This window comes from Escherichia sp. KTE114 (assembly GCF_000407765.1).
Lineage (GTDB): Bacteria > Pseudomonadota > Gammaproteobacteria > Enterobacterales > Enterobacteriaceae > Escherichia > Escherichia ruysiae.
This window is the reverse complement of sequence record NZ_KE136624.1, coordinates 2,311-91,497: the sequence shown is the minus strand read 5'-3', so window position 1 is coordinate 91,497 and position 89,187 is coordinate 2,311. Positions and strand designations below refer to the sequence as shown.

At 47.8% G+C, this 89,187-nt stretch carries 89 protein-coding genes, 3 tRNA genes and 1 pseudogene; 50 read left to right on the top strand and 43 right to left on the bottom strand.

From position 1 onward, the window contains the following. The first annotated feature begins 77 nt into the window (after positions 1 to 77). From WC5_RS20400 to WC5_RS20435, 9 genes are all read left to right on the top strand, one after another. The gene (locus WC5_RS20400; RefSeq protein WP_001165547.1) at positions 78 to 650 is read left to right on the top strand and encodes a recombinase family protein; all 573 of its coding nucleotides are present in this window, start codon (positions 78 to 80) and stop codon (positions 648 to 650) included. A gap of 435 nt (positions 651 to 1,085) precedes the next feature. Further along, complete coding sequence (locus WC5_RS23305) at positions 1,086 to 1,349, top strand: phage holin family protein (protein ID WP_000145199.1); 264 nt, start codon at positions 1,086 to 1,088, stop codon at positions 1,347 to 1,349. A 74-nt stretch (positions 1,350 to 1,423) separates the two neighbouring features. Continuing rightward, positions 1,424 to 1,753 carry a phage holin family protein gene (locus WC5_RS20405; protein WP_000887652.1) on the top strand — a complete coding sequence of 110 codons (330 nt, stop codon included), beginning with the start codon at positions 1,424 to 1,426 and terminating at the stop codon, positions 1,751 to 1,753. Further along, a complete protein-coding gene (locus tag WC5_RS20410) occupies positions 1,750 to 2,193 on the top strand; it encodes a hypothetical protein (protein ID WP_016231396.1) in 444 nt (147 codons plus the stop codon). The genes WC5_RS20405 and WC5_RS20410 overlap by 4 nt, the downstream gene beginning before the upstream one ends. Continuing rightward, positions 2,180 to 2,782 carry a defense against restriction DarA-related protein gene (locus WC5_RS20415; RefSeq protein ID WP_001345482.1) on the top strand — a complete coding sequence of 201 codons (603 nt, stop codon included), beginning with the start codon at positions 2,180 to 2,182 and terminating at the stop codon, positions 2,780 to 2,782. Before WC5_RS20410 ends, WC5_RS20415 begins: the two co-directional genes overlap by 14 nt. A 1-nt stretch (position 2,783) precedes the next feature. Further along, positions 2,784 to 4,703 carry an antirestriction phage head protein DarA gene (gene darA, locus WC5_RS20420; protein ID WP_000434689.1) on the top strand — a complete coding sequence of 640 codons (1,920 nt, stop codon included), beginning with the start codon at positions 2,784 to 2,786 and terminating at the stop codon, positions 4,701 to 4,703. Continuing rightward, complete coding sequence (locus WC5_RS20425; protein WP_000175491.1) at positions 4,700 to 5,065, top strand: hypothetical protein; 366 nt, start codon at positions 4,700 to 4,702, stop codon at positions 5,063 to 5,065. The genes darA and WC5_RS20425 overlap by 4 nt, the downstream gene beginning before the upstream one ends. Positions 5,066 to 5,077: 12 nt before the next feature. Next, positions 5,078 to 8,065: a hypothetical protein gene (locus WC5_RS20430; RefSeq protein WP_016231395.1), complete on the top strand. Its 2,988-nt coding sequence runs from the start codon at positions 5,078 to 5,080 to the stop codon at positions 8,063 to 8,065. Further along, positions 8,055 to 8,363 (top strand): hypothetical protein, encoded by a 309-nt coding sequence (locus WC5_RS20435; protein WP_016231394.1) that lies wholly within the window; start codon positions 8,055 to 8,057, stop codon positions 8,361 to 8,363. The genes WC5_RS20430 and WC5_RS20435 overlap by 11 nt, the downstream gene beginning before the upstream one ends. A 31-nt stretch (positions 8,364 to 8,394) precedes the next feature. On the opposite strand, the gene yjjJ is transcribed toward WC5_RS20435, so the two are convergent. The 3 genes from yjjJ to WC5_RS20450 all read right to left on the bottom strand — a co-directional run bounded on the left by yjjJ (position 8,395) and on the right by WC5_RS20450 (position 11,382). Further along, positions 8,395 to 9,741 carry a type II toxin-antitoxin system HipA family toxin YjjJ gene (gene yjjJ / locus WC5_RS20440; RefSeq protein WP_306790999.1) on the bottom strand — a complete coding sequence of 449 codons (1,347 nt, stop codon included), beginning with the start codon at positions 9,739 to 9,741 and terminating at the stop codon, positions 8,395 to 8,397. 155 nt (positions 9,742 to 9,896) lie between these two features. After that, entirely contained in the window at positions 9,897 to 10,691 is a 795-nt protein-coding gene (locus tag WC5_RS20445) for a hypothetical protein (RefSeq protein ID WP_016231392.1), read from the bottom strand. Positions 10,692 to 10,893: 202 nt separating this feature from the next. Next, positions 10,894 to 11,382: a single-stranded DNA-binding protein gene (locus WC5_RS20450; RefSeq protein ID WP_016231391.1), complete on the bottom strand. Its 489-nt coding sequence runs from the start codon at positions 11,380 to 11,382 to the stop codon at positions 10,894 to 10,896. A gap of 168 nt (positions 11,383 to 11,550) precedes the next feature. Here WC5_RS20450 and WC5_RS20455 point away from each other — a divergent pair, with 168 nt between their 5' ends. Next, positions 11,551 to 12,108, top strand: a complete 558-nt coding sequence (locus tag WC5_RS20455; protein WP_001345478.1) for a lysozyme — start codon at positions 11,551 to 11,553, stop codon at positions 12,106 to 12,108. Between the two features lie 291 nt (positions 12,109 to 12,399). Here WC5_RS20455 and WC5_RS20460 read toward each other — a convergent pair whose 3' ends face one another. Both WC5_RS20460 and WC5_RS20465 read right to left on the bottom strand, forming a co-directional pair. Continuing rightward, positions 12,400 to 13,419 carry a nucleoside triphosphate pyrophosphohydrolase family protein gene (locus tag WC5_RS20460; RefSeq protein WP_001569355.1) on the bottom strand — a complete coding sequence of 340 codons (1,020 nt, stop codon included), beginning with the start codon at positions 13,417 to 13,419 and terminating at the stop codon, positions 12,400 to 12,402. Then, positions 13,412 to 15,121, bottom strand: coding sequence for a hypothetical protein (locus WC5_RS20465; RefSeq protein WP_016231390.1), 1,710 nt, complete (start codon positions 15,119 to 15,121; stop codon positions 13,412 to 13,414). Before WC5_RS20465 ends, WC5_RS20460 begins: the two co-directional genes overlap by 8 nt. A 76-nt stretch (positions 15,122 to 15,197) precedes the next feature. Here WC5_RS20465 and WC5_RS20470 point away from each other — a divergent pair, with 76 nt between their 5' ends. Genes WC5_RS20470 through WC5_RS20480 form a run of 3 tightly spaced genes read left to right on the top strand, consistent with a single transcriptional unit; the run spans position 15,198 to position 22,684 of the window. Continuing rightward, entirely contained in the window at positions 15,198 to 21,965 is a 6,768-nt protein-coding gene (locus WC5_RS20470; RefSeq protein ID WP_016231389.1) for an N-6 DNA methylase, read from the top strand. A 33-nt stretch (positions 21,966 to 21,998) separates the two neighbouring features. Beyond that, entirely contained in the window at positions 21,999 to 22,439 is a 441-nt protein-coding gene (locus tag WC5_RS20475) for a hypothetical protein (RefSeq protein ID WP_000224043.1), read from the top strand. Then, positions 22,436 to 22,684 carry a hypothetical protein gene (locus tag WC5_RS20480; protein WP_000747846.1) on the top strand — a complete coding sequence of 83 codons (249 nt, stop codon included), beginning with the start codon at positions 22,436 to 22,438 and terminating at the stop codon, positions 22,682 to 22,684. Before WC5_RS20475 ends, WC5_RS20480 begins: the two co-directional genes overlap by 4 nt. Before the next feature lie 39 nt (positions 22,685 to 22,723). On the opposite strand, the gene WC5_RS20485 is transcribed toward WC5_RS20480, so the two are convergent. The 6 genes from WC5_RS20485 to WC5_RS20510 all read right to left on the bottom strand — a co-directional run bounded on the left by WC5_RS20485 (position 22,724) and on the right by WC5_RS20510 (position 26,388). Then, positions 22,724 to 23,365 (bottom strand): hypothetical protein, encoded by a 642-nt coding sequence (locus WC5_RS20485; protein ID WP_016231388.1) that lies wholly within the window; start codon positions 23,363 to 23,365, stop codon positions 22,724 to 22,726. A 189-nt stretch (positions 23,366 to 23,554) separates the two neighbouring features. After that, positions 23,555 to 24,115 (bottom strand): Ref family protein, encoded by a 561-nt coding sequence (locus WC5_RS20490; RefSeq protein WP_023155281.1) that lies wholly within the window; start codon positions 24,113 to 24,115, stop codon positions 23,555 to 23,557. A gap of 246 nt (positions 24,116 to 24,361) precedes the next feature. After that, positions 24,362 to 24,673, bottom strand: coding sequence for a hypothetical protein (locus WC5_RS20495; protein ID WP_024192172.1), 312 nt, complete (start codon positions 24,671 to 24,673; stop codon positions 24,362 to 24,364). A gap of 50 nt (positions 24,674 to 24,723) precedes the next feature. Continuing rightward, positions 24,724 to 25,755, bottom strand: a complete 1,032-nt coding sequence (locus WC5_RS20500; RefSeq protein ID WP_016231385.1) for a site-specific integrase — start codon at positions 25,753 to 25,755, stop codon at positions 24,724 to 24,726. Then, positions 25,752 to 26,147, bottom strand: a complete 396-nt coding sequence (locus tag WC5_RS20505; protein ID WP_000481733.1) for a hypothetical protein — start codon at positions 26,145 to 26,147, stop codon at positions 25,752 to 25,754. Before WC5_RS20505 ends, WC5_RS20500 begins: the two co-directional genes overlap by 4 nt. 19 nt (positions 26,148 to 26,166) lie before the next feature. Beyond that, complete coding sequence (locus WC5_RS20510; protein ID WP_000542339.1) at positions 26,167 to 26,388, bottom strand: hypothetical protein; 222 nt, start codon at positions 26,386 to 26,388, stop codon at positions 26,167 to 26,169. Positions 26,389 to 26,992: 604 nt separating this feature from the next. On the opposite strand from WC5_RS20510, the gene WC5_RS20515 reads away from it, so the two are divergent. After that, the gene (locus tag WC5_RS20515) at positions 26,993 to 27,202 is read left to right on the top strand and encodes a hypothetical protein (RefSeq protein ID WP_016231384.1); all 210 of its coding nucleotides are present in this window, start codon (positions 26,993 to 26,995) and stop codon (positions 27,200 to 27,202) included. A 110-nt stretch (positions 27,203 to 27,312) separates the two neighbouring features. Continuing rightward, a complete protein-coding gene (locus WC5_RS20520) occupies positions 27,313 to 28,164 on the top strand; it encodes a phage repressor protein C1 (protein ID WP_000611666.1) in 852 nt (283 codons plus the stop codon). Positions 28,165 to 28,196: 32 nt separating this feature from the next. On the opposite strand, the gene WC5_RS20525 is transcribed toward WC5_RS20520, so the two are convergent. From WC5_RS20525 to WC5_RS20560, 10 genes are all read right to left on the bottom strand, one after another. Then, on the bottom strand, positions 28,197 to 29,312 hold the full coding sequence (locus WC5_RS20525; protein WP_016231383.1) for a phage antirepressor Ant: 1,116 nt from the start codon (positions 29,310 to 29,312) through the stop codon (positions 28,197 to 28,199). Beyond that, a complete protein-coding gene (locus WC5_RS23285) occupies positions 29,309 to 29,530 on the bottom strand; it encodes a host cell division inhibitor Icd-like protein (RefSeq protein WP_001615582.1) in 222 nt (73 codons plus the stop codon). The genes WC5_RS20525 and WC5_RS23285 overlap by 4 nt, the downstream gene beginning before the upstream one ends. Before the next feature lie 18 nt (positions 29,531 to 29,548). Then, the gene (locus tag WC5_RS23280; protein WP_001376634.1) at positions 29,549 to 29,668 is read right to left on the bottom strand and encodes an ash family protein; all 120 of its coding nucleotides are present in this window, start codon (positions 29,666 to 29,668) and stop codon (positions 29,549 to 29,551) included. 221 nt (positions 29,669 to 29,889) lie between these two features. Further along, complete coding sequence (locus WC5_RS20530) at positions 29,890 to 31,374, bottom strand: terminase (RefSeq protein ID WP_000124150.1); 1,485 nt, start codon at positions 31,372 to 31,374, stop codon at positions 29,890 to 29,892. Further along, positions 31,374 to 32,567, bottom strand: coding sequence for a hypothetical protein (locus tag WC5_RS20535; RefSeq protein ID WP_016231382.1), 1,194 nt, complete (start codon positions 32,565 to 32,567; stop codon positions 31,374 to 31,376). The genes WC5_RS20530 and WC5_RS20535 overlap by 1 nt, the downstream gene beginning before the upstream one ends. Before the next feature lie 85 nt (positions 32,568 to 32,652). Further along, the gene (locus WC5_RS20540; protein WP_016231381.1) at positions 32,653 to 33,105 is read right to left on the bottom strand and encodes a hypothetical protein; all 453 of its coding nucleotides are present in this window, start codon (positions 33,103 to 33,105) and stop codon (positions 32,653 to 32,655) included. Between the two features lie 88 nt (positions 33,106 to 33,193). Continuing rightward, entirely contained in the window at positions 33,194 to 34,237 is a 1,044-nt protein-coding gene (locus tag WC5_RS20545) for a DUF968 domain-containing protein (protein WP_016231380.1), read from the bottom strand. A gap of 27 nt (positions 34,238 to 34,264) precedes the next feature. Beyond that, the gene (locus WC5_RS20550; protein WP_000113019.1) at positions 34,265 to 34,444 is read right to left on the bottom strand and encodes a hypothetical protein; all 180 of its coding nucleotides are present in this window, start codon (positions 34,442 to 34,444) and stop codon (positions 34,265 to 34,267) included. A 4-nt stretch (positions 34,445 to 34,448) separates the two neighbouring features. Further along, positions 34,449 to 34,829 carry a type II toxin-antitoxin system death-on-curing family toxin gene (locus tag WC5_RS20555; protein ID WP_016231379.1) on the bottom strand — a complete coding sequence of 127 codons (381 nt, stop codon included), beginning with the start codon at positions 34,827 to 34,829 and terminating at the stop codon, positions 34,449 to 34,451. Then, the gene (locus WC5_RS20560) at positions 34,829 to 35,050 is read right to left on the bottom strand and encodes a type II toxin-antitoxin system Phd/YefM family antitoxin (RefSeq protein ID WP_001190712.1); all 222 of its coding nucleotides are present in this window, start codon (positions 35,048 to 35,050) and stop codon (positions 34,829 to 34,831) included. Before WC5_RS20560 ends, WC5_RS20555 begins: the two co-directional genes overlap by 1 nt. Positions 35,051 to 35,232: 182 nt before the next feature. On the opposite strand from WC5_RS20560, the gene WC5_RS20565 reads away from it, so the two are divergent. From WC5_RS20565 to WC5_RS20575, 3 genes are all read left to right on the top strand, one after another. After that, positions 35,233 to 36,789 (top strand): type I restriction-modification system subunit M, encoded by a 1,557-nt coding sequence (locus WC5_RS20565; protein WP_016231378.1) that lies wholly within the window; start codon positions 35,233 to 35,235, stop codon positions 36,787 to 36,789. After that, complete coding sequence (locus WC5_RS20570) at positions 36,786 to 37,412, top strand: restriction endonuclease subunit S (RefSeq protein ID WP_016231377.1); 627 nt, start codon at positions 36,786 to 36,788, stop codon at positions 37,410 to 37,412. The genes WC5_RS20565 and WC5_RS20570 overlap by 4 nt, the downstream gene beginning before the upstream one ends. A 121-nt stretch (positions 37,413 to 37,533) precedes the next feature. Next, a complete protein-coding gene (locus WC5_RS20575; protein WP_016231376.1) occupies positions 37,534 to 40,650 on the top strand; it encodes an HsdR family type I site-specific deoxyribonuclease in 3,117 nt (1,038 codons plus the stop codon). Positions 40,651 to 40,914: 264 nt separating this feature from the next. Here WC5_RS20575 and WC5_RS20580 read toward each other — a convergent pair whose 3' ends face one another. From WC5_RS20580 to WC5_RS20620, 8 genes are all read right to left on the bottom strand, one after another. Next, entirely contained in the window at positions 40,915 to 41,421 is a 507-nt protein-coding gene (locus tag WC5_RS20580) for a phosphatase domain-containing protein (RefSeq protein WP_000021766.1), read from the bottom strand. Positions 41,422 to 41,493: 72 nt separating this feature from the next. Beyond that, on the bottom strand, positions 41,494 to 42,756 hold the full coding sequence (locus WC5_RS20585; protein ID WP_000107690.1) for a coiled-coil domain-containing protein: 1,263 nt from the start codon (positions 42,754 to 42,756) through the stop codon (positions 41,494 to 41,496). A gap of 301 nt (positions 42,757 to 43,057) precedes the next feature. Further along, complete coding sequence (locus WC5_RS20595; RefSeq protein WP_016231375.1) at positions 43,058 to 43,759, bottom strand: hypothetical protein; 702 nt, start codon at positions 43,757 to 43,759, stop codon at positions 43,058 to 43,060. Further along, on the bottom strand, positions 43,756 to 44,433 hold the full coding sequence (locus WC5_RS20600; protein WP_001354545.1) for a metallophosphoesterase: 678 nt from the start codon (positions 44,431 to 44,433) through the stop codon (positions 43,756 to 43,758). The genes WC5_RS20595 and WC5_RS20600 overlap by 4 nt, the downstream gene beginning before the upstream one ends. Continuing rightward, complete coding sequence (locus WC5_RS20605) at positions 44,430 to 45,056, bottom strand: motility associated factor glycosyltransferase family protein (protein WP_000484110.1); 627 nt, start codon at positions 45,054 to 45,056, stop codon at positions 44,430 to 44,432. The genes WC5_RS20600 and WC5_RS20605 overlap by 4 nt, the downstream gene beginning before the upstream one ends. Before the next feature lie 501 nt (positions 45,057 to 45,557). Continuing rightward, positions 45,558 to 45,713, bottom strand: coding sequence for a hypothetical protein (locus tag WC5_RS20610; protein WP_000096174.1), 156 nt, complete (start codon positions 45,711 to 45,713; stop codon positions 45,558 to 45,560). A gap of 66 nt (positions 45,714 to 45,779) precedes the next feature. Continuing rightward, the gene (locus tag WC5_RS20615) at positions 45,780 to 46,358 is read right to left on the bottom strand and encodes a PDDEXK family nuclease (RefSeq protein WP_000943608.1); all 579 of its coding nucleotides are present in this window, start codon (positions 46,356 to 46,358) and stop codon (positions 45,780 to 45,782) included. Positions 46,359 to 46,360: 2 nt separating this feature from the next. Beyond that, a complete protein-coding gene (locus tag WC5_RS20620) occupies positions 46,361 to 46,606 on the bottom strand; it encodes a hypothetical protein (protein ID WP_000840931.1) in 246 nt (81 codons plus the stop codon). Between the two features lie 263 nt (positions 46,607 to 46,869). On the opposite strand from WC5_RS20620, the gene WC5_RS0121665 reads away from it, so the two are divergent. The 6 genes from WC5_RS0121665 to WC5_RS20645 are packed head-to-tail and all read left to right on the top strand — an operon-like array spanning position 46,870 to position 51,504. After that, a complete protein-coding gene (locus tag WC5_RS0121665) occupies positions 46,870 to 47,130 on the top strand; it encodes a hypothetical protein (RefSeq protein WP_001361632.1) in 261 nt (86 codons plus the stop codon). 9 nt (positions 47,131 to 47,139) lie between these two features. Further along, complete coding sequence (locus WC5_RS20625; protein WP_001141908.1) at positions 47,140 to 48,357, top strand: hypothetical protein; 1,218 nt, start codon at positions 47,140 to 47,142, stop codon at positions 48,355 to 48,357. 3 nt (positions 48,358 to 48,360) lie between these two features. Next, the gene (locus tag WC5_RS20630) at positions 48,361 to 49,089 is read left to right on the top strand and encodes a hypothetical protein (RefSeq protein ID WP_016231374.1); all 729 of its coding nucleotides are present in this window, start codon (positions 48,361 to 48,363) and stop codon (positions 49,087 to 49,089) included. Then, entirely contained in the window at positions 49,076 to 49,861 is a 786-nt protein-coding gene (locus WC5_RS20635; protein ID WP_016231373.1) for a hypothetical protein, read from the top strand. The genes WC5_RS20630 and WC5_RS20635 overlap by 14 nt, the downstream gene beginning before the upstream one ends. Position 49,862: 1 nt before the next feature. After that, the gene (locus WC5_RS20640) at positions 49,863 to 50,879 is read left to right on the top strand and encodes a hypothetical protein (RefSeq protein WP_001615610.1); all 1,017 of its coding nucleotides are present in this window, start codon (positions 49,863 to 49,865) and stop codon (positions 50,877 to 50,879) included. Then, on the top strand, positions 50,872 to 51,504 hold the full coding sequence (locus tag WC5_RS20645) for a hypothetical protein (protein ID WP_000535208.1): 633 nt from the start codon (positions 50,872 to 50,874) through the stop codon (positions 51,502 to 51,504). Before WC5_RS20640 ends, WC5_RS20645 begins: the two co-directional genes overlap by 8 nt. Before the next feature lie 47 nt (positions 51,505 to 51,551). Here the strand turns inward: WC5_RS20645 and WC5_RS20650 are convergent, their stop codons facing one another. The 6 genes from WC5_RS20650 to WC5_RS20680 all read right to left on the bottom strand — a co-directional run bounded on the left by WC5_RS20650 (position 51,552) and on the right by WC5_RS20680 (position 56,430). Continuing rightward, positions 51,552 to 52,550 (bottom strand): glycosyltransferase family protein, encoded by a 999-nt coding sequence (locus WC5_RS20650; protein WP_016231372.1) that lies wholly within the window; start codon positions 52,548 to 52,550, stop codon positions 51,552 to 51,554. Continuing rightward, the gene (dnaB, locus tag WC5_RS20655; protein WP_001276603.1) at positions 52,550 to 53,914 is read right to left on the bottom strand and encodes a replicative DNA helicase; all 1,365 of its coding nucleotides are present in this window, start codon (positions 53,912 to 53,914) and stop codon (positions 52,550 to 52,552) included. The genes WC5_RS20650 and dnaB overlap by 1 nt, the downstream gene beginning before the upstream one ends. A 286-nt stretch (positions 53,915 to 54,200) precedes the next feature. Continuing rightward, positions 54,201 to 54,276 (bottom strand) — tRNA-Ile (locus WC5_RS20660). A gap of 27 nt (positions 54,277 to 54,303) precedes the next feature. After that, positions 54,304 to 55,131 (bottom strand): SPFH domain-containing protein, encoded by an 828-nt coding sequence (locus WC5_RS20665; RefSeq protein ID WP_000751808.1) that lies wholly within the window; start codon positions 55,129 to 55,131, stop codon positions 54,304 to 54,306. Between the two features lie 1,145 nt (positions 55,132 to 56,276). After that, positions 56,277 to 56,352, bottom strand: a tRNA-Thr gene (locus tag WC5_RS20675). 2 nt (positions 56,353 to 56,354) lie between these two features. After that, positions 56,355 to 56,430, bottom strand: a tRNA-Asn gene (locus tag WC5_RS20680). Positions 56,431 to 56,786: 356 nt separating this feature from the next. On the opposite strand from WC5_RS20680, the gene WC5_RS25510 reads away from it, so the two are divergent. Further along, entirely contained in the window at positions 56,787 to 57,044 is a 258-nt protein-coding gene (locus tag WC5_RS25510; protein WP_162751176.1) for a hypothetical protein, read from the top strand. A gap of 58 nt (positions 57,045 to 57,102) precedes the next feature. On the opposite strand, the gene WC5_RS20685 is transcribed toward WC5_RS25510, so the two are convergent. Genes WC5_RS20685 through WC5_RS20695 form a run of 3 tightly spaced genes read right to left on the bottom strand, consistent with a single transcriptional unit; the run spans position 57,103 to position 60,300 of the window. Further along, positions 57,103 to 59,121, bottom strand: a complete 2,019-nt coding sequence (locus WC5_RS20685; protein ID WP_016231371.1) for a Dam family site-specific DNA-(adenine-N6)-methyltransferase — start codon at positions 59,119 to 59,121, stop codon at positions 57,103 to 57,105. Then, positions 59,118 to 60,023 (bottom strand): recombination-associated protein RdgC, encoded by a 906-nt coding sequence (gene rdgC / locus WC5_RS20690; protein WP_000472529.1) that lies wholly within the window; start codon positions 60,021 to 60,023, stop codon positions 59,118 to 59,120. Before rdgC ends, WC5_RS20685 begins: the two co-directional genes overlap by 4 nt. Continuing rightward, complete coding sequence (locus WC5_RS20695; RefSeq protein ID WP_001177860.1) at positions 60,016 to 60,300, bottom strand: hypothetical protein; 285 nt, start codon at positions 60,298 to 60,300, stop codon at positions 60,016 to 60,018. Before WC5_RS20695 ends, rdgC begins: the two co-directional genes overlap by 8 nt. A gap of 462 nt (positions 60,301 to 60,762) precedes the next feature. Here WC5_RS20695 and WC5_RS20700 point away from each other — a divergent pair, with 462 nt between their 5' ends. From WC5_RS20700 to WC5_RS20755, 14 genes are all read left to right on the top strand, one after another. After that, positions 60,763 to 61,551 (top strand): hypothetical protein, encoded by a 789-nt coding sequence (locus tag WC5_RS20700; protein WP_016231370.1) that lies wholly within the window; start codon positions 60,763 to 60,765, stop codon positions 61,549 to 61,551. A 39-nt stretch (positions 61,552 to 61,590) separates the two neighbouring features. After that, positions 61,591 to 62,013 carry a hypothetical protein gene (locus tag WC5_RS20705; RefSeq protein ID WP_000007769.1) on the top strand — a complete coding sequence of 141 codons (423 nt, stop codon included), beginning with the start codon at positions 61,591 to 61,593 and terminating at the stop codon, positions 62,011 to 62,013. A 25-nt stretch (positions 62,014 to 62,038) separates the two neighbouring features. Beyond that, a complete protein-coding gene (locus WC5_RS25505) occupies positions 62,039 to 62,179 on the top strand; it encodes a hypothetical protein (RefSeq protein ID WP_000336812.1) in 141 nt (46 codons plus the stop codon). Between the two features lie 11 nt (positions 62,180 to 62,190). Next, a complete protein-coding gene (locus tag WC5_RS20710) occupies positions 62,191 to 62,583 on the top strand; it encodes a hypothetical protein (protein WP_001281116.1) in 393 nt (130 codons plus the stop codon). A gap of 334 nt (positions 62,584 to 62,917) precedes the next feature. Further along, positions 62,918 to 63,802, top strand: a complete 885-nt coding sequence (locus WC5_RS20715) for a replication initiation protein (RefSeq protein ID WP_001113742.1) — start codon at positions 62,918 to 62,920, stop codon at positions 63,800 to 63,802. Between the two features lie 292 nt (positions 63,803 to 64,094). After that, positions 64,095 to 64,904 (top strand): GIY-YIG nuclease family protein, encoded by an 810-nt coding sequence (locus tag WC5_RS20720; RefSeq protein ID WP_001154683.1) that lies wholly within the window; start codon positions 64,095 to 64,097, stop codon positions 64,902 to 64,904. Between the two features lie 168 nt (positions 64,905 to 65,072). After that, positions 65,073 to 66,269, top strand: coding sequence for an AAA family ATPase (locus WC5_RS20725; protein WP_001285362.1), 1,197 nt, complete (start codon positions 65,073 to 65,075; stop codon positions 66,267 to 66,269). Between the two features lie 16 nt (positions 66,270 to 66,285). Further along, positions 66,286 to 67,287 carry a ParB family protein gene (locus tag WC5_RS20730; protein ID WP_000038866.1) on the top strand — a complete coding sequence of 334 codons (1,002 nt, stop codon included), beginning with the start codon at positions 66,286 to 66,288 and terminating at the stop codon, positions 67,285 to 67,287. Positions 67,288 to 67,512: 225 nt separating this feature from the next. Further along, positions 67,513 to 69,219 (top strand): DUF8615 domain-containing protein, encoded by a 1,707-nt coding sequence (locus WC5_RS20735; protein ID WP_000067710.1) that lies wholly within the window; start codon positions 67,513 to 67,515, stop codon positions 69,217 to 69,219. A gap of 60 nt (positions 69,220 to 69,279) precedes the next feature. Continuing rightward, positions 69,280 to 70,869, top strand: a complete 1,590-nt coding sequence (locus WC5_RS20740; RefSeq protein ID WP_000085141.1) for a hypothetical protein — start codon at positions 69,280 to 69,282, stop codon at positions 70,867 to 70,869. 9 nt (positions 70,870 to 70,878) lie between these two features. Beyond that, positions 70,879 to 71,694 carry a hypothetical protein gene (locus WC5_RS20745; protein WP_000041756.1) on the top strand — a complete coding sequence of 272 codons (816 nt, stop codon included), beginning with the start codon at positions 70,879 to 70,881 and terminating at the stop codon, positions 71,692 to 71,694. 197 nt (positions 71,695 to 71,891) lie between these two features. Then, a complete protein-coding gene (locus tag WC5_RS23260) occupies positions 71,892 to 72,311 on the top strand; it encodes a hypothetical protein (RefSeq protein WP_250113098.1) in 420 nt (139 codons plus the stop codon). A gap of 11 nt (positions 72,312 to 72,322) precedes the next feature. Continuing rightward, entirely contained in the window at positions 72,323 to 72,832 is a 510-nt protein-coding gene (locus WC5_RS20750) for a hypothetical protein (RefSeq protein WP_000509939.1), read from the top strand. Between the two features lie 171 nt (positions 72,833 to 73,003). Then, positions 73,004 to 73,600 (top strand): hypothetical protein, encoded by a 597-nt coding sequence (locus WC5_RS20755; protein ID WP_024192170.1) that lies wholly within the window; start codon positions 73,004 to 73,006, stop codon positions 73,598 to 73,600. Between the two features lie 493 nt (positions 73,601 to 74,093). On the opposite strand, the gene WC5_RS20765 is transcribed toward WC5_RS20755, so the two are convergent. From WC5_RS20765 to WC5_RS23255, 5 genes are all read right to left on the bottom strand, one after another. Beyond that, positions 74,094 to 74,609 carry an Ail/Lom family outer membrane beta-barrel protein gene (locus tag WC5_RS20765; protein ID WP_000758232.1) on the bottom strand — a complete coding sequence of 172 codons (516 nt, stop codon included), beginning with the start codon at positions 74,607 to 74,609 and terminating at the stop codon, positions 74,094 to 74,096. Positions 74,610 to 74,704: 95 nt separating this feature from the next. Then, complete coding sequence (locus WC5_RS20770) at positions 74,705 to 75,547, bottom strand: hypothetical protein (RefSeq protein ID WP_024192168.1); 843 nt, start codon at positions 75,545 to 75,547, stop codon at positions 74,705 to 74,707. A 29-nt stretch (positions 75,548 to 75,576) separates the two neighbouring features. Continuing rightward, positions 75,577 to 76,377 carry a phage antirepressor KilAC domain-containing protein gene (locus WC5_RS20775; RefSeq protein WP_001187871.1) on the bottom strand — a complete coding sequence of 267 codons (801 nt, stop codon included), beginning with the start codon at positions 76,375 to 76,377 and terminating at the stop codon, positions 75,577 to 75,579. 163 nt (positions 76,378 to 76,540) lie between these two features. Then, positions 76,541 to 77,587, bottom strand: coding sequence for a phage antirepressor Ant (locus tag WC5_RS20780; protein ID WP_016231366.1), 1,047 nt, complete (start codon positions 77,585 to 77,587; stop codon positions 76,541 to 76,543). Continuing rightward, the gene (locus WC5_RS23255) at positions 77,584 to 77,805 is read right to left on the bottom strand and encodes a host cell division inhibitor Icd-like protein (RefSeq protein WP_016231365.1); all 222 of its coding nucleotides are present in this window, start codon (positions 77,803 to 77,805) and stop codon (positions 77,584 to 77,586) included. Before WC5_RS23255 ends, WC5_RS20780 begins: the two co-directional genes overlap by 4 nt. A gap of 580 nt (positions 77,806 to 78,385) precedes the next feature. Between WC5_RS23255 and WC5_RS20785 the strand changes: the two genes are divergently transcribed. The 11 genes and pseudogenes from WC5_RS20785 to WC5_RS20830 form a co-directional block, all read left to right on the top strand. Then, complete coding sequence (locus WC5_RS20785) at positions 78,386 to 78,703, top strand: hypothetical protein (RefSeq protein ID WP_000908460.1); 318 nt, start codon at positions 78,386 to 78,388, stop codon at positions 78,701 to 78,703. Positions 78,704 to 78,710: 7 nt separating this feature from the next. Next, the gene (locus WC5_RS20790) at positions 78,711 to 79,490 is read left to right on the top strand and encodes a hypothetical protein (RefSeq protein WP_000765490.1); all 780 of its coding nucleotides are present in this window, start codon (positions 78,711 to 78,713) and stop codon (positions 79,488 to 79,490) included. Positions 79,491 to 79,699: 209 nt separating this feature from the next. Beyond that, positions 79,700 to 80,266, top strand: a complete 567-nt coding sequence (locus tag WC5_RS20795; RefSeq protein ID WP_000188919.1) for a hypothetical protein — start codon at positions 79,700 to 79,702, stop codon at positions 80,264 to 80,266. Positions 80,267 to 80,276: 10 nt separating this feature from the next. Next, positions 80,277 to 80,888 (top strand): hypothetical protein, encoded by a 612-nt coding sequence (locus WC5_RS20800; protein ID WP_000523980.1) that lies wholly within the window; start codon positions 80,277 to 80,279, stop codon positions 80,886 to 80,888. Positions 80,889 to 80,902: 14 nt separating this feature from the next. After that, positions 80,903 to 81,784, top strand: a complete 882-nt coding sequence (locus WC5_RS20805; RefSeq protein WP_000926345.1) for a hypothetical protein — start codon at positions 80,903 to 80,905, stop codon at positions 81,782 to 81,784. A gap of 81 nt (positions 81,785 to 81,865) precedes the next feature. Continuing rightward, positions 81,866 to 85,292, top strand: a pseudogene (locus tag WC5_RS0121630) (lytic transglycosylase domain-containing protein). Beyond that, complete coding sequence (locus WC5_RS20810) at positions 85,292 to 85,648, top strand: hypothetical protein (protein ID WP_000002800.1); 357 nt, start codon at positions 85,292 to 85,294, stop codon at positions 85,646 to 85,648. Before WC5_RS0121630 ends, WC5_RS20810 begins: the two are co-directional and overlap by 1 nt. Beyond that, positions 85,645 to 87,078: a baseplate J/gp47 family protein gene (locus tag WC5_RS20815; protein ID WP_000047918.1), complete on the top strand. Its 1,434-nt coding sequence runs from the start codon at positions 85,645 to 85,647 to the stop codon at positions 87,076 to 87,078. The genes WC5_RS20810 and WC5_RS20815 overlap by 4 nt, the downstream gene beginning before the upstream one ends. Then, entirely contained in the window at positions 87,078 to 87,914 is an 837-nt protein-coding gene (locus WC5_RS20820) for a hypothetical protein (protein ID WP_001189832.1), read from the top strand. The genes WC5_RS20815 and WC5_RS20820 overlap by 1 nt, the downstream gene beginning before the upstream one ends. Positions 87,915 to 87,992: 78 nt before the next feature. After that, entirely contained in the window at positions 87,993 to 88,427 is a 435-nt protein-coding gene (locus tag WC5_RS20825) for a hypothetical protein (protein ID WP_001286325.1), read from the top strand. An 11-nt stretch (positions 88,428 to 88,438) separates the two neighbouring features. Then, the coding region (locus WC5_RS20830) for a tail fiber protein (RefSeq protein ID WP_016231362.1) at positions 88,439 to 89,187 on the top strand (749 nt) is incomplete at its 3' end.

Below are 89,187 nucleotides of genomic sequence, written 5' to 3'. Positions count from 1 at the left end.
CTCCCAAACCAACGTTTTTAACTTCGTGAACAGAGCTATCTAATAGCATTTTCACTAACATAAACGGGATGCTTTTTATGCAAATTGGCTATATTCGCGTATCAACAAATGACCAGAATACAGATTTACAACGTAATGCTCTGAACTGTGCAGGATGTGAGCTGATTTTTGAGGATAAAATCAGCGGAACGAAGTCAGCCAGACCGGGATTGAAAAAACTGCTCAGAACCTTATCAGAAGGAGACACGCTGGTTGTCTGGAAGCTGGACAGGCTGGGTAGGAGCATGAAACATCTGATCACGCTTATTGAGGAACTACGGGAAAAAGGGGTTAATTTCCGTAGTCTGACGGACAGCATCGACACATCAACACCCATGGGGCGTTTCTTTTTTCATGTCATGGGTGCTTTAGCAGAAATGGAACGTGAATTAATTGTTGAGAGAACACTGGCCGGACTGGCAGCTGCACGCGAACAGGGACGCATTGGCGGACGTCGCCCGAAGTTGACAAAAGAACAACATGAGCAAATAGCGAGGTTGATCGAAAATGGCTACAGCAGGAAACAGTTGGCAATTATTTACGATATCGGTGTATCGACGATTTATCGTTATCATCCTGTAGAGAAGCGCCAAACTCAATCTGAGCTGTAATTCTAATGCCGCGTCGGTGTAATTTATCATGATAGAATAGGTACATTTATCGCGCGGCACATCAATTCGATGTATCTAGCGCCTGCTGACCGCTAATGAAAACTGTTCTCGAAATGTTGTCCCTAGTCCGAGACTAGGGTATCACCTCTGGAAAGCATACGCAGAACCTTTTTTAACCCAGGGTGCCCAGCCTTTTTGCTGCTCGCCTTATTCGCAAAAATTAGCTCACATCCTGCGCTTTCAAGTGCTTTTCACTGCATAGCTGTGTTTTGTTCATTTGTCTATATGCGTACATAGCCTATTAGCATATTTTCTGCCCACTATCGTTATTTATTGCAAGCTACAGGTTTTAATTAACAAAACCAGTGTGTGTGGAAATCACAAAGTGCATACCGTTCTCAAATGTTGTTCAACTTACTGTTGTATAGGTAAAAAATGACATTTTATGTACATATCGTGATGTTATCCCTTCTTGGTGGGGTGTATTCGTATTTGAGTGGGCTATGTGAAAACCGTTACGAGTCTTCATGCAAGAAATTGCTGGCCGAATGTATTTCCGCCGTACTTGCTGGCTTTATTGGCATGTATCTCGCGGAATATAAGGACATGAATGAAAGCCTTCAGAGCTGCATGGTTCTTATTTTCAGCGCCAATAGCAGGCTTATTATTGAAGGTTCCAAAAGTCGGTTGAATAGGTAAGTCTCTTATGCAACATAACCGGTTGAGAAGTTACTTTGCATACCATTACCTCCTGACAACGTAGGAGGGAACTTGTGCTTGACACACAGGAATTAGCTCCAGTTGCTATTGCGCTCCTGCTTTCAGTAATTGGTGGGATAGGCACGTTCCTGATGGATGTCCGAGACGGTCGCCAGTCTGGCAATTTGTTGGGATTGGTTACGGAGATCTTTGTTGCAGTGACAGCTGGCGCGGTGGCGTACCTATTGGGGCAACACGAGGGCTGGGAGTTATCAATTACGTACTTAATGGTAACGATAGCCAGCAATAACGGTCATGAGGTGATTTCAGGGATGAAACGAGTGAATATCGATAGCATTCTGAATGTTCTTACAAGTTTGGTGAAAAAGGGAGGCGGGAAATGATTGGCTGGGGTGTATGCGTTCTTGCGTTAGCCTTAGCCGATCGCTATTTGCTAAAACGCAAGGACATCACGCATTTAGAACTTGGTGATGTGGAAATTAAACCGGGTTTCATCCGGGTGCCGTTCAAATACCGGTCTAAATTCCCGTTTTTGCGCGGCGCAACGGTCAGATATTGGATCCGCGATGTTCAGAAGCCAACGACAGTGATTGAAGGCGAACAACGTTGTCTGACGTCGGCTGAACAGGGCGAAAACAGTGAATGGTTGTACATACCCACTGAATATATGGGTAAAGGAGAACGGCTGTGGCATTTCAACGTCATGGTTACGCATGGCGACTCGTTCATTAACCCGTTGTATCGGATTTTCCCTGTTGCTCAGCAAATCCGCAGAAGTTACGTAATAAATCTCGCACAGGATGTGTCAGATGACGAAAAATAAGTATGCAACGGTCGATTTTGACCAGGTTAATGAAAAGGGGCTGAAATCCCTTATCGCGGCGATCAATAAAACCGGTGTTACGGTAATTGAGGTTGACTCCAGCAACCGCGCAACAACGAAAGATGGCGTTAAAGTTAAAACCGCAAAGCTGGTTCTTAACGACGGACAAATTCTTGCCATACAGGTAAACGATACTGGCGATATATCGTCTGTGAGGCTGAATGGAAAAGCTATTCCTAACGCTCAGTCGCCGGATATCAAGACGCTTGGTACCGTCATGGGGCAAGCGGCCCGCAAAAACTCCGCAAAATTCCAGAAATCACTGATCGCCAAAGCGAAACGTGTTGCCAATCCGGTAGACAAGAAACCGGCAGTAAAATCCAACTTTCAGCGCCTGCAAGAGGCAAAACAGCGGAATGCTCAGGTGGTTGCCGCTTATAAATCAGCGCAGAACTCGGTGTCTTTCAATCAACAGCAGATCACTGATTTGCGGGCGAAGCTGGATAAGGAGACAGGCCGACTCAATAACGAAAAGGCCCGAAATGGCGAACTCAAACGCCGTCTTAAGCAACTGAAAGCAGGAAATTAACATGGAACAGTTCAATATCAATAAAGGGGTGACGATCAAGCCTGGGCTTGACGTGCTTCCCCCGCCAGTGACTGATGATGAATATCGCGCATTAATGGCCGGTGAGGACCGCTATCTGATGACGGAATCCAACACCCTGGAGGAAATCGAGGCTACGTTCTTCTATGACACGCCGATCCACTGGTGTGCTACGGATTTACTGGAGGCGATTAGTTCTACTCGTTTGCAGTTACACCGGACCATGCAGGCATTTGTCCGGGCATTGAACCAGAAGCTGAATGGTACCGGAATCTCTGCGGGGAGTGATAAAACGGGGGATGTGGCCCAGAGCGGCGCGCGCGCGATCGGCGGTGCTGAAATTGGCCGGGCACGTAACGTTAACGGGCTGCCGGTCCTGCCAGCCATTATTCCGCTCAGTGATGGTCAGACTATCAGCATTCTGTTTCATAGCCCGACAGCGGAAAACCGGATCACCAATAGCGATACGCTGGTTGCTTTCCAGTTCTTACTGAATAAAAAAGACGTTACTCACACCGTTGCTCCGATGAGTGGACGTGATATGACGCTGGCGCAGGTCACCATGAAACTTGCCAACCTTGCAGAGAAAAACTCGGCAAAATTTCAGCGTGCGCAGAAGAAGAAAAAAGCCCTTGTTGATGAAATAACCCAACTACAGGCTGACAGTGACCAGAAAGAGGATGCCATGAGCGACCTCGTGGATCAGGTGGCAGCGGTAGAAGGGCAGAAGGTAGATCTGGAGCAGAAAATTAACGCTGTTGCATCGGAAGCGGATTCTCTTTATGAAGAGAATGAGCGTTTGCAGACGGAGATTGATCAGCTCAATCGCACTGGTGGGCGCGATACCATTGCTCCTGCGGGGATGACTGGTGGACACTCTCGCGCGATGACGGATCGCCTTGCCAGTATCAAAAATCGTATGCATATGAACGGGGAAGTGACGCTCAGTAATGGTGCATCAATGAAGCAATTCATTGAGGACGGCGAAGGGTATATCCAGTTAACCGATTCGGATGGCAGCGTGTACATGATCAAGGCTAAATCCATACAGGGTGTGGACATGGCAGATGCGATCGGCAAGCTGTTTAAAGCCTATAAAGCGGGTAATGTATCGGAATACCTGGTCCAACCAGAAGAACATAAACCGGAAAACGTCGAACCTGAACCAGCGGAGGATACCGGTAGCTCTTCGCCTGAACCAGAAGTCTCTGTAGGTGCATATCGATATGCCCTGCAAATGCGTCCGGCGGCCCCTGGCGCAATACCTGAAGGTAACAAAGCAATTCTGCCGCGCCCTGATGAAGGTGACCCGTATTATGAATATGCACGCTACGGCATTGCTACTTACGATACCCCGCTTTCTGATCAGCAAATGAGTGAGTACGACCTGAAGTTATTGCCTCGCGAGGATTCTTTCGACTTCCTGGCGAAGACACTTACTAATGGTCCGTTTGGCAAATATGCACAAAAAGCTCTGGAGCTGGCCACCAGCTCACCAGACGAGTTCCGCGTAATGCTGAAAACTCAGTTTCAAAAAACTTTCCCCAATATTGCGTTTCCGGGGGGCGCTGGCACCGAGAAAATGGTGCAGAGCATGATCAATGCATTGCAGGCCGAAGTCGGTGAGATTACTCAGCCAGAACCTGCCCCGGCACAGCCTGATGAAACGGTTAGCGAAGCAGATGCAGAGGCTAATAAAGCCATTGAATATCTCAATAACGTGATGGATATGCAAAGCACTGACATGGCGGAGATCCGTAACGCCCGGGGTAATGTCCGGGAAGCGATTGCAGCCCTTCAGGCTGCCGGGCGTTTTGAGGAAAACGAAGAGCTGGTTAATGGCGCTGCTCGCCACTTGGCTGATCTGCTGGTAGCAATCCAGAAAGCGGGGGTAGCGGCATGACACTATCAGCTATTGAGTTAATGGATCTCAGCGATAAGTTGGATGCTTTGATGTCCAAAGCGGCTACCGCGAGTGGCATGGAGTTGCTGGATATCAGCGATGAAATTGACCAGATCATGCAACAGATGGGGTACGGTGTGTCCGGCGGCAGTAGTGGCGAGGAAAAACAACCTTCGGTACATGATGGTGTGCCAAAACTGGTTGCTGATTTCCTGGCTGATAAATTCGTCGATCAGAGCACCGATGCATTTATCGGTACCTTGCAGGATTTGAGTCAATATGTTGGCACATACATCGACCTGGACCAGGTTAAACAGCACACGGCGGCATGGATAGCCGCCAACATTAAAGAGGCAGCATAAGGCGTAACAGGGATGAGCTTAAGCGATCAGGTGGTAATGGCCACCAGCATAGAAACGCTGATCGAGCTGCTAAAGAACCTGCCCGGTTATGGGCGGGTTTCGTATGTGGTGACAGCGAAGGGAGACGAGGTAAAAACAGCGTTTGATATCGTCGATGCCTCAGCTCTTTTGGTATCCAATACTCTGGATGGGAAAATTAATCCTGACTATCCCCAGGAACTTCAGCCGCGCGACCGGACCCGCGCATCCAGCCTTCTTCAGGTTAACCAGATATCCAAAGATTTGCGGCCTGCTCAGCTTACTGATTCCGGTTTATCCAGCCATGGTGCGCCGATAATTGGTGAGGACAATGCCGTTGAGTCAGGTAATGGACGGACCATGGGGATCATCAAAGCCTATCAGGACGGCAATGCGGATCGGTATCGTGAGTACCTGATTGATCATGCGACCGAATTCGGCATACGACCTGAAAAGGTTGAATCAATGACGGCTCCGGTACTGGTGCGCCGCCGGTTAACCAAGGTTGACCGCGTTCAGTTTGCCAAGGACTCAAATATTTCTGATCTTCAGGAAATGGCAGCCAGTGAAAAGGCTTTTGTTGATGCCGACAGCATAACACCGGCGATGATGGCGCTTTTTAACCCGTCAGAAAGCGGAGATCTGCTTAGCCGCAGTAATGACGCGTTTATTCGCGGATTTATGACGCAAGTTGGTGCCACACAGGCGGCTGGCCTTGTAACTGAAGATGGGCGACCAACACGGCAACTTGTAGACCGTATACAAAACGCGATCTTTGCCAAGGCATATAAGGATGCGCGCCTGGTAAGGATGGTTGCAGAAGAACCTGATCCGGACATGCGTAATGTTCTGACGGCGCTTAATGCGGCAGCCAATGATTTTGTCCAGATGCAGGCTTTATCAGGAGAAGCGCACAAGCAGGCTGTGACAACTATTGTTGATGGCATTGAGACAGCGGATAGCCTCGATAAAAAGGCGCTGGCGGCATTGAAAGATGCGGTAGACCTGGTAAGGCAATCGAAGGAGTCAGGCCAGCATATTACCGATGTTATTGCTCAGGGGGATATGTTCAGCGAAACGGCCCCGGAAGTGAAAGCACTCGCGTTGTTCATCGTCGCGAATAACCGTAGCGCGAAGCGTATGGCCTCCGCCTTTAAGTTGATGGCTCAACGTATCAATGATGAGTTACAGCACCAGGGCCAGGCGCTGGGGGATATGTTTGGCGGTGGTGATGTGTCGTTACAGGATATCCTTCGCCAGGTGTCTCAGGAACTGGAAAACGAAGGCATGCAAGGGATATCCGGCGGTCTTTTCGAGTCCGTTTCCGGCGGTAGTTACAATGATGTTGCTCCATATACCAGTTTGCTATTACATCGGGCATCCGGCATCAAAGACATTATTCATCTGATCAGGCTGCTTTCCCGTACAGATCCCCAGGATGAACAGCTTGTACAAGTGCTTGCGCATTTTGTTCGAATGCCTGTTGCCGACGTGAAAAAATGGTGCCGATTATTCGGTATCAGCAATTCGTTACTTCGCGGCTTGTTAAATCACGCATCCTCCCTTGGGCGCGATGGCTTTGACGAGATAGCGCAGGCGATAAAAAACGGAGATATGCCACCAGCTATTGACTGGTTTTCCATTCGCCCAACCAGGGTGAAAGCATTCCTTAGCGCGGCGCATTCGGCATCACCATTGGCAGAAATGGTTCAGAGGTTGTCGCTCATATTCACAGACCATACCGCGTTGGGTGACCTGACTCTGGACGAGATGAAAGAAGCCTCCATTCAGTGGGCCGATCAACAAAATGAGGTTAACTCTGACTTCTTGCCAGCATTCAGGAAGGCCGTTAGTAAAGCTGATGATGCCCGTGGAATTCTGAAGGCATTTAAGGCATTGCAAAGTCGGGTTAATAAACATGTCGGTGATATCGATGGAGTAACGGCGGAAGGCAGGGATATCCTTAAAGAGCACGGCATAACGCCAGAGTTTATTGATGAGATCAGGACGGATATGCAGCGTGAGGTCGTATCGTCCCTGCAAATTGTAGCCAGGGCGTTGGCGGATGCTAATCCGAAGAGTGCGGCCATTGTTAACCGGGTTATTGGTGATATTGAAGCATCGGAGGGCATGGGGGCGCTGAAACTCTTCCTTTCGCGAGCGTTTAATCCTAACGGCAATATTCTCCCTGGCATTATTGGTGAGGCTAAAAAGTATGTCAGTGAAGAAGAACTTGAGCAGCTTGACCAACTACTTAAGCGATTCTCATATAACCCGCAGACACGCTGGCAAATGAATCAGCGAAGAATGGGTTCGGTCCACGAGAAAGTGTTATCTGCCATGAATAGTGCGATAGCCAACTCATCCGTATCTGAAGAAAAAGTTCTTGAGTGGGCCGACTCTTTTATCACGGAAGAAGTGGAAGAAGCCCGCGCTGGACAGAGTGGTGGGATAGACCTGCGCAAGGAACTTGCTGATATTTATCGCCTGACCGGCGGGAAAATATCGACCTTATCAAAGGTGGTTCACCACCAGGGAAGGGCATATGCAAATCTTAATGGTGTTGTTGCTGTCAATTTGAACGATGAAAATGCAAGTGCACTGTGGCACGAGCTGGGTCATCATCTTGAGTACAGTAACCCTGGTTTGTTAGAGAAAGCCCGGTCATTCCTGAAGGCCAATGTTGAAGGGGATAAGCCATCTTTCGTTAATATCGGTGGGCGTGGCAAGCCTGAATGGTGCTTCAGATCTCGATTGAGTAATATTTATATGGCGAAGGTATACCCGCCAGCCTCAGTAAGTAACACCGGGAAAATTCGGCAGAAATCACCGACTATTTCCAAAACGTCAGCAACGGAAGTATTCTCTATGGCTCTTCAGTTGTATCATGACAAAGAGGCCGCTGCCGCATCACTGATGAATGGTGACGGATTGCTGGAACTGTTATTAGGTGTGGCAAAGGAGCTAAATAATGCAGATTAAAATCGCAGCGCCATTAGGCGGAGATGCCATTATCGAATTTGATGATAATGAAGAAGTTTCCGGGCGTTTAAGCATTATCTCCGGTGACATTACCGAGGACATGATCGCTGAAGCCATAGCTGGGGCAAATCCCAATAGCTATATGGGATTCGTTAACACCCTTGATGCTCCCGCAAGTGATGTTCTCCGAACGCTGCATCTTTACGCTGGCTGGTTTGTTGATTGGCCAGCAGTAGATGGTGGCGATGAGGACGACGACGATGATTTTGGTGATCATGCAGACCAGATCGTATATTGAAGAAATCCCGCCAATCGGCGGGATTTGTTGTTTATGCCAGGCGGGCTATGCGTATCTTACAATCATCTAGGTGGATGCGTAGCGCTTCTAAACATGGAGTAAAGTTAGCTGAGAATTTGTCGGACTCACAGGCCAATGCATAAAATTTTTCAGCCAATTCAAGAGATTCATCCCATATTTTTCGACTTACAAAGTCTGGTAGTGCTGTTTTTCTAAGCTCATTAGATATTGCTCCCCCAGAGCGTGGAGCAAAACCCATAGGTAACATGTCATAGGCTGGAGCAATATGATATGGGCGTCCGTGGCTACTAATAAACGATAGGTTACCATTATGCATATCGGTATTGCCTATTAGCAAACCAAAAGACCATAGCCTTGTTGCTATAATAATCGCATCAGGATGGACGCACTTATTTTTTACCAACTCTTTAACCAGCAAGGGCCATGTTGCTCTTGCATTCCCAACAAATTCTGCATCAAGTGCACGAAGTGAGAATACACCTACCCGACCTAGTTGACCAACACGATCAAATCGGGGAATTTCCAAGAATCTCTGACCGTTATAATCAAAAACTTCTGTTTCTACCCCCAGAACTTTTAATGCGAGATGTTCAGCAAACAAGAGATCTCTCCAACGCTCACTTATAGGGGTGTCGTTAGGCGCAGAGAATTTCACTAATACATGTCCACGCTCTGTGAAAGTACAAAATTTGGGTTGTTCACCTCCAGCAGATGAACCGGGCACATCACCTTCACCAGCAGCTAAAGCTAATACAGGATATTCACTTTCACGATTAACAGGAACAGGAGGCTGCATCTCTAAAAAATGCGTGCGTGCTTGCTCTCCAATTAACAAATTACCAACAACATCATGCCCATGCTTAAGTAAGGCTTTGATCACGTCAGTATCTGACCATTGCTCTGGATTTGAGGGAAGGTTAAGTTCAAGAGCATATGCTGATGCATATGCTCTTCCAAGGAAGCCTTGTGGACGCATATCAAATAACCACCAAGGTAACCCATCGCTATGCCTGTTATTTTTCCCTTCCTCAACCATAACATAGCCTTCTGGCCTCACCGGAATGAGAGTACCAAGAACGCAAATACACCCCTCTTCAGTTATACGATAAATGGGGACTGATTCGAATCCTCTAAAAGAGTCTCGTAAAGCATATTGAATAGATCTTCCATTTCCGATCCTAACGATTTCATCACCAAGATCTCTTAATGCTCTAGATATCGTTGGTTGGCTAACACCTAGTCTTTCAACCAATTGTCTTGGTGTCATAGGACCTTGATTGAGCAAATTACGGATTGTTGTTGCATGTATAGCCATAGTTTTAATTACTATTGTGAATAGATTAATGAATAGATTCATGAATGCGTACAATAGCAAGCAAAACGGGAGGTGTCACTAATTTAGGTAAGTTAAAAAGACTTCTTTAAAAGATGATGACTAGGCGCTTTAACTGCTAGCTGACATAACAATTGGCCATTTGACGTGGAGTACCCCGCCAACTAACGGGGTTTTTATTAGTCACTTTCTGTTTCTTCTGGAATGTTTTCTTGCGGTTCTGTTAATGCAGCACGACACAGGTTCCGGGCATTGGCTATAGCCACACTTTTGACTTCATCCGTCATCGTGCAGGTAATGTACTGATCGAGTTCTTCAGCACGGATGATGCTTTTGCCAATCAGAAACTGTATTTGCCAGAGCAGATCAGCATCCATAATCAGAATTTCTGCCGGGCCTTCAGGACCAGCCGGGAAGGAAACATAAGACTGTTTGCCCAGGCCGATAACTCGACAACTTGCTTCAAGAATTGCGCGATTGAGGTCTGACTTTATAACGGAAACAGGTTGATTTTCACCTGCGATTACGCCGTTGACATGGATGTGGAATGGCATGTAGCTTGAAATTCGCTCTACTTTCCATACGCCAGCAAGCGATCCTTCATGCAGCACAATGGGGGTAACCGCGAGTTTCATCTCACCATATAACTGCTGGCAGATAGCTGGATTGCTGAATACATCCAAAGGTTCACACTCAAACAGCGGCGCAATCTGTATGAGGTCCATCATGGTCATACCAGGGGTACGAGCAGTAATGAATCTGCACATGCCAGTATCCATTGTGCGCCAGATAGCTACACCATGCTTTTTGCTCACTTCTTCAGTAAAGCCAAGGTGGCACATGATGGTTTTTTCGATAGCCAGATCAGAGATCGAAACCTTTTCGCCAGGTACACCATCATTATTGATGGTCACTTCTACACTCTGGCCATTACGCAGGCGGTATTGAATGGTTTTAGTATTTTGTGCTGTCATAGTCTTTTCTCTGCTTAAAAACTGATGTATTGCGCCTTCAGGTTGGTTAGGAATGTTTTCCCACCAGCGAAAGCAATATCTCGGGGTGTTCTATTCGTTAAAAGCGCGTGCCATTGCCAACTTTGGCGTTTGTTTGCGAGTTCGTGCTTTTGTCGGCGTCTTGACCACCGCTTTTCTTTCAGTCGTTTTTTACTCATAAACTCTAAAACGGAATATCGTCGTCAAAGTCCATTGGAGGTTCGTTATTGGCGTTGCTCTGAGGTTTACCGCCACCACTGTATTGCTGGTGGTTTTGAGGTTGGTTCGATTGCCCCCAGCCATTTGAGGACTGTGAATCGTCACGGCGAGCGCCGATCATTTGCATGGTGCCGCCCTGGTTGACGATAATTTCCGTCGTGTAACGTTCTACACCGGCGTCATCTGTCCACTTACGGGTTTTAAGTTTCCCTTCGATGTAGACCTGAGAACCTTTTCGTAAATACTCACTCGCAATTTCAGCAAGTTTCCCGAACAAAACAACTCTATGCCATTCTGTTTGCTCTTTCTGTTGGCCCGTTTGCTTGTCGCGCCATGATTCATTTGTTGCGATGCTTAGTCTTCCGACCGCTCCGCCATTTGGTATATATCTGATCTCCGGGTCTTGCCCCAGGGTACCAATCAGGATGACTTTGTTTACACCGCGTTGTGCCACTTATCTTACCTAATAAAATAAAATGATTAGAGCAATAATGTATATCTTTGAAACGTAGCTAACAAGTGATTTGCATTATCCTGTGCCTTCTAAAGGGATCGAGTCAGTCGGTATTGGCTGTGAATGGGTGTTTGTCCTGGAGCGTAAAAATTCGCTTATGAGGTCTTTATGAAGGGAAAAACAGCCGCAGGAGGCGGTGCAATTTGCGCTATCGCGGTGATGATTACCATCGTAATGGGTAATGGCAATGTGCGAACCAACCAGGCGGGGCTTGAGCTGATTGGTAACGCTGAAGGTTGCCGACGTGATCCATACATGTGCCCGGCGGGGGTATGGACTGACGGGATCGGTAATACACACGGGGTAACGCCGGGTGTGCGAAAAACCGACCAGCAAATCGCCGCTGATTGGGAAAAGAATATCCTGATCGCTGAACGCTGTATTAATCAGCACTTCCGGGGCAAAGACATGCCCGATAATGCCTTTAGTGCAATGACAAGCGCGGCATTCAATATGGGATGCAATAGCTTACGGACCTACTACAGCAAAGCGCGAGGCATGCGAGTCGAAACGTCCATCCACAAGTGGGCGCAGAAAGGGGAATGGGTGAATATGTGTAACCATCTCCCTGATTTTGTGAACAGTAACGGCGTGCCCCTGCGAGGTTTAAAGATTCGCCGTGAAAAAGAACGCCAGCTTTGCCTGACGGGACTGGTCAATGAATAAACTCCGGCAGCTCCGCAGACTTTCGACAATGAAGTTATCGCTGGCAGCGATAGTTTTCGACTCGATTTTCATGGCGGTATATGTGCTTAATGAAACGTGGCCACTGGAACCGCTATTGTATGCCGGGCTTCGGCTGTGCCTGACATTTTTGAGCATGGCCGCGAGATTGATGCAGCAGAAAGAAACCGCTTCAGATTGTCCACGCCGCGCGGTGCGCAAATATATGGCACGCAGGCGAAGTCGATAATAGTTAACGAGAACCCCGGCACTCGCCGGGGTTATTTTTGGTGGTTATTTAAACGGATTGATTGAATTATTAAACGAGATGATGCTTGTCTCACGCGGTGCCTGGACGTTAGACGCTTGCGGAACCTCCTTAATTTTCTTGGTGACAGGCAAGTTGCGTGCGCCAACTTTGATCAGAGATTCGAAAAGTGTGGCAACGATTTTTGCATCACCAGGTTCTTTGAGGCGGAATGCGTCTTTTTGGGCGGCGGAGACGAAGATCGGGAGGTTATCCAGTTCGTCTTGCATTGCTGCCAGCACATCGTCGCGGATACCCGCTGTTTCCTCCAGCAAAGCGATTCGCGCTTCAGCATCTGCGATCTTGGCCATTGCTTCGAGGTGGCGGCCCTGGCTTTCGAGTAGTGCGGTTTCCAGTTCTGCCGTACGCTCTGTCGCCTCCACCATCATTTCCAGTTCAGCCATTTTGCCGTAATGGGATATAACTGCCTGCACTGACTCGTCGGAGTACCCATGCGCCGCCAGGGACTCTGCCAGTAGAGATTTAGAATCCGCGCTTTCAAACATTCCGGCGCTGGCAGGATGATCCAGACTGATATAGTTCGGCGTTGTCACATAATCCACACCATGGAAGCTGGTGGTTACAGCGATTTTCCCGGACTCACGCCCGCCAGTGGCCCAGCTCCAGCCACCAGCTCGGCTTTCGATCATCGCGGCGACAATTTTACCCGGCTCTGTGTTAAGAATTTCCTGTGTGTGGGTAACGATGCCGTTGTCGTCAACAGATATAGCCACTGTTCGGCACGCTGGAACATTGTCGATTACGACCGGGCGACCTTCCACCATGATCACGCTGGTTTCTGGTACTTCCAGTTTGCCGGTCAGCTGTCGGCGACCGTGACCGTAATAGCCGAAAAGCTCACCAAGGCGTAAACCTTCCTGAGTTTCCTTGCTTTCAAGCATGGTCTTTACCGCGCTTAATACATACTGTCGCCCGTTCTGGCGACCTTTTCGAGCATTACTATAGAGACAAAAGCGGTCAGTGACCGTTTTCAAAACATCAGTCATTATCGTTTCCCTCTTTAAAGACCGATTCAAGGATTTGCGCCAGTTCCTGTGGCGGTGTTTTGATGATGGAATCCATCAGGTGATCGTCGTCCTCGCTTTTAGCTTTCAGTTCGTTCACCAGTGCTTCAGAGATTTTTTCGTCAATCTCCAGTACATCGCTGAACAGGTAACGTTTGAATGCATCGGAATTAGCGAGGACGCTGTTATTGCTGACGGCATCGAGGATTTGCGTAACGATGGTGGCGTAGTTCGCCTGCGAGTCGCGGTTATCGTTGTGCTCTTGTTGCAGAGCGGTATTAACGGAGTGGAATTCGATTTTGTACGGGCGATCACCTTCCGGGTATACCTTGCCGTACTTGAAAGCAAGATGAATATCGATAGCCCGCTGAATGAACTCTTCTACGCCCTGCTGGATCCATGAGGCGCGCATGGCGGCCTGAATTGCCGTGCGCAGGAATCCACCTTCACCAAGCCCGCCGGACATTTGATCTGCCCACCCCAGGAGGGTGTAATCGAGGCCAAGTGCTGCCGCCAGCTGGCGCATATAGGTGAGAATGTCTTCAATGCCGTTGATGTCAGCCTGGATGGTCTGAGTATCAATAGTCATCTGTCCCTTGCCGTCGCCCATAATAGGCAGCAGGGTATTGGTCACCGTAGGCATGTTATTCGCGCCGCGTGCGCGCTTTTCCATCAGGTCAGCTGCTCGTTTAAGCGTCTGAGTAATGGTGCGTGAATAATCGGCTGCTTTTACCGGATCCAGACTATTCATCGCCAGACCGATGATTCGGTCAATTTTCGACGCATTAAAACGCGTTGCCTTCAGCGAGCGGATCGCCGAACGCAGGTTCATGTACGGCTCGTAGGCGTATTCGAGCAAGCTGGTCCCGTAATTCTGGGTTTCAATCGGCGTGCGCTCTTCCGGATTATCCAGCAGGCTGAAAGCCTTATGGCCAGTGTGCACAGGCATAAGGTTTGACTTAGGCCGCCAGTAGGGGATTTTCATAGGGATAATGGCCCACGGATCGGCGAAAACCATTTTCCCTGACGCGTCCTTCAGATAATCGCCGCTAAATCCCGCCAGGTTGCCGCTGACCTCGAACTCTTTGATGAAGCCCGGAAGGGTGTAATAGGAGCACTCAAAAGACGTGATCCCTATGCCTTCTTTGGCGTATGGCCTGACATAAGCCACCCCAAATACAGACATGATAAATGCCCACCCGGCGACCTCTTTGTTGATGGTTCGCCCGATGTCGTTCATCAGCTCGTCACACAACCCCTGCGCGGCGTCATAGTCACTATCGTTTCCGTTGTGTACCGGCACGATAGAGAAGGTTTGTCCGGTCTTCTTATCGAAAGAGAGCGCGTGCGTAATATGGATGTTCAGCGCGGTGGCGATCGTGCTGTAAACCGCCATCTCTTCGAGTAGCGGATAGCGTTGCAAGCGGTCTTCCGGCAGTTGAACTTCATCAAAGATAAAGCGACTTCCGTCCACCAGCCCATCGCCAGCCATGCCACTATCGCCCGGTTTGCCGCCTAAGAAGCCGGACAGTTGTACCGGTGCCCCTGCGCGAGAAAACAAATACCCACTTCCGCCGTGCACAGCCAGCGCGGACAGGAGGATGTTGTCCCGTTCTCCGTTGTCTTTAAAAACCCCCGCCAGCGCCTTCCTGACCGAGGATAGCGTGATTTTATTGTCTGCCAAGATTGCACCTTAATTAGAATAATTCGCATCGTGTTTGAACGGAAATTTAACACTAGTCACTTGTTAAGGATTACCAATGAACAAGCTATCTATGGGGGTATTTCGCTGTTCAAGTGTCAGCGAAATATTGAAATACATTAGGGCAATAACATCTCACCGGGCGCCGATTAAATACGGCGTGGAAAAGGTGGAAGGCAAAAGCTATGACCGACTGCGCCGTGAGGCGAATCAGAAGGCGATAGATTTGCTTAATTCGCTGGTGGACGGCGCGACACTGACAGATGAACAGCGCCAGATCCTGGCTGGGTACACCGGTGAAGGCGGCATTGGCGGGTCCGTCTCCGAATATTACACACCAAAGCCGATCGCTGAAGGTGTCTGGGAGATCATGAAGCTCTACGGCGCGGACGTAGGTAACACTCTGGAACCATCGGCGGGCACCGGCGTTTTTAATGAGACAAAACCGGTTGGTACGGTGATGACCGCGACTGAGATCAGCAGTGTTTCCGGTCGTATAAACCAGCTGTTACATCCGGAAGACAGCGTACAGATTTCCCCGTTCGAACAACTGGCTGTAAGCACGCCTAACGATTCATTTGACCATGTTGTGGGTAACGTTCCGTTCGGTGGTCGTGATAACACACGCAACATCGATAAGCCTTACGCAGAAGAAACGGACATGGGTTCTTACTTCATGCTCCGCATGCTGGACAAGATAAAGCCAGGCGGATTCATGTGCGTGATTGTGCCGCCGTCCATTGTTTCAGGTTCAAACATGAAGCGGTTACGCCTGCGCCTATCACGGAAAGCTGAATTTCTTGGTGCCCACCGCTTGCCTACCGGTACTTTTGACGCAAACGGGACCAGTACGGTCGTTGACGTGGTGCTGATGCGCAAACATCCGGCGGAGATGGCTGAGAAAATCCCCCTGGTGGATGAAGGCACTCTTGAATCGGCAAATGTGCTTTGGCCAACGTTTATTTCTGGCAAGTGGTTTGAAAAGGACGGCCGCCGGTTTGTTCATGGCACTCAGGAGAAGGGATTCCAGGGGCGTATTGAGGTTCGTGCCGACGGGCAGATTGATAACCAGGCTCTTAAAGCGAAGCTGATTCATCGTTTCGAAAGTCGTATCGACTGGTCTTTGCTCGATATGGCTGAACCGTCACCGACCGCAGATGTTGTTGATGAAGGGGAAATGCGCCTGATTAATGGCGTATGGCAAAAATATGCTGGTGGTCGCTGGATTGAAGCTGATGCCGGGAAGGAGCTGAAGATTGAGGTTGCCAGTTATGGCGCGGATAGCTGGGAGGCTCTTCAGCGTAACCTGACTACAACAGAAGGCCGTCTCGGTATGACATTTACCCAGATGGCAAATGTCCGCGATAAGTACACCACATCAATCAGCGACGATATGGTGCAGCTGGTGGACTGGATTAACAGCCAGCCTGAAAAATACCGTGAACGCTTGTATCGTGGGGCGATGATTGGCCGGATGTTAATTGAATATCAGGACATGAAGGCCGCCGGGCATAGTGCTGAACAAATCGAACAGCAGCGCCTTTCTCTGGTATCCCGTTTGCAGGCAGAGATTGACCGTTTTGGTAACCCCGGTCGCGGTCCGATAGCGAAATTATCGGGGAGCGGTGCGCGCGCCTGGTTTGCTTTCCGTGGTGCAATTAAGCTGGATGGCACTATTTCTGACGAGCTGACAGGAAAACTGGTTACGCATGATTCCAGCGCCAGTTATGACTCCACCAGCTATCAGGACACCCTGCGTTATCTCTACAGTGATCTCACTCGCGATCCAATCCAGCTCGATGATTTCCGCCTTGCGTTTACCGGCGAACTGCCAGCCAGTGATGACGAGTTGCTTAATTTATTGGCCAGCACCCCTGGCATTGCGGTTTCACCGTATGGCGGGATTGTTCCGTTCGCCCGCGCCACCAGCGGCGACATTAACGAGATAGTGGCTCCAAAACAGGAATTCCTCGCCACGCTCCCCGACGGTCCAGTAAAGAACAACGTCCTTAATCAGCTGGCAGCGATCGAAGAGAAGCGCATCAAGACGCCAGCAGAGAATATCCGGTTTAAGCTCAATAGCCGTTGGTTCGACCGTTCCGTGATTCTGGAATTTTTGCAGGAAAACGGCTATCCGGATCTGCGCTATGTGCAGTCAGTGCAGCTGGAAGGCGACGAAATGGTTTCTGACACCTATCACGGTGGTGATGGTCTGTTCGTCGGGCACCGATACGGTGTCGTCCAGCGCAAGGATAAAGAAACAGGCGAGATCCGCTACGAGTGGGACCGTAAATCAGGTGAAAACGCGACCGGGTTCCCGGCACAGCTGGAAAAGTATCTCAATGGTGCGCGTATCGGTGGCAAAGATAGCGCGACGGCGAACGGCTACCGCGAGCAGATGGCACTGCTTGAGGACCAGTTCAATAAGTGGATCAATACGCACGATCGCTACGATGAGCTGGTTGCCAAATACAACGATGTGTTCAATAGCAATATCCCGTATGAACACTCTGGCGATCCGCTTGGGTTGAAGGGATTAAGCGGTAAGCGCCAGCCATTTGATTACCAGAATAGCGAGGTGCGCCGACTGTCCGAAGATGGGCGCGGCATCCTGGGCTTCGGCACCGGGCTGGGTAAAACCACGACCGCGCTGGCGCTTGAGGCGTTCAACTATGAGAACGGTCGCTCCACCCGTACTGCGTATGTAGTGCCTAAATCAGTGCTGGAAAACTGGTATTACGAAGCAAAAGAATTCCTGAGTGAAGAGGCATTCAGTAACTACCTGTTCGTCGGTCTTGATGTGCTGATGGATGGCGATCAGATTCGCCAGGTGCCGGTGCTCGATGAGAACGGTAAACCTGTTCTTGGTACTGATGGCACTCCAGTTATGCGCGATGCCCTAAAACTGGCAGATGAAGCCACTATCACGGCGCGGATGAACGCGATCCCGCACTCAAATTACCGTGCAGTCGTGTTTACCAAAGAACAATACGCCCGCATTCCGCTACGTGATGACACCGTAGATGAGCATGCACAGGATATGCTTTATGACTTCGTTGCCGCCGGGCGCGTAGCCAGCGCAATGGACTCCGACTCCCACCGCAAAGAGGCCGCGCGTCGCCGGGTATTGTCGGAGTATTCAGATACCGGCACCGAAAAAGCAGAGAAGTATCCGTACTTTGAGGATATGGGCTTCGATAGTGTGATCGCTGACGAAGGTCACAACTACCGCAATAGCTATAAAAATGGTCGCGAAGCGTCACAACTGGCCTATCTGCCCACCAGCGCGGTGGCGCAATCGGCGCGGGATATGGCAATTAAAAACGCGTACCTGATGAAAAAGAATGGTGGGCGCGGACCGGTTCTCCTGACTGCAACGCCAGTCGTTAACACCCCGATCGATGCATACAACATGCTTTCTCATGTGCTGCCGAAGGAATACTGGCAGAACATGGGGATCTACGGTCCTGATGACTTCGTTAAATTCTTCGGCAAGACCAGGCTGGAAACGGTACAGAAAATTAGCGGTGAAGTTGAAGAAAAAATGGCGCTGGTGGGCTTTGAAAACCTTGATGCGCTGCGCGGTATATTCCATCGCTGGGTAACGCTTAAAACGGCGGAAGACGTTAAGGATACCGTGGAGATCCCGGAGCTGGACGAACACCAGCAGGATGCACCACTTACTGAAGAACAACTGGCGGCGTATGAAGAATTGCGTCAGCAGGCGGAAGCGGCGGCCAAAGCCAACAATGGCGTAACGACCTCGGTCAATGAAGACGGCGTGATTGAGCACGAGAAAGCCCGTCCGATCTTCTCAATAATCAGGGATATGGACCGCGTATGTACTGACATGGACCTGTACTATCGCCGGATCACCTATCGTTTCCTGCCGGAGTACGCCGATGCGGTGCAGCAGCTGGCGGACAGTTTGCCTAAACAAGCCACCAGCGAAGACGACGACAGTGATGATTCAATCACGCAGCAATCGCAATACTCCCTGATAGATAAGGGCGAGTTTATTCAGTTGCAGGTTCCGGAAGCGTTCGAGCAGGAAGTGAATAAGCGCCTGGCCAGGTTTGGCATTGACGAACAGACCGTAACTCACCCCGTTACGCCCAAATACGCGAAGCTGATTGCCACGCTGAAGGAGTTTTTCCCGGAAGGTAAGCAAATCATCTTCACCGATGAAAAAACGCAACACCAGAAGCTCAAGCGCATTATCTGCAATGCTCTTAACCTTGAACCTTCAAAGGTGGGGATCCTGAATGCTCAGACGGTTGCCGAGGCAGGTAAAACCGGTAAGAAACTGAAAGCGGTTAAACCGCCGAAAGAGCTACCGGATGAACCAACAGATGCACAGATAGCGAAATACAACGAGCAAATGGCTCTGTATGACGCCTATATCGCGCAGCAAAATGAAATGTCGTTGGGCGGTCTGGAAAAGATTGCAGCCGACTTCCAGGAGGGCCGGACTCCGATCATCATCTGCAACAAAAAGGCAGAGGTGGGTATCAACCTGCATCGAGGAACGACGGATATCCACCACCTGACGTTGCCGTGGACACCAGCCAGTATCGCACAACGTAACGGTCGCGGTGCACGAGTTGGCTCCAACCGTGCAAGCGTTCGCGTTCACTACTACTGCGGCAAGGGGTCTTTCGATGAATACCGACTGAAGACGCTGAAGCGTAAAGCAGGCTGGATCTCCGATATCCTCCGTTCAGATAAGTCAGAAATGGAGAACGCCGACGCCAATGACATGATCGAAATGCAGATGTATACCGCTAAGGATGATGGCGAACGTCTGGCAATGATGCAGGTTCAAATGGATAAGGCGAAAGCCGCGCAACGCGCTCGCCAGAAAGAACAGGCTACTATCGACCTTCAGAACTACATCAAGGCGCAGCACGCAGCTGGCGAGGATGTGGAGGTACTTACCGCTGAATTAGAGCGAAGCAAAGCGGAACTTGAAAAGACCACCGCCGAGGTAGCTAAATTCAAACAGGCGGTAATGGCCAAAGCAGCTGATAACGCAGACTGGAAGGCCCGCTGGGGTAGCGTCCATCACACAGACCGTACGTTGTTAGCACAGTATCGCGCGTCGTTGAAAAGCGCCATTCAACGCAAGGCTAATATCTCTCAAGCCATCTCCCGCTATGAGAAATTATTGAACCGTACTCAGAAGGCCGCGACGGATATCAAACGCCTGCGCCCACTGGTGGAGGATGCAATAAATAAAGGCATTCTGGATGTTGATCCTGATCTGGTTAACCATGCGAATGAGTTCCTTGTTATCGGCGATCGCTCATGGCGTGTAGGCCAATACTACGATTGTGCCGGTGATATCGTTCGTATTAAGTCGCTGGACTTCGACAGCCAGCGCGCAGACGTGGAGATCATCTTTACCTTCAAAGGCACAAAATCTGGTAACTGGGATGTGAAGACGCTGGATAAACAGGTGGATGTAACTCCCGATGAAGATGCTGTTATGCAGAAAATCAGTGGTGGCGTCTCCATCGCCGGGATTAACGACATCATTTCCTGTGACGATTTCTACCGTTTCCAGCAGCGCGGCATGATCAAAATCACTGACTCATACGGCGTTCAGACTACAGAGTCAGGCTATAGCATTGATTTTGTTGGTACCTATACGGACCCACTGAAGCATGCGGTTTACCCGGATCGCCGTGACGGCGCGCTGAAGTCGTCAATTGCAAAATGGGTGCTTGGTATGATGTCGGAAGGGAATAACCGCCAGGTCCGTTTGGCAGAAGTATTCCTGACTGAACTGTTTGGCTCCAATTATGGCGATGTAATCGCGTCATACGGAGATACGCTATCTCCTGAAGCAATTCAGGAGAAAATAGCGGATGCGATCGCCAGAATGCCGGAGAAAACAAGCCAGGGGGCTACTCGTAACGGTGATTCTGAACTTGAGGTCACCAATGCCATTTTCGGTACCCATGAGTTCCGGGCGTCAGATTATGAGATCACCACAGCACAGTTTGGCACCATTGGCATTTACAGCAATAAAGACGAGATCAAGCAGGCAATGGACGCAGCAAGCGCGCGCATCGCAGCAGAACGGGAAGCCAATCTGAATCATGCAGTCGCCGCGCTGACTCAATCGTGGGTAACAGCAATCAGGGAGGCCGCCACCACAGGGAAAATCACACCTGCAATTGCGGATGTCGTAAACGACGGCTCTAAATTTATGGATGCCTATAAAATGGATTCGGTGCAGTTGCCATCAGCCTATGGCCAACTCAGCTATCGCATGACCTACAACCTGGTATCAATGTTTTCCGACCTTGCCATCCTTGGGCTGGTGGATCTTAACGAGGTTACGCCGGAATTGCTCAGCATGCGCAAGAATCATGTGGAGATATTGCAGAGAATTAACACGGTTCTTGCCGGGCGCACCGATGAAGAGAAACAGGCCGACGCTGATCGGATAAACCTGGCCCTTGGCAACATCACGGAGGAAGAAATTGCCGCCAGAAACGAGAAACAAGAAGAGTTATCATCAATACAGGGTGATGCCACCAGCATAGCTCAGTCTCTTGGTCTGAATTATCGCGTATCCACCGCCGACCTGAAGATGATGTACGCACCAAAATTCGCCGCTGGCGAGGTATTTGGGCTTCAGGAAGCCTCAGGCATGAAAGGAGTTCTTTTCCGTGCGAAAGACGCAATCAAGGCGAAATTCGGCGCTCGCTGGCTGCCAGCGAAGGCGAAGAACAGCGATTTCCCGGGTAACTGGTGGATTATCGAGACAAAACACAACGTGGCGGACGTTCTGGCCGTCATCCAACAATACGCATAACAGGAGCGCCCGGTTCGCCGGGCGTCGCATAATATGGCCACACTATCTGATACAATAAAACCGAATAAAACATATCTTGAGGCGGTACTGCGTACAGCGTTGTTAGGAAAGACAGAAGACGAATACGTTGATTTCTTCCTGTCAGGGCTACGCGGGCGATTACTGAAAAATCCCCGCCTGTACCGCAGCTATGGCCCATACTGGCCGGAAATTAAAAAATTATTACTGGAGCGCGGTTATGGTAATTTCGGTCGTCTCGTTGACCGTGACGTTCGCAAAATTTACCGTTATGACCGCCCGGCGCTGACACTCATAGCCGCGACGCTCTACAGCCAGGAGCGTTTTGATAATGGTCAGATATACTCAGCCTGGCATTTACTGCCAGTGCCTGAAGAGGTTGACGACCAGGACTATGAGTTTGAGTCTTACGATTTGGAAGTTGAAGCCTTAGCACAGGCTGGAGAGAAAACTTGAAAAAGCGATACTACACAGTAAAGCATGGGACGCTACGAGCATTACAAGAGTTTGCTGACAAGCATAACGTTGAGGTGCGCAGGGAAGGGGGAAGTAAAGCTCTGCGCATGTACCGTCCGGACGGAAAATGGCGGACGGTCGTCGATTTCAAAACTAACAGCGTTCCCCAGGGCGTCCGCGACCGGGCATTCGAAGAATGGGAGCAGATCATCATAGATAACGCATTGCTCTTGAATGCTGATTAAACTTCCCGCCATTTTGCCCGGTCTGTCGCCGGGCATCTTTCAGAGATAATTACCTTTACCCGTCAATTCCCCTCGTGGTACTTGTTTTTGCGCCAGTGTTTGGGTTCCGCGAATTATGTTAATCAGAGGGCTTAGTAACGATGGTTCCTGGCAGGCCTCAACTTCTCCAGCAATTGCCCTGATGTAGTCGGCGCTGGCAACGTTGTTGTATTCCGTCGCAAAGCAACATAGTAACGTCAGAACATGCTCTGTCGTTATTTCACTCCAGTTGATGTTGAAAAATTCATCGCCTTTTTTATCGTGTTCGGAATCGAAGATGCTTTGGTGGAGGATGTATTTGCCGGATTCCTTGCGCGGTAACTTAATCGCTTTCTGGCGTTCCAACTCCTTGTAAATCTGCATTGCTTCAATTAGTACCGGCCTGCCGTTCATGAAGGGATCGCGCAACCTTACACGCTGGCCAACTCGACCGGTAATAAAGCTGTTTTCCTCTTCCACCAGCACGATAAAACCCTTTTCCTCTTTTTCTCGCAATTCGCGCAGCAGCTGGAGTTCCATATCGCGGCGGCGTTCAGGGTAGCTGGTCCGCTCAGCCATTATCAGCTCGTTATTGATCCATGCAGCAGTCATTGACGCCGGTTTGCCGACGCTCATCGAAACAACGCATATTTTCTTATCCATAGCGCCCCCTACAAAAAAGAAAAGCCACCAGCGGCGGCTTAGCAATACAACAGAAGGTAGCGCCCGGTACTCAGACTGTGCCGTCCATGGAATATTTGAAAAGGGATCCATCCGTACCGGGCGTGTGATGATTCTGACTCAAGTCACTTGTCAGTTGTCAATCATTTAAGATTAAAAATAATATATTTATTAGTGCATGATGTTTGCCATTTCATAGGCGTCAGCCAGCAACTCCATCTCTGACTTGTTCAGCAAGGTGAATTCTTTCTTGCCTCCAACCACACCATCGGCATGAACAGGGACCAGCCAGGGGTATTTTTCTCTTACTTCAGCCGGTGCTGCATGCTGGTGGTGCCATCTACAAAGTGGCAATTGCTTTTTGTGACAACCAGGCGCGGTACGACCGGAGATATGGTGCAGAGACACCTCTTCAGATATTACTCCATGCATATAGCAGGCAATGCAGGGGAGAGCGCCAAGAGCATTGGCTATGCGCCGCTCCTCCGCCGTCGGTGTTCGTCCCTTCAAGCCACGAGATTTTATTTTTACCGCGCTTTTCCGCGTTTTGCTGGCTGGTGGGCGCTCTTTCTGTTTAGCGATACGGCGGTCGATAGTATTCCGCATTTTCTGATATTGAGATTCTCGCCAGGCCGGATCAGCCAACTTCTCCCGTTGCCGAGCGATCGCTCGTTCTCTGGCTGCCTTCTGCCACTTACGGTGCTGTTCAATTTTTTGTTCGATTGTTTTCATATGGCAAAAAAAAGGCGGCCTGATGGCCGCCAATGATGTCAAGGAGTTAAGTAATGGCAACGTCTTCGTAGTTGACAAAAACTGCGGCTCAATTATAGCAATCAATTAGAGCAATGGTAGATATTTTGTTTATCGCGAATCACATTTTTTCACTTCAGTACCTGTGTGCTATACTCCTTCTTGATTGATTGGATGCGGAATACAAACCCGCTCTTTTGTGCAGCCTGGCTCCTTGCCAGGCTTTTTTTATTTCATCATGGAAGCTGTTAATGCTTTGGACCTTGCTGAACTGATTGAGAGGGCTTTGTCAACGTGCCCCAAAAATTCGCCAAACTCAGACATTACTTTAGCAAAACCGCGCCGTGCTTCTTCCTCGGTGGCATTCATCACAAAATGTTCAGCACTCCGCATGCTTTTAACGGGGAACGCAACAGATATCGAGTCGATATCAGGCATCCTATCGCTCAACTTTACGGTGACAATGACAGATGGTGACTGAATTTGAGAGCTTACAGACAGCACCACATATTTTCCGTCTATTTTGAAATCCTTCCGCATGTGTCACCATAAATATCAAATGATTAGAGCAATCAAGCGCAAATGAACGGCTAATCGCCATCTTCCAGCAGGCGCACCATTGCCCCCGTTTCACTATCCAGGTTACGAATGTAGTTCATGACAATATTTACGTTGGTCCAGCCACCAGCTTGCATGATCTCCGGTATTGAAACTCCGGCGCGGGCCATATCTCGCGCGGCACCGACACGGGCACTATGTCCAGACCAGGCCAGGTATCGCTGACCAGAGTCATCTTTTGCCCCGTAAATCAATCGGTGAGTTGCTTCAAAAATCCCTTCCAGGGCGCGAGTTGATAGCTGGCTGGTGGATGATGGCGCGGCAACACCATTTTTTCTGACGCGGCAAAACAGGTAGTTATTCGGATCATCAGCTACACCAGAGACAGAAATCCATCGCTCAACCAGTTTAGTTACCCCGAGGCTAAGTGCCTTCTCTACACCAGCGGTGCTAATCAGCGTTTTCGTTCTGCCAATATGGATTAACATTCTCCCACCGTCAGTACGTGAGATATCTTTAACCCTGATCCTGGAAATTTCGGCTATACGTAACAGGGTGTTATAAGCAATCCCCAGAAATGCCAGATTACGTATATCCTGGCAGCGATCGCTATTTTCCATGAGTGAACGAACCTGGTCGAAATCAGTGCGTTCGAACGCCAGCGCCTGTTTTGCACGCTCACCGGCATCAACGTTTTCTTTTCGGATCCGTCGCATGACCAGTGAAACAGCATTGCTGTCACTTGGTCGTGGCAGCCCGGACCGACGATGAAGCATGTTTAGCTGGCCCAAATGTTGCTGGATAGTTTTTACTGCCAGACCACGCGCCTGAAGATATAGAAGGTAATCGCGAACATCTTCAGGTTCTGCGGGAAACCATTTCCGGTTATTCAACTTGCACCATGCCGCCCACGACCGGCAAACGGACAGAAGCATTTTCCAGGTATGCTCAGAAAACGCCTGGCGATCCCTGAACATGTCCATCAGGTTCTTGCGAACCTCATCACTCGTTGCATCGACCGGCAATGCAGGCAAATTTTGGTGAACGGTTAACGAATTAGTCATTTATTATGCGTAATTTTAACAGTTAAGCCTTGTTCATGAAGTATCTCATCAATAATTCGAATCACATCCCCTGGTAGATCATCGTTCTCGAAATATCTGTGATCGGGGATTTCTACAGTGATTGGGGTTGCTGCTTTATGCAAAATCCGAACAATCTTTTTTTCTTTTTTGCATGTTGCATATTCAGCCTCTTCGATATCTATCCAGCTCGCACCATCAAATTGCTGGTAAACCCGAGTGTATAGTAAGCGGTTTCGCTTTACTTCTTCTGCTAACTCCCAAATTGCAACAGCCATAGCACGTTCATTTTCATTCGTTCCAGGGTTAGCAGCTTTTTGTTTTGCGTCGTTCAGTAAGGCGTTTACCTTGGCATCTGTCAGGCCATTAAACATTCATCACCTCATGATCAAGTTAAATTATTGTTTTCAGCAGAGTGTACAGGATTGGCTCTGCCTTTACCTGGTTATGGTTCTCGTCATAGAAACGCCAGCGACCGCGCGTGCGTTCTATTTTCTCTTCGCCGCGAGATAATGACAGTTGGTAACTATCACGCTCAAACCCTTTTGCCCGCCAGTAACCACGGTTTTTCTCAAGCTCAAGATGAGTGGACACTTTAGCAGCTGAATATCCCATTTTTCACCTCTGATTGATTGGTGGTGCTAAGTGCGCTACGCGAAATCTGGAGCACTAACACTGCCAACATTTCGCAGATTTTACGTAGCGCAACCTTGATCAAATGATCAAGTGATCACTATTTGACCTGATAAGGTATTGAACTGTATGGATTTACAGGTAAATTGATCATGTTCAATAACCCTTAAGATAACTTCGTATAATGTATGCTATACGAAGTTATTAGGTCCGAAGAGGAGTTTACGTCCAGCTGCGCATAAAAATCAAGAATTATTAGAGCAATAAATTTTGAGAGAAAAATCCCACTCCACCAGCCAAAAACTGGATTGTTTTTCATAGTTGTTTGACAATTGCTCTAATAAATTATAGTTTTGCCGCCGTTTCGTAATACGACTTTGGATTCACTATTTAATGTGTCTTCAGCGTTGTAGAGCGGCTCAGAAGGAAATGAGCAAACAGGGAAACCTTATACAACGGCATTACAGCTATGCATTGCTCATCTTACACACAGCGCAATGTTGTTAGATTACCCCAGCATGGATCATGGGTGAAACAGTAGGTCAGAGCTTCAGGCTCTGTGTTGTCAATACAGTGAGGCATAATTATGGCTTTCATTCAACCAACCATCGACGACGTTAGACATTGCTCTAACGCTTTATCTGTAGCCCCTGCCGAAACCGACGCAGCCCGCGCCATTGCTGAACACTACTCAAAGATATCCAATCAGGAGTACCGCATCACCCAAGACGACCTGGATGACCTCACTGACACAATCGAATATCTCATGGCAACTAACCAGTTAGACTCACAATAAATGCACTAATAAATCTATTATTTTTGTTTGATCCCTCTATAATATAGGTCAGTAATGACCGGTTTTCTCAGCCGGGCGTTATTGACCATGTCAATTCTGGAGGAGGATCAATGATAAATTATGTCTACGGCGAACAACTGTACCAGGAGTTCGTCAGCTTCAGGGATCTCTTTCTAAAAAAAGCTGTTGCACGCGCCCAACACGTTGATACCGCCAGCGACGGTCGTCCTGTACGCCCGGTTGTCGTTCTACCGTTCAAAGAAACGGACAGCATTCAGGCTGAAATTGATAAATGGACTTTAATGGCGCGGGAACTGGAACAGTACCCAGACCTCAATATCCCAAAGACTATTTTATATCCAGTGCCTAACATCCTTCGCGGTGTGCGCAAGGTTACAACTTATCAGACAGAAGCTGTGAACAGCGTCAACATGACCGCTGGCCGCATTATTCATCTGATTGATAAGGACATTCGCATCCAAAAAAGCGCGGGGATCAATGAGCACAGTGCGAAATACATAGAGAACCTGGAAGCAACAAAAGAGCTAATGAGGCAGTACCCGGAGGATGAAAAATTCCGTATGCGTGTACACGGCTTTAGCGAAACAATGCTGCGCGTCCACTACATCTCCAGTAGCCCTAACTACAATGATGGTAAATCAGTTAGTTACCATGTACCGCTGTGTGGCGTGTTTATCTGCGATGAAACTCTCCGTGATGGAATCATCATCAACGGTGAATTCGAAAAAGCAAAATTTAGCCTTTATGACTCCATAGAACCGATCATCTGCGACCGCTGGCCGCAAGCAAAAATATATCGCCTGGCAGATATTGAAAATGTAAAAAAACAAATTGCCATCACTCGCGAAGAGAAAAAGGTTAAGTCAGCCGCATCAGTTACGCGCAGCCGTAAAACCAAGAAGGGGCAGCCAGTAAACGACAACCCCGAAAGCGCGCAATAAATTATGCCCGGCATCAACCGGGCATTCTTCCATTATTCAGCCGCCACCGGTTTTAACAAGCCAGCATCGAGCAGTTTACGCGTCAACCACTGTTGGCCTTTCCCCGTTAATTGGGGCGTCAGCCGTATCTGGTAGCCCTCTTCATCATCCAGCACCACTTCTTTCACTGTGAAATATCCGGCGTTTATGTACTGCTGGAACGGTACATTTTTACGGCCGCCGGACGCTATCAGAATGCCGTTCTCCCGTAACCAGGCAAACAGCGCATTTTGTTTAAGTCCAACGACCTTTGCAAAATTCCCAATCAGGATCCCCTTAGCCACTGATACCCGGTCGGCAAAATCGACTTTGGGGGCTGCGGCCACCAGCTGCTGATTTAGCTGATGGGCTTTCTGTTCCAGAAGTTGCTTTTGTTCAGCCAGTTCGGCAGCAAGGCGCAGAGCTTCTGGAAGCGTCTGGGGGATTGCGATCGGTTGCTGTTCTTTTTGTCGGAAGTAGCTGTCTTCCAGTTTTTCAAAGAATGCCCATGCCTGATCGGTTTCGATCATTTTAGCGTGGCGGGCTGCGCCGCGTTCCGTCCAGAGGATGAGTGAGCGGGCTTTAGGAGAGATAGGATTTTGTGAGTTACTTAAAGTCACCCGCAAATTGTTCAAATCATCTCCAATAACTTTATAGAAATGCTTGCCTTCACAAAAACGTTCAGCATTACGGGAAAAGTTCTTCTTGATGTTATCCGCATCTGTCCCATACCCCTTAGCAAGGATCTTAGTTGTCACTACACGCACTCCCAGCCATTCCAGAACGGGAATTTCATCAGACTGATTCTGAACAACCACCAGCTCCGATTCCTGAACTGAAGGTGCATGAGTTTTTTCTGATTTAACGTTAGTTGCTTTCATTCTGTGTGCCTCCTTGCGTGTTTCGGCTGCGACGGTTGCGTAATTCAGATGCCCCTGTTCGAGCAGGTATTCGCGGATATCAGACAACAGAATGCGGTGAACAGCGTTCTTGTCCTTTCTCCGGTAAAGTTGTTTGGTGATCATGAAGTAGTTGGCAATAACGCCCGGTATATCCCTGGTACTGATACAGGATGTGTGCTGTTCAATTGCCTCAATCATTTCTTCACGGGTGACTAATGACGTTCTCATAGTCCCTCCTGAGCAGAAGCGTTAACAGGGAGGCACCAGTAACTGAGAGAGTTGCGCGAATCAGTGGAAAAGCGGGCAGAGAAAATGCAGGGAGCGTCAGGAAGCTGAGAACGGGCCTCATCTTCTGTCGGTGCAATAACGAAGTGATAGTGACGTTTCTGGCAGGAATAGAAGCGCCAGATGAATTCAGGATGAGTTGGGGTAGGGACAGTAGCCATAATGGCAGCCTCCTTTGACTAAGTTAAGGAGCTACCGCGTGAGGTCTCAATCTCAATGGCGGTAGCACTGACTGGGTTGAGACTACCGGCGTCAAAGGGAACCGGCCTGCCTTTCGGCAGCCCAGCCAGCACTACCATTGATTTCGGAGCTAAACGCTACGTATGGCTGTGCGATGGCATGACACAAAAAAAGACGCTTTCGGCGTCTGTGTCGCCTTTGACATTATCCGGGGTCTCAATCCCGGCACCCGTTTTAATGAGGTGCCTGATAAGCATAAACCGAAAATGCCTCAAGGCGCAAGAGGTCAGGTTCAATGTAACATCGGCAGTCAAAAAACACAATTTATTAGAGCAAGTTTTTACTCGTTAAGCCATGCCAGAGCTTCATCAACCTGCGCTTCGTCTTCGACGCTAAGCACTTCATCTTGGGGAACATAGTTCGCCAACATAGCGAAACAATATGTATCCCAATGGTCCGGTGAGTGCAGGTTGAGTTTTTTCTTCATATCTTCCTTTGACATCACCTTCCATTGACCTGCGGAATTTATCCCTACCGGTATCTTTGATGCTTCCTCTATAGTCGCAGCCCCCTTATCAAGCCTCATACGCCCTGATTTTACAGCTTCTGCCGCCTGAATATTCGCGAAAGCGCGCATATCGAAATAAAGGCTTTTATCTTCACGGCTGTGCATCTTTTTACCCCAGCGGATACGCTGGACGGTAATGCCATAGCGTTCGTACATTAGATCAGCCGTCGATTTCCCCAAGCCATCGCCATCAATAGCTATGGTTATGTTCGGGAACCGTTCTGGGTTACATTCTGCGAAAATCTTGGCGGCTAACTGCGTTTCTGTAACGTCTGTGTATTCCAGCATACGATAGTTGATTACACGGCGTTTATTTCGCTGGCCGGACACCATCATGATATTAATAACGGACTTATCTCGTCCTGTGCCACCAGCAACGTCAACACATGCAACCCAGCCCCATCCTTTGGCAATCTTGACCTTTCGCCGCGTCGCCCGCTCAACCTCATCACGACCAAGAAGAAAGCCATCTTGAGATTTGGGAAATTCACCACGTACTTTGATCATGTACATGGGGTTATCACGACCGCCATACTCCGCAAGTTTTGCTCGTATAAATTTTGCATCTACAAGCGGAGATTCTTCACTATTCAGTATTATCGCAGTAAACAATCCATCAGGATTTCCCGGGCGAATAGCTAGTCTGTGGTGTGAATCGTAGAAATAGCCTGAAGGTCGCGTAGGCTGGGAAAGAAGCAGAATACGGTTATCCTTACCGGTCAGCGCACCTGTTATCACACTGAATGCTTTATCACTCACCCCCGACGCTTCGTCGATGATATACAAGAGATGATCGGCGTGTTCACCAGCCAACGCCTCCTCATTTCCGGGGCGACAGGACTTTATCAATATTGTCCAAACACCCTTGCCAGTCACCTCAAAAAAAGACGTTTCTGTAAGAATGAAATACTTCGACAACCACGGGAATCTGCTAACAGCAGTAGCCCAATTGCTCTTTATGTATTTGAAAATACCATCAAGGACTTGCTGTCTTTTGTTAGCGACCAGAATGACGCGAGCGCCGGGGAAAAACATGATGAAGAGTATTGCAATGATACTCGTCATATCCGATTTACCAGTACCATGGCCGGAGGTCACACTTGTCCAACTGCCGTCCTGCTGCGTGGACTCAATGATCTCATCCTGCTGCCAGGTTGGTGTCTTCCCAAACAACACATCAGCGGCCGCAATCCAGTCATAACGATATAGCGCCACCAGCTCGCGCCAACGTGGATCCGTTACGCAACTTCTGGCCATTAATCATCATCCCCGTACAGTTTGCGGGTAACTTCTTCGTCTTCCTCCTCGTCTTCGTCCAGATCCTGTTCAAGCCATGCTTCGTTTGATATGCCTTCCGCATCGACATCACCATAACCACCTGTATCGACGATATCGGCAATTTCTTCTCTACGATGCTCAATCCACAATGCGGCATCAGCGCGGCGGCTGGCGGCCCGTTCTCGCGCGATTTTATCCAGATCTTCAAGTGATGGAGCGCCAGATGCTGTTTGATTTTCCTCATCATCGGTATTGGTCTTAGGAGCACGCAGATCGGCTTTGATTTGCTCCAGCATCAGGGGCGGCACTTTTCCTCCATGCGCCTCGATGAATTCAGCCGCTTCCAGCACTGACCAGTTATTTTCACGCTTTCGTTCGTATGCCAGCTTAACAATGCCAGCTTGCCCCATAGATAAAGCGTGCTTTTCCGCCTCCCGGCTTTCTTTTCGATAGTTATTCCGGATGCTGTAAATGGTGTTGATCAGGCTGCTTATCTGCGCGGAACAGCTGTTTAGCATGCTCGCGATACGGTATTCAGGCGGAGTACCTTCATCATCGTCTTTTTGCTGATCGCGCATTTCCTGCACCAGGCGAATGCACGTATCCCTGGCGTTCTCCAGCATAAGGAGATGAGAAAGAGACTTTTCCAGAAGAGTGGTTTCCAGAACATCGGCCCCGGACCGACGCAACATAGCGCGCGCGGCCTTCCGCGCTTCAACGTTATCTATCAGGTAATCGCCAGCTTCGAATTCAAAGCGTTCACCATCATCATCCAGGGTGTCGCGTTCCAGGCGATCACGTAAGGTACGGTGGGCGCGGGTGATCACGTCATGATCATCAGAACGATCATTTATGCGCTTATTTTGGCGCTTAGCGTTCTCGACTGCGGCACTGACAACAGCATTAACTCTTTGTTTTTCAGCCACTTCAGCCACAATGTGATCACCTGCACGTTGATCATTAGCGTGATCAATGATCATGCTTTTTAGTGGTTTCCTGACAGGCTTATTTGGCTTACGGCTGTCCGCTGTTCTGGTGTCTTCTTTGAATGCACGGAGATAACGACGTGCGGTGTTTGGGTTGAGATTAAACTCGGCGGCATATTGTGCGATGGTGTAACCACCATCTCGCGCCAGGCGAGCAAAATTCTTCTTGTGATCGTCCCAGGTCACTTATGCTTCCTTTCGTAAAAACTCTTTTTGACGCGAGGGTAACGAAAGTCACATGTCAAAAGGCCCGGAACGGGCAAGCAATCAATCAGATACGTGCGGATGTGGCATTACCGTAATGACGGTGCTGACGGGCTACCTTATTGAAAAGTTGACGCGCCATTACCCAAGGCTGGTGTTCCCGGCGTTCCTTTTCGTCCTGCGTCATATAGAGTTCGTTCTGGAGTTTTTCATCAAACCGGCGCGGCGCGCGGCTGCGGCGAAAGAATTCAGGATTCAGAGAGTGGATCTGAAATCTACGTGGGCGTGTACTGTCATCAATCAAAACAGACGAATACTTAGACACAGCGATAGCCTTTAAGCGCAGATAAACGTCGCGCTTATCGACATCCAGATGCGGGTATTCCTTTTCAAGGATTGCTGCGAGTTCTTTCGCTGATAGAAGAGATTTGGTGCGGATCATGTAATCCGCAATCTCATACGATGTTATTCGTAAGTGATTTATTTCCATGAAGTGGCGTCCCTGCCAGTTAAGTAACATCCTGTCACCTACTGATTAGCCCATGTCAACTAATCAACGTGGAATATAATACCATAGATTAAATAAATAGCAATACATTAGAGCAATTTTACCTAACGTTCGACGAGTGACTTGTGATAGCGCCGACTCCAAGCGCGTAATCAAAGAACAATCGTTGATGCATCGCCAACCTACCGTGCGTCTTCTCCCAATTATCGCGGTCACGCTCAATATCACGCTGGCATGACTGGCACAGAGGAATTGCGTAAATGTCATGCGCGCATAATCGACTATGACGAACGATATGAGGCGTAATGTGAGCGCCAGCTCCCGCAGCTCCACACCCACAGCATGGACGGGAAGCAACAAAGTCCATGTACTCAGGTAATTTTAGCGATTGCAGTTTTGGTATTTTGAAATGCGCCATGCCAGGGTCGGAGTCAACATCCACAGGGCATACTTTTGCACGCATCGGCGCGGCGCGTTCTTCCATCATCTGAACATATGCTGTAGCGCGATCGTCATACGGGCGAATATCCGCCTCTTTCAGAGGTCCGCTATCCTGCGGAGTAGCCTTCATCTTATTTATTGATATGCGGCAGACTTCTTCCGGCATCAGGTGCATCATGTTGCGCATGAAAGCCCACCAGCACAGCTCCTGAATACTTAAATCATGGCTATTTGAAAGGCCCATTTCCTGACGGGCGACATCCAGTATCCAGTTAACGCGATTATTGTGCAGCGTTTCTTTCAGCTCATTAAAACCACGCATCCGATAATGGTTATCGTGATGCCAGCACAACAACACCGCGCTATTGTCTCGTTCAGCGTGGACAATATGGTTGTCACACCAACTACGATCTGCGGCCTGGCATTGACCCTCTTTCTTACGCAACCACGCCACCAGCGCGTCAATTCCACCAATACGGCGAAACAGTTCATCGCTGTTAAAAAACGGCTGCAACGCCTCATTTGTTGCCATGGTTTGCTCGGTAACAACGAGGCCGTCTTCCATGTGCTCGATTAACTCACGCGGCACCGGCTCCATAATAAATTTACGGCCAGCCTCCACCAGCTTTCTGACCTCCTGATCCACTTTGAACGTGGCGAGGCCAAGCTCTTTCTGTACAAAGGGAGTAATTATGGCTTTCACATCACACCTTTAATCACTGATTGGGCTTTATCTGCTGCCCGGCATTCTCTGTTTAAGCACAACCATTTCCTGACGGCATAACACAGCAATAGCGGTCCTGACTCCAATTTGCTTACCAACCAGGTATTGCTTTACCTTGCGGCGGCTCACGCCATCAAGAAGCATCTTTAACGCTTCACGGGACAACTTGTTGTATTTACGTGCCATTAATCTACTCCGCAGAACCATACAATCTACGTAACGTGTCGGCGACAGAAGATACAGATATCTCTCCGGTCGCAGCCCCTACGGTAAGGTCTACCAGTTCAGGTGAATCAAATACCTGCACCCCGTTACGGCGTAGAAATAGCAGCGCGCTGTTTAGCGCGGTACGCTTATTGGCATCATTGAATATATGCCCTCTCGCTGTAGCCACCAGGTAGGTGGCGGAGACTTCGAAAAGGTCGGTGATCTCTTCGTAGGCAACTCTGGCCTGAACTCTCCCGATAATGGCCTCTGCCCTACCCGGATCTGACATTCCCGGCAGGCCGCCGTAGCGGCTTATATTCGCATCATGAAGCGCAATAAGTTCTTCCGGTGATATATGCCTCATTATCGGTTAACCAGTTCCTTGTTGGTGGAGTCCAGGGTGTCAAACAGGGATGCAAATTCAGCATCCAGCGCCGCTTTTTTGTAGGCTTCGAAAGTAGCCTTGCTGACAATTACTGCTGGCTCACGGCCTCTGCGGGTGATTTCAACCTCTTCCCCGGCTTCAACATTGTTGAGCACTTCAGAAAGGTTGCCGCGCGCGGTACGGAAGTTAATGGATTGCATAAATACCTCGTGTACTCGTTATGTGTACGCAATTATAAACTTCACAGACATAAAGCACCAGCACTTTGCGGCTTAACAAACCTCTAGGCAGGTCATTCGTAGCCTAATATCCGAACTGCTAAAGCATCCAAGTTGCTGTAGAATCACATCCAATTACATAAGCCTGAAATAAGTGGATGAAAATGACAAGTATTCAACAACGTGCAGAGCTTCATCGTCAAATCTGGCAAATTGCTAACGATGTCAGGGGTTCGGTCGATGGATGGGATTTTAAGCAATACGTTCTGGGCGCACTTTTCTACCGTTTTATCAGCGAAAATTTTTCCAGCTATATTGAAGCCGGTGATGACAGTATCTGTTATGCGAAACTGGATGACAGCGTAATTACTGATGATATTAAAGACGATGCCATCAAAACTAAAGGCTACTTCATCTACCCCAGTCAGCTTTTCTGCAACGTAGCGGCGAAAGCAAATACCAATGACAGACTGAATGCAGATTTAAACAGCATCTTCGTTGCTATCGAAAGTTCTGCTTACGGTTATCCTTCAGAAGCAGACATCAAAGGTCTGTTTGCTGATTTCGATACCACCAGTAACCGCCTGGGTAACACCGTTAAGGATAAAAATGCCCGCCTGGCTGCGGTCCTGAAAGGGGTTGAAGGCTTAAAGCTTGGCGACTTTAACGAACATCAGATTGACCTGTTCGGCGATGCCTATGAGTTCCTGATTTCTAACTATGCGGCGAATGCTGGTAAGTCAGGCGGTGAGTTCTTTACACCGCAGCACGTCTCCAGGCTGATTGCACAACTGGCTATGCACGGGCAGACCAACGTTAACAAAATCTACGACCCGGCAGCGGGTTCCGGCTCACTGTTGTTGCAGGCTAAAAAGCAGTTTGATAACCATATCATCGAAGAAGGCTTTTTCGGTCAGGAAATCAACCATACGACCTATAATCTGGCGCGTATGAACATGTTTTTGCACAACATCAACTACGACAAGTTTGATATCAGGCTGGGTAATACACTGACTGAGCCGCACTTCAGAGATGAAAAACCGTTTGATGCCATCGTTTCTAACCCGCCGTATTCGGTGAAATGGATTGGCAGCGATGACCCGACACTGATTAACGATGAGCGTTTTGCCCCGGCTGGCGTTCTGGCCCCCAAATCAAAAGCTGACTTCGCCTTTGTACTACATGCGCTGAACTATCTTTCTGCCAAAGGTCGTGCTGCGATTGTTTGCTTCCCGGGTATTTTTTACCGTGGCGGCGCGGAGCAGAAAATCCGTCAGTATCTGATTGACAATAACTATGTCGAAACCGTAATTTCACTGGCACCGAACCTGTTCTTTGGCACCACCATTGCAGTAAACATTCTGGTTCTGTCCAAACATAAAACGGATACCAACGTTCAGTTTATTGACGCCAGCGAACTGTTCAAAAAAGAGACTAACAACAATATCCTGACCGATACCCATATCGAACAGATTATGCAGGTATTTGCCAGCAAGGAAGATGTTGCTCATCTGGCGAAATCTGTCGCGTTTGAGACCGTTGTTGCTAATGACTATAACCTGTCGGTGAGCAGCTATGTGGAAGCGAAAGATAACCGCGAAATTATCGATATTGCTGAGCTGAATGCTGAGCTGAAAACCACGGTCAGCAAAATCGACCAGTTGCGTAAAGATATTGATGCGATTGTGGCTGAAATTGAAGGCTGCGAGGTGCAAAAATGAGCGAGTTAAGTTATCTGGAAAAATTGCTGGATGGGGTTGAGGTTGAGTGGTTGCCATTGGGGGAAATAACCAAATATGAACAGCCAACAAAGTATTTGGTAAAAGCAAAAGATTATCACGACACATATACCATCCCGGTTCTTACTGCCGGAAAAACATTTATTCTTGGATACACAAATGAGACTCATGGTATTTATCAGGCATCAAAGGCACCTGTAATAATTTTTGATGATTTCACCACCGCTAATAAATGGGTGGATTTTGACTTTAAGGCAAAATCATCGGCTATGAAAATGGTTACATCATGTGATGATAATAAAACCTTACTGAAATATGTTTACTATTGGCTCAATACATTACCAAGTGAATTCGCAGAGGGAGACCATAAACGCCAATGGATTAGTAATTATTCTCAAAAAAAAATCCCAATCCCCTGCCCGGATAATCCGGAAAAATCCCTTGCCATCCAGTCTGAAATCGTTCGGATTCTGGATAATTTCGACACCCTGACTAACTCCATCACCGAAGGTCTTCCGCGTGAAATCGAGTTGCGCCAGAAACAATACGAATACTACCGTGATTTACTGTTCAGTTTCCCGAAACCTGAAACTGTCAGTAATTAATTGATCATTGCTACCGATCGGACCACCTTAACACCCGGTCAGTATATAGACTATTTTTTACGCGCCGGAAGTCACCATTACCCCCCTTCCGGCCCTTGCCAGACGGCACAAAGGATGCGCTATGACTCATCAGACACACACCATTGCTGAATCCAATAACTTTATCGTTCTTGATAAGTACATCAAAGCTGAGCCAACAGGCGACAGCTACCAGAGCGAATCGGACCTGGAACGTGAACTGATTCAGGACCTGCGAAATCAGGGCTATGAATTTATATCCGTAAAATCTCAGTCGGCGATGCTGGCCAATGTTCGACAACAGCTTCAGAGCCTCAATGGTGTGGTGTTTAATGACAGCGAGTGGCGGCGTTTCACGGAGCAGTATCTGGACAACCCGAGCGATGGCATTCTGGATAAGACCCGTAAAATCCATATCGACTATATTTGCGACTTTATTTTTGATGACGAGCGACTTGAGAACATCTATTTGATAGATAAAAAGAATCTCATGCGCAATAAGGTGCAGATTATCCAGCAGTTTGAACAGACGGGTTCTCATGCTAACCGTTATGACGTCACGATCCTGGTTAATGGTTTACCGCTGGTGCAAATCGAACTAAAAAAACGCGGGGTGGCGATTCGTGAGGCTTTCAACCAGATACATCGTTACAGTAAAGAGAGTTTTAACAGCGAAAATTCCCTGTTTAAGTATCTGCAACTGTTTGTCATTTCTAACGGCACCGATACCCGTTATTTTGCCAACACGACAAAGCGCGATAAAAACAGTTTTGACTTCACCATGAATTGGGCGAAATCAGACAACACGCTGATTAAAGACCTCAAAGACTTTACCGCTACCTTTTTCCAGAAACATACTCTGCTGAATGTTCTGGTGAACTACAGCGTTTTTGACAGTAGTCAGACGCTACTGGTGATGCGACCGTACCAGATTGCCGCCACCGAGCGCATTCTGTGGAAAATTAAGAGTTCCTTTACAGCGAAGAACTGGTCAAAACCGGAAAGCGGTGGGTATATCTGGCACACTACCGGTTCTGGTAAAACCCTCACCAGCTTTAAAGCCGCGCGTCTGGCAACAGAGCTGGACTTTATTGATAAAGTCTTCTTTGTGGTCGACAGGAAAGACCTCGATTACCAGACCATGAAGGAATATCAGCGTTTTTCGCCAGACAGCGTCAACGGCTCGGAAAATACCGCAGGCCTTAAACGAAATCTGGATAAGGACGATAACAAAATTATCGTCACTACTATTCAGAAACTCAATAATCTGATGAAAGCAGAAAGCGACCTGCCTGTATATAATCAGCAAGTGGTGTTTATATTTGATGAATGCCACCGCAGCCAGTTTGGAGAAGCGCAGAAAAACCTGAAGAAGAAATTCAAACGCTATTATCAGTTTGGTTTTACCGGCACCCCTATTTTCCCGGAAAACGCCTTAGGCTCAGAAACAACCGCCAGCGTATTTGGTCGTGAATTGCATTCGTATGTAATTACCGATGCGATTCGTGACGAAAAAGTGCTCAAATTCAAGGTGGACTACAACGATGTGCGGCCACAGTTTAAGTCTTTAGAGACAGAAACTGACGAGAAAAAACTGAGTGCGGCTGAAAATCAGCAGGCGTTTCTTCATCCCATGCGTATTCAGGAAATCACGCAATATATCCTGAACAACTTCCGCCAGAAAACCCACCGTACCTTCCCAGGCTCCAAAGGCTTTAATGCCATGCTGGCAGTGAGCAGCGTGGATGCCGCGAAAGCCTATTATGCGACGTTTAAACGGTTACAAGAAGAAGCCGCTAATAAATCGGCTACCTATAAACCGCTGCGTGTTGCGACAATCTTCTCCTTTGCCGCTAATGAAGAACAAAATGCCATTGGTGAAATTTCCGATGAAACTTTTGATACCAGCGCAATGGACAGCAGTGCTAAAGAGTTTCTGGATGCTGCAATTCGTGAATATAACGACCATTTTCAAATGAATTTCAGTACTGATAGCAAGGGTTTTCAGAACTACTATCGGGACCTGGCTCAGCGGGTTAAAAATCAGGATGTTGACTTGTTAATCGTCGTGGGGATGTTTTTAACCGGCTTCGATGCTCCAACATTGAACACGCTATTCGTCGATAAAAACTTGCGTTTTCACGGCCTGATGCAGGCATTTTCCCGCACCAACCGCATTTATGACGCTACTAAAACCTTCGGTAATATCGTCACTTTCCGGGATCTGGAACGCTCAACTATTGATGCCATAACGCTGTTTGGTGACAAAAACACCAAAAATGTGGTGTTAGAAAAGAGTTATACAGAGTATATGGAAGGCTTTACTGATGCTGCTACTGGTGAAGCTAAACGCGGCTTTATGACAGTAGTTTCAGAACTGGAACAACGGTTCCCTGACCCTACCAGTATTGAAAGTGAAAAAGAGAAGAAAGACTTCGTTAAACTGTTTGGCGAATACCTGCGTGCCGAGAACATCCTGCAAAACTATGATGAATTTGCCACGCTAAAAGCCCTGCAACAAATCGATCTTAGCGATCCTGTTGCGGTAGAAAAATTCAAAGCAGAGCATTATGTGGATGATGAAAAGTTCGCTAAATTGCAAACAATTCGTCTCCCTGCTGATCGCAAGATTCAGGATTATCGTTCTGCCTATAACGATATTCGCGACTGGCAGCGCCGTGAGAAAGAAGCTGAGAAAAAAGAGAAATCAACCACTGACTGGGATGACGTAGTTTTTGAGGTCGATTTGCTGAAGTCTCAGGAAATAAACCTGGATTATATCCTTGGACTGATTTTCGAACACAACAGACAAAATAAAGGCAAGGGCGAAATGATCGAAGAGGTCAAACGCTTAATTCGTTCAAGCCTAGGGAACCGTGCTAAAGAGGGCCTGGTGGTCGATTTTATTCAGCAAACGAACCTGGATGATTTACCGGACAAAGCCAGCATCATTGACGCATTCTTTACGTTTGCTCAACGCGAACAGCAACGTGAAGCAGAAGCATTGATAAAAGAAGAAAATCTCAATGAAGATGCAGCAAAACGCTATATTCGCACGTCTTTAAAACGCGAATATGCCACCGAAAATGGCACAGAATTAAACGAAACATTACCAAAACTTAGTCCGTTAAATCCGCAATATAAAACGAAAAAACAGGCAGTTTTCCAGAAAATCGTCTCGTTTATTGAGAAGTTTAAAGGCGTAGGCGGAAAAATATAGCCCAATTCGTATTTTTCTTGCGGGTTCTTAATTAAACCCGCAAGAGACCGTGGGGTCCCAAATGGCTAATATACTCCCCTTACCCATGAGCGACGATGCCGCCAAAAGTGATAGAGAACAGCCAGAAATAGATCGCGGCCATAATGATTTTGAATGCCGTGTTCATATTTTCAGCTCCTGTGATTGATTGGATACATGCCGCGCCTTGCGGCATGTTTTTATTTTCACTTTCTCCGTTTTAAAAATCAATATTTATTAGAGCAATCATTGTTGATGAAGAAGCGCATTTTCATACTCCCTGACCATTAACGTAAGCACGCCGTGCCTCCTGAAAACACGCGCCACTTCAATCTTATCTTCCAGCGCGAACGCGATTTTACTTAGACCAATTTTCTTAAGGAGATCAATCTTTGCTGGGCCGTCATTTCTGTCATCGGTGGCAGGACGCATAGATAGCAAAGGCTCAGCCCCGTTTGTTACGTACTTCCGCAGCCAGGCTCGTGTTTTATCCCTTGCGATCTCACAGCGCCCGGTTACAAACCAGACCGTGTAAACGTTAAATAACTGGCGCACCATATCAATAACTGGAGTGATGGGAGTATCGGTGTCACAGGCGAGATTAAACTCGTTCCAGTCCTTTGTTAATGCACCTTTACCTGGTGGCGGAAGCAAATGCAGTCTGTCTTCAGTTGCCTCTGATATTGTTCCATCAATATCAACTATGACGATATACGGACGTTCCTGGTGTGCGTGTTTATTGAAAATACTCAAATGCCCTCCTCATTGGACGAAAAAAATGCTGGTGGGCGCACTCCACCAGCATTAAAAGTGACACTGTAACTGTCAGCGGACGTAAATAGTGCCGCCGTTCTCTTTTTCCCATGCATCGCTACGTGCATAGCAAACATCGAGAAGTCTTCTTGCCGCTGTTTCCTCTAAACCCAATTCGACAACCAACTGCTCATGACGGCGGGTAACCACATCAAACAGGGTATGCAACCCTTTAGTTGCCAGATCATCAATGAATTCCGGTTCGAACGGCAGCTCTGCATCTGCCAACATAACCTCTTGCGCCCACTCGACACGGCGGACCAGTTCCGGGCGGCGGCTTTCCATCTCTTTACAGATCAATTCATGGAAGAACTCTACCCAACCTTCCGGCTGGAACTCGCGGAAAATTGCCAACGGCTGGAAGTTTGGCATCAACCATTCGTTGATTCGGATATCAATGGCATAGCCCATGTCGCAGCAGAACTGATAAGCAAAGTCCAGCTTAGACACGATATAAGGACGCTCGTTATTGAACTCTTTAGGCGATGAGATCCCATAAGCCAGGAGGCGCGGGAAGAAGGATATTTGCCCTAACGTCGGATGAAGTTTGCTTGCAGGGAAACGGCGCTCAGTAATGCCATACATTTCCTTCTTGAGCGTCGCAAATTTGGCATTCTCATTAACCAGCGCGGTAACCTCTGCTTTTTTATTAGCAAATGCCACGCGCGCCTCGCTTGCATCTTTAATAGTTTTTTTGAGCTGTTGGTTAAGGTCGGCGACCTGCTTACGCAGTTCCTGTCGCTCGCTTTTAGCTTTGTTATAGCGTTTCTCAAGGTTAAAAGGATCAAGTTTCATGATCTCTTTATATTGAGATTTTAGCGTTGAAATCTGTGAGTTCCGCAGTTCAACCATCGCGGTCATTTCATTGAGTTTTGTTTCCAGCTCAATGCTTATACGTTCGGCATTATCAGCACGCTGGTTGGCGTCATGCGTCGCATCGTCGATCGCGTCCTGTTGCTGGCGTTTCAAATGTTCAATTTGTAGCTGAAGCTCTTCAATTTCTTTACCCTTCAGACCGAGATCCAACTGCATATTTTCAGCTGCATCTACCAGGGAGTTATGGCTATCAGCTTCTGCGTTATAAACATCAATAAGCTGTGCGTGAAGCATCTCCGCTGACTGAACCGCATTATCAAAAAAACGTGCTGTGAGGTCATCACAACTAACGCGGCGTTGCGCGGCCCGGATGTTCTGGATAATGGCCGGGATACCGGCATTCAGGACATCAGGGATAGATACATTTTCGATTGATTGGTTTTGTGCTGAAGTGCTCATTTCAAAGTTCCGTATTAGCTTGTGCTTCGGTCATTTTTCCTAAGTATGAAGGAGGAAGGACTACGCAATTTGTATCCAGTCCCTCACCTATGGCAGCCTGTAAAATTCTGGCTAAGGTGAGTCTCTTGTTGCGATACCTGGTGATGACATGCCTGATACCGCCGGTCGGCGTAACAAAGGCGATCAGCCAGTAGTGATATTTCCGTCGGAATGGCCACATAGTGCACCCTGTAGATTGCTCTAATAAAAAACGTGATGAGTGTACATCACGTTTTAAAAATATGGAATTATTAGAGCAATATTATTCTGGTTCTTGCTCAAAAAACGCGCTAATGAGGGGGAGCCAATCCTCTGACACTTCGCGAGGTCGCGGTTTGCCGTGGAAAAAGATTATTCGGCAGTCCTTTGGTAATGCCCCATTCCCCCTGGAGTAACGCGCGCTTGCATATTTAGAACCAGGTTCCACAACATCGGCCTTGTAACTTACAAACCATCCCGGATACAGATCCTGAAATGCTGGTGTGTCATCGCCCATAACCTTCCGCAAGAACCCCTGATCACCCCAGCACTCAGTAGTAACACAACGAGCAATCCAACCTTCCGGATCTTGCCAGAATGCACTCCAGATGTGCGCTTTTACACTATTTGGTATCCACAGAGCACCGCTGCCACGATATTGTGGATGGTAAAAATCCCTAAGCATGGTGAAGCTGGTTGGTGGATTCTCAAGAATTGGGCGTATATCACCGGCAATAACCGTGTCCAAATCCAGGTAGAAGAGATCATCGGTTATATCCGGTCGAAACAACTCGATTTTCGCCCACCAGCCACGGCACTTTTGCCACTGGTTGATCAATGGGACAACTTTGACGCCAGGTACATGTAAACGCTTCAGGTCTGTCAGGCAAATAATTTCATAGCCTTTTGGCAGTTGATTAACCAGCCACTGCACATCGGAAGCGTTATAGTCACCACCAGAGCGAAAAACTAAAGCAATCTTCATGCTGCACCATCACCTTTCACTTTCATCAATGTCAGGTTTCCGCAAAATACGGCACCAGTGTCGATATACTGCTGATTCCAGAATGTCTTCGGGCTTTTCACCGGAGTGTGACCAAAGATAAAACGATCTGCGCCCGAAATTTCGCCACCAATATCATCCATCGAATCACTGATACGCTCGCGCGCCCAGACAACGTTGAAAAGCGGCACCTCCTTACCGAATTGGTATTCATTATCCGGATAGTCGGCATGGGCTATAACGATAGTTTCTTGCCCCGTGTTCAACTCAATGATATAGGGCAGACGCTTTACCAGCTCCACCAGCGCCCAGGCTAATATTTCCTGATCAGTGTCCAGCATGAAGAACCATTGTCCGCCATTCATTAGCCAGTTATTCACGTTGCCATCTGGACTTAACGCATCAATCATCAGCCGCTCATGGTTCCCCATCACTGCCCTGAACCAGGGCATCTGCAATAGTTCCAGACATTCGACATTTTCAGTACCGCGATCGATAAGGTCGCCGACCGATATCAGTAAATCCTGCGCCGGGTCAAAATCCACACGATGGAGTTCGGACATCAGTCTGGTGTAGCAACCATGCAGATCACCAACAACCCAGACATTCCTGTATTTGGTACCGTCGATACGGTGATAAATTGTGGGTGCCATCATGTATTCTTCAGCCATTCTTTAAGAGTCATCTGCGGAATACCTCCCATTTTCCCGCATGAAACAACGTCAATCTGTTCACGCGCAGACTGGAATAACAAAGGCAGGTGACTTAGATTTTTTGGCGTGCCGCCGGAGTGAACGCGTAGTTCTTGCGTAGCGTCAACGCCCACCAGAGCTACATGTTTGAATCCGATATGGAAAGCCAGGTTCAGAGCACCATATGCACTATTGCCGCTGGCAATTTCATTCTCATCTTCGCAAAGGCCGAAATGTGCGGACCAGCGCCACGCCCACCACTCGGGAGAATTCGTATTTTTTGGCTCCATGCCGCGTTCAGCCACACGACGGAAGCACAGAACGCCATCTCTGACTTCACGTTCTTTAACATCGGGTAGTGCCATGCAATAACAAACACCACGGCGACGGCGGCCACGACCAACGCGCCGCATATTGTCTGGGGATGGATCAAGGGTGAAAAAATAAGAAGCGCGGTTAAGCCAGTCGATGGCCCCATTGACCGCTATAATCGGCACTCCGCGCGGCGCAACAAAGTTTGCGGCGCTTGGGCCACTGCCGACGATAATAACGCGATCACTGCCTCTAAATTTATTCTTGGGAAACATTGAATTGCACTGCTCCTACTTGCATTCAAAATATGTAAATCTGCGTGTTTTTTGCGGGTATCCAGGAACTGCTGTTGCCATTTTGAAATAGACACCTGCGTTGGATTCCGTAGTGCTTGAGGGTGCGCGCCATGCCAATGAAGGCCGTTTTGCAGAGAACAGTCATAGCCGACTAATACCACTACTTCAGCCCCTGATTCAGCAGCCAGACTGATAGCCTGCGCGCCGCTATTTACCCCTTCCGCCGGTCCACAATATCGCCTGTACTCCAACGAAAATGATTTCGCCGCCGCCAGGTTGGCTGTCACTTTGCGGAATCTCCCTCCCGGTATGGTGGATCCGTATTGCTTCCACCATGACAAATCACCGGCGTATAAGGCATAAATGTCATCGAACATCTGCCAGGAATTGTTAACCGCGATGATTGAACAGCCAGTTTTTTCTATAGCAGCACAGTCCTCACGAGTGAGTGACGGACCGCTACCGACACAAAAAACAGTCCTAGTCGCCCTGGGTGGTATGTTCATTCTCAGCTGCAAATTCAGCCTCCAGGCGAGCATTCATTTCAGCGATTACAGGGTCCACTACAGCATCTGTTTCCTGTTCATTACGCGGCATAACCGATGCCAGCGACTCATAATTAACCTTGGATGACACGATTATTCTCCCGATGTTAAAGTGCACTATCACAAAGAGCGCATATGCACTAATTAATTTATTATTTTAAGCAATATGCAACCACTTATCGCCGTTCAATACATGCTCGATAGCCTCACCCTTTTTAAGACTTATGTATTCCAGGATGGCGGTAATCGCTTGTTCTGCACCATACGCAAGAACAACGTAGTAGCCTTCCTCTCTAAGCCTGCGCATCCAGGCGATCTGCTCTTTCGTCGGGGCTTTACCATTTGGTTCTTTAAGCTCAATTCGCATGCCGTGATAAATACCGCATGCTTTATCGAGACTCATGTCCGGATAACCTTTTTTCTGCCCTTCAGCCTTCATTTTCCCGGCGGTTGCTTTTGAACGCTTCCCTCCGTTAGGCGTTGCATGCAACAGCTCATAGATGTCAGGGTGCTTGCGTTCGAAGTAATCAAAAATGAAAACCTGCTCGAAGTGCTCGCAATTTCCGTCGCGCAGGTCTGGGTTCTTTGCCAGTGCTGCAAGTGCCTTCGCATGTGGAGAAACTTCTTTTACCGGCGCAAGCGATAAGAATGGATCCTTTTTGGTTTTTGGCCTGGACCGCCCCTTATTTCGACGCTCACTAAAAGCCTGAAACTCTTCCTCAGTAAAGCGCAACATAATCAGTCAAATCCTGCCGGTCGCATGCCATATTTACGCTGTTTTGCGGCCTGCTCTTCCCTGTGCCATTGCGCACATTCAGCGTCACAATAAATGCCTGATTCAATCGATTCATTGCAGTAACGACACTTCCCTGTAAATACCTGGCTCACGACCTGTGCCTGCTTTCTGATGTTATCGATGGCCATGTCTTTGAGAGCTTCTAACTGATTCATGCTCAGCTCTGCATCATCAACACGTTCTGCCAATTTTGTTTCCTCGTGAAGAACCTACTTAAGGGCAGAATGATACATTTCACAATCAAAATTGCACTAATAATTTTCTTTTATTGAGTTAAATATTCAACAAATGACTAGCGGTAGAATCACCATCATCTATTTCTGGCAGGCTGACTATGGCTACATCAATCACTACAACCCAAAGCACCCGGCAATATCCTCTGTCGCGGTATGACGACCGCAACATAGCCGATCCAATACTCAGGGCAGAGCTACGCAAAGAGGTGATGCTTATGTGTGAATCGAACGACAAGAATCTGACGATTTATTACGTTCTTCCCGATGAGCAATATCGCCCGGATTTGCTGGCTTACCGTATGTGGGGCATAGCAGAGCTACGCTGGGTTGTGACGCTCGCCGCCGGGCTTGAGGATGAGTCTCAGGGTATGACTGTTGGCAAAAAATTAAAACTCCCACCTGCCACCTGGATCCGCGAAATGATTCGCCATTTCCAATACGACGGCCAGGTAATAGGGACATTATCCATTGCGTAAGGGAAATGAATGCCAACTGAATATGCTCGCGACAACCTTGGTCGCTATCAGACTGATGGATTAAGTGCAAAAGACTTTAACAAGGTCTTCGATCTTATCCGTAAACAGCAGCGTCAGAATCGGCGAAACGCGCGACGTACACTCACCCCAAGGATTATGGGGATGCGTAACCGCGAACTTGAGGCATTCCTCAGCCTTGGGAAAAAGAAAGATGGCACCTACTTTACGCCCGAAGATATACGCAGTTTCAACACCTCAAGGCAGGCTCATAAAACCAAATTCAAGAGCACGGTACCCGGCATTACCTATGCTCAGCTGGTGGCGCAGTCCACCAGCATTGATATAAAACGCGCTAACAACAAGGTTTCTGATGGCACAGGGATCAAAGCCGCGACATTCCTCGGGCTAAAACACAACCTTGCATTGATATCTGTTAATGCCTCGGATGAGTCGGTCCACCAGCATCACCGTGTCAGAATTCGATTTGAGGAATGGGATAAAGCCGTTGAGGAAATTGCTGAAGACGGTGCGAAAAAAGCCCGAATCGCTGCCGATCTCTGCAAGGGCCGGGTATCTTTCGACTGTGATTGTGGACGCCATCAATACTGGTATCGTTATATGGCCACGGCTGGTAACTATGCTGTCGCGCCGCCAAAAGAGTATGCATTCCCCAAAATCCGCAACCCTGATCTGACTGGTGTGGCTTGCAAACATGTTTTGCACGCTATGACGCGTTTTCAGTCTCCCACATGGCACAAGGCCATCATTATTGCCCTGGAAAAAGCAGCTGAACAGGTAGCCTTCGGCGATGACAAGCGGAAGACAACAACCTATTTCAAAGGCGAACTGGCTAAATCGCTCGCGCGCAACCGGACAACAACGACGGATCAGGCTAAAGCTGCGCGTGAGTATGAGCTGTATCTGAAATCTCAGGATGCATTAGGCAAAAAACTACGCGCAAAAGATAGCGCCACAGACAACGTTCGCCGGTTGTTAAAAAAAGCTCGCACCACGGCAAACAGGAAGAATGCCGAACTAAAAGCATCGCGGGTGAGGGAAGCCCAGGCTCGCGCTGAAGCCGACGCTCTCAAAAAAGCCCTGCAAACGCAGGCGAACAACCTCATAAAGTTTTTCATGAGTCAGGGAATGGACAAGGCCGCTGCCACTGCGCAGGCGCGAAGCATTCTTGAGACACAAATTAACGAAGCCCGTAAACGGAAAGGATAATCGATGGCTGGTTTCTTTGATGACATGTTTGAGGACACAGAACCATCACAACAAGTGACTGGTGATAACCTCCCGGACACCGAATCGGATCCGGATATTCCAGACGAAGGTTCTGAACTGATTGAAGAGGAAGATATTGATGCTGAAATCGAAACCGATGGTGTTAACGTTGGTAATATTGTTGATCCTGTGGAGGACAATCACCTTCCCAATCTGGATCACGGCCTGCTTAGTGATTCTGGTGTGCGCCACCGTTATCAAGGTCATGCAGTTTTTAATAACCTTGTGCGGATGGACTGGCTCAAAGCAATCAAGCTAGACCCTGACTCATTCGATGCAGTTCTGTATCGCGCAATACCTTACAGAGACAAAAATGCACCTGAAACGGCATCGGAAATAATAGAACCGAACCAACGCATATATGACTATCAGGATCCAGAACTGATAACGGCCCTCGACTGCCCGGATGAGATGGACGCCTTCTACGCGCTATACGACGGCAGTGATAATACAGGGATTAGCGACAGTGCTTTAATCCTTCGGTTAGCCGCCGTTAATGTGCCAGTGGGTTCTATGCTCGAATGGCTGGAACAGCTGTCAGACGGCACAACCATTCGCCGCTTCTGGTACATCCATAAAATATTCAATTACGGCACTGCCAGGGTAGGCAGTTTGTTTTATTGCGTGCCTTCACGCGCCTTTGAAGGGAATTTCATCGGTGATTCTGAATAATCAGGAATGGCTACTGGCCATCTTTAAGAAAAAAGGTCTTACTCCAACCGGTAAGCTGGAATTTGCCACTATTGATGGCATTGATTCGGCGCTCGCACAGGCTTTAAACGAAGCGTTCGACTCACAAGTTGTCAGCTTTAATGATCGCACTAACCAGTCATTCAGGGAGTTCCTGAAACGCACCCCAAGAGATCGCATAACGCTCGGCACTTTTAGTGATGTGAAGGAGTGGTTGTCATCATTTGAAGCCGATCGCGCCGGGCGTAAAGATACAGCCTCTTCTGTTCCGGTAAATAAGCTGGCAATGCCGCTTGTGAATCTGTCTCGTTCTCCCGCGTTTTCAGTTTATGAAGGTGAACTGTGCCGGGATAATTACGATGAAGGGCATGTCACCAATGAAAATGATGAGATTGAAGCCCTGGTATCGACTATCCCTTTCTCACTGGAATATTCGCTATGGATCGCCAGTGACGAGAAGGAATCTCTTGGGATGGTTACAACTGCATTAGCATTCTGGCTACGAATGTATGCCAGCCTCGGGCAGGCATCTTTCACTCACATTGCCAATGTCGGCGGTTATGAGATACCGGTTACCTGTTACATCGAAGGGCAAAAATCAATCGCATTTCAGGATCTGACCACCGGCACCGCCGATAACAGGCTGTTCGCGGTTGGATTGAACCTCACCGTTGTGGCGGAGCTTCCTATCCTGGCTTATATGCAGCAAACCACCGGCACCATAACGGTAAAAGCGAAAATTCTGGAGGAATGAGATGGCCACAAAGACCACCACAGCCCCGGAAACTGATTCAAAGCGCACTCAGCTATTCCTGCAATCTGTTTCAATTGGGCAGAACGAAATCCCTCGCGAAATGATCGTAGGATGTACCTATGTCGAACCTGGGGAGCTATCTGGTCCCCAGCTTATGCTCATGGTCAGGGATTCAACGGCTTACGTGGTCAATAAGCTGGGGGTGAAATTTGGGACAATACTGACAGTTTCACTTGGTGATCCGGAAGGTCATGGCGGCATCCTGTTCTCGGAAGAGTTCTTCGTTCTTAAAGCGCCGCGCAAGGACGATACCGTACTGATTTACGCGTTTAGCAACCCGGTGCGGTTATTGAAAGTTCCGTCCACCAGCGCACAGTATTTTGTTGATAAGCCCCCATCAGCCGTAGTTTCCACTCTTGCCCCTGGTCTGAAGGTAAATGCTGATTCATTCAGAAAGACATCCACATACCACCTAAATGTTGGAGAAAAACCGACCAAGGTATTGCAGGAGATAGCCCGGGATACCGGTTCTATGTGCTGGGCATCCCGGGGGACGATCAATTTTAAAAGTATGGAAAAAATGGCAAACGCCGCTCCATCGCTTACTTATGAGTCCGCCAATCCCAACACATCCGGATTTACAATTAGTCAGTTCAACATCCTGAATGCCGATTATGAATACCAGCGCCGACACAATTACAGAATGGCCAGTTATGACATGACCAAAGGCGTGGTTTACTCAGGTAACCAGGAAGACCCTATTAAATTTACGAGCAATCCCGATCCTACCGCGCTGGCGAACTACAACAAATTCATTCTCCCCCGCCTCGATATGCTGGTGGAAGGAAATGCCGCGCTAACTCCGGGTACGACGCTGAAAATTGTCGTGCATAACACGGCAGGTGACGGAGAACTCGATGAATCTATCCCTGACAAAATGATAGTGATGTCCGTGACTCATTTCGAAGACCGCTTTCGTTTTGTCAGCCGTGCACAGTTAGGAGTGGTGAATGGGTAGTTTGACAGGGAAGTATCGGGCTGTGGTGGTAAGCGTCGATGACCCTAAAGGTCTGATGCGTACACAAATACGCGTTGTCGGCATGATGGATGGGTTACCAGATGCCTCATTGCCGTGGGCAGAAGCTATATTGTCCAATGCAAACACGTTTTCACCATTTCTGCCCGGCGATAAAGTATGGGTAGAGTTCCCCTACAATGGGGATTCACGATGGCCATTAATAATCGGTTATGCACAGGATGCATCCGGTGGCGCTCCCAATGTGCCGCCTGAAGCGTCAGGACAAGGTGAAGGATATGTACCGCCTGAAGTCGAAGGTGCACCAGCACAACCATCAACCAGCGCCAAAAAAGACTTTATTTCGTCGCGGAACGGACTAATGGAGGTCCGGACGGCGGGCGGAGCCTGGGCCGTTACGCACTTGAAAAGTGGAACAACAATAGGATTCAACGAGGCCGGGGAGTTGTATGCCATTTCTCAAGGTCCGGCATTCATCTCTTCCGCAGGAAATCTCGATATAAAGTCAGGCGCGGATGTCGCCCTGAAGGCGGGGGGAAGTATGGCGATAGAGGCCAGCGGGAATCTATCCATAAAAGCCGCTCAAGTCTCTGTAGATAAGGCTTAAGAAAAGCCCGGCGATCGGGCTTTACTGTTACCACGGGTACAATGTTTTTATCCGTTACCGCACGACGGTTTCTGCGTGATAAACGTCCCAAGCATCTTTTCCGCGATTGCCGACCAGGTGTGACACTGGACCTTTTCAGCATTTTTCACGCGATCAACGCGAGCAATAACCTCATCCCAATCAATCCGCGACTTGATAACCATATGGTTCACCAAAGCCAGGCGATCTGGCGGAAGGCAATCGGGCGGCGTTAATATCAACGCCCCGCACATTGCCGCCTCAAGAACAGTTAATCCAAGGCTTTCGGGATGCGTAACGATAAAAACGTCACTCTTACGCAATTCAGCTGCAAATTCGGTTGCTGGCACCGGCATCCGCCTGTATGGAGTTACCGAAATATTCCCCGGATCAATGGTAACCAATCCGTCATCAGTCAACGTTCTGGCCTCATACGGAACGGTCAGGCGCTGAAGGTTCATAAGGATACTTAAGGAGTGATCAAACCCACTAACATCAAATGCCGCGTGGTCTACAAAAATACGCAGAACATCGTCTGTTTTGGTTTCCAGATGGAACAGCTCCTGATTCGCTGCCCATCCAACATGTTTGTTAAAACGATTATGACGCTCTAACCTGCCGGGATTATCCAGGTACCGCCAGGTATCATCGCGGACAGTAAAAGTAATATCGACTGGTGCCGAATCCAGCATAGAACCGTCATATACCTGGGCTACCCATCCAGAGAATCGGCGACACAGTTGCATGCCTATTTCCCTGGGTACCGTAGTAAAATACCTCAATCCTGGTGCCAAAATGGCCTTCGCAGAACATGCTGTCGCAGCAGTCAACACAGCTTCAACATAATCCTCGGGGCTTTCGACGCCAGGGGAATATGGACGATGGTATTGCAATGTTACCCCTGCCTCACTAAAGGCGCAGGCCAGGTTATAAGCCCACATTTCCGTATATGTTTTCACATCACTGATAGCTTCAAATTTTCGCCCAATGATCAGGATGTTCATCGGCTTTTCCTCATTCCATTGCATTAATAATCCTCTTGCCAGTCAGCACCAGCATAGTTATCAAACCGTGAGTATTGGCCGTTAAAAGCCAATCTCACCGTGCCAATTGGGCCATTTCGTTGCTTTCCGATAATTACCTCGGCAATGCCCTTCATTTCGCTATCCGGGTGATAAACTTCGTCGCGATACAGAAACATGATCAGGTCTGCGTCCTGCTCAATTGCTCCTGATTCACGTAAATCTGAATTTACCGGTCGTTTGTCCGCACGCTGTTCAAGCGATCGATTAAGTTGTGACAATGCCACCACCGGTACTTGTAATTCCTTCGCCAACGCCTTCAGTGAGCGAGAAATCTCGGCAATTTCCAGCGTTCGGTTATCTTGCAGCTCGGGGACGCGCATAAGTTGCAGGTAGTCGATCATAATCATGCTCAAACCACCATTTTCTTTATAAACACGACGAGCGCGGGAACGAAGCTCTGTAGGTGTCAGGGCGCTTGAGTCATCAATAAAAATATTCTGCTTGTCCAACAGAATACCCATTGCGCCAGAAACCCGCGCCCAATCCTCGTCGTTAAGTTGCCCTGTCCGAATACGAGTCTGATCAACGCGTGCAAGAGAAGCCAGTGAGCGCATCATCAGCTGGTGGCTCGGCATCTCAAGGCTAAAAACCAATACGGGCTTATCGTTACGAACTGCGGCATTTTCGACGAGATTCATCGCAAACGTGGTCTTCCCCATAGATGGGCGGGCGGCGACAATGATGAGATCGGACGGCTGAAGCCCTGCCGTCTTCTTATTGAGATCGGTAAATCCCGTATCAAGCCCCGTTACACCATCATGTGGTCGCTGAAACAACTCTTCTATGCGAGATACCGTTGCATCGAGAATGCTGGCGATATCTTTTGGACCACTACCGCTCTTTTGTCGTTTTTCAGCTATTTCAAAAACGCGGCGCTCGGCCATATCCAGCAATTCATTGCTGCCCCTGCCATCCTGCGCATATCCAGCTTCGGCTATTTCATTTGCGACGGAAATCATTTCACGAACAACCGCGCGTTCACGAACGATATCCGCATAAGCACAAATATTTGCCGCGCTGGGCGTGTTCTTTGACATCTCCGCAAGGTACGCAAAACCACCGGCGCGTTCTAATTTACCGTTCTGTTCAAGTGCTTCAGCAAGTGTTATCAAATCAATCGGTTTGCCATGACTTAATAACCTCTCCATCTCACTGAAAATTTCACGATGAGCACTGGTATAAAAATCATCAGCAACTATACGATCTGCAACTTCATCCCAGCGGCAGTTATCAAGCATTAAGCCACCAAGTACAGCTTGTTCTGCACTAAGGGAATTTGGCATGGATTCAAGAGGGGATGCAGACATTAGCACTCCACCCAGGCGTGCTGAATGTCAGATATAATCGGCATACTCAAATCACTCCTAACGATATGAGTCATCACCAGAAAATCAGGATTAATGCGCCGGACTCTTCCCGGCTGTCACACCGAATCGCCAGGATGGTGAATCCCTTTACCCGAGAAACAACAAACGGTGGCTTGCACATTCCGGCTACCTGGTTCGTTGCCTGAGCTAGGGGCAAGGTTCCCCCCTTTTAACGTCACCAGACCGCTAACGACGCATGTGCCAGACGCCGTGTTACAACCAAATATGGTGGCCCCTACCGGACTTGAACCGGTGACCGTGCGATTATGAGTCGCCAGCTCTAACCACTGAGCTAAAGGGCCGGATTACTGCCAATTTTGCTTACGCTTTTATTTCACCGGAACAAACGGAACAGCGGTATTACTGGTCATATACTGCGGTAATGTACCGTTCCATTTGTTGATCGCTTCCAACTCCATAACACCGGGGTTCTGGCGCAGAGCTTCACCACGTAAACGAATGGCATCAGCTTCGGCCTGGGCTTTTGTGCGAATAGCATCAGCCTGTCCGGCAGCTTCCGCGCGCAGCATGTTGGCCTCTGCTTCACGTTGTTTGACCTCTTGCTCGCGTTGCAGGGTTTTTTGGTTTGCCGTGACTTTGGCGTTAATACTGTCAATAACTGTTGGCGGGTATTCTGGCTTACCTACATAAGAGAGGCTCATCACCTGAATGCCGATTGGCGTCATTTCTTCCTGAATGTCTTTAAGGGCTGCATCAAGCAATTCAGATTTGCCACCGTCGATAAATTTGTCGGTGGTCATTTTGCTGGCTAACCGGTTCAGAGCATCTGCAACCTTCTGGCGTAGATCGGTATCAGTAATATCATCTACACCTTTGCGATAGGTCTGAAATACCGTTGTGACTTTTGCTGGATCAACCTTGTAGGCTACGCCGATGTGGTAACCAATGGTTGTTCCGTCGCTCATCTGGAAGCTGAACGGCTCATCGTATGTCTTCATTTGCTTAAAGGTCGGGAAGATATAAACTTCAGTATTCAAGCCTGTCCAGTAGCGACCAACGCCAACTACTTCACCGATACCTTTATCATCCCCCAGCTTATTTACTTTGATCCCTACGTTACCTGGCTCTACCCGATCGCATCCGGTCAGACATAAAGAACCCAAAATAATCGCTGCACTAATCAACGTTTTTTTCATTAATTAATTTCCTGGTTTTTTCACGAAAAAAGACTACTGCGAAAGCCGGGTAAATGAGCGCGAGAAGGACTCCCAACAATACAAGTATTGTGCTGTTAGATGAGATCATATTTGGCAAAAGCCAAACATACAGAACCAGTGACACAATCAAACAGAGGACGGCATAAATATATAACCGCACCCATAGCGTTCGACATTTGTTCGGATTGTTCTGCATCCTCTCACTCCATTATTTAACGAATAAAAAAGCTGCGGTGCCGGGTGCCTCCCGGTGTCCTTTGGCTGGTTATCCACCGTGGACGGGGAAACAAGGAGAAATGAATGGACTGATATAACCATTTCCCCGCGTGCGCTTAGCCGCATTCACCGCAACGGAAAGAGCATTCTTGGTGGACCTGTAGATTGGGATATGAACCCGTTACAGGAGAATGCTCTTACCTGTTACGTGCTCCGTTTCGTGGAGCTAACGGCGGGTGATCGGGCCGCACCAGACTGGACTTATTTCAGCGTTATGCTCATGCCAGAGAATCAAACTGTGATGGTCGGTGCTGAACTCCGACACAGGGTTGTAGCAAGCCCCGCAAAGCGCGCACTACTGTAGTTGCGGCACATCAGCCTGTGCATTCACCACAATGTTGAGAACACTGGTTGTCACGCTGCAACGCAACATTTATTCGTAGATTGGGATATGACCCCGTTACGCCAGTGTTCTCAACGTTGTAGTGCCGGTTACGGTTCCGGCCAGGCCTCTTCCTCAACGGGGTGTTCTCCATACGGACTACCGTTTATTGGTCGTTCCTGCGGTTTATGTTGTGAAGCCAGATGCTTATCTTCTGGTTGCTTCAAAGAGCTGCACTTCATCACAACGGTAAGAGCACTCGATGCATTTAAGCCAAGCCCCATAAGGGAGAATGCCCTTACCTGTTGTGTTGTGATGACCGGTGCTGATCTCCGGCTTGCGGTTATTTCAGACTCTCACGGGCGTTTAATTGCCCCGCCGAACAGCTCTTTTCCGCAATAGCTGCAATGTCTTTCGCGCATCAGCCTGCGCATTCATCACAACGGTAAGGGTACTTCGTAGGGATTCGAACCCTCTGCCAAGCTCGGCGATCTCCGACGTCGCAAAATACCCTTACCTGTTGTGCTGGTGCCGATTAACGGACTCGAACCGCTGACATCCTGCTTACAAGGCAGGCGCTCTACCAACTGAGCTAAACCGGCATTGGCGATGGTGGATGGATTTGAACCATCGCCCCGTTGATTAACAGTCAACCGCTCTAACCGCTGAGCTACACCATCACTTGCCGGGTACGTCTCCGGCGAGGGCTTCCACCTCCGTATGCTTTTCGGCGCACCGCGCCCTGGCTGCAATTCGGTAACAGGGGATGCACAACCCTGGCTTCCAGCGTGATTAGCGCCTTCAGCATGACGGGATATACCCGTAAATTCGTGGAACTGTACCCAAAGTGCTGTTAAGCACCGCTGTTACGCTGAAAAGAAAACGCAACAGGAAAGGACGCTGACCAACAGATGGCCCCTTCTCGTTCATCTGGTTAATCACACCAGCGCCCTTACCTGTTGTGCCTCCCCGTTCCCTAATACACAGACGGGGACACTCTGCGGTCGATTTTTTGACGGGGGACGACTCATACCCCGTGGCATCTGGCTTCTTAGGCCGCTACCATCATCAGATCATCGTTTGCATTTACTTTAATGGTCAGTTTCTAAACCGCCGCAAAGTCGCTAACCATGACGAAAACCCTGAAAAAAACGCCCACCCGAAGATGGGCAAACTGGAAGCTCGTAACGCACTTCGGCGTTGCCACTTAGGCGCATGGTCAACCTGGCAACTCGGTGGTTTGTCTGGGAGGACTAGGCCCAGCCATGCTTACCGCCGCGCCTGTCGCGGCTAACAGCTAAATCGCTCTATAAATCACGATTCATTGAGGCGATATTACACTAATAAATTTATTAGAGCAATATACCCAAAACGTCATGAGCTACACCTCGAGTGTCCCCCTTACAAGACACAGAACGTCTGGCAAAAAGATGTTCCACTCTGAAGCCACTGTCATGATAAAGCTCTCTGATGTTTGGCGCGCCACTGTTAGTAATGAGAACCTTTGCACCTCGACGATGAGCATCCGTCAACAGAGACACCAGGCGTTTTTGCTCTTCAAACTTAAAGTCATGACCGGAATAGTTCGTGAATCCCTCTGTATTTGGAAGCGGTTCATACGGCGGATCGCAAAAGATGACATCTCCTTCTCCGGCAGCTTCAATCACCGCTGCAAAATCACCGCATACAAACTCAGACCGCCCTTCCGCACCGAGGAAGGCTTCCATCTCCTGTAATGGGAAATACGGAGTTTTATACTTCCCATAACCGACATTGAACTCACCGGCCTGGTTGTAACGCGTCAATCCGTTAAAACAATGTCGGTTCAGGAACAAAAACGCCGCTGCGCGATGTAAATCATCATAGACTTGTTTGTTAAACGCATTCCGTACTGCCAGGAATCCCTCCTGGGTGTTGTAGTCCTGGAAGAACCGATGTGCCAGAGTGATAAGTGAATGCGCCTCGCGTTGCAGAGTCTTGTAAAAGTTAATCAGGTCAGCATTCACATCATTTAGCAGATTTTCCTGGTATCCGGCATTCATGAAGACAGCTCCACCACCGACGAAAGGTTCAATCAGGCGCTTCCCTTCTGGCAAATAGCGAAAGATTTGTTCCAGAACACCAAATTTTCCACCAGCCCATTTGAATATGGACCGTTCGAATTCTGCCGCTGGTTTAACTTTTCGCTCTTTTGTTTCACTCCCTTCCTTCTGCCGACATGCAGCCTTGGCAATCCGATCGCCAATCCAGCGCATTACTGGTATCGCCATACTATTGCCGATCGCTTTGTAACGCGGTCCGTCAGCTGCAAGCATCGCGGCCTCTTCTTCGCTCAAATCAGGATAGTTTTTGCGAAGGTATGCCAGTTCATCTGAAGAAACTTTTTTACGCTTTTCCGTAGGGATCAATGTATGTCCATCAGGAAAACCTTGCAGCCTTTCACATTCGACAGGGATAAGACGGCGCATTCTACCGTCGACGAGCAATACAATTGGTGCTTCATGGTTACATGTCAAAGTTGGTGCCGAATTATCGGTTTTTATCTCAGCCCCTCCTTGCCCATGTGCCATGGCAACTATGTTTGTATCATCGCAAGATCTGATAGCGATGTTTGAAGTATATCTGGTAGTTTCCTTCCCCTCGCCTCTGCTCGGCGCAATATTCCGGCGCACGCCTTCGAACTCAAAAAGTACCGTTGCGGGATCGAGGTCTGTTCGAGCACTTGCGACAACAAACACGCGTCGGCGTCGTTGTGCCACTCCGAAGTATTGGGCATCAAGGATTCTCCAGGCCACCTTTCGCTGCGGTCCATAAATACAACCACACTGCGGCCACTTTGGAACATGGCAACCGGTTTTGCCATCCCACCGCCAGAACGCGTTGCTTTTTCCTGATTCAGGTCGATCACCTGGTTCAAATGGCACATCTTCTCCAGCCAATCCAGCAAGGAAACATCCGAAGGCGTTATCTGCCGATGACAAGACTCCTGGGACATTTTCCCAGACGATAACGGCTGGTTTGAGAAATGACTCAGCCCGTTTGTCGTCAATTGCATTTGCAAGCTCCACATACTTTAAAGTTAGCGCGCCACGCTCATCATCAAGCCCACCACGTAATCCCGCGATACTGAATGCCTGACAAGGTGTTCCCCCGACGAGCACATCAGGGGATTCGATTTCCCCAGCCAGGACTTTTTTGGCAAGTTTTGTCATGTCGCCAAGGTTGGCGACATGGGGCCAGCGGTGCGCAAGAACGGCAGATGGAAAAGACTCGATTTCAGCAAACCACACCGGACGCATACCCAACGGTTCCCAGGCAATACTCGCGGCTTCAATTCCACTGCAAACAGATCCATAGCACAGCTCTTTCACTGCTTAGCCTCTCCACCAAGGGCATTTACCAGAGCATCAACCAGGCACGAAATTTCACTGGTCAACAGGAAGAAATCTGCGTCCAGTCGCTGCGCAACATCTTCACTATCAATATCAGAGTTCTGCTCAAGCAATTCATCCGCAAATTTGACGCTGGTAAGGCTGAAGTTATGGTCCAGTGTAAATTTAATGCGGTTCTGCCAGTCGAGTGCCAACTTAGTGACGAGCTTGCCAGCTTCCAGGTGTGTGGATATTTCATCACTTCCCAAGTCCTGCTTTTTCACTCGGGCAATACCGCCATCCTCAAGCACTGCCTTAAGTTCTGCCGCATCCCCCATTTGAAATCCCTGTGGAGCACTACCATCACGTACCCAGTCGGTCAGCGTTAATTCAATGGGATTTTCAACACTCAGGGGAACAACAGGAAGAGAACCCAGAGACTTACGCATAAGCGCGAGCATATCCTCTGCCTGCCGCGCGCTGGCATTGATATAGATACGTTTAGTTGAACCGTCGTAGATCGCCTGGATAACAGAAAACTTTGAAAAAGCCCGTGGCAGAAGAGAATGCAGAACTTCGTCTTTCAGGGAGTCCTTCTCTGTTTTCTTCAGTTTACGCGCTTGTTCTTGCTCAAGTTTTTCAATTTTTTCTTGAATAGCTCGCTGGATAACCGGCGGGGGAAGAATTTTTGTTTCGCGCTTTGCTTCAACAAGGATAAAACCATTTCCATGCATAGCGATAACTTCGGAATTATCACCAAATGGAGATACAAAACCGAACTTGGCCATATCCTGACTACCGCATGGCGTGAAAAGGATCATTTTCTTTTTATCTTCTAAGTCGGTCAGATCCGCCTCACGAGAAAGTTTATAAATAGTAATGTTTTTCCAGTGCTTAAACATGTTGTAACCCTTGAATATCAACCACAGAAAGCTCGTCTTTGTAGAAAAAGGCCAGGTTGTGGCACCCCCTCGTTTGAGCGTATGAGCTGGGACCAATTTCGTTCTTCCAGACAAATGGCTTCAAATCCGTACGGCGAAGCATAAAAACGCGATTTGTTCCGCTCTGATTCCCAATGAGGCAAAAGCCTTCTTTCACCTTGATAGCCTGCAAGTTGTCGAGTTCACCGCTGGTTACACGGCTATCGAACTCCTTGCGGCTTATTAGCTCCATCTGCATCTGACGACTCCAAACAAATGCCCATTGAAGGGCGATGGCTGAATGGTACCGAAAACACGACATAAAAAACAATATTTATTAGAGCAATTTTGCAATAAGTAAACGCCACACAGACCACAAATAACCTAAGTTAAAATAACGAAAATCAGAGCAAATCATTGGTGATGACGTGGCAAGTATTGCAACAAAAGACAGCATTTGTTCGGGGCACGGAGGATTCCCATCCAGGCCTCCCGTAGAGAGCGAACCACTACTTAAAGTCAACGGAGTCGAAGTGTTAGTTGATGGTAAGCAATATGCACAGCATACCGATGGGAACAGCACGCACGGCGGGCAAGCTATATCAACCAGGGCATGGTTTACCGTCAACGGGAAAGGGATCGTATGCGTTGGTGATCCTGTTTCATGCGGCTCTACCGTTGCAGCCGGAGACGGCCTGGTTCAGGTAAGTTAGGAGATATCATGCTGGAAAAAGACTACCAGTTATCCGCATATAAAAAATTGGCCGCCGCCGGTGGGATGAAAACACCTGGTGCCATAACATCGGCACGAAACAGTGCTAACACAGCAAAACTGCTTGCAGAAGAATTGACCGGATTAATTCTGGATACAATTGTCTATCCCGACACTATTACCAGCTATGTTTCAACGATCAGAACAACCACAACCGGCTTAACGAACATTGGAGAACTGGCAACTAAGCACGCGGACCTGTTGGCTGGTTATGCAGATCTGTCAATGCTGCTTCAACTCGATATTGGTTGGGATGTTTACTGCCGTGCTAATGAGCGAGAAGTTTCAGAACTGCCGATCTCTATTGCCATTGGTGATGTGAATATTACTAAATCGCTTGAGGACGCTGTTAACGCGCTTAATACATCAAGTTTAGTCGCTGCAATGGGGGAGATTAACCAGACCCTTAACACTGGCTCAGGAAGCTCGCCAGGCTCTGGTTCAGGCGGCGGCACTGCCACTCCCCCACCAGCACTAACAGAAGAGCAAATTGAATCTCTGAAAGTAGCAACTGAACAGTTTGGGGTTGTTTTCAACCAGACAACAGCGCCCACAACTGCGTTACAACAGCAGTATGAACGAGCGAATGAAAGCGCCAATGTAGCCATAACTGCTTATAACCATGCTATCGGTACCGCGCTTGCGGAAGCATCAGCAAATAAGGCCAGCACAGCCAGCGCAATCGCCGCTTTGGTTCCTGATTCTGTTCTTGATGAATTAAACAAAGCGGCACAGTAACAAAGGACTTCATTGATAATTTTTCTTCAGGAGGAAGACATGTCATTCTTTTCTACATTAAAAACAGCTTTGTCTTTGAAGGAGAAACTTGCTGCTACTGGTGTTCTTGTTCTGATTTGCGCACTTGTTGGTGCTGGGTTTGCGTGGGAACGTCATCAGCTAAAGCAAGCCATGGAGAAAATTGGCAGTCTTGATCAGGCTGTTAAGGAACGTGATAAGTCAATAATGGATCTTAACCAGACCATTGAGACGATGAACAAAGCAGAGCAACATTTTCACAGCCAGGAAGTGAAAAATGAATCAGAACAAGCCAAGTATGCTGACAGGCAAATGGAACGAAAAGCTGAAGTTCAGAAACAACTTGTTGCGGCGGGTAATGTTCGCCAGCGTATTCCTGCTGACACTCAGCGGTTGCTCCGGGAGTCGATCAGCGAATTTAACGCCGACGCCGACAAAGGTTAACCACCCTGCCCCAAAAAGTGCATTTATGTGCAGGATGCCAGAGTTTAGCAGTGAATATTTTGATGATCTGCCAGCGTATATCCTCGATACAGAAACGATGCTGATGGGGATTAACAGGAAGAATCGCAACGTTAATGATTACAACCGCGCTATCAGCGGTAACTAAAAGGGATTTTTATGTCTGATAAAGTAACAGTAAAGCAAACTATCAACAAAGCGACTTCAATCTACAAAATTGAGCACATCACTGTTGGCAAGCCAGGATCTGAACAATACCGTCATGCTTTCGAACTTGCCGATCAACTTGGTTTAAAACATCCGGATTGTATCGAGCATGTATTTCCGACCTATGCTGATGAGCAATGTACTCATGTTCTTACCGAAGAGGATTTTTTCAGCACTGAAGAACGAGAAGGCGTTGATCGCTGCATTGGTGTGATTTGCTCTTCAGTGAGTTATGAGTTATTCCCTAATGTCCATGAAAATGGTGGTATTGGATACCAATTCCTGTACGAAGGCGATGAGCTTAAATGTTATGAACATGGCCTTCTCATCGAAAGCGTAGAATAATACCCTTCCTTCTAACCGGCTATGTTGGCCGGTTTATTCAACTTATCCACAGCATAGATCCAATAAACAGATCCTAAAGAGAACCTAGTAAGATCCAAAGAAGATCCCGGATCGCTGTAAGCCGCGTCATTTCTGGCCTGAAATGGGATCAACATTGACTATACGCGATTTTATGTTGACTGTGCACGATTTATTGTTGACTGCACGCGATTTATTGTTGACTATACGCGACAGAAACATTGACTGTACGCGATTTTAGAGTCTGAATATTCACAGCTGTTGATAACAGCCATCCAAATTGACGTCAGGCCGCGCCACACATGGAGAAACCACGATGCCGGAAGAAAGTAAAGGCTTCCTTAGCGTTGAAGAAGTTGCAGGAAATACAGGAGAAATCCACAGCCTGAAGCCCAATAACAACAGCACTATACAACCCATCGCTTTGTTGCGTTTAGGTGTGTTTGTGCCAACCTTAAAATCTACCAATGTGGCGCTACGTCGCGGATCGTCAGTTACAACAAACACAACGAACGCAACTGAAGAACTATCAAGCCTCAAAATTGTTGAGCAGGAAGGCTATGAGGGAATTGAAATTCATGGTCCACGCCTGGATATGGATACTGATTTTAAGGTGTGGGTGGGCATAACCTCCGCGTTGTTTGACTATGCACCTGATGATGACGGTATAATCACCCTGCCATTCTCCGAGTTTGCCGATCGATGCGGCTATCCACGTAAGCGTCTTTCAAAGGCGTTCCGTAAAAGTATTGATGACTCTCTGACACGCATTCAGCAGACAGTTGTCAAATTCCGCTTCCCGGCGGCAAAAGGTCATCTCAATAACATTAACGTCAACTTGTTGGCATATAGCAGCCTGAATACCGAGCTTGATGTTATCGAGATCCAGCCGCAGAAACAGCTATCTGAACTTTACTATGTTGACTATAAGCGAATCCTGAAGCTGAAGATGCTGGATAAACTAGGGCGCAAAGAGACAGCCAAGGTACTGTATACATTCTTTGAGGCTCTACCCGCCAACCCGGCACCTGTCAGCATTGAGCGCCTTAGAGCGAGGCTTAATCTCAAATCATCCGTTAGCGTGCAAAATAGCGTTATCAGAAAAGCCATGAAAGATTTGGAAGCTATTGAATATCTTAAATTTTCAGAGATAAAAAACGGCAGGAAAATCGGCTTCCAGATCCATAAGCGCAATCCATAATATTGACTATATGCGATAGCGAGAAGTTGACTATAGGCGACATTCGTTGACGCTGGTGGATTTTTGCTGGCGTCAATATTCTGCAAGTCGCTATTGAGATGGCTTTTAGGCCCATTTCATCGCGTATAGTCAACGTTTCTCCCGACAATATCTTACATAGTCGATCTTTGGTGGAGTTAAATCGACTACAGTCAACTTTTGACTGTAGTCACATCGCGCATAGTCAACTATTCACATTAACCTTCGCGCATAGTCAACATTTGCGCGACTCTCATCAAGCAGTGGTATTGATATGCAAGAAGAGAAACAACACTACCTCTACGTTCTGGTGCCAGAGAACGGAGATACTTTTAAAATCGGCATTTCATGTGGTCCATTGGCACGGTTTAAAGGGCTACAAGTGAGTCCCGATTTTGCGCTTTCACGGGTCTATCGTGGTACGCGTTTGGCAATGGTTAATCTTGAGCGGGCTTTACACGCAACCTTTTTCCCCTGGAATGCGCCGTGGGAGAAAAGCGCCGGTGGCGGGCATACTGAATGGTTTACACGAGAGTGTCTTGATAAGGTTTTGGCTCATATCGAATATCTAAATGATATGTGGGGAGGGATTCTCGAGCGCATCAAGTCGAATGATTTACTTCAGCGTCCAGTAGATGCTGCTTGCTCTTTCGAAAAAGAGCTGGATGTTACTTCTATCGTGACTTTCAAAGATGACGCAGGAATGAGGGACGTGGCTTATGTCTCCATATCTGGCTATGAACCGGACGCGATCCGCGCTCAATGTGAATTGCTGAAAGCAATGTTTATGCTTCGGACTAAATATCCCTGGGAGACAGGGCGGGTGTGCTTCCCTATGGAAGAGTTAACCGCCACCATTGATTCCCAGCTTTACCACGATAATCCAGAGAAGTTTTTTAGCCTTTTAGCCGGTAATGGGCTTAACTGTGTGTCCGGGCTGGGGCGAAGTAGAATCCAACATGCCTCGCTCTTCGGTCCCTTCTTTTACGATCGACACGGGTACTTTGAGGCTGAACTTCCGGCGCTTACGCGTGCTATAGATACTATCGATTTCGAACGATTATTCGCTGCTCTTAGCAAATAACACTGATGCCCCTGAACGGGGCTTTTTTGTGCCCTCCTTGTAACTCTCAATCGTGCAAAATGAACCAAACATGCAGAGAATGCTATGTACAAGCATCTGTGCATACATTATTATTTTATGCAGCATTTTTAAGTAAATTCAAAAATACAGCATAAAGGATGACTTTCGATGAGTGATTCCAGCCAGCTTCACAAGGTTGCTCAAAGAGCAAACAGAATGCTCAATGTTCTGACTGAACAAGTACAGTTGCAAAAGGATGAGCTACACGCGAACGAGTTTTACCAGGTCTATGCGAAAGCGGCACTGGCAAAATTGCCTCTACTGACTCGAGCGAACGTTGACTATGCCGTAAGTGAAATGGAAGAAAAGGGTTATGTTTTCGATAAACGCCCTGCTGGCTCTTCAATGAAATATGCGATGTCAATTCAGAACATCATTGACATATATGAACATCGCGGAGTGCCAAAATACCGGGATCGCTACAGCGAAGCGTATGTGATTTTCATCTCCAATCTTAAAGGCGGTGTGTCAAAAACTGTATCGACGGTTTCTCTGGCGCATGCAATGCGTGCCCACCCTCATCTTCTGATGGAAGATTTAAGGATTCTGGTTATTGACCTTGATCCGCAATCTTCAGCGACGATGTTTTTAAGCCATAAACACTCTATTGGTATCGTAAACGCAACATCTGCACAGGCTATGTTGCAGAATGTAAGCCGTGAAGAGCTGTTAGAGGAGTTTATTGTTCCTTCTGTTGTACCTGGGGTTGACGTTATGCCTGCGTCGATTGACGATGCCTTTATTGCATCCGATTGGAGAGAGCTGTGCAATGAGCATCTACCGGGTCAGAACATCCATGCTGTCCTGAAAGAAAATGTGATTGATAAGCTGAAGAGCGATTATGACTTTATCCTCGTTGATAGTGGTCCTCACCTTGATGCCTTCCTGAAAAATGCTTTGGCCTCGGCCAATATACTGTTTACACCTCTGCCGCCAGCAACTGTCGATTTCCATTCATCGCTTAAATACGTTGCCCGCCTTCCTGAGTTGGTAAAACTCATTTCGGATGAAGGCTGCGAGTGCCAGCTTGCGACTAACATTGGTTTTATGTCCAAGTTGAGTAACAAGGCAGATCATAAGTATTGCCATAGCCTGGCTAAAGAAGTGTTCGGTGGGGATATGCTCGATGTCGTCCTCCCTCGCCTTGACGGTTTTGAACGCTGCGGCGAGTCTTTTGACACTGTTATTTCAGCTAACCCGGCAACGTATGTTGGTAGTGCTGATGCATTGAAGAACGCGCGAATTGCCGCGGAAGATTTTGCTAAAGCAGTTTTTGACCGTATTGAATTTATCAGATCTAACTGAGGAGTAAGAAACCCCCATGTCAAAGAAAAACAGACCAACAATTGGGCGAACCCTTAATCCTTCAATATTAAGCGGATTTGATAGTTCTTCAGCCTCTGGCGATCGAGTCGAGCAGGTATTCAAGTTATCAACAGGTCGCCAGGCCACATTTATTGAAGAGGTAATACCTCCGAATCAGGTAGAAAGCGATACCTTTGTTGATCAGCATAACAATGGTCGTGACCAGGCATCTCTTACGCCAAAATCATTAAAAAGTATCCGAAGCACTATTAAGCATCAGCAATTTTACCCTGCAATAGGTGTTAGACGGGCTACAGGGAAAATTGAAATTTTGGATGGTTCCCGGCGTCGAGCTTCTGCCATCTTAGAGAACGTAGGGTTGCGGGTTTTAGTCACGGACCAGGAGATCAGCGTTCAGGAAGCGCAAAATTTAGCGAAAGACGTTCAGACAGCATTGCAGCACAGCATTCGAGAAATAGGTCTGCGTTTGATGCGAATGAAAAATGATGGGATGAGTCAGAAGGATATTGCAGCCAAAGAAGGGCTATCTCAGGCGAAGGTCACGCGTGCTCTCCAGGCAGCGAGTGCTCCGGAAGAATTAGTCGCCCTTTTCCCTGTGCAGTCGGAATTGACCTTTTCGGACTACAAAACGCTTTGTGCTGTTGGCGACGAAATGGGGAACAAGAATTTAGAGTTTGATCAGCTTATTCAAAACATATCCCCGGAAATAAACGACATCTTATCCATTGAAGAAATGGCCGAAGATGAAGTTAAAAATAAAATCCTGCGCTTGATAACAAAGGAAGCCTCACTACTCACGGATAAAGGTTCTAAAGATAAGTCCGTAGTTACTGAATTATGGAAATTTGAGGACAAGGATCGCTTTGCAAGGAAGCGCGTGAAAGGCCGTGCATTTTCTTATGAGTTTAATCGACTTTCAAAAGAGTTACAGGAAGAACTCGACAGGATGATTGGGCATATCCTTAGAAAGAGCCTCGATAAAAAGCCGAAGCCTTAAACTTTCGCCATTCAAATTTCACTATTAACCTACTGTTTTTAAAGTAAATCTCTCTAAAATTTCAAGGTGAAATCGCCACGATTTCACCTTGGATTTTACCTTCCTCCCCTACTCCCGAAAAAAATAAAAAAATTGCTTGTCACGAGAAAGTCAACAAGTGACTTTCAATAAAATCTCTTCCGAAAAGGGATTCACACAAGTGCCTTGTGTTTAAGGAAGAGTAAATTGAGTAACTTACGCGAATACCAGAATCGTATTGCAGATATCGCAAAACGCTCTAAAGCTGTGCTTGGCTGGGCAAGCACTGCGCAGTTCGGTACTGATAACCAATTCATTAAAGATGATGCCGCGCGTGCCGCATCTATCCTTGAAGCTGCACGTAAAGACCCGGTTTTTGCGGGTATCTCTGATAATGCCACCGCTCAAATCGCTACAGCGTGGGCAAGTGCACTGGCTGACTACGCCGCAGCACATAAATCTATGCCGCGTCCGGAAATTCTGGCCTCCTGCCACCAGACGCTGGAAAACTGCCTGATTGAGTCCACCCGCAATAGCATGGATGCCACTAATAAAGCGATGCTGGAATCCGTCGCAGCAGAGATGATGAGCGTTTCTGACGGTGTTATGCGTCTGCCTTTATTCCTCGCGATGATCCTGCCTGTTCAGTTGGGGGCAGCTACCGCTGATGCGTGTACCTTCATTCCGGTTACGCGTGACCAGTCCGACATCTATGAAGTCTTTAACGTGGCAGGTTCCTCTTTTGGTTCTTATGCTGCTGGTGATGTTCTGGACATGCAATCCGTCGGTGTGTACAGCCAGTTACGCCGCCGCTATGTGCTGGTGGCAAGCTCCGATGGCACCAGCAAAACCGCAACCTTCAAGATGGAAGACTTCGAAGGCCAGAATGTACCAATCCGAAAAGGTCGCACTAATATCTACGTTAACCGTATTAAGTCTGTTGTTGATAACGGTTCCGGCAGCCTACTTCACTCGTTTACTAATGCTGCTGGTGAGCAAATCACTGTTACCTGCTCTCTGAACTACAACATTGGTCAGATTGCCCTGTCGTTCTCCAAAGCGCCGGATAAAGGCACTGAGATCGCAATTGAGACGGAAATCAATATTGAAGCCGCTCCTGAGCTGATCCCGCTGATCAACCACGAAATGAAGAAATACACCCTGTTCCCAAGCCAGTTCGTTATCGCGGCTGAGCACACGGTACAGGCGGCGTATGAAGCACAGCGTGAATTTGGTCTGGACCTGGGTTCCCTACAGTTCCGCACCCTGAAGGAATACCTGTCTCATGAACAGGATATGCTGCGTCTTCGCATCATGATCTGGCGTACTCTTGCGACCGACACCTTTGACATCGCTCTGCCGGTTAACCAGTCCTTTGATGTATGGGCAACCATCATTCGTGGCAAATTCCAGACTGTATATCGCGACATTATTGAGCGCGTTAAATCTTCTGGTGCGATGGGGATGTTTGCTGGTGCTGATGCAGCATCTTTCTTCAAACAGTTGCCGAAGGATTTCTTCCAGCCAGCCGAAGACTATATCCAGACTCCGTATGTTCACTACATCGGTACCCTGTTCGGTAACGTGAAAGTGTACGAAGTACCTGCTGGTATTTGTAAGAACTTAACGACAGAGAACATTCAGTTCAGCTCGATGGATGTGCTGTGCTACGTCCGTGATGAAAATCCGGGTAAAGCAGGCTTCGTGACTGGTGATGCTGTCCCGGCCATCCCGTTCCAGCATCCGACCACTCCGGCGCTGGTCAACCGTACCACGCTGTGGGGTTCGGCTATCAACGATATGCACCCACGCAACGGCGCTGATTACTTCACTCGTGTAACGCTGACAATGGCCAAAAAAGGCGGGCTTAACTTCATAAGCGGCGACACGATTGATGCCGGTGACTCTGAGTAATCAGGGGAAGTTCTCCGTTTAACATAGCGCCCCCGTGCGGGGCGCATAACAGGGAAAGTTATGTCTCAATATTCAATTCAACAGTCATTAGGTAATGCATCCGGCGTCGCGGTTAGCCCGATCAATGCCGATGCGACGTTATCTACCGGTGTTGCATTAAATAGCAGCTTGTGGGCTGGTATTGGCGTATTTGCGCGTGGCAAGCCGTTTACTGTTCTTGCGGTTACTGAGTCCAATTACGAAGATGTTCTCGGCGAACCGCTGAAGCCGTCTTCCGGCTCACAGTTCGAACCAATTCGCCATGTATACGAAGCTATTCAGCAAACGTCTGGTTACGTTGTTCGCGCTGTTCCGGATGATGCGAAGTTCCCGATTATTATGTTCGATGAATCAGGCGAACCGGCTTACAGTGCGTTGCCATACGGTTCTGAAATTGAACTTGATAGTGGCGAAGCCTTTGCTATCTACGTTGATGATGGTGATCCGTGTATTTCACCTACCCGTGAGTTAACCATCGAAACGGCAACAGCGGACAGCGCGGGTAATGAACGCTTCCTCTTAAAACTGACCCAGACGACTTCGCTCGGCGTGGTAACGACCCTGGAGACACACACTGTGTCTTTGGCGGAAGAAGCGAAAGATGACATGGGCCGCTTGTGTTATCTGCCTACGGCTCTGGAAGCCCGTTCTAAATATCTGCGCGCGGTTGTTAATGAAGATCTGATTTCTACAGCGAAAGTAACAAACAAAAAATCGTTGGCGTTCACTGGTGGTACCAACGGTGATCAGTCGAAAATCTCAACCGCTGCGTACCTGCGTGCGGTGAAAGTGCTGAACAATGCGCCGTACATGTACACCGCTGTTCTCGGCCTGGGTTGCTATGACAATGCGGCTATCACCGCGTTAGGTAATATCTGTTCTGATCGCCTGATTGATGGCTTCTTTGATGTCAAACCGACATTGACGTATACGGAAGCGCTCTCTGCTGTTGAAGATACCGGTTTACTTGGTACCGATTATGTAAGCTGTGCTGTCTATCACTTCCCGTTCTCCTGCAAAGACAAATGGACCCAATCCCGTGTGGTCTTCGGTCTGTCTGGCGCGGCGTATGCGGCGAAAGCTCGTGGCGTCAAGAAAAACTCTGATGTCGGCGGTTGGCATTACTCACCGGCTGGTGAAGAACGTGCCGTCATTGCTCGTGCGTCAATTCAACCGCTGTATCCGGAAGATACCCCGGACGAAGAAGCAATGGTCAAGGGCCGTCTCAATAAAGTATCTGTTGGCACCTCTGGCCAGATGATCATCGACGATGCTTTAACTTGCTGCACGCAGGATAACTATCTGCACTTCCAGCACGTCCCATCCCTGATGAATGCAATCAGCCGTTTCTTTGTCCAGTTAGCCCGACAGATGAAGCATAGCCCGGACGGTATTACTGCGGCTGGCCTGACTAAAGGGATGACCAAACTTTTAGATCGCTTTGTCGCCTCCGGCGCTCTGGTGGCTCCTCGTGATCCTGATGCTGACGGTACAGAACCGTATGTGCTGAAAGTTACGCAGGCGGAATTCGATAAATGGGAAGTAGTCTGGGCCTGCTGCCCGACTGGCGTAGCCCGTCGTATCCAGGGCGTACCGCTGCTTATTAAGTAAGGGAATACAATGAGCAAAAACTTTTTTCAATCCGGGGCATTTTTGGGGAATGGACTGTCTCGTTTCGCTTTGAACTCTGATCCTGTGCAGCTGATGGAGTCTGCCCGAGCAAGCGCCGAACCGCCAACAGATCCGGTTATTAATAATAATCCGGAACCGGCGGCACAGACTAACGATAACGTTCCATCTGCCCCGGCTCCTGAGCAAATCCTGGAAGGGAAAGACGGTAAAGAATGGACCGTCGAACAGGCGCACCAGATGATTCTGGAAGCTGCAAATCGAAGTGCTATGCAGAATGCGTTGAGTGATGCGGCCGACGCCGTTTTCGCCTGGGCTGATAGCGGTGATCTGACTTTCGACTCCCTTGATGGTTTCGTTCAGGCTATCGCTGGTATCTCTGATGACGACGACTCCGAAGTTACAGAAGAACAGGACGATGCCTATAACGAAGCATGGGCAAATGTTGCTGACTTCCTCGCAGCATGCGGTGTAGATGATGACCTGATCGAAGCACTGGCTGACGATGAAGACGACGACGCAGCTGCTGATGTTGGTGCCTCTATCGCTGGTTTAGATAGCGACGACCGTGACGAACTGGAAGCGGCGTTTGTTGTTGCTGGCACTTCTGATGAAATGCTGACTGAAGCATTTAAGAAGGTTGTTCGTAACGGTGAGATCAAACTCATCCGTAAACGCCTGCGTAAAAAACGTCTGACTGCGGCTCAAAAATCGGCGCTGAAAAAAGCGCGTCGTAAAGCCCAGACCGGCGCGGCAAAACTGGCCCGCAAAAAGTCAATGAAACTGCGCCGTAAGCGCCTCGGCTAAAGGAGGAGGCCGGAGAACTCCGGCCTTTAACTTGAATGGCACCTATACCTTATGGGGTTTACAGCCAGGCTGACGGTGTATCGCCATTTCTGAAAGTTACTTTAACGAACTCTCAGTACCAGGTTACCGGATATATCAGCCAGGGGGCGGCAATGAACATGGCCCAGAATTGGGAAGCACCTTTTACTGGTATGTCCATGGGTTCTGTTGCTGGTGCCTTCAGTGGTTTTGCGCAGGTTGGTACTGAAACAACGTCTGTTGCTCGTTGGAACAGCTTAATGGTTTGGGAAGGGGGAACACCGCCGACTTTCACGCTGCCAGTAACTTTCATCGCTTTGTTTGACCCATTCACGGAGGTTTCAGGAGCTATCGCCGCATTGTCAGCGATGATTAGCCCGGAACTCAAAGATGCCAGTATTGGTGGTCGAATCCCGGAGCGTGTGACGCTAAACATTGGTCGCCGGATCAACATCATTGATGTCGCTATCCAGGACATAAGTTTCGATCTCGATGCGCCCAGGGACAGCAATGGGCATTTCCTGAAAAACACCGTCAACCTCCAGTTGACCGGTTCTTCGATATATAACAGCTCCGATATTGTTCGGGCGTTCCAGTAAAAGGATTTTATATGGGGCACAATAACACTAAGGGAAACCGTAAATTTATTAAGGGCCGCTATACTGCCAACGCGGCCAAAGGCGAACGACTGGTATCTTCTGAATTCCAGCTCACTTTTGCAGGCCATGAAGATATCAGCGTACTGGTTCGCACGTCGCAAATTCCTGAAATGACCCGCGAGGATGTGGAGGACTATGGTCCGAATGGTGTGAAGTTCAACCAGCACGGTCCAATCCGTAACTCCGGGGAAATCCAGGTCCAGTGCGTGGAGACTATCGAAGGTGATATTCTTCAGTTCATTAAAGATCGCATTGCGGCGAAGGACTATGTTGATATCACGATGGCTGCGACCCCTGAATCCAAATCTTCCGGGGTTAACGCTGTGACAAAAGCTGCTACAACAATTGAAATGTTGGACTGCAAAATCTACAGTGATGCAATCGACTTTAGTACCGAAGATGTGACTGCCGCTGTGCGCCCGTCACTTCGTATCGTCTACAACTGGATTGAGTGGGATTAAGAGTCATCCCTTGTATTTTAAAGCTCCTTCGGGAGCTTTTTTTATAACCTTTTTATATAAAAATGCATCGATAACATTGTCTGGAGTTTTATGTTAGATTATTAATGTTCTAATAAACTACAATTATTGAGGTAGATGTTTGTGCCTGTACTGTTAAAGGGGGACTCTAAAATGGCTGTGATTCCAATGTCGTACTCCCCGGGTACTGTCGCTCGTCGATTTTCGATCCTGGACGGAGTTACCATCCAGGGTGTGCTTTACCAGATTATATGGGATTCCAAAACCCCATTTGCTGCCGTAATAGAGGCTGCTCCTTCTGTTATCGATGGTGATATGCGCCATAAGGTTGTCGCTACTCTTGAACTTCAACGTCGCCCACAGCTTGAAGGCGTACTGGTGAGGAAGTTCTGGGAAGATAACGATGTTGCCCAGATTGAAGGTATCGTGGTTGATGGAATCGTCCGGGATGTCGGTTTAGCCACTTTTGTTTATGAAACCGTAGCTTCAAAAGCCGGAGTTGTTTTGCTCAGTGATAATGAGCAATACGAAGGTGGAAAAGCTCTTTGGCAACACATCGCCCGTCGCTCTTCCGAGCTAAAAGTGTTTATCCTCGACACCGATGCCGCTCAGTATTACCCGTTTGACGGCGAACGTGTTTGCTATGACGGGGTAAGTATTCCTGAATCCGAGATATGGAGTGAACACCCAGATCGAAGTAAGCATGGGGTTGTTCTTGTCGCTGAATCCATAACTGGAAAGGCGGCATAGCAGTAAAAAATTCCTTGCTCCTTAAAAGGGGAGAGGGCTAATCTACGTATGCTAAGCATAGATATGGCCTCAGATTAATGTTAAGCGTCTTGCAGGACGCGTAATGTTATCTGGGGCTTTCTTCTATCTGCTTTTCGGGTAATGCCTGAAGCAGATAGCCTCAAGCACCCGCAACGATTGTATCAATGTCTGGCTTTTTTTCTATAGAAATCACCTGGAAGGGTGAATACCCACATCAGAAGAAACGTTGCAGCAAACATGATCCCTAATGGCCAGAATATGCCAAAAAAAATCATTATCCAAAAACGATCCCACCAGGCCATTTCTGCATTAGCTCGCAAAATATATCGACTTAATGCGTATATCAGCCCACCGATTAGTATATAGATGGGAATAGATACCAGGATAGTCATAGCGTTAGTCTCAATGAGCATAACGAATATCGCCAGAGCAATGTATAAATCCCTCTGCGCCGGGCAGAGGGACTAAATAGTTAAAATCGGTAACCGACACCAAGCATCCAAATGCTATTGCTTAGATCACCTGGTTTAGAACGTTCATACGAGAGATCAACTGCAAACTGCGGAGCTGGGTTAAATTGAAGCCCAAGTCCATAAGCAAAATCGGTTCCAAAGCCAGCATATGACTGTCCATTCAGTTTTGCTGTTGCATCCGCATGGCTTAAACCCACCAAACCGTATGCACTCAGCAATTCATTGAATCTGTATGATGGACCAAAAGTAAATGAGGCATACTCAACCTTGGCTTTGGCGGCATTCCATAGGTTTGTGTTTGACTTTTCGTAAGTGAGCGAAGCTAATCCACCCCACGTAGGATCCATTTCGTAGCGATATTTAATATTCACGCCTTTTGGATCTTTTATATCTCCGCCTTTAATCGTTGCGCTTCCTTGGGCAAAGTCTAAAGAAAGAGTGTGCTGATATGCGGAGGCAGTCCCAGCAACCCCCAAGGCACATGCCAGAAGGGCCGTTAAAACTACTTTTTTCATGGAAAAAGTTACCTATAAAAACGTTAAAAATAATACTGGTGACAAAATAGCGTGTATTGAGCGTTAAATACACGTAAAGATTCTATCATTCGCGATCAGCCGCGAAAACCAGTTGGAATATAAAATTCCTTTTCTTTTCTGGTAGATAGGACCATATCCAGAGCCTCGTTTACCGTCATGCAATGCGGCAGATTATCGAAGTTTGATATCCCGCCCATATCAGGAGAACGCTTGTTCTTCAGGTAAGCATATTTCCGTGCTGCCGCCTCTACTTTCTGCTTGAACTCATGTTTTTGAACGCGTTTTTTGGATAACCGCAGATTGTCAGCCTTTGCTTTTGCCTCAGCGATCCAGGAAGTCAAATTTTTGAGCCTGGTCGTTCCGGCACCGCCGGAAACTGATCTTTTTGTTTTTTTAATTTGTGACTTCTTATTCTTTATTGCCACGTCATCCTGACAGGGGGAGGGGGTATCATTTTGACATGGGGGTGTGGATAAAAAATCAAATAAAGCCAATGTCTTAGCGAGAACAGCTTTAACCTTTATTGCGGCTGAAGAGATCTTTAATTTGCTTTCAATTAGCGCATTTTTGGCTTGTTGAGCAAAGGCTAAAAAGGATGGTGTAAACCGGTACAGGTTAGCGCGGCGTTCACGGTGATCGCCGATAATAATCTCTACCGACAGGATTCCTTTGTTTACAGCTTCACGGAATGCGCGAACGACGGTTGATTGGCTATAACCAGTTTCTGCCGCGATCATGCGGTGAGGCTTGTGAATGAAGTATTCACTGGTTGTTGCCGCGAGATTTGCACATTGCGACAGGATATGCCCAGCACTACGGGATAGACCGGAGTGTGTTACAAAGCAGGCTAATTCATAGCCAGAAAAAGTAAAATCGCTCATCGTTATACAGCTCAGGAAAGTGACTTTAGCCAGCATTGCAATGCTGGTGGTTCTTACTACGTCTGTTAGCGCGTAGCTGCGACAGGTACCAGCACACCAGCATCAAGCAATCGCTTCATTAGCCACTGCTGACCTTTGCCGGTTATACGAGTCGTGAAAGAAATCCTGCTTCCGTTGCTTGTGTCGATCACGGTTTCTTTGAGGGTGAAGTACCCACGGGATATGTATTCTTGTTTGGGGACGTTCCTGCGTTCACCGGTTGCGATCAGAATTCCGTTATCACGCAACCAGGTGAAGAGATAGTTTTGGCCCAGGCCGAGCACTTTGGCATAGTTGCCGATTAGAACCCCGCTGGCGGTAGCAACGCGTTCGGCGAATTCGACTTTAGGTGCATCCATAAGCATTTTTTGCTCCAGCCGTTGCTTTTGCTCTGCCAGGTCGGCAGCCAAACGGAGAGCTTCTGGGAGGCTCTTCGGAATAGCAGGTTGTAATCTTCCAGCTCGATAGTCGATAAATGTCTGGTTTACCTTCAGCCGAAACGCGGGAGAAATCCAACCAGCGTACTCCACTGCGAGCAATTCATGGGCAAAAGTGCCGCCGCCACGGCCTTCGAACGAAACTATGCAATTCTGCATAGTTTCTTTTTCAAGCTCTTCGATGAGCTGTTTAGCTGACAGCGTTCTTAGCCATTGAGCTGGCGCTTTATGGGCACCGAGTCCGCTCGCTCTGTGTAGAGCATTAAGGTTGTAACGGCCAGCGCGGTCGGTCGTAATTTCAACACCACAAATAACGGGCAGAGTGGTTGAAGGATCGACATTTTGATGAAGGTTTGATATATTCATATCCGCATTGAATGTTTGTTGCATTTTTTCTCCAAATTTGCATCAACCTTCAATCACCAGCTCGAAATGGTGATTCTTTGCACTTAGAAAACGAAATTTATTAGAGCAAATTTTTCTGACTCGATCCAGATCGGGTTGGACGATCTGCTCAGAAACCTGCCAGTTTGCTGGCAGGTTTTTTCTTTTGTTAACCTATTGCTACTGGTTTTAACAAACCAGCATCAAGTAGCTTGCGAGTTAACCACTGCTGGCCTTTACCCGTTAATTGGGGCGTCAGCCGTATCTGGTAGCCATTTTCATCATCCAGCACCACTTCTTTCACTGTGAAATACCCGGCGTTGATGTACTGTTGGCGCGGTACGTTTTTGCGCGCACCAAAAGCCATGAGAATGCCGTTCTGGCGCAACCATGAGAAAAGGGCGTTTTGCTTAAGTCCAACGACCTTTGCAAAGTTCCCGATCAGGATTCCATTAGCCGCTGATACCCGGTCGGCAAAATCGACTTTAGGGGCTGCGGCCACCAGCTGTTGTTCCAACTGCATTTTCTGTTCTGCCAACTCGGCAGCCAGGCGTAGAGCTTCTGGTAATGTTTGGGGGATCGATGGGGTAGGGGAGTTTGCCTGCTGCAATTCTTCCAGTTTGTCGATCAGCGAACGGCGGACCGCTTTCGATTCGCGAGCAGCAACGCGCAGGGCTTGTTTGTATGTCATTACTATAACTACCTGATCCGCTCCACCTTTTTTCTTATCCATAGGGGTTACGAAGATTTCGTAACCCTCCCCATCAAGCTCATCCTTAACTCTGGCAATGAAATCATTGTTGCGAACTGGTTTTTCGCTACATAATTTCCGTGCCTCATTGACCATCTTTAACAGTGTCAGGCTGTCGATTGTGTCTCCGGTGTTGGGGATAATATTCACGGCTGGTGCTGGCGTAGCTGACGTAACAGGTGCTGGTTTTTCAACATTCAAATTATTACCGGTCATTCTATGTGCCTCCTTTCTCATTTCTGCTGCCACTGTTGCGTAACGTAGACGTCCTTGTTCAATCAAATAATCCCTGATCTCGGCTATCAGTAGCCTGTTGATCACAGCCTTATCTGTTCGGGTATAAAAACGCCTGGTTATCATGAAATAGTTAGCAATTGCGCCGGGGATCTCCCGTGTCGGCATACAGGCAGTATGCAAAGCGATCGCTTCGGCTATTTCATTACGGGTGACGAGAGGTTTTTTCATAAAACCCCCTGAACGTCGGCAGAGAAGGGGAGGTTCCAGTAACTAAGTGAATTGCGCGAGTTAGTTGAAAAACGGGCAGTAAAAATGCAGGGGCCATCAGGCAATTGAGAGCGTGCTTCGTCTTCTGTTGCTGCGATAACGAAGTGATAGTGGTGTTTTTTACAGGAATAGAAACGCCAGATGAATTCTGGGCGTGCGCAAGGATTGGCATTAACCATAGTTACGGCCTCACAATCAGGTTTAACAACCTGCTACCCGCTGCTAAACAGGTGGCAGGACGTGACGGGGTTAGCAGACTGGCGATTGTGAAACCAGCAGGCCGAAGCCTCCCCATCACGCCCCACCATAATTTGGGCGTAACGCGGTTTTACGGACACAAAAATACCGCAATATCGGATATCTGCGGCTGTCCGCACAATCATTCAGGCTGCTAAACCCGGTCGCAGAATTTGCTACGACGGCAGAACTATAAGCCTGAACGATTAAAAGGTCAATATGATGCGAAAAGATAGCATTCGTGACTTAAAAATACAAATTTATTAGAGCATTATCTGCTTAATAAATACACAGTTGGATCTAATAACCTCTTTTTTTTAAAGGCGAAAATATGTACCCTAAATGGGTTATAAGGCAGGTGAGGTTATAATGAGAAAACTATTACTATCGTTATTATTTATGGCTGGGACTGTTAATGCAGCATCAAGCGTAAAGGAGATTTGTACCGATTATACGAAATACCTTTGGCAAGTTTACGCCTTTGCGATCAATGACTATTAATCCATGCGTAGGAGTGGATTTATGCTGATTCGTTTGTTTTTAGTGCTTTCCTTTTTAACATTTAATGTTTTTGCTGATGAAGTTGACTTTTCGAAGGTAGATTGTAATTCAGTGGAAACAAGAAAAGCTCTTATTGAAGAATATAACGAAATATTATCGTCATATGGAATAACAGTGGTTGATTCTTATAATCAAAAAACTATTCAGAAAGGAATAAATAAACTGGTCTGTTATGGGGTTTACCAATATTCAGATGGCTCTTCGGAGTATGTTATTTATAAAGCATACCCAAATAGTCTTGGTGAATTAATTAGTGAGTTTAAACCGATTAATGAGTGAATGGAAAATGAAATTATTTAATGTAATAACATTTTGTTGTGCTATTTTTGCTGGAAGCGCGATAGCTGATAATAAATTGCCAGATTGGCTTTCTACCTCAAAGAAAGATTATGATTTAGTAAGGGCATTCTATTTGTCTGGATTTGCTTCGAAAGCAATGAACAATCAATTTGGTTATCATTTGCCATCTGAGTTGGTTAATGATTTTAAAGATAATGAATTTGCTGCTCAGGAAAAATGGAACACAATTCCAATTGTGTATGGTGAAATAAAATCCATAAGAATGGTGAATAATAAACCAATTGTAGAGTTATTTACTCCAGGGGAAAATGCAACGCCACTAAATTATATCAAATTGAAAATATTGGATTCAAAGCAAGACTCTCTGTTAAAACTAAAAAAAGGGGATGATATATATGCAGTGTGCTCAGGTGCTAATTTTAGCTTAGTGCCAATTCTGAGCAACTGCACTCCTGCAACAGACGTCATTGATGCTGCACTCTCTTTTTCTGGTGAATATATGTTCCCTGCTTTTGATTCTTTTTCACCTACTAAGCAAAACGTCAAATATATATTCACAAATCAAGATCCTGTTCAGATGATGAATTTTATAGGGTACCTATCCTTAGTCGATACAACGAAGGATAAGAAAAAAATGGATATGGTTCGTAAGTGTACGCCTTGGAAGCCGGAATGTTCACAACAATTCGTTGATGTAATGGAAGGATTTGATAGCATCATGTATAAATATGAGGGAGAATTTAAAAATTACATAGAATTAAAATAGTATTTGAAAGGATAGTCAATTTAAGTTTTAAAAAAACGCCCATTAAAGGGCGTTTTATTGTTTTACTCAAAACAACCTGATTATGTGATAACCATATCATATCCCTCATTCCACCTACACTGATTACCCCCCAGACAACAATATTCCTACTCAATGAACAAATGACTACTCGTAGAATCGGTTAACACACCAGATTCTACGAGGTTTCAATGACACCACGACAATTACTCGAAGACGTCAAATCCCGCTTCACACCTTTGATTGCGGATGAACCTGCCTTACTGGAATCCCTGCTAAGAAAAGCATTGGGAACCTACCAGGATAGAGCGGGGCACATCAAGCGGATACGCTTCACTGATCAGGCCAGTAAATCACTTGCTTGCCCTGCTGATTTTCTTGCGCTCGTATCGGTTACAGATCACACCGGCGATCTTGTCTACTCCGACGTTTACGATGGGAATATCGAGCTTGAAGATACCCATCGAGCGGTATACCCACTGAATGTGTCATATCTGGCTAATTTGCGTGATATGGATCTGGATAATGGAGAAGTGCCACCTGAAATCATTGGGTTACTTTCTGACTATCTGGAAGTGCTAATCGCGATACCTAACACTGATCGCCTGCGAAGAATATCTATCGCGGGGAAACTCGATGCCAGCAATTTATCCGACGAGAACACGCTGTATCAGCGGAAGCTGGATCTGGAAGAGAAAATGAGCGCAACAAGGGCAATTATCCCGGGAATTGTTCTTTTCTCATCCATGTTGAAGTGAGGGGGCTGATATGGGGCTTAATGTTGCTTCAGTAAAGTCTTATGTATCTTCGGCATTAACGACGACATTATTTGGCTCCGGCGTTGGTGAGCGGGAAGTTGGTAAGCTGACGTCAATCATCATGAACAAAATGCTGTTCGCGCAAGGATGGCAGTTCTCTGTCGAAGTTGATGGACTGGAGGGAGCAGACTTCTTTGCCAAAGATATTACCTACCACGATTACAGCATCGAATATGAAACGATTAAAATCGGCGGAGGGAATATCCTTCAACCAACGGAGCGTTCGCCAGGGCAGATAACAATGATGGTCAGGGATACCGTTGATGGCCTCGTTTTGGACTGGTTTAAGACGGCAAAAAGTCGGGTGATTAATCCAGACGGTACCGGGAATATACCGTCTAAATATTTGCTCAATGTGCGTATTTATCGGTTGCTGTCTTCCGGCTTAACCAAACTGGAAAATGAGATGACTGTATTCCCGGTCACTACCGGCGATGTCACCTATGCGCGGGATCAGGTTACGGAATTTAAGTCATTCCCAATGACCTTCGCATTGCACAGCACGTTTAACCAATCCTCAAGTTCTTTGGCTTCCCTTCTGGGCTTTAGTTTTTCTCTTTGAATTAAGGAGCAAGGATGCTTTTACCCCTTTTCCCGCTACCATCGCGGCCAACTGAATTGATCCAGTTCCGTCAGCCAAATATTGCTGATGCGATGCGTTTCAACTCGATAACACCGGAGGAACAAGAACAACAGACAACGGCGTATTTAAAAGCCTTGCTGGCTGAACCCGCGAAACATGATCCCCTGACATGGACGGCGCAGGACCGGATTACCGCGTTATGGTGGATATTTACCGGCTCCCGTGAAACACCGGTCGAGACATTCACTTACACCTGTAAACATTGCGGTAAAGAGCATTATTACGATTGCGATATGAATGCTCTGGCTGAAGATATCCAGGTCCTGGAAGTGGAACCTTTCATTGACGATATTGAGGTGTCTGTAGAGGGAGTACCTTATCAATGGCGTATCGTGCCGCTTGATGGTTGGGCAATGGAAATGCTGGAGATGCGCCGTGCAGCATTGCCACCTGAAGACGACGCGGAATTCAAAGAAGCGATCGTTGATTTGCGTTTTTGGGAATTCGCTTATCAGTGTGAGCTTTATAACGATGTTAGCGGTACTCGTGAAGATCAGGCTGAGCGTCGTTATGAAACGATTAAACGGATGGCCATTGATACTGAATTTATGAAGCTGGCGGCACACATCCGACTGGCTCATGAAAAGCTCGAACATGGTTTACCGTGCTACATCGATAAAGGTGAAATGCGTCTTCGTCTCCCGCCGCATAAATGCCCAAATCAGGATAAAAAGGAGTCCACAGAGGGTGCGTATACCCGTCTGTGGGTGCCCTTTCGGGCTACCGACTTCATTCCACAGGTGGGGATTGAAAAGCTATCAGACCTTAGTGTCCAACCTGGTTTTGTATGGGGGTATACCGATTCAGGACGCTGAAAGGCTTACTGAATCCTATGCGTTTTTCCTGTTGGAGAAACTGGAAGAAAAACTTAAACCGAAACGGTAGGCGATAAGATCATGGAAAGAAAAAACGCCAACATTGACGATGTTATAAGGACAGTTGAAACCGCCAGTGCAAAAGAGCTGGAAGAGCTTGCAGGTATCCGGGAAGCTGTTGAAGATTTGAAAGGGGGACGCGTTGCAACTGTTGATCCTGTCTCTCGCAGTGTGTCGGCATTAAATCGCACAATCGAAAATTCCCGGCCAGACTTTGTGGCCAATGCGCCATCAGTGGACCCTATTGTTGAGGCAATGAAACGGCTTAATTTAGGGGACGTTTCTCGTGTAGTTCAGGAAGATGTTGCTCAACAGGAACAGCGGGCCAAATCAACCACACCAAAGGGTAAAAAACGACGCAGGAAGGCTATACCAGAGGATGTAAAGGCACAACGGACCGAAGCAGCCGAACACGCTCGCGAAATGTTCGGTCAAAAAGGCGGTGCGCAAAAAAGCCAAAACCAACGCGATGCGCGTGGTCGTTTTATTGGAAAGTCAGGGAGTAAGGCCGCAGCGGAAGATGCCCGTGCTGAACGAGCAGAAAAGGCCAGGCGAAAAGAGGATGATGAGCGTCTAAATGCTGAATCAGGTTTATTAAAAAAACTGTCAAAAGTAGCTGAAGGCATAGGTAACCCTTCAGAGACTCGTGCTGTCGATGCGTTAGGTTATGCCGTTGCAGGTCCATTGTGGGCAGCAGGGAAGGAGCTTGGCGGGATATCAAAAGAAGTTGGCGGATCGCTTAATGGTGCCAGAAAGTCTATTGCCGATGTGATTCGTGGCAATGACGATAACAGCCGTAGAAAAGGTTTTTTTAGGCGTAAATCGCAAAATAGTGCCGATGTCGTTCAGGTTAACACCCAAAAACGGACGGTTCAGGAACTTCAGGAGCAGACCAGCGAAATTAAAGAGGGCAATGACAAGATTCTCAGCGCCCTTGATCAGATAGCCAAAAACACCGGGAAAAAGAAGGGCGGCTTGCTGTCCAAACTATTTAGCCTGTTAGGGAAGGGGGCCGGTGGCGTCGCGTCGTTGTTAATGGGGCGTGGCATGCTGAAAAAAGCTGGAGCACTCGCTTTTGGCGCTCTGGGGGCAAAGAAACTTGTAGGAATGCTACGCGGTGGTGGCAAGAAGACTCTCGCCCATGAAGGCGGAGATTTGGCTGCCCGGGCAGCAGGTAAACTTGGATTAAAGGCAGTTGGTAAAGGGGCGTTACGCGCAATTCCCCTAGTCGGCACAGTGGCTGGAGGTATTTATGATGCGGTAACCGGTTGGAATGATACAGAAGCGCAACGTCGAGCGTTTGGGCTTAAATCAGGACAAGATCCATCATTCCAGCAAAAAGCCGCTTATACGTTTGCCAATGTTCTTGATATGGGGGGACTGGTATCTGGTATTAGCAGTGCTATTGGTGATGTTCTCAAATCACTTGGATTTGAGGATATCGGTAATATGTTGCAATCATTTTCGACGGAAAGTATTGCCCAGGCCATTGATAGCGGGGTTACCAACTTAGAAACATATATTTCTAACCTTGGCGACACCATTTCTACCAAGTTCGATGATTACACAGCAAAGATTGGTGATGCTGTTTCAGCATGGTTTAGCGATACATCTAATAAGCTGCTTGAAAAGCTGGATGCCATCAAAGACTTCTTTACTGTCGATAACCTGAAACAGGTTTTCAGTGATGCAATTGATAGTGCAATTGATTTCATTAAGAACCCAGGGAAACACATTAAAGAGGCGGCTGGTAAGTAATATTTGGGATGGGGTTAAAAATTTACCAGGTAAAGCATTAGATGCAGCGGTTGATGCCGTTAAAAATACCCCTGCGGCAATGATTGTATCAAAAATACCCAATCCGATCGGCGAGGCTAATGCGAAAGAAATCACTCCAGAGTTAAAAGCTCCGGTTAATAGCCACCAGGGGACATCTGATTCTAAAACTGAATCCGATGCCAAACAGACGAATATTGCTGCCCGCGTGATAAATGCGGCCCTGGATATGGCGAAAGATAGCAATAAAACAGTTAAAGAAACTGCTAATCAGATTATCAATGCAAATGCCGTAGAAACGGGCAATAGCGCGTTGCAGAAAATTGATAATGCTATTGGACAAAATAGCTCGTCATCATCGTCGCTTAATACCACTGGCACCAGGAATGACATTCAGAAAGCTGCGGATACCTACAACAATGGCAACTTGGATGTAAAAGTCGGAGGTCTTGGCGCTGAAGGTAAGGCAAATCTCGATAAGTTGGCTCCATATTTTGCTGAACTAGAGAATAAATATGGCCTTCCTGAAGGTACTCTTTACTCGATTGCTGCAACTGAATCAGGAGGGGATCCTAACGCAAAGTCTCCGCTGACAAGATCACCAGATGGAAAGTTAAGTGGTGGCGCACTCGGGATGTTCCAGTTCACGAGTATTGCTCGTAAAGAGACAGGGATATCGGAACAGGATGCATTTGATCCTGTGAAATCGGCAGAAGCTGCGGCTCTTCTCATGAGCAAATATCTGAAGCAAGCCAATGGAGACTTAAACGAGGCCATCACTGCATATAATGCTGGGTTTGGCACTATCAATAAGTGGAAAAAAGGCACAGGTGACTTATCGAAAGAAAACCGTGAGTACGCGATCAAGGTCAATACTCATCGTGCTCGCTATTTAGGTGGTGAAATCTATACACCTGGAGCAGGAGCACAGGGTGGGGCGCAATATGGAGTGAGGGGACCACTGCCTGATAACGCTGTTATCGATCAGTCTACTGGCCTGGCGTTTACGCCTGGTGATAGCCCGTTTGAGAAAGGCGGTCTGGTAGACAAAATTGGCAATGCTGTTGGCGTTAACGATCTGGTCAACAAATTCATGAATGGCCGGGGTATGCGTCGGGAAGTCGTTCAGGGAACGCTTGAAGAACGTGCACGAGGGAAGGGGACCGCAACAGCAGCTGGCAATGTGTATGTTGATACTCCGATGCCAGTTGAAGAGGCGCGTCCGGTGGCCAGCAACTCAAGTTACTTTGACCAACTCGGCGCACAAATGGGGATTGATGGACTATTTGATAAACTCCGCAACTCGCCGGGGATGCGGAAAAATAATGCGCCTGAACCAGCCTCCACGTCCCAGGTGACGACTGCCGCCAACGATTTGCAGCAACCAACCGGTCGTATGCAGATAGACGGACAGGTTATTAGTGACCTTGGCGGCTCCGGTGCCAAGCCGACAATGCAGTTGGCTGATAATACCGTTTCACTTGATGGTGAAACGAAGCGGCTGTTTGCGCAGATGACCTCATTGCTTGCCAGGATTGAAGAGCACACTAAAGACTCGGCGAAAGGCCAGGGAACTGTCGTAAAGGTCAGCACGCCTCAACCGGGCGTTATGCGCACGGTGCCACTGTCAATTGATGATCCGTTGATGAATGACTACGCGAGAGTTGATTGATGGCCAACAATAATGAAATTGATCCTTTACTGACGCTGGAGTTATCCGGCGTAAAAACGTATGAGTCCCAGGAGGAGGCCTGGGGCGCTCGTTTATATGAGTGGCTAAACACTTATCAGGGTGAGGTATACGGAGATCCGTCATGGGGCAATGTTTTACCGCAGTTTAAACACGAACCGACCAACTTGTCGCATGTTCAAATTGCGGTTGAGGCAATGCTGTTGCAAAAACTGACGGTAGATTTACCTGACATACCGATTTCTGGCTTGTCAGTAGCCGAGGGAGATGCTTTTGATAAGTTGAAAATATCCATTCGTATCAGGGATATAACTATCACACAGGACGTGGTGCTATGAGTAAAACAACACCGACTAAAGACAGTATTCGTGCAGAGTTTGAAGAGCTTGTCGAGAAAGATTCATTCTGGTCGAAGTTTGTCGGCTCTCAATTTGTCTCGATGCTGACATTGTTTATTACCCAGATTGTCTACAGGTGCTTTCAGTATGCCGATGCGGCGCTGGCTGAAGGCTTTATATCGACCGCGACGCGGCGTTCCTCTATCCTGGCAGCGGCAGAAACGAATAGTTACGTTGGTACCAAGCCAACACCGTCATCGGGGATGATTGAGATCACCGCCACAAGTGAAGATGCCCCAGCGGTAATCCCCAAAAACATGCCTTTAATATCTGACGACCAGTACCCTTACATGACTATGGATGTATGCAGGTTGGTTGACGGCACCGGTACGGTAGAAGTGGCACAGTTGGAAATCCAGGAGGTGACATATACCGTTACGGCAGCCAAAGAATTTCTGGAAGTCGTGTTATCAAAGGCTCTCACTGCTGTCTGCTGTAAGCTGGAAGTATTCGTGACGACCGATGGTAAGACCACGCAGTGGTCTTCCAGCACTATGTTCCGGTTAGCCGGTAGTAAAAGCCAGGTCTACGTTGAGTTTTATAAGCCATCCGAGCAGTTGGGGGTTCGATTCGGTGATGGGCTAATTGGGCAAATACCGCCAGAAGGCTCGACCATTACACTTAAGGTATGGTGCACCAACGGAGATATAACCCTGGTTGCTGGCCAAAACCTGACTCCTGTCGATTCTGCGGCTAATTTAGCTAATTTGATTTCAGTTAAGACAACGACACCCATAACCGCAGGTACCGATGCCGAAACAACGGAGATCACACGTAATCGTGCACAATATTACCTTGCCTATGATGATCAGGTCGTATGGGGCGGGGACTATACGTATTTTCTGGTGCGTAACATCCCGGGACTGTCCTGGGTAAAGGCATGGGGCGAAGGCCAGCAAGAGAAATTAGATGGTGCTTATAATGTTCGGAATATCAATAAGATATTTATTTCAGGATGGCATCCAAACAAAAGCCAGTCAGAGCTTGAAGAAATGATCCTGGCTGCCTTTAAGAAGGTGCCGAATGAGTTGAACAAGAAATTCTCGTATAAAGAGGTCAGAAAACTCCCCTTTAAGATCACCATCACTGGGCGGATATCGGCAAGCCTGACCATTGAGAACGTGACTGATGAGCTGAAGTCGGCACTGGAAACAAAATTTGGGCGTGACTCAACTTTCTTTGATCCGAACCGTGTCGGCAAGTACATCCTAATCAAGAAAAAAGACGTTTGGGCATTTATCGAAACGCTGGGTTATTTCCGCGACTTTTATCTGGAATTTGTCGAGTGGAATGAGTCCAACGGCTTTTACGATTTCGTTTATCTGGATACAGAAAACTCCACCTTTAATATTTCGTATGAGGAGGAGTGATGCAGCGTTCCTGGTTTAATAACCGGCTTACATCAGCTAAGCAAAAGTCATTACTTTATAAATCATTGGCTGATTTGGTTCAGTCAATGATGGACACCTTTGTTGACCCATGGTTGGAGCGAATTACCAACCGGAAGTCTATTTTCTCCATGAGCAAGGAGGATCTGGAGACTAGGACAAATGAACTTGGCCAGTTTTTTACTATCAGGACGTCGAATTCATCTTCCGTTCCGATGTTGTTACAACAGCGGTTTGATGAGATCCATTTTAAGGGTACTGAACGCCCTATAAACCAGACAATTTATCGCGAATTTAACGGTATATCGGTTTTATGGGATCCCATATATGCTCCGGTGGACTTTGAACGTCATCCCTATGGCACGGTCCTGATTCCAGAAAGCACACTGGAAACCACCGGCGGCACATTCGGCGAGATGTTTCTGACTTCCAGAGGAATGATCAGTATTCCCATAAACGACCTGGCCCGGACAATGGGTATTACTGGAACGATAGATCAGTCCGCAATTACAGAAGAAATTCTCAGAAAGTTTAATCAGTTCGTAAAGCCTCTACTGCCACTGCATATAGTGTTTGATGGGCTTACGCTCTATTTGTCGGTTGTTGTAAATGAACAGGCCGACATGATTACTTTGAATGAGATTTCTGATACCGAAAAAGCATTCTGCTGGTTTGAAACTTCGGATACAACTTCGCTTACTGAAGTTACGTCGATTAACGCCCCGATCACTGCAACGCCGGGCGGCACTATTGTGAAAGCAACGCCTACGTTTGATCGCACCCGCGCAGATGATTTGCTGTTGGATAGCGATGCGTGACAATCACCCCGTCCGCAGGGCGGGGTGACAAGTTACTTATCTTACAATGAGGCTTCACAACATTGATTAGGGAAAATCATGTCTGACGTCTCAACAAACCTCTATAAGAGTCAGTTGTTGGACTATTACTATCAGCGGCGCGCTGAATCGTCCATTAACAAAGGCTCTCGATTTTTAATCAGCAAGGCCGTTTTTGGTACCAGTTCACTGGTTACTAAGAAAGGAGATGGCACTTATGAGATTGGAGAACTGCCTAAGGCTTTCGATCTGGCAGAACTGACCAGTCAATTTTGCACCATCAACCTCGTCCCAACCTACTCAGGCGGGATAATTACTGTCCGAATGGACCTTGATCAAAGTCAGTTGCAGGAAGGGAAAAACTACCCATTCAACACTCTGGTTGTTCTGGATAACGAGAATAAGCCAATCGCCATTATTTGTGTCCAGGAAGACTCGCTGTATGTGGGCAAAACATATACCGCAGTTATGGCCATAAACTCGACTACAGCATAAGGATATGCTTGATGAATGACGTTACAGTTGTTACATCGGTTACTTACCCATCACCCGAGTCGTTGGCTCTGGTGGCTGATGTGCAATACCACGAACCATATCTGTCAGCCGCTCTAAACCGAAAATTCAGGGGAATTGTTGACCCGGGATTTTATGCTGGTTTCTTGCCTAAGCCTGGCGGTGGGATGAACCTGTTAATCACCTCAGTGGATGGAGATAAAACCGCTGGCGCGGCGTCAGTGGATATTGGTGAATTCTACCAGGTAACTATTCAGCATCGTAAGGATATCTCTCTTGCACTTAACGCAGGCAAGAAATATGCAATTGTGCTGAAGGGAAGATACCTTCTTGGAGAAGATACCTATCAGGTGAATACCGCGTCACATATTCATGCAGCTGAATTTGTTGCCAGAACCTATACCGATTCATATCAGTTAGGTGATGGGGAACTGCTGGTTTGTACGGTGAATATCCCTGCTGGCGTATCTACCATTACTCAAGAGATGATTGATACATCCGAGCGTATCAACCGCACGATCGGCATTGATATTTCAGACTCTGTAACCAGTACCAGAAGTGATGTTGCTGCGAGTTCGCTGGCAGTTAAAAAAGCCTACGATCTGGCGAAAAGCAAGTATACGGCGCAGGATGCAAGCACAACGCAAAAGGGATTAGTTCAGCTCAGTAGTGCCACTAACAGTACGTCCGAAGTGCTGGCCGCCACACCGAAAGCTGTCAAGGCTGCATATGACCTGGCTAA

Excerpts from the sequence above, each read along its gene's own strand:
- WC5_RS20700 (WP_016231370.1), top strand. The coding sequence starts at position 60,763 with ATGCTGGAAAAAGACTACCAGTTATCCGCATATAAAAAATTGGCCGCC.
- WC5_RS20410 (WP_016231396.1), top strand. The coding sequence starts at position 1,750 with ATGATTGGCTGGGGTGTATGCGTTCTTGCGTTAGCCTTAGCCGATCGC.
- WC5_RS20520 (WP_000611666.1), top strand. The coding sequence starts at position 27,313 with ATGATAAATTATGTCTACGGCGAACAACTGTACCAGGAGTTCGTCAGC.
- WC5_RS20805 (WP_000926345.1), top strand. The coding sequence starts at position 80,903 with ATGCTTTTACCCCTTTTCCCGCTACCATCGCGGCCAACTGAATTGATC.
- WC5_RS23285 (WP_001615582.1), bottom strand. The coding sequence starts at position 29,530 with ATGGCTACTGTCCCTACCCCAACTCATCCTGAATTCATCTGGCGCTTC.
- WC5_RS20445 (WP_016231392.1), bottom strand. The coding sequence starts at position 10,691 with ATGACAGCACAAAATACTAAAACCATTCAATACCGCCTGCGTAATGGC.
- WC5_RS20595 (WP_016231375.1), bottom strand. The coding sequence starts at position 43,759 with ATGAAGATTGCTTTAGTTTTTCGCTCTGGTGGTGACTATAACGCTTCC.
- WC5_RS20785 (WP_000908460.1), top strand. The coding sequence starts at position 78,386 with ATGCTGATTCGTTTGTTTTTAGTGCTTTCCTTTTTAACATTTAATGTT.
- WC5_RS20625 (WP_001141908.1), top strand. The coding sequence starts at position 47,140 with ATGCCAACTGAATATGCTCGCGACAACCTTGGTCGCTATCAGACTGAT.
- dnaB (WP_001276603.1), bottom strand. The coding sequence starts at position 53,914 with ATGTCTGCATCCCCTCTTGAATCCATGCCAAATTCCCTTAGTGCAGAA.
- WC5_RS20555 (WP_016231379.1), bottom strand. The coding sequence starts at position 34,829 with ATGAGGCATATATCACCGGAAGAACTTATTGCGCTTCATGATGCGAAT.
- WC5_RS20745 (WP_000041756.1), top strand. The coding sequence starts at position 70,879 with ATGAGCAAAAACTTTTTTCAATCCGGGGCATTTTTGGGGAATGGACTG.
- WC5_RS20665 (WP_000751808.1), bottom strand. The coding sequence starts at position 55,131 with ATGAAAAAAACGTTGATTAGTGCAGCGATTATTTTGGGTTCTTTATGT.
- WC5_RS20710 (WP_001281116.1), top strand. The coding sequence starts at position 62,191 with ATGTCTGATAAAGTAACAGTAAAGCAAACTATCAACAAAGCGACTTCA.
- WC5_RS20530 (WP_000124150.1), bottom strand. The coding sequence starts at position 31,374 with ATGGCCAGAAGTTGCGTAACGGATCCACGTTGGCGCGAGCTGGTGGCG.
- WC5_RS20495 (WP_024192172.1), bottom strand. The coding sequence starts at position 24,673 with ATGCGGAAGGATTTCAAAATAGACGGAAAATATGTGGTGCTGTCTGTA.
- yjjJ (WP_306790999.1), bottom strand. The coding sequence starts at position 9,741 with ATGAATCTATTCATTAATCTATTCACAATAGTAATTAAAACTATGGCT.
- WC5_RS20585 (WP_000107690.1), bottom strand. The coding sequence starts at position 42,756 with ATGAGCACTTCAGCACAAAACCAATCAATCGAAAATGTATCTATCCCT.
- WC5_RS23280 (WP_001376634.1), bottom strand. The coding sequence starts at position 29,668 with ATGGTAGTGCTGGCTGGGCTGCCGAAAGGCAGGCCGGTTCCCTTTGAC.
- WC5_RS20470 (WP_016231389.1), top strand. The coding sequence starts at position 15,198 with ATGAACAAGCTATCTATGGGGGTATTTCGCTGTTCAAGTGTCAGCGAA.
- WC5_RS20695 (WP_001177860.1), bottom strand. The coding sequence starts at position 60,300 with ATGCAGATGGAGCTAATAAGCCGCAAGGAGTTCGATAGCCGTGTAACC.
- WC5_RS20770 (WP_024192168.1), bottom strand. The coding sequence starts at position 75,547 with ATGCTGGCTAAAGTCACTTTCCTGAGCTGTATAACGATGAGCGATTTT.
- WC5_RS20500 (WP_016231385.1), bottom strand. The coding sequence starts at position 25,755 with ATGACTAATTCGTTAACCGTTCACCAAAATTTGCCTGCATTGCCGGTC.
- WC5_RS20425 (WP_000175491.1), top strand. The coding sequence starts at position 4,700 with ATGACACTATCAGCTATTGAGTTAATGGATCTCAGCGATAAGTTGGAT.
- WC5_RS20725 (WP_001285362.1), top strand. The coding sequence starts at position 65,073 with ATGAGTGATTCCAGCCAGCTTCACAAGGTTGCTCAAAGAGCAAACAGA.
- WC5_RS20705 (WP_000007769.1), top strand. The coding sequence starts at position 61,591 with ATGTCATTCTTTTCTACATTAAAAACAGCTTTGTCTTTGAAGGAGAAA.
- WC5_RS20400 (WP_001165547.1), top strand. The coding sequence starts at position 78 with ATGCAAATTGGCTATATTCGCGTATCAACAAATGACCAGAATACAGAT.
- WC5_RS20485 (WP_016231388.1), bottom strand. The coding sequence starts at position 23,365 with ATGGATAAGAAAATATGCGTTGTTTCGATGAGCGTCGGCAAACCGGCG.
- WC5_RS20515 (WP_016231384.1), top strand. The coding sequence starts at position 26,993 with ATGGCTTTCATTCAACCAACCATCGACGACGTTAGACATTGCTCTAAC.
- WC5_RS20765 (WP_000758232.1), bottom strand. The coding sequence starts at position 74,609 with ATGAAAAAAGTAGTTTTAACGGCCCTTCTGGCATGTGCCTTGGGGGTT.
- WC5_RS20455 (WP_001345478.1), top strand. The coding sequence starts at position 11,551 with ATGAAGGGAAAAACAGCCGCAGGAGGCGGTGCAATTTGCGCTATCGCG.
- WC5_RS20540 (WP_016231381.1), bottom strand. The coding sequence starts at position 33,105 with ATGTTACTTAACTGGCAGGGACGCCACTTCATGGAAATAAATCACTTA.
- WC5_RS20525 (WP_016231383.1), bottom strand. The coding sequence starts at position 29,312 with ATGAGAACGTCATTAGTCACCCGTGAAGAAATGATTGAGGCAATTGAA.
- rdgC (WP_000472529.1), bottom strand. The coding sequence starts at position 60,023 with ATGTTTAAGCACTGGAAAAACATTACTATTTATAAACTTTCTCGTGAG.
- WC5_RS20810 (WP_000002800.1), top strand. The coding sequence starts at position 85,292 with ATGGCCAACAATAATGAAATTGATCCTTTACTGACGCTGGAGTTATCC.
- WC5_RS20570 (WP_016231377.1), top strand. The coding sequence starts at position 36,786 with ATGAGCGAGTTAAGTTATCTGGAAAAATTGCTGGATGGGGTTGAGGTT.
- WC5_RS23305 (WP_000145199.1), top strand. The coding sequence starts at position 1,086 with ATGACATTTTATGTACATATCGTGATGTTATCCCTTCTTGGTGGGGTG.
- WC5_RS20435 (WP_016231394.1), top strand. The coding sequence starts at position 8,055 with ATGCAGATTAAAATCGCAGCGCCATTAGGCGGAGATGCCATTATCGAA.
- WC5_RS23260 (WP_250113098.1), top strand. The coding sequence starts at position 71,892 with ATGGGTTCTGTTGCTGGTGCCTTCAGTGGTTTTGCGCAGGTTGGTACT.
- WC5_RS20730 (WP_000038866.1), top strand. The coding sequence starts at position 66,286 with ATGTCAAAGAAAAACAGACCAACAATTGGGCGAACCCTTAATCCTTCA.
- WC5_RS20820 (WP_001189832.1), top strand. The coding sequence starts at position 87,078 with ATGCAGCGTTCCTGGTTTAATAACCGGCTTACATCAGCTAAGCAAAAG.
- WC5_RS20560 (WP_001190712.1), bottom strand. The coding sequence starts at position 35,050 with ATGCAATCCATTAACTTCCGTACCGCGCGCGGCAACCTTTCTGAAGTG.
- WC5_RS20475 (WP_000224043.1), top strand. The coding sequence starts at position 21,999 with ATGGCCACACTATCTGATACAATAAAACCGAATAAAACATATCTTGAG.
- WC5_RS20650 (WP_016231372.1), bottom strand. The coding sequence starts at position 52,550 with ATGCAATGGAATGAGGAAAAGCCGATGAACATCCTGATCATTGGGCGA.
- WC5_RS20615 (WP_000943608.1), bottom strand. The coding sequence starts at position 46,358 with ATGTTGCGCTTTACTGAGGAAGAGTTTCAGGCTTTTAGTGAGCGTCGA.
- WC5_RS20740 (WP_000085141.1), top strand. The coding sequence starts at position 69,280 with ATGTCTCAATATTCAATTCAACAGTCATTAGGTAATGCATCCGGCGTC.
- WC5_RS20755 (WP_024192170.1), top strand. The coding sequence starts at position 73,004 with ATGGCTGTGATTCCAATGTCGTACTCCCCGGGTACTGTCGCTCGTCGA.
- WC5_RS23255 (WP_016231365.1), bottom strand. The coding sequence starts at position 77,805 with ATGGTTAATGCCAATCCTTGCGCACGCCCAGAATTCATCTGGCGTTTC.
- WC5_RS20825 (WP_001286325.1), top strand. The coding sequence starts at position 87,993 with ATGTCTGACGTCTCAACAAACCTCTATAAGAGTCAGTTGTTGGACTAT.
- WC5_RS20510 (WP_000542339.1), bottom strand. The coding sequence starts at position 26,388 with ATGGGATATTCAGCTGCTAAAGTGTCCACTCATCTTGAGCTTGAGAAA.
- WC5_RS20550 (WP_000113019.1), bottom strand. The coding sequence starts at position 34,444 with ATGGCACGTAAATACAACAAGTTGTCCCGTGAAGCGTTAAAGATGCTT.
- WC5_RS20565 (WP_016231378.1), top strand. The coding sequence starts at position 35,233 with ATGACAAGTATTCAACAACGTGCAGAGCTTCATCGTCAAATCTGGCAA.
- WC5_RS20750 (WP_000509939.1), top strand. The coding sequence starts at position 72,323 with ATGGGGCACAATAACACTAAGGGAAACCGTAAATTTATTAAGGGCCGC.
- WC5_RS20605 (WP_000484110.1), bottom strand. The coding sequence starts at position 45,056 with ATGTTTCCCAAGAATAAATTTAGAGGCAGTGATCGCGTTATTATCGTC.
- WC5_RS20575 (WP_016231376.1), top strand. The coding sequence starts at position 37,534 with ATGACTCATCAGACACACACCATTGCTGAATCCAATAACTTTATCGTT.
- WC5_RS20815 (WP_000047918.1), top strand. The coding sequence starts at position 85,645 with ATGAGTAAAACAACACCGACTAAAGACAGTATTCGTGCAGAGTTTGAA.
- WC5_RS20430 (WP_016231395.1), top strand. The coding sequence starts at position 5,078 with ATGAGCTTAAGCGATCAGGTGGTAATGGCCACCAGCATAGAAACGCTG.
- WC5_RS25505 (WP_000336812.1), top strand. The coding sequence starts at position 62,039 with ATGTGCAGGATGCCAGAGTTTAGCAGTGAATATTTTGATGATCTGCCA.
- WC5_RS20415 (WP_001345482.1), top strand. The coding sequence starts at position 2,180 with ATGACGAAAAATAAGTATGCAACGGTCGATTTTGACCAGGTTAATGAA.
- WC5_RS20790 (WP_000765490.1), top strand. The coding sequence starts at position 78,711 with ATGAAATTATTTAATGTAATAACATTTTGTTGTGCTATTTTTGCTGGA.
- WC5_RS20715 (WP_001113742.1), top strand. The coding sequence starts at position 62,918 with ATGCCGGAAGAAAGTAAAGGCTTCCTTAGCGTTGAAGAAGTTGCAGGA.
- WC5_RS20780 (WP_016231366.1), bottom strand. The coding sequence starts at position 77,587 with ATGAAAAAACCTCTCGTCACCCGTAATGAAATAGCCGAAGCGATCGCT.
- WC5_RS20800 (WP_000523980.1), top strand. The coding sequence starts at position 80,277 with ATGGGGCTTAATGTTGCTTCAGTAAAGTCTTATGTATCTTCGGCATTA.
- WC5_RS20640 (WP_001615610.1), top strand. The coding sequence starts at position 49,863 with ATGGCCACAAAGACCACCACAGCCCCGGAAACTGATTCAAAGCGCACT.
- WC5_RS20505 (WP_000481733.1), bottom strand. The coding sequence starts at position 26,147 with ATGTTTAATGGCCTGACAGATGCCAAGGTAAACGCCTTACTGAACGAC.
- WC5_RS20795 (WP_000188919.1), top strand. The coding sequence starts at position 79,700 with ATGACACCACGACAATTACTCGAAGACGTCAAATCCCGCTTCACACCT.
- WC5_RS20490 (WP_023155281.1), bottom strand. The coding sequence starts at position 24,115 with ATGAAAACAATCGAACAAAAAATTGAACAGCACCGTAAGTGGCAGAAG.
- WC5_RS20645 (WP_000535208.1), top strand. The coding sequence starts at position 50,872 with ATGGGTAGTTTGACAGGGAAGTATCGGGCTGTGGTGGTAAGCGTCGAT.
- WC5_RS20460 (WP_001569355.1), bottom strand. The coding sequence starts at position 13,419 with ATGACTGATGTTTTGAAAACGGTCACTGACCGCTTTTGTCTCTATAGT.
- WC5_RS20720 (WP_001154683.1), top strand. The coding sequence starts at position 64,095 with ATGCAAGAAGAGAAACAACACTACCTCTACGTTCTGGTGCCAGAGAAC.
- WC5_RS0121665 (WP_001361632.1), top strand. The coding sequence starts at position 46,870 with ATGTGTGAATCGAACGACAAGAATCTGACGATTTATTACGTTCTTCCC.
- WC5_RS20775 (WP_001187871.1), bottom strand. The coding sequence starts at position 76,377 with ATGCAACAAACATTCAATGCGGATATGAATATATCAAACCTTCATCAA.
- darA (WP_000434689.1), top strand. The coding sequence starts at position 2,784 with ATGGAACAGTTCAATATCAATAAAGGGGTGACGATCAAGCCTGGGCTT.
- WC5_RS20630 (WP_016231374.1), top strand. The coding sequence starts at position 48,361 with ATGGCTGGTTTCTTTGATGACATGTTTGAGGACACAGAACCATCACAA.
- WC5_RS20600 (WP_001354545.1), bottom strand. The coding sequence starts at position 44,433 with ATGATGGCACCCACAATTTATCACCGTATCGACGGTACCAAATACAGG.